This is a genomic window from Limnohabitans sp. T6-5 (assembly GCF_003063315.1).
Lineage (GTDB): Bacteria > Pseudomonadota > Gammaproteobacteria > Burkholderiales > Burkholderiaceae_C > Limnohabitans_A.
In genome coordinates, this window is sequence record NZ_NERV01000001.1 from 230,687 (window position 1) to 346,029 (window position 115,343).

Genomic DNA, 115,343 nt, shown 5'->3' on the forward strand with positions numbered 1-115,343 from the left:
CGGGGGCGTTGCCCGCTGTGTCGCCCGAGTTGCAATACCCCAGCTGCCGCACCTGCAAAGCACGGGTGCGCGCTTGCAGCAAAGCCGCATTGAGCGGCGTTGCGCCACAGGCTTGCTGGTGGTTCAGGTCAGTCGCCATGGACAGCACCTGAGCGCAGGTGGCCAGGTCCATGCTGCAGGCCTGTTCATAGGTGTGAAAGTGCGACAGGTCCGTGCTGATGAGGATCAAGGTGTCGTCTCCGCCCCACAGTCGGTCGAGCAGCAAGGCCACATCTTGCGGCGACACCGCGCCCACCAGCAGCGGCAATACCCGGGGCAATTCCTGCCCGGCCCACAGCCGCTGAATGAAGGGCAAATGCACCTCCAGACAGTGCTCCTGCGCGTGGGCTTCGGGCACCGACAGCACAAAGGGCAAATCGGCCACGGCATGCGCGGCCAAAGAATCCACCTCCACACCCCCCAAAGGCGTGGCAAAACTGCCCACGCCAGGCAAAGCCACGCCCCGCACCGCCATGCGGTGAGTCGGCCCCAAAATCACGATCTTGCGAATGCGCTGCAAATGCGGGCGCAGCAAGGCATAGCCCTGCGCCGCCATGCCCCCCGAATACACATGCCCGGCATGCGGCAGCACCAGCACCTTGGGCGGCTGCACCTCATCCCGCACCTGCTGAGCCTGCTGTGCCTGTGACAAGGCCGCATCCACATCACGGGCCAATTGCGCCGCATCCCCCGCGTAAAACCGCCCCGCCAAAGCGGGTGGGCGCACTATGGCCAGATACGCTTGCGCCAGTTCTTGCTCCAGAGCTTGCGCCTGAGGCTGCTTCAAGGCCAAACCTGCAGCCCGGTGACGGGCCGCCTCCACGCGGCCAACGCCCAACTCCACCCGTGCCAAATTGGCCTCGATCCCCACATCGTCTGGCGCATGTGCGTGGGCTTGTTGCAATAAGCCCAAGGCCTGCTCACGCTGTCCGCCCTGCCAGGCAGCAAAAGCCTGCTGAATCCAGCTCGCCACGGAGGCCGATGAGGTGTTGTGCAAAGTTTCAGACATGGTCCTGATTTCCTGCCAAAAGTCCAAAGAACAAATCGCAGGCAAGCTTACTTCACTTCAGTGCGGACATTTCAGGCGCCGGCACAGGCCCTTGTCGGGGCTGAAGCCGCCGACCTACAAATACTCTCGATGGTCGGTCGCCACAGCGGCGTCAGGACTTGCCGGCACTGAAGCCACCGTCGACCAACAACTGCGCACCGGTGACAAAACTGGCCTCATCGCTGAGCAGGAAGACAACCGCATTGGCCACCTCTTTGGGCTGACCGAGTCGGCCCAGGGGGTGAAGGCTGGTCAAAAATTGGCGCTTTGCCACATCAATGCCAGAAAGCAAGGGCGTATCAATGTAGCCTGGGCAAATCGTGTTCACGCGCACCCCATGGCTGGCTGCCTCCAATGCAAGCGTGTGGGTCAGATTGACCACGCCTCCTTTGGCTGCGCTGTAAGCGGCTGTGTGGCTCTGCCCAAGCAAGCCCAAAATGGATGAACAGTTGACGATGCTGCCATGCCCCTGCTGGTACATGTGGCGCAACGATGCCCGCGCCACCCGAAACACCCCCACCAGATCAATGTCAAGCACGCGGCCAAAGTCCTCGTCGGTGTATTGCTCGGCCGGGCTCAAGCCACCCACGCCTGCATTGTTGAAGACACCATCCAGACTGCCAAACGCCTCGACCGTGAGGTTCACCATCTTGTCCACCTGATCTGTCGAGGTCACGTCCACGGGCACAAAGATGCAGCACCCGGGGTACATCAGGCTCAAATCCACCACCCGCTCCTGCCCTGGCGAGGTGGGCAAATCGGCCAGCGCCACCCGGGCACCTTCTTGCAAGCATCGGTCTGCCGTGGCCAACCCAATGCCACTGGCCGCGCCGGTGATGAGGATGGTTTGATGGGCAAGTCGCATATGAATCTCCTGAAAGCGCTGGCGCAATCTGGCACCAACCGTGTGAAAAGTCCCCTTGCATTGCAACGCAGGGTCGTGACCAAGGCATTACTTGAAACAAGGTAAGCCCGTTGTCATCTCCTCATTTCATTGCGCTAACGCAAGGAACAGAGACCCCGCTGTGTTCAGCATGCAGGTTTTGTCACCTCGGACAAGCATGAACACGAGCCTCATGGCCACAGCGATCCGGGAGTGCTCCCAACCGATCTTCACCGAATCCATCCGCATGAGCCGACCGCCCTCTGTCCCCCCTTCTGCGCAAAACCGGAAAATTTGGACCGTGGTCTACGTGGTCATGGCCACGCTGACACTGATCTGGTTACAAGGCCTGTTTCAGGGCTCGGCCACCATCGACATGGTGCCTTACAGCCAATTTGAACAAGCGCTGAGCGAGGGGCGCATCCAGGAAGTCACCGTGTCAGACAAAACCCTGACCGGCCAACTGAAAGAAGCCATCAACGGGAAAACTCGCTGGGTCACCATCCGCATCGAACCCGACCTGGCCACCCGCCTGGACCGTTTCAAAGTGCCCTATTCACGAGTCATTGAAACCACTTGGCTGCGCGATGTGTTGAATCTGATTTTGCCCTCACTGGTCTTTTTTGGACTCTGGTTTTTCCTGATCCGTCGCCTGGTCGGGCAGCAAGGCGCAGGCAGTTTCCTGAACATTGGCAAAAGCAAGGCCAAGGTCTATGTGATGCAAGTCACGGGCGTGAGCTTTGCCGATGTCGCCGGGGTCGATGAGGCCAAGCAAGAACTGATGGAGGTGGTCGATTTTTTAAAGCATCCACAAGACTATGGCCGCCTGGGCGCGCACATTCCCAAAGGCGTCTTGCTTGTGGGGCCGCCAGGCACCGGCAAAACACTGCTCGCCAAAGCCGTGGCCGGTGAGGCGGGCGTGCCCTTCTTTTCGATGTCGGGCAGCGAGTTTGTGGAAATGTTTGTGGGTGTGGGCGCTGCGCGTGTGCGCGACCTGTTTGAGCAAGCACGCCTCAAAGCGCCCGCCATCATTTTCATTGACGAGCTGGATGCGCTGGGCCGCGCTCGGGGCGCCTTCCCCGGCCTGGGCGGGCACGACGAAAAAGAGCAAACCCTTAACCAATTGCTGGCCGAAATGGATGGTTTTGACACCTCATCGGGGGTGATCATTCTGGCAGCCACCAACCGACCGGAGATTCTGGACCCGGCCTTGCTGCGGGCGGGCCGATTTGACCGACAGGTGCTGGTGGACAAACCCGACAAAAAGGGGCGGCTGGACATCCTGAAAGTGCATGCCCAAAAAATCTCACTCGATGCACAGTTGTCGCTTGAAGCCGTGGCCGCCATCACACCGGGCTTCAGCGGCGCAGACCTGGCCAATTTGGTCAACGAAGCGGCCATTGTGGCCACCCGCCGCAAAGCGAACAGCGTGACCCTGGCCGACTTTACGGCAGCGGTGGAACGCATCGTGGCCGGTCTGGAAAAACGCAACCGCGTGCTGAACCCCCATGAAAGGCTCACTGTCGCACACCACGAAATGGGGCATGTGCTGGTCGCACTGGCCCTGCCAGACAGCGACACCGTGCACAAGGTGTCCATCATTGCGCGGGGCATCGGCTCGTTGGGCTACACCATCCAGCGCCCCACCGAAGACCGCTACCTCATGACCCGGGAGGAGCTGGAGCGCAAGATTTGTGTCTTGCTGGGTGGGCGTGCCGCAGAAAAATTGATGCTCGGCCACCTCTCGACAGGCGCAGCCGATGATCTGGCCAAAGCCACCCAAATTGCCCGTGAAATGGTCACACGCTTTGGCATGGATGACGATCTGGGCTGTGTGAGCCATGACAGCAACCGAGCCATTTCGCCCGGAATGCCCGAAGTTTTTGGCAATCCGCCAACACCCGTATCCGAAGCCACGCTGCAACGCATGGATGCCGCCATTGACCGCCTCATGACAAGCGGTTTGCAGCGTGCAGAGGACATTTTGAGCCGAAACCGTGACCTGCTGGCACGCTGCTCACAAGAATTGCTCCAACAAGAAACGCTTGATGCAGAGGCCTTGAAAGTACTCACTGCAGATCTCAAAAAAGAACCCGCCAGTGAATAATTGTCACACCCTGGGTTTGAGACAATACCCCGCATGGATGCGGACAACTGGATGGAACATTTCACTGCGCTGGCCTATCGCCTTGCAGGCTACGCCACGCTCAACCTCATCGACGATGTCGCGATGCTGGCCCTGATTTTTAGCTGAACACGCCCTATACTTTCGCGCTCCCATGCGCCCCATGTCGGGGTCTTCGACCGCCGCGCTACTCAAGTGCCATGTCCACGTAGGTCGGCACTCGCAAAGTCCGACATCATCTGACGCAACACGCAGGTGGATGGTTCATTGGCTGATCACATGTCGCATGTCGGGGTCTTCGACCGCCGACCTACAAAAGACCAATGCCCGCGCAGTTCGGTACTCGCAGAGTCCGACATGTGCCCTTCAGCGACGCAGCAAGTTCTTCAGGACGTTTTGCAATCGGCGTGCCGTAGCAGCTTCATGAGGACCGGACAGCACTTGGGCCACGTCCTGGCCCCAGGTTTCTGCTGGACCGGGCTGATTGCGTTGGGTCAAGAGTTGCAACTGCAAAGCACGGCGTTCAGACAAATGCTCTGCGGGCGTGGGCACTTCGGCGGCCATTTCCAGACGTAACAAGGCCGTGGCAGCAGGCGCTTTGGCGCTGGAACTCACAGCTTGGGTCCATGCCTGACGGGTTGTGGCGTTGACTGCTTTGCCCAGTTCCTGAGCGGTCGGCAGCGCATCGGCTTGACGATCTTGCCAAGCGCTCATCATGCGGGTCAGCGTTTCGCCATGGGCCTGCGCGGCCAATTTGCGCAAGGACATTTCGGCACGTTCCATGGCGTCGCGTTGCGCACGGAAAGCCGCATCGCCCAGACGCGGTGCGCGATCGCCACGGTCCTGAAAATCATCACGAGAGAAACGGTCACCGCGATCCCCAGTGCGAGGGCCTCGGTCAGCGGTGCGACCTGGGCGGTCGCCAGGACGCGCATTGCGGTCACCCGGACGGCCATCGCGGCGTCCATCACGGCCACCAAAAGCCCCAGCAGGTGCTTCGGCTTTCTTTTGGCCAGGGCGGTCATCACCACGCACGGCCACCACCGGTTTGACAGGCTTGGGCGGCGTGACGACTGGTGCGGGCTCAGGCGCTTCTTCTGGTGCTGCGGCATCCACTTCGGCGACCACATCACCTTCCGGCGCAGTTGCACTGGTCGTTTCAGTCGCAGCAGCTTCGGTCACTGCGGGTTCTGCGGCAATGGCCTCGGTAGGCATCGGCGCCGCTTTGGCTTGCGCTTCGGCGGCTTCTGCCTGTCCGCGCAATGCCGCGTCCAACGCGACCATGGCGGCGCGAATTTGGGCGGCATCGCCACTGGCGTTGGCGGTATCCAAGGCCTTGGACGCGTCGATCACAGCGCGATCACGGGCGCTCAGTTGGGTCACAGCCTGCTGTCGCTCGGCGCCTTTGCGCTGGAAGGCCTCGTCCAAGGGCGCACGGAAGACTTCCCACAATTTTTGCTCGGTCTTGCGGTCCAGCGGCACCGCTTGGGCTTCGGATTGCCAGCGCAACTGCAAGGCTTTGATGGCATCCACACGCAATGCAGCAGCGCCCAATTCACGCGCCTCAGTGATCAGGGCCTGGCGACGCTCGATGCTGGCTTTTTGTGCAGCTTCCAAACGGGCCGCTGCGGCTTTGATGATGGCCTTCCACTGCGACTGCATCTCACCAAATGCTTTTTCGCTCAAGTGACCGGCATTGCGCCAGCGATCAGCAAATTGGTGCAAAGCGCGCAAATGGCTGCGCCAGTCATCGCTTTGCGCATGTTCGACCGTCCATGCTTTAACTTCCTCCATCAAAGCCACACGCTGGGCGCGGTGGGCTGCGGATTCTTGTTTGATCTGATCGAGCCAGGTCTGCACGGTTTTGTAGGCTTCGTTGCAAGCCGCGTCAAAACGCTTCCACAGGGCATGGTTGGGCAAGCCGCCTTGGTCAGTTTGCTTCCAGCTTTCGCGCAGTTGACGCAGGTTTTCCTGCATTTTCCGGCCACCCATTGCCGGTGTTTTGTCGGCGCCCAGCAAGGCTTCGGCCTTGGTCACCAGCTCTTGGCGGAGCTGGTCAGCACGCCAGCGCTGCCAGCCTTCGAGTTCACCGGCAGCCGTCAAAGCGGTGTGCACACGTTCATCCAAGGCAGTGTCCAGGTGCTTGCCATGGGTCTTGAGCACGGCACGCAAAGCTGCCGCTGCACCCGCTGACGCTTTGCCGTGGCCTTCAGCCACTTCTTTTTCAACAGCATCGAGCACGTCGGTCACTGCCAGGTTGGCGGCATCACGCAAAGCCTGACGCTGCGCAGGGTCCAGCTTGGGTTTGGCAGGCTTGGCGGGCTGCTCACCCGTGGGCGCCTCTGCTGAATGCTCTCCGCGTGCACGGCGAACCTCGTCGGCCCAAACCGGCACCGAAGGCAACGCAGCAGAAGCATCCGACTGCGCTTGCAAAGCCAAAACCAGCGCCGCAGAGAACCCCTCCCAAACCGCCTGCAACTGATTGCGCGCCGCATCGAGCTGTGGCGGAAACTTCATGTCCACACTGGGCCAAACTGCGTGGGTGGTCAGCTGTTGCGCCTGCGCTTGCCATTGAGCGACATCGGCTTGCAAACCGGTTTGGCCCGCATGCGCTTCGGCAATGGGTTTGGTAGACAGCACTTCAATGCGCTGAGCCAGCAAAACGGCCGCTTCGCGCTGCACCATCACCTGGTGCTGCAAATCTTCCACGCCTTTGACGACTTCGGCCAGGCGGATCTTGAGACTGGCCAAAGGCTCGCGAGACAAGGGGGCTCCCGCCTTGGCGGCATCGCGCTGCCAGGCCAAAGCGTCGGCGATGTTCAGACGAGGCGCTTGCAACATGTGCTCGGCCTTTTGTGCCCAATCGCTGGCCAGCGCGTCCTGACCTTGTGCACGCTTGATCTCATCCAGTTTTTCTTTAAGGATTTTGGCCACGCCTTTGTCACGGGTAGACAGCTCCCGGTACACCTCGTTCATCAGCTCAGCCGAGGGCTCAGTCTGAAGCCAGTCGCGTACGCGTGCGCTGCGCTCGCCTGAAGTGGCTGCCGAAAAGGCCCCCCCGGTCAATTGGTCCAGGGCGGCAAGGTCAAGAGGCTTATAAGATGAAGTCACGGTCAAAACGCTTTAAAACACAATCCATGCCGAACACGGCATCAGGCGACGGACCCGGACGTACAAGCCACAACTTGTACAACGAGCCAAAACCGGTATTTTCACCGGTATTTGGACATGAGAGAACAGTTGGCCCGAATACGAGGCAATCTCTGGCTGTTTTCAGCCCCTGCGGGCTTCCTTATATCCAGAACACATCAAAATTCTTCATTGATATTCTTGACGAGATATGAAATGTTTCTAGAATTCGCACAGCTCACCCCAATTAGGGATAACCCTAAACCACCCGCCCGGTTCAGCCTGCGAAAGTATTTTGTTCTTTTTGCAGGCCCCTGCCCCCCAACCTACAAGCCATGTGACAGCGTCGCATGGCTTGGCATGAGAGGACGTGCTATGACAGCGAGTTCAAATTTATCTCGCCTTTGGCTGAGCCTGACCACCTGCGCAGGCGATGTCCGAGAAGGCTTTGTTGAAATTACCCGCCATGGCCTGGCGCTGCTGGGTTTGGTGGTGGTGGCCGTCACCCTGACATTCGCCACCCGGCCCGACTTGCAGTCATCAGCCAGCGAAGTTCTGATGAGCTGGCTGGAATTGCGCCAGGCCGACAGCCTGGACATTCCGGAAGTGCGCAACGCGGCCAGCCGCTCCACCGCCACGGCCGTCAAAAACCTGCCCAAAGACCAATTGGCCGTAACCTATTGGCTCAGCCGCAAATACCGCGTCTCGCCCGAACCGATGGGCGCACTGGTGTCAGAAGCCTGGACAGTCGGTGAACGCAGCCAGATTGCGCCCACACTGATCCTGGCCGTGATGGCGATTGAGTCGAAATTCAACCCTTTTGCTTCAGGCACTCAAGGTGGGATGGGCTTAATGCAGATCGAACCTCAGGCGCACACTGAGACACTCAAACCCTTTGGTGGACGCTTGGCAGCCTTTGATCCGCTGACCAATTTGCGCGTGGGTGCACGCCTGCTGCAAGAATTGCTGCAAAAATCCGACTCCATCGAATCGGCTCTGCAAGGCTATGCACTGGCCTCTGGTCAATCGGATGACAACCAATACATCGACCGGGTCTTGACCGAGCAAAAGCAGCTCGACCGTCTGACAAAAGGCCAGCCCACCGCGGCCATCTCCACCCGATCAGGGCCAGCACAACTTTGACCAGCCAGCACAAAACGGGCTCGGCTACACTTAAGGGGTGCGCAACTGGCGATAGGAGCGCTGTCCAGACCCTCAAAACGGACAGCAAACTCTGACGTGGACCGCGGTGCCCCTCCAACAAGGAACCACCCCAAACCACTGGGAAGCGCGCAACCCGGAACCGGCCGAAAAGGCCCCAACCAGGGTTTTCAGCCGTTCGCCTGGGCAGCCCTTGTCAACAACACCCCTGTTTGAGCCAAGGTTCCATCTCTTTTGAAGGACTGCCATGTACGACCGCAACATTCTGATTGAACAAGCCGACCCTGAAATTTTTGCCGCCATCCAGGCCGAAAACGCGCGTCAGGAACACCACATCGAGCTGATCGCCAGCGAAAACTACGCTTCGCCCGCCGTCATGGCCGCGCAAGGTTCGCAGCTGACCAACAAATACGCCGAAGGCTACCCCGGCAAGCGCTACTACGGTGGCTGCGAATTCGTGGACATTGCCGAGCAGCTGGCGATTGACCGCATCAAGCAGATCTTTGGTGCCGACTGCGCCAACGTGCAACCTCACTGCGGCGCATCGGCCAACGAAGCCGTTTTCTTGGCCTTCCTCAAGCCCGGCGACACCATCATGGGCATGAGCCTGGCCGAAGGCGGTCACCTCACCCACGGCATGCCGCTGAACATGTCGGGCAAGTGGTTCAACGTCGTGAGCTACGGCCTCGACAAGAACGAAGCCATCGACTACGACGCGATGGAAGCCAAAGCCCGCGAGCACAAGCCCAAGCTGATCGTCGCGGGCGCTTCGGCCTATTCGTTGCACATTGACTGGGCCCGCTTTGCCAAAGTGGCCAAAGAAGTGGGCGCGATCTTCATGGTCGACATGGCGCACTACGCAGGTTTGATCGCTGCTGGCGTCTACCCCAACCCCGTGCCCCACGCCGATGTGGTGACCTCGACCACGCACAAGAGTCTGCGCGGCCCACGCGGCGGCATCATCTTGATGAAGGCTGAGCACGAAAAAGCCATCAACAGCGCCATCTTCCCCGGCCTGCAAGGCGGCCCGCTGATGCACGTCATCGCGGCCAAGGCTGTGGCCTTCAAGGAGGCGCTGCAGCCTGAATTCAAGGCTTACCAGGCTCAGGTCATCAAAAACGCCCAGATCGTGGCCGAGACCCTGACCCAGCGCGGCCTGCGCATCGTGAGCGGCGGCACCCAGAGCCACGTCATGCTGGTGGATCTGCGCGAGAGTTCGACTTGGAAACATGGCATCACCGGCAAAGAAGCCGAAGCCGCTTTGGGTGCAGCCCACATGACGATCAACAAGAACGCGATCCCGAACGACCCTGAAAAGCCGTTCGTGACCAGCGGCGTGCGCATCGGCACCCCGGCCATGACCACCCGTGGTTTCAAGGACGAGGAAGCCCGCATCACGGCCCACCTGATCGCTGACGTGCTGGACAACCCGAAAGACGAAGCCAACATCGCTGCCGTGCGCGCCAAGGTCAACGCCCTGACCGCACGTTTCCCGGTCTACAAATAAGGCCTGAGCCATGAAATGCCCCTTCTGCGGTCACCTCGAAACCCAAGTGGTGGAGACTCGGCTGGCCGAAGACGGGGGCTTCATCCGGCGTCGCCGCCAGTGCGGCGCCTGTGAAAAACGCTTCACCACCTACGAAAAGCCCGAAGTGAACTTTCCGGCCATCGTCAAAAAAGACGGTCGCCGCATCGAATACCAGCGCGACAAACTGCGCGCCAGCCTGAACCTGGCACTGCGCAAGCGCCCCGTGAGCACCGAGCAGGTCGACGGAGCGATCGAGCGCATCGAAGAAAAACTCCTGGCCATGCCCAGCCGCGAAGTCGCCTCGCACCGCATTGGCGAGTTGGTCATGCGCGAACTCAAAAAGCTCGACAAAGTGGCCTATGTGCGCTTTGCCAGCGTGTACCGCAGCTTCGAAGACATCGACGACTTCAAGACCCTGGTCGACGAAGTCCGCTGAGTATTACGGGCAGTCCTGCGGGCTGTACTTTTGCAAACGCGGCTTGCCCAAAGCGTTGCTCACCACCTGCCAGCCGGCGTCTGAACCCGGCCTGCAAAAGCTCCAGGTGCCCGCCATGAAGGCGCCATTAAGCGTTGCGCTGCGTCCCTCTGCACCGTAAGAAAAATAAGCCCGGACCGTGTTGCTCACTGTCAGGCGCATGGCGGTCGGCACAGGCGCATGCACCTCGATCAACACTTCGCCCGGATCAAGCAGCGCGTTGTCGTTGGCATCGGCAAACACCAGCCAGCCTTGCTGCCATGGGCCTTGGGCATCGCATGCGCTGTCGCTGGCTTTCGCACACAAGGTCACGCGCTGCTGACGGCGTAAGGCTTCTGAGCGGGCCAAAACCAGACTGTCCAAGAAGCCTTCAGCCTGCGCTTGCAACTGATGCCGCTCACGCACACCCGACAAAGTGGGTGCGGCCAGGGCCACCAAAATGCCCAGCAGCCCCAGAACCACCAAAGCCTCCAGCAAAGTGAAGCCCTGGGCCCGGCCCGAATGAGCCCGGCTGAGTGTTGAAAAAGTGGCATGACGCATCTTGGACCTCCCTGACATCTGGTGCACCACAGCCTCATGCACGATGCGGCGCTTGCCAATTTTTGAATAAAAAGATACAAAAGGCCACATAAAAATCAGGGAGACACAGCATGCACACACCCCGCAGCGCCTCAAAGGACCGCCAAGGCCAATCCTATAGAGGATGGACACTCACCGAACTGCTCATCAGCCTGGCCTTGATGAGCGTGCTTGCAGCGCTGGCCCTGCCCACTTACCAGCAGCAGCAACGCCAAACCCGGCGCAGCGATGGGCAAGCGGCCTTGATCCAACTGCAAATGGACCAGGCACGCTGGCGCAGCACGCACGACAGCCATGCCGACGCGCTCAGCGCCCTGGGCTGGGCCAGCGACCATTCGCCCCAGGGGCATTACCAAATCAGCATCACCGAAGCCACGCCCGACGGCTACACCCTAGAGGCCTCGGCCCTGAGCGGCCAGGCGGCAGACCGCGACTGCAATCCCTTGCGCCTGCGCTGGCAAGGCGCGGCCACCGCCGTGTTCAGCGCCAGTGAACACCTGGACAGTGACCCGGCACGCTGCTGGCGACGTTGACCCCATGGCACCCCGCTCAGAACGTGGTGAAACCTTGATGGGCCTGCTCGTGGGTTTGTCGGTGGGCTTCGTGGTGCTGACCGCTGGCAGCGCCTTGCTGGCCCACCACCTGCGCGGTCACCGCATGGCATTGCAAGACAGCCACTTGCACCACGATTTGCGCTCGACAATGGACTGGATGGCGCGCGAACTGCGCAAAGCCCAATACTCGGCCAAGGCCTGGGAAACGCGTTCACCCACGGAGTGCGCGGACACGTTTTGCGACGGTTTTGAGGACTTCAGCATCGAAGACGACTGGATCGACTTCAGCTACGACCGCAACCACAACGGCGAGCAAGACAATGACGAATGCATGGGTTTTCGCTTGTCAGGCACCGAATTGAGTGCCAAACGCTCATGCAGCGCCAGCGGAGACTGGCTGGTGATCACCGACCGCGCCAGTCTGGAGATCACCGCACTGAGCTGGCAATTGCACTGTGAGCTGCACCAGGGCTGGCTGCACCGCTCCGTTAAGTTGGCCATGACGGCGCAATGGCCGGGGGATGCCTCTCGCCAACTCAGCCTGTCGCAAACCGTGCATTTGCGCAACGATCTGCCTGCGCGCATGCAAGCGCTGTATTGCCCATGACGCCCCGACCTCACTTGGCACAGCAAAACGGCGCCATCACCTTGCTGGTGGCCATCGGCTTGGTGATATTGGCCAGCCTGACCAGCTTTTACAGCGCACGCAGCGTGCTCATGGACCAGCTGGCCAGCCACAACCACGCCCGCGCCAGCCAGGCCAGACTGGCCGCAGATGCGGCCCTGGCCAGTGCGCAGGCCACGCTGCCCAGCACAGGCCCCGAGGTCAATGCCCTGTTCAACACCTTGGCAGCCTGCCCTGCAGGTGTGACCGGTCCGCAGTGGCAATGCGCCCGTCTCAACCCCGCGTCCCACCCGGCCATGCCCCAGGTCCAACTGAGCGCCACGGCCGTGCGCGACCTGGTTCAGTCGCCACATGTGCTGACGGTGCATGCCAGCGCCAGCCTCTCCAGCCAAAACAGCCAGGCTCAGGTGCGCGAGAGCCTGTTCACCCCCACGCTGGCCCCCGCCCCCGTTCTGGAGGCACAAGCCGCAGTGGTGCTCAATGGCTGCGTCAGCGAGGCCACCGGGGCCAGCTTGCGCGTGTGCCCCCTCACCAGCAAAGGCGATGCTTGCAGCGGCACCGCCAAAGGCCCGGCCGTGCTGACGCATTTTGTGGTGGACACCAACCGCAACGGCATCATCACCAGCGCCGAAAAAACCGCCTGTCTTGCCCTGAGCAGCACCAGCTTGCCCGGCGGTGGCAGCAAAACCGGGCCCAATGCGGCCGTTGCACGCAGCCCCTGCAGCCGTGCCGCCTGGCACAGTGTGCTGGGCGACATCACTGACGAACAATTGCAAGCGTGGTCCACCGCGCAAGCGCGCAACGGTCTGCATGCACAAAGCACCCCCTCCCGCTCGATTTACTGGATCGACAGCCCTGCAGACTGGCTGCAAAGCGTGGGCACAGCCAGCAGCCCGGTGCTGCTGGTGTTTTCGGCGCAGGCCTGCGCACAGCACTGCCCCCGCATCGCCTCGGGCGTGCGCATCGTCGGCAGCGTCTTGCTCGACTCAGGCTGCAACGACGAAAAAATGCGCGGCTGGCAGGCCGGGACCATCGAAGGCCAACTGGTCGTCGAATCAGGCCTGCCCGAATGGCGCACAGGCACGGTGCTGGCACGCCCCGAGGCACGCAACGCCTACATCCTGAACTGGCCCGAAAGCATCGATGCTCGCCAGGTCCAGCGCGTCAACGGCAGCTGGAGCGAGGGCGCCCCATGACGCCACGCCCCACTGGCCAAGACGGCATGGCCTTGATCGAAGCCCTGGTCGCATCGGCGATCCTGGGCATCGGACTGGTGGGTGCCTCGCAATTGACGCTCAAAACCCTGGCCAGCGCCAGCGAAAGCCGCCAACACACCGTGGCCCAACACCTGGCGCAGGAGGCCATGGACTGCCTGCGTGCCAACGCGGCACGGTGTCCAGCTCAAGAAAAAATCCAGCTCAATGGCGTCAGCTACACCCGGCAAGCGCGCAGCACATCCCGCAGCAATGGCCTGCTCAATGACCTGCAAGTCAGCGTGGAATGGTCCCCCAGCGGGACGGCCTCCGGCACAGCCAGCAGTTCCCCGGCCAGCCAGCGCATCGAATGGCACAGCAGCGCCTCGGCTGTGCCCGCCTGGCTTGGCGTATCCTCGCCTTAATCTTCGTGCGTTCAGTCGCACGCCCCTCCCTGAAACGCCCCATCTGCTGTCCGCCGTGCCTTCTTCCAACGCTCACCCCGCCCCCATGCAACGCGCCCTTGATTTGGCCCACCAGGCCCTGTGGCTGACCTCACCCAATCCCCGCGTGGGCTGCGTGATCACCGCAGCCGACGGCACCGTGCTCGGCGAAGGCCGCACCCAGCGTGCAGGCGGCCCGCACGCCGAGATCATGGCGCTGCGCGATGCCGCCGCACGCGGGCACAGCGTGCAAGGCGCCACTGCCTGGGTCACCCTGGAGCCCTGCGCCCACCAAGGCCGCACCGGGCCGTGCTGCGACGCCCTGGCCGCAGCAGGCTTGGGTCGCGTGGTTTCGGCCATGACCGACCCCAACCCCAAAGTGGCGGGCCAGGGCATGGCGCGTTTGGGGGCTGCGGGCGTGCACACCGAAACGCTGGCCCCCACCTCAGATGAAGCCATGCAAGCCCGTGAACTGAACATCGGCTTTTTCAGCCGCATGGAACGCGGCCTGCCCTGGGTGCGCATGAAGATGGCCGCCTCGCTGGACGGGCAAACCGCCTTGCAAAACGGCCAAAGCCAATGGATCACCAGCGCCCCCGCCCGCACCGACGGCCACGCCTGGCGCGCCAGAGCCTGCGCCATCCTGACGGGAATCGGCACCGTGCTCGAAGACGACCCCCTGCTCAATGTGCGCGGTGTGGACGCCCCGCGCCAGCCGCACCTGGTGGTGGTAGACAGCCGCCTCGACATGCCCCTGAACGCCCAACTGCTGGACACGCAAGGCACGGGCGACCAGGCCCGACAGATCTGGATTTACACAGCCACAACCGAACACCTGGACAAACGTGCAGCGCTGACGGCGCGCGGCGTGACCGTGATCGACTGCCCCGGCCCCAGCGGCAAGGTCGATCTGGGGGCCATGCTGCGCGACCTGGCCCGGCGTGAAATCAACGAACTGCATGTGGAGGCCGGGCACAAGCTCAACGGCTCGTTCATCCGCGAAGGGCTGGTCGACGAATTTCTGGTGTACCTGGCCCCGCAACTGCTGGGCCCTGGCCAGGGCTTGGCGAATTTGCCTGTGCTGACGGCGCTCAGCGATTCGGTCAAGCTTGCCTTCCATGCTGTGGACCGCATCGGTCCGGATTTGCGTTTGCTGCTGCGCCGCGCCTGACCACTGAGCTCTACAGACGCCTTAAGCTTTGAAATTGACCTCTTCGGCACCGACCCCATGTCGGGGCTGAAGCCGCCGACCTACAAAGACCACTCTCCCGTAGGTCGGTAGCTTCAGCTCCGACATTGTTCGCTTCGTTGCAGGCCCATGTCGGGGCTAAAGCCGCCGACCTACAAAGTCCACTCTCCCGTCGGTCGGTAGCTTCAGCACCGACGTTGCTGGCTTTGGCGCAGACCCATGTCGGGGCTGAAGCTGCCCACACAGACGTCCAAGCGACAAACTGCACGCGACTGTCAGGGTCAAAATAGCGACACTTTTGCTGGAGACTTTGAATTGAACCTCGCCCATTTGCTGCAACGCCAAGCGCGCATGAACCCCTTGCACCCCGCCATTTTCAGCGGCTCCGAATGCGTGGCCACACATGCACAGTGGGCGCAGCGCTGTCAGCACTTGGCGGCGCAGTTTCAAGCCGCAGGTTTGCAGCCGGGCGACCGGGTCGCGCTGTTCATGCGCAACCATGTGCGTTACTTGGAAGTGCTGTTTGCTGCCTGGTGGGCCGGGCTGGCGGTGGTGCCCATCAACGCCAAACTGCATGTGCGCGAAGCCCAATGGATCATCGACAACGCCCAGGCGCGCTGGGCCTTTGTGACCGCCGACATCACGAGCGACACCGGCGAAAACCTGACCGGGCTCGAACGTGTGATCGATGTGGACAGCGCCGAAGCCAATGCGCTGTGGCAGTTGCCAGCATCCCCGCTGGATACGCCCATCACCGAACGCCGCGCCGACGACCTGGCCTGGCTGTTCTACACCAGCGGCACCACGGGCAGGCCCAAGGGCGTGATGATCACCCACCGCAACCTCATGACCATGGGGCTGGCGTATTTCACCGATGTCGATGCGGTGACGCCGCAAGACTGCATCGCCTACGCCGCGCCCATGTCGCACGGTGCGGGCATTTACGCCATTCCCCACCTGATGGCGGGCGCCCGGCACATGGTGCCACCTTCGGGCGGATTCGACCCAGCCGAGCTGTTTGCCCTGGGCCAGCAGCTCGGGCCGCTGTCGATGTTTGCTGCGCCCACCATCGTCAAGCGATTGGTAGACCATGCCGAGGCGGCAAGCTTGTCGGCGCAAGCGTGCGGGCAGTCTTTCAAAACCGTGGTCTATGGCGGCGCGCCCATGTACGCGGCCGACATCCAGCGGGCGCTGCGCGTCATGGGGCCGCGTTTTGTGCAGATTTACGGCCAGGGCGAAAGCCCCATGGTGGGCACCGCCCTGTCACGCCAGCATTTGCAGGACACGGCCCACCCGCGCCATCTGGAACGCCTGGCCTCGGTGGGCGTGGCACAAACGCCGGTGTGCATCCGCGTGACCGATGCACAAGGCAAAGACCTGCCCCTTGGGGAAGTAGGTGAAGTGCTGATCCTGGGCGACAGCGTCATGGCCGGTTATTGGCGCAACCCTGAAGCCACGGCCAGCGCGATTCAAAACGGCTGGCTGTTCACCGGCGACATGGGGTGCCTGGGCGCCGACGGCTTTTTGACCTTGAAAGACCGCAGCAAAGACCTGATCATCAGCGGCGGCTCCAACATCTACCCCCGCGAAATCGAAGAAGTGCTGTTGCACGCGCCGGGCGTGGCCGAAGTGGCCGTGGTGGGCGCGCCCGATGCCGAATGGGGCGAAGTGGTGGTGGCCTTTGTGGTGCCACACGCAGGCCACACGCTCGACACCGCCGCACTCGATGCGCTGTGCCTGCAAGAAATCGCCCGCTTCAAGCGGCCCAAGCGCTACGAAGTATTGAGCAGCCTGCCCAAAAACAATTACGGCAAGGTGCTCAAAACCGAGTTGCGTCAGCGGCTGAGCTGAAGCCGATCAAACGCCCCCCATAGGTCGGCAATCGCCGAGTCCGACATCTTCGATGCACAGCGACAGCCACCACCAGCGTTGTCGCTGTGCAAGCATCTGTCGGGGTCTTCGACCGCCGACCTACAAATCAGTGCTTGCTCGCAGGTCGACCCAGTCGCCGCGTCCTCGCAGGTCGGCGCTCGCAGCGTATGAGCAGCATGGGTCAGCAGACAGGCAATGCGGACACCCGTGCCACAAATTCACTGGGCACTGCCGCCACCTTGCGGCTGTCTTGCTCAATGAACACGATGCCGATCTTGCCACGCGCCACTTCACGGGCCGTGTCCAGGCACTCCATGCGGTAAACGAGGTCAAAGCCGTATTTGTTGTAGTCCTGCGGGATCATGCTCACGCGCATGGTTTCGCCGTGAAAGCCCTCTGACTTGTATTGGGCCACCATGTCGCCGACGACGATGGGGAAGCCCGCCACATTGCCTTCGGTGTAACCCAGTGATTTGAAGAAACGCACCCGCGCTTCGGACACCAGGGTCAGCAACTGTGCGTTGTCCAAATGCCCACCTTGGTTGACGTGGCTGATGTAGATCTGAATGTCGGTGGCGAAAATGAAACCGTCAGGTAAGGAAAACTGAATGCGGGGCATAGGAACAAAGTGAAATCGGAATCAAAACCGTATTTTCACCGGTGTGACCACAGGCCTGTCTCAATCGCTTGCTCAGAGTCCATCGCCCATTTTCAAGATCCAAGCGCGCGCGCCCTGCCAAGGGCGTTCACGCGGCTTCGCTCAGTCTGGTGCTGGGACCAACTTATTCTGAACTGCAGGCTGGTTGCGCAAGTGTCTGTAGAGCAAGCCACGCGAAACCCCCAGCGTACGGGCAGCTCGGGATATGTTGCCACCACAAGCGGCCAAGGTGCTGTCAATCAACTGATGATGGTGGTCACTCAAACGCGCTTGCGTGGCATCCTCTGCATCAGTGCCGTCGGGCTCTGCAGATGCCGTACCGTGCGATACGTTTTCCTTGTCCGGCTCCATCAACGTCTCGCAGGGCTGCGACAAGCGGTGTGAAGCAAACGTCAGAGCATGTCTCAAATCGATGCCATCACGGGCCAGCAAGTTCGCCTGCGTCCAGACACCCAGGCCATTGGGCAAGCGAATCGCCTGCAAGTCCGCGCGACGCGTCATGGCCAGTACCGCTTCAAGCTCCAGCCCGAACAGCGCCATCACATCACGTCCAGCCGCAAAAGCAGGCACCCCCAACAAGCGTGAAGCGACGCCATTGAGCCAGTTAACTTGACCATCCGCTGTGATGCCCGCAAGGGCTTCCATGGGTGTGGCCAGCAGCGCCGGGCTGGCCTGAAACCGCAGCACCACATGTTCATGCGACTGGGACATCAGCAGGCGATTTTCAATCGATGTCGCGTACATGCCCACGACCGAAGCGGCATCAAAGTTGAAACTGCGCCCTTCCACCGTGATATCCAGCACCGCTGCCACTTGGCCTTGTACATCATGGATGGGCGCGGCGACACATTCCAGCGCGTGAAGGCAATTGAAATAGTGTTCTGCCCCCGTGACGGTACAGGCTTGGCTGGAGTGCTTGGTGATGCCGGGCGCTGTCGTCCCCATGCGCGACTCGGCCAGATTGACACCAACCCGAGTCGCCTTGCTCAGCAAAGGCTCATGTGCCGCCAACGGGTTGTGCGTGCCATGAACGATCACGCCTTGGGCGTCCGTCAGCAAAACACGGCACTCAATGCCCGCCAAAGACGCCTCCATGGTCACCAATTCCTGGTGCGCCGCCGCCAGCAATTCCTGATTTCTCGCCAAAGTGGCGTGCATGCGACTGATCGACACATGGTTGAACTGCAAGGCCTCCGTCACAGAATGGCGATCAGATGTGCAGCGCATCCAGGATTGGATCACCGCCTCACTCACCAGCCCGCTGGGCCGCACGCCTTCTTCAAAAAATTGCTGCCTTGCCTGTGCAATGCGCTGCTCGCGCGTGCTGGAAAACAAGGGGTTGTAGCCGCTGCCGTTGTGTGAGGCCGTAAAACCCTGCGTGCGCATGAACATGTGAGCTTGTCTCCAGACCGAACACTTGGAGCGTCAAAGTGTGCATGGCCGCGCTGCGTCCAACCAGCGGGAAACTACCAAGACCGGCAGACAACTGACATTCGCGGGGTGCAACTGTTCCAGAACAGAACAATTTTTGACTAGGGAATTCCCGAGCGTGCAAAAAAGCATGTCCACCGCAATGATGCCAAGACCTTGCACACGAAGTGCCAGGCTTGTGAAGCGATACCCCATCAAAAAGGAGACTTGTACATGACCCCCAATTACCGGCTCGTCGGCGGCTTGATTGCCGCAGCGATATTCTCAGGCGCTCAGGCTCAAGGGCTGGATGCCCTCAAAAACGACGCCGCGACCCCGGGTGATGTGCTCACCTATGGCATGGGCTACAACAACCAACGCTACAGCCCGCTCAAGCAGATCAACAACAAGAACGTGGGCAAGCTGCAGCCCTTGTGGGCCTACAGCCTGAACAACCCCCAGGGGCAAGAGTCCCAGCCCATCGTGCATGACGGCGTGATGTATGTCACCACGCACAACACGACCGTTGCCTTGAACCCGCTGACCGGTAAACAGCTGTGGAAACACGAGATTGAACTGCCTCAGGACGTCTTCAAGATGGCCTGCTGCGGTATCTTGAACCGTGGCGCGGCTATCCTGGATGGCAAGATTTTCCGCACAACTCTGGACGCCCATGTGATGGCCCTCGACGCCAAGACCGGCAAGCAGTTGTGGAAGAGCAAGGCCGCCGACTACCAGGAAGGCCAAGCCATGACGGCAGCCCCATTGGTCGCCAATGGCGTGCTCATGACAGGTATCGCGGGTGGCGAGTACGGCACACGCGGCTTCATTGACGGCTGGGACCCGGTCACTGGCAAGAAACTCTGGCGCTTCTACACCACAGCAGCTGGCAATGAAAAAGGCGCAGACACCTGGCCTGGCGACACCGCCATGAAAGGCGGCGCGCCCACCTGGCTGACCGGCGCTTACGACCCCGAGCTGGACTTGGTTTACTGGGGCACCGGCAACGGCGGTCCCTGGAACGCAGAAGCCCGCAAAGGAGATAACCTTTATATCGCCTCTGTCGTGGCATTTCGCCCCAAAACTGGCGAAATGGTCTGGCACTACCAGTTCACACCCAACGACCCCTATGACTACGACGCCACCGAGGTGGGCATGCTGGTCGACATGAAGATCGAGGGCAAGACCCGCAAGGTGCTGGCGCAGGCCAACCGCAACGGTTTCTTCTATGTGCTGGACCGTGCCAACGGCAAACTGCTGGCGGCCAACCCCTACGTCAAGGTCAACTGGGCCGACAAGATCGACATGATCACTGGACGCCCAGTTGAGTCTGAAGTCACCAAGCGCATCCGTGCAGGCGGTGATGAAGAAGTTTTCCCATCGGTGCTCGGCGGCAAAAACTGGACACCCATGTCCTGGAACCCCGCCACGGGCCTGGCCTATGCCAACACCCTCAACATCAGCTGGCCCTACCAGTTTGCCAAGCCTGAATACAAAAAGGGCGAGTGGTATCTGGGTGTGAACTTCCGTGGCGTGACCATGCCCAAGGATGCCCCTCACGGCTACCTGAGCGCCATTGACCCCATGACCGGCAAGAGCAAATGGCAAATGGCCTGGCCCGGCCAACCCAGCATGGCAGGCACGCTGTCTACAGGTGGTGGTTTGGTGTTCACCGGCGCAGCCACAGGCGAGTTCATGGCGGTCGATGCCAATAACGGCAAGAAGCTGTGGCAGTTCCAGACCAGCTCGGGCATCATCGGCCTGCCTGTGACCTGGGAGCACAAGGGCAAGCAATACGTAACCGTGCTGTCTGGCGCCGGTGGCGTGTGGGCCCTGCTGGGTGACGAACGCATGGCCAACGTGCCAGCGGGCGGATCGGTCTGGACATTTGCCCTGAACTGATGATGAAGAAACTCCAGTTTGCACTGGTGTGTGTGGCGGCCCTGAATGGGGCCGCCCATGCGCAAACCTCTCCCCGCTTCACCACGGCCGCCGTCGACCAAGGCCGCGAGCAATTTCACCGCACATGTTCCCAGTGTCATGGCCGCAATATGGTCAATGCGGGCACCACCACCTATGATTTGCGCAAGTTCCCGGTCGATCAGGAAGAGCGTTTCCTCAACTCCGTGAGCAACGGCAAAGGCAATATGCCCTCCTTCAAGGATGCGCTGTCGCCAGAACTGATCAAATTGCTGTGGGCCTATGTGGGATCACGCGGCGGCAAGGAACTTTGATGGCTGCACGACGTCTGACACGCCTGTCATCGCTCCGTCTGCTGCCAGTACTGCTGATCCTGAGCACAGGCGCTTGGGCATCGCCCCTCAAAGTTTGTGTCAGTGAAGACAGTCCCCCGCAATCGACTGTGCACAAAGGCAAGGCCACGGGCTTTGACGTTCGCCTGGCCCTAGCGGTGGCCGAGGCGTCTGGCCGCGAACTGCAAATCGTCCCCTTCGAAACCGAATTCGAAAAAGAATCCACCCTGTCCCAGGAAATCAACGCCCTGCTCTCTTCAGGTCAGTGCGAGCTGGTCAGCGGCTTTCCGCTGCTCAAATCCGACCTCGGTCCTGCCACGCGCCCCAGTGCGCGGGTGCCCGACCACCCAGGCGCCAAGCGCAAACGCGACCGTCCCTTCATCCCATTGGGCGAACTTGTGCCCAGCCTGCCCTACCAGGCCAGCGCATTGGGCGTGGTCCAAAAATCCGACCATGCGCCAGTGGCCAACTTGATGGACTTGAAAGACCGCAAAACCGGCGCCGTCACAGGCACCCTGGCGGGCACTTTGGTCAGCCTTTATCGGCAAGGTACGCTGCGCAGCCAAATGGTCACACTGGCACAACGGGAGAACCCCTGGACAGCCCTTGAAACCGGCCGCATTGACAGCCTGCTCATGCCCACGGCAGCCTACGACGCCTACCGAATCAAGCATCCGGACACCCCGCTTCAACTGGCCGCATTCAGAAGACCGATCGGGCTCAACTTGGGCTTTGTGGCACTGGCTTCCGCGCCCAAAGAACTGCTGGACACCGCCAATCGGGTGATCACCCAAGCACTGACAGACGGCCGCATGCAGCAATGGGCGCAACAAGAAGGCCTGAGCTGGACGCCCCCAACACAACCGGCCATCTCCGACGGCCCGAGCTTGCAAAGCTTGATGAGCGATTGAGCCAGCAGGCCGTCGCTGGCATAGCAGTGGCCGCCAACCCTGTCGGCTCTGACTCAGGCCTGCGTCGGGGCTGAAGACACCGACTTACCCCAACCGCAAAGGTTCAGGCGGAAACTCCGACCTGCAAAACATCTGCAGGTCGGCCACCGACTCGGCTTCATCATGAGGTGATTGTCAGGTCTCCACTCGTCAGGTTGATACCACCCACAGTTTGCACGCCGACCAGTTGGACGACAACATCGGTGGTTGCAACAGTGCCATCCGAAACGTAAAGGTAGTAGTCACCGGCACCGTTCACCTTGAACAGAGCAAACTCACCCACCGAATCAGTTGCCGCCACAAATCGCGCATTAATCTTGGCCACAGCATCGGCCAAGGTCAGGCCTGTGCCTGTTGCAAACGTGGCCAAACCGGTTGTTGCGTTGATGGATGCCTCTGCGGCAGTCGCAGCCAGAGCCGATCCACCCACCACCAAACTGGAAGCGTAATCAATCACGTCACCCGTGCCAGCAGCGCCTTTGAGGTAATCGGTGATCACATCAAAACCAGAGCTGGTACCCGCGTCGCCCGCCGCAAAGCCAAACCGATCAGAACCTGCACCGCCGGTCAGCGTGTCTGCGCCAAGCCCGCCCTTCAAGGTGTCATTGCCTGCGCCGCCATCGAGCCAATTGGCAGCCGTGTTGCCGGTGAGGGCGTTGTTCAGTGCATTGCCTGTGCCGTTGATCACGCTGGTACCGGTCAGCGTCAGGTTTTCCACAAACGAGCCCAAGGTATAGGCCAATGAGCTGCTGACCGTATCGTTACCGCCCGCGTCAATCGAGCCGTTGAACAAGGTGGTTTCGGAAACCAAATCTCCAATGTTGTCCACCACATAATTGTCGTTGCCCGCACCACCCACCAGCGTGTCAGCGCCTGCACCACCGTTGAGCCAGTCATTGCCTGCCCCGCCATCCAGCCAGTTGGCAGCGGTATTGCCAGTCATAGAGTTGTTCAGTGCATTGCCCGTGCCGTTGATCAAAGAGCTGCCTGTCAGCGTCAGGTTTTCCACATAATTGCCCAGTGTGTAAGTCAATGCGCTGTTGACCAGATCTGTGCCGCCCGCATCCACCGTGCCATTGAGCAAAGTGGCTTCAGACACCACATCACCGGCGTGGTCGACCACATAGGTGTCGTTGCCCGCACCGCCCACCATCGTGTCAGCGCCTGTACCTCCGTTCAAGGTGTCATTGCCTGCGCCGCCATCGAGCCAATTGGCAGCTGTGTTGCCGGTGATGGCGTTGTTCAAGGCATTGCCCGTGCCGTTAATCGTATCGCTGCCGGTCAGCATCAGGTTGTCCAGGTTGTTGCCCAATGTGTAGCTCACAGCGCTGTTGACCAAATCCATCCCGCTGGCATCCACCGTGCCATTGAGCAATGTGGCCTCGATCACCAGATCACCCAAGTTGTCGACCACATAGGTGTCGTTGCCCGCACCACCGATCAACGTGTCAGCACCCAGGCTACCGTCCAGAATGTTGGCCGCAGCATTGCCCGTGATCAGGTTGTTCAGCGCATTGCCCTTTCCATTGATCGCCACGGTGTCCGTCAACAGCAGGTTTTCAACAAACCCGCTCAAGGTATAAGTCACTGAACTGTTGACCTGATCCACTCCACCGGCATCCACCGTGCCATTGAGCAATGTGCTCTCAGAAACCACGTCATTCAGGTTATCCACCACATAGAGGTCGTCACCGGCGCCACCAGACAAAGTGTCCGCTCCTGCGCCACCGTTCAAACTGTTGGCTGCCGCATTGCCTGAGATCAGGTTGTTCAATGCATTACCTGTGCCGTTGATGGCCGAGTTGCCGGTCAGACTCAGGTTCTCGACAAACGCGCCCAGCGCATAGCTCACCGAACTGTTGACCTGGTCCACGCCGCCTGCATCCACCGTGCCGTTGAGCAAAGTCGCCTCAGACACCTGATCAGCCGCATCATCGACCACATAGGTGTCATTGCCAGCACCGCCCATGAGCGTATCTGCCCCCAGGCCACCGTCGAGCAAGTTGGCAGCCGTATTGCCCGCAATGACGTTGTTCAATGCATTGCCCGTTGCATTGATGGCTGATGCGCCGGTCAAACTCAGCCTCTCAACAAAGTTGCCCAAGACATAGTTCACGGAACTGTTGACCTGATCCACACCACCAGCATCCACGCTGCCATTGAGCGATGTGCTCTCGGACACCATGTCGGAGGCATCGTCGACCACATAGGTGTCGTTGCCCGCGCCGCCGATGAGCGTGTCGGCACCCATTCCACCGTCGAGAGTGTTGTCAGCCGCATTGCCCGACAACACGTTGTTCAGTGCATTGCCCGTCGCATGGATGGCTGCGCCCCCGGTCAGTGAAAGGTTCTCTACAAAAGCACTCAGCGTGTAGCTCACGGAGCTGTTGATCCTATCTTGCCCGCCTGCATCGATGGAGCCGTTGAGCAGGGTGCTCTCCGACACCAGATCGGCCGCATCATCGACCACATACACGTCATCACCCGCGCCACCGGCCAGGGTGTCTGCGCCCAAGCCACCGTCCAGCGTGTTGGCTGCAGCATTACCGGTGATCAAGTTGTTCAGACCATTGCCTGAACCATTGATGGCCGAGGTGCCCGTCAGGCTCAGGTTCTCAACAAACGCGCCCAGCGCATAGCTCACAGAACTGTTGACCTGGTCCACACCGCCTGCATCCACCGTGCCGTTGAGCAAGTTGGCCTCAGACACCCAATCGGCTGCATCGTCGACCACATAGGTGTCATTGCCTGCACCGCCGCTGAGTGTGTCCACGCCCAGACCACCATCGAGCGTGTTGGCTGCGGCATTGCCTGTGATCAGATTGTTCAGTGCATTGCCGCTTGCATTGATGGCTGAGCCCCCCGTCAGATTCAAGTTCTCGACAAATGCACCCAATGCATAACTCACCGAACTGTTCACCACGTCCGTGCCACCGGCATCAATGCTGCCATTGAGCAGCGTGCTCTCAGACACCACATCAGCCGCGTTGTCCACCACATAGCTGTCATTGCCAGCGCCACCGATCAGCGTATCGGCACCCAGGCCACCGTCCAATACGTTGTCGCCAGCATTACCGGTGATGGTATTGCTCAAGCCATTGCCCGTGCCATTGATGGACGTGCTGCCCGTCAAAGTGAGTTTTTCGAGATAGCTGCCCAGGGTGTAGCTCAAAGAACTGCTGACCAGATCGGTACCCCCCGCATCAATGCTGCCGTTGAGCATAGTGGTCTCTGACACCACATCAGCGGCGTTGTCCACCACATAACTGTCGTTGCCTGCACCACCAACCAGGGTGTCTGCCCCGGCACCACCATTCAAGACGTCATTGCCCGCATCACCGTCGAGCCAGTTGGCCGCCGCGTTGCCCGTGATCGCGTTGTTCGAAGCATTGCCTGTACCGTTGATGGCCGAAGTGCCCGTCAGGGTCAGATTCTCCACAAACGTGCTCAGGGTGTAGCTCACAGAGCTGTTGACCCCATCGGTGCCACCTGCGTCAATGCTGCCGTTGAGCAGGGTGGTTTCCGAGACCACATCCGCCGTGCTGTCCACCACATAAGTGTCGTTGCCAGCCCCTCCTGCCAAAGTGTCATCGCCAGCGCCACCACTGAGGATATTGGCTGCTGAATTGCCGACGATCAGGTTGTTCAGTGCATTGCCTGTGCCGTTGATCGCGCTGCTACCCGTCAAGCTCAGGTTTTCGACAAAAGAACCCAAGGTGTAGCTCACCGAACTGATGACCCCATCCACACCGCTTGCATCCACCGTGCCATTGAGCGCCGTCGCCTCTGACACCACATCAGCTGCGTTGTCCACCACATAAGTGTCGTTGCCAGCACCGCCGCTCAGGGTGTCTGCCCCGGCACCACCGTCGATCGTGTCGTCGCCATCGCGCCCCACCAACTGGTTGTTGATGGCGCTGCCCGTGATGACATCGTTGAAATCCGAGCCCTCTGCGTTTTCGATGTTTTTCAGGGTGTCTGTACCGCCCAAGCCCAAAACATTGTTGGCACCACCCCAGCCATCCACGGCCAGACCGGTCGTCAAATTGATGTTCACACCTGCAGGGTCGCCACTGGAAAAGACCCAGTCATTGCCCGCACCACCATCCAGAATGTCGCTGCCACCATCGCCGCGCAGCCAGTTGTCCCCACTGTTGCCCACGATGGTGTCGTTGGAACGCGTGCCGGAAATACCTTCAATGTTGATCAAGGTATCCACACCGCCTTTTTTGTCCGCAAGGGTGCTGGCCAACGTGACATTGACGCCCCCCATGCTCAAGGGCGTATCGACAAAGGTCACGATGTCAATGCCTGCCCCGCCGTCGATCGTGTCGTTACCGGCAAAGCCCGTGTAGAACTGCCGCACATTGACATCGTCGCTGCCACGCAGATAGTCGTTGTAGTTCGAGCCCTGGATGTTTTCAATGTTGATGAGCGTATCCACGCCGCCCATGCCATCCATAGCGGTACCACCGGCCACCGTCACCAAGCCCGTCAAGCCGGTCACTTTGGCCGTTGCCCCATTGACCACCAGTGCCGTGGCGCTCAAGTTCACAATGACGCCCGCTGTCGACTGCCAATAACGGACATTGTCCGAATTGGTGCCGCCATCCAGCGTGTCATTGCCTGCACCACCATCGAGCACATCGCGGTCATTGCTGCCCACAATCCAGTCATTGCCACTGCCACCGTACACCTGGTCAATGTCAATCAGGGTGTCCGTGCCGCCCATGCCATCTTGCGCTACGCCCGTGGCCAGGTTCACGGTCACTGCCGCCGTGCTGGTGCTGTAGTCGGCACGGTCACTGCTGGCATACGACCCCCCGGTATTGGCGTTGTTGCCGTTGAGCGTGTCATTGCCCGCATTGCCGCGCAGCAGCTCAAAAAAGAAACCACTTGCATCGCGGCTTTGACTGCCCCCGCTGATCACATCATGGCCTGCGCCGCCCACGACGCCGTCCACATTGACCAGCACATCCGTGCTGCCCCATCCATCACTGACGATGCCCGTTCCCAGGTTCGCACTCACAGCTTGCGCACCGGTGTTGGAAGAATAGTCGGCGATGGTGAAGAAGTCGCCCGCATCCCCCTGGATCGTGTCATTGCCGCCATTGCCCCTGAACACCTCCGTGATGCGATTGCCTTGTGCATCGGTGGTGTGCGAGACGTCGCCACCGATGAAAACATCATTGCCCGCAGTGCCCCAAACCCGCTCAATGCTGATCAGCTTGACGCTACCCTGCGTGCTGGTCGCCATGCCTGTGGCCAGGTTCACGGTCACAGCAGGTGTTGTGGGCGTTGAGCTGGGATAGATCAGGGTGTCATCACCGGCACCACCGTTGATGGTGTCATTGCCAATGCTGTTGCTGGCGTAGCCCGTGTTGAAGACATCGTTGCCGTCACCCCCCACCAAAGAATCATTGCCACCCAGTCCGTAAAAATTATCAGCCCCAGCTGTTCCCGTCAGCGTGTTCGCGCCGTCGTCGTTGATCACAAAAGCCGAGTTGTCTCCCACCAGCAAAACGCTGCCATTGGAGAAAGCCAAATTCTTGTTGGTCAGCGACTTGATGTCGGTGTTCAAGGTGATGCTTTTGCCACCACCGACCAGAGTCACTGCAGTCGGGCTGTTCCATGTCAGGTAAAAACTGCTGGCGCTCAATCCGTTGTTGTCAATCAGCAATCGATCAGTCAATGGGTTGAAGGCCAGGCTGCTGCCATGGCTCAGGGTCGACCAATTGGTGCTGCTGGTGGCTAAAGAGGCATCCAGCACCGTGACCTTGGCGGTCGCGCCGGCCACGCTGGCGGACATGACTTCCGAGCCCTCGGTGGCAAAGTCAGCAGCCAGGTTCACCGTGAAGCTGGCCTTGCCGTTACTGCCCACGACCGCTGTACCCGTCAACTGCCCACCCACCACGTCTGCTGCCGACACGCCCGCAAGCGCATAAGACACAGTCTGTCCCGCTGTCAAATCCGTGGTGGTCACGGTGAACACCACCGAAGATCCTTCGTTCACAGAAGTTCCGGAAGCGGCGATGCTGTAGCCCGTCACCACTGCTGCGGTTGACAAGCTGGTTTTGCTCTCCACCGTGCCAAAGCCGTCGGTGTAGGTGGCCGTGACAGAAATCTTCTGCCCGACCTGTGCCGATAAGGGCTTGAACGTATTGCCCGTAGCCCCCGCAATGGCCACACCATTGGCTTTCCATTGATAGGAGACCGCGCCCATACCGTCTGCATCGGCCAAGGTGTTGTTGGCCGTGAGCACCAAACCCTGCTTGGCCGTGCCAGAAATCGTCACGCTGCCTGTGGGCGCATCATTGACGTTGGCCACCAACGCCGTCTCTGCACTGGTGAAACTGACCAAGTTCTCGTGGCCGTCTGTGTAAGTCGCATTCAGGCTGATGTGTTTGTTCACCAACGCCTGCGTCAATACCAGAGTGTCTGTGGTTTGACCGCCAATGGCCTGACCATCGGCCAACCATTGCAAGCTCACAGGCCCCATGCCGTCATCATCTTGCAAGGCCTCCAAAGCATGCAAAGCTTGCCCTTGCATGGCCACGCCCGTGATGGTCAAGCTGCCTTCCGTGGGTGAATCCTGGGGCAAAATTTCGGTGGTGGCTTCACTGGCAATGACCTCTTCGGTATCGCCATCATCCAGATAGTTGACCTCAACGCTGATGCGCTGACCCACATAGTCCTCGGTCAAGTCCAGCGTGGCCTGGGTGGCCTCTTCAATCAACTCGCCATTGGCATACCACTGATAGCCAAACTCCCCTTCTGGTGGCAGGCCATCTGCATCACTCAAGCCCGACAGATCGACCGACAAGGTTTGAGAGGCCCAGGCATTGCCAACGATGCTCACACCCCCTGCCGGCGCGTCGTTCAGGTTCAACACAGGCGCTGTTGAAGCGCTGAACATGGACTCTGCCTTGCCAAAACCATCGGTGTAGCTGGCGCGCACAAACAGGTGTTGCCCCACCTGATCTTGCGTCGGTGTAAACACATCGGCCGTGGCACCGGCAATGGCCCCCTGGTCCGAATACCACTGGTAGCTCACCTGACCCAGCCCATCCAGGTCGGCCAGGTTGTGCGTGACCGTCAGAGTCTGTCCTTGCTGCACCAGCCCATTGACCGTGACGCTGCCGGTGGGCAGATCATTGATGTTCAGAACCTTGGTGGTGGATGTGCTCGTCACCAATTCACGATGCCCATTGCCATCGGTGTAGCTGGCCGTCACGCTGATGGTTTTACCCACCTGATCCTGGCCCAATTTGAACGTGCTGCCTGTTGCACCCTGAACGGCTTGGCCATTGGCTTGCCATTGATAGCTCACCGACCCCATGCCGTCGGCATCGGCCAAAGTGTTGGATGCCGTGAGGGTCTTGCCCTGCGTGGCGATGCCTGTGACTTTGACCACGCCCGTCGGCAACACATTGGGAGCAAAGCTGACAGTCTTGTCCGCAAAAATGATGTTTTCAATGCGCGTGAGCGTGTCTGTGCCTTCATTGCCCACATTGGCCTTGACCGTGGTGATGCCTGCTGCAGACGTGCTGATGGTGTAGTCGGCAAAGTTGCCTGTGAACACTGCTGTGTCCACACCCGCACCACCATCGATGCTGTCGTCACCCCCATTGCCTTGCAGCACGTTGTTGCCCGCAGTGCCTGTCAATTGGTCGTTGTAGACCGAGCCCACCACGTTTTCGATGTTGCTGAGCAAGTCATGGCCTGCTGCACCCGTGGCCTGTCCGGTGGACAGGTCGACGGTGACCGCGCCCTCCACGTTGTTGTATTCAGCCCAGTCGTTACCGCCACCACCGTCAAGGGTGTCGTCGCCCAAACGGCCGTCCAGGCGGTTGTCTTGTGCATTGCCAATGATCACGTCGTTCAGGTCCGAGCCTTCCACGCCCTCGATGTTGATCAGCGTGTCCACCGTGCCAAAACCGTCTTGTGCCTGACCAGTGGCCAGGTTGACCACCACGCCAGATGTGGGCGACTTGTAGCCATAAGCCACCTCGTCGTAGCCACCACGCCCGTCAATGGTGTCATTGCCTTTACCACCAGCAAAACTTTCCTGTGTGGTGTTGTCATCCCGGCCCAGCATCACATCGTCAAAGTTGCTGCCCCCCACGTACTCGATGTTGATCAGCGTGTCCGTGCCGCCCATGCCGTCTTGCACCTGGCCTTCACTCAGACCCATATCCACCGAGATCCCTTTCAGGGCGTCCCAATAGTAGGCTTCGTCCCATCCGCCCATTCCATCAATGGTGTCGTTGCCCGCACCACCAATGAAGCCTTCGATAGACAAGTCCCCCATGGTGCGACCCGCGCCCCCGCCGATCAAATGATCGGCCAGTGCCGAGCCCGCCACCTGGTACACACCGCTGAAGGTGTCTTCACCCACAATCTGTGCCAATTCGCCCGTGCGATTGGCTGGGTCCAATGCCCAGGCCTTGCCTGTGCCCAAGTTGACTTCGACGCCCTCGCTGGCGTCGTAATAGGCAATGCGTGTGGCTCCGTTGCCCAAGATGGTGTCATTGCCGCCCTTGCCCTCGAATTCGTTCCAGGCGCCATTGCTGCCCGCATTGGCCGACGTGCTGGAGAAACCGCGAGCATCGTACAAGTCATCGTATTGCGTGCCGCGAATGCGCTCAATCGAGCGCAAGGTGTCCACGCCAATGTTGTCTGTTACCCAGGTGCCACTGGCGTTGACGATGTAATTGACTGTGGGATAGTTGTTGCCACCCACCACGCCCACTGAAGAACTCGCAAGCAAAGCGTCCTTATCGACCCCCATGCCCCAGGCCAGACCCTGCGCCAATTTGACTTTCACACCCAGATTCGAACCCAGGTATTCCGCACGGTCTATGCCCGATCCGCCGTCGATGTAGTCATCGCCACCACGGCCACGGAATGATTCATAGTCGTCATAGGCGCCACCGAACAGCGTGTCTGCAAAATCAGTGCCTCGCACATTGTCAACGCCTGACAGGATCTTGACCCCCAGAGATTGTCCATTGACACTCAAATGGCTCATGTCCAGTGTTTTGCTGCTGCCTTCGCCCGGCAAACGCAACCTGATACCTTGGCCGGTGGCGCTCATCATGTTGAAGCCAGACTGCACGCTCACCACTGTGTTGCCATTCCCGATGACTGTGTCGTTGCCAAATGTCAAACCCACGTAGTTGTAGCTGGCACCCAACAAATGGTTTTCTGTCATGCCACTGAAGTCAAACACGTCATCGAAGCGCGTGTCGCCAAAAGAGCTGATGCGCTCCAGGGTGTCCATGCCGGCTTGCTGGCTACCCGATGCGCCATAGCTCACCGTTCCCTTGAAACCGGTGTAGGTCAATTGAACGCCGGTCTGTGACCAGTTGTAGTTGAGCCAGGGTGAAGTCACCCAGGGCGTGTTGACCTGCTGCTCCAAAATGAATTGGTCGCTGCCGCCGAAACCCAACAGGTTGACCGCGTGCTGATCGCCTGCAGCTTCGTCATTGCCCGACAAATTCCCCAGCGAGCCGATCACCCGGTCTGACTGCCGGGTGGTGCGCACCTCTTCGATGCCACGCAGCGTGTCTGTACCGATGTCTGCACCTGCCAGACCTGTGACGGTCATGTCTGACAAATTCAGCTGCACACCGCCTGTGCTCACATTGGTGTAATTGGCGGTGTCGTAATCGTTGTAATCAAAGGTCTTGCCCTCCAACTTCCAGGTCAGGTTGCGCTGCTCGCCACCGACCAACAGATCATCGCCGGGGCCGCCAACCAAGGTGTCGTTGCCTTCAAAACCCATCATGTAGTCGTTACCTGATGTTCCAGTCAAAGAGTCATTGCCACCTGGCAACCCTCGGTCACCGATCACCACATTGAATGCCTGAATACCGTCTGAACTGCCATAAGCTGGCAATTGAATATTGACAGAAGCGGAATCATTTTCACCAACGAAGACAACGGACTTAATGCTTTGAAGCATATCGACCCCTTGAAAACCAGGCTGTGACGAATCCCGGAGATCCGTCACGATCCAATTTTGAGGTCCTGTTGAATTGGCCGAAATTTGGAAAACATCAGCGCCGCCAACATTGAGCAACCAACCTTGGGCTCCGTCCGAAACCACGTTCCAATTAGTAGATGTCAATCCTGCCAATTTGGTGAATACAGCCACATCGGAAAAGTCGTGCCCCATCAACACATCATTTCCAGTGCCGCCAATCATCACGGCATATCCATTGCCGCTCACTACAGTGTCATCCCCGCCGTTACCCATCGCAAAATTCCAGCGATTGAGTGTCATCACATCGCCAAAATCACTGCCTTCGACTTCCTGAATGTTACGAAGCACATCTTGTCCGCCTTGACCATCTGAGGCCAAGCCCGTGATCAGGTTGATCACCACGCCGCTGGTGGCGTCGGTGTATCGCACCATGTTGTGCTGGGTGTGCTCACCTCCATCGACGAGGTCATTGCCTGCACCCGGCATGATTTTGTCGGACCCACTCATGCCATAAATGGTGTCGTCACCCGATGTGCCCACCAGCAAATCGTTGCCACTGCCGCCCACGATCAAGCTAGCCACAACGCTGACAGTCTTGTCCGCAAAAGTGATGTTTTCAATGCGCGTGAGCGTGTCTGTGCCTTCATTGCCCACATTGGCCTTGACCGTGGTGATGCCTGCTGCAGACGTGCTGATGGTGTAGTCGGCAAAGTTGCCTGTGAACACTGCTGTATCCACACCCGCACCACCATCGATGCTGTCGTCACCCCCATTGCCTTGCAGCACGTTGTTGCCCGCATTGCCTGTCAATTGGTCGTTGTAGACCGAGCCCAACACGTTTTCGATGTTGCTGAGCAAGTCATGGCCTGCTGCACCCGTGGCCTGTCCGGTGGACAGGTCGACGGTGACCGCGCCCTCCACGTTGTTGTATTCAGCCCAGTCGTTACCGCCACCACCGTCAAGGGTGTCGTCGCCCAAACGGCCGTCCAGGCGGTTGTCTTGTGCATTGCCAATGATCACGTCGTTCAGGTCCGAGCCTTCCACGCCCTCGATGTTGATCAGCGTGTCCACCGTGCCAAAACCGTCTTGTGCCTGACCAGTGGCCAGGTTGACCACCACGCCAGATGTGGGCGACTTGTAGCCATAAGCCACCTCGTCGTAGCCACCACGCCCGTCAATGGTGTCATTGCCTTTACCACCAGCAAAACTTTCCTGTGTGGTGTTGTCATCCCGGCCCAGCATCACATCGTCAAAGTTGCTGCCCCCCACGTACTCGATGTTGATCAGCGTGTCCGTGCCGCCCATGCCGTCTTGCACCTGGCCTGCACTCAGCCCCATGTCCACCGAGATGCCTTGCAAGGCGTCCCAATAGTAGGCTTCGTCCCATCCGTCCATGCCATCAATGGTGTCGTTGCCTGCGCCACCGATGAAGCCTTCTATGGACAAGTCCCCCAAGGTGCGACCCGCGCCCCCGCCGATCAAATGATCGGCCAATGCCGAGCCTGCCACCTGGTACACACCGCTGAAGGTGTCTTCGCCCACAATTTGTGCCAATTCGCCCGTGCGATTGGCTGGGTCCAGTGCCCAGGCCTTGCCTGTGCCCAAGTTGACTTCGACGCCCTCGCTGGCGTCGTAATAGGCAATGCGTGTGGCGCCGTTGCCCAGGATGGTGTCATTGCCACCCTTGCCCTCGAATTCGTTCCAGGCGCCATTGCTGCCCGCATTGGCCGACGTGCTGGAGAAACCGCGAGCATCGTAAAAGTCATCGTATTGCGTGCCGCGAATGCGCTCAATCGAGCGCAAGGTGTCCACGCCAATGTTGTCTGTTACCCAGGTGCCACTGGCGTTGATGGTGGAGTTGCCCGTCGGGTAGCTGCCGCCTGCAACTGCAACGCCCGTGGCCAGACTGGCAGGGGAAGCCGACGCATCCAGCACCATGGCCGAAGCCTGGCCCTGCGCCATGTTCACTTTGACGCCCAGATTCGAGCCCAGATATTCCGCACGGTCGATGCCCGCGCCGCCGTCGATGTAATCGTTGCCGCCACGGCCACGGAAACCTTCAAAATCATCGTAAGCACCGCCGACCAAGGTGTCCGCAAAGTCCGTCGCACGCAATTGGTCAACACCTGACAGCGTCTTGATCCCCAGCGATTGGCCGTTGATGCTCAGGTGACTCATGTCCACCGTCACGCTGTTGCCAGCCCCGGGTAAACGCACCACGATCCCCTGGCCTGTGGTGCTCATCATGTTGAAGCCAGACTGAACGCTGACCACCGTGTTGCCATTGCCCATGACCTTGTCATTGCCAAAGGTCAAACCAACGTAGTTGTAACTTGTGCCCAACAAGTGGTTTTCTGTCATGCCACTGAAGTCAAACACGTCATCGAAACGCGTGTCGCCAAAAGAGCTGATGCGCTCCAGGGTGTCCATGCCGGCTTGCTGGCTACCCGATGCGCCATAGCTCACCGTTCCCTTGAAACCGGTGTAGGTCAATTGAACGCCGGTCTGTGACCAGTTGTAGTTGAGCCAAGGTGAATTCACCCAGGGCGTGTTGACCTGCTGCTCCAAAATGAATTGGTCGCTGCCGCCGAAACCCAACAGGTTGACCGCGTGCTGATCGCCTGCAGCTTCGTCATTGCCCGACAAATTCCCCAGCGAGCCGATCACCCGGTCTGACTGCCGGGTGGTGCGCACCTCTTCGATGCCACGCAGCGTGTCTGTACCGATGTCTGCACCTGCCAGACCTGTGACGGTCATGTCTGACAGATTCATCTGCACACCGCCTGTGCTCACATTGGTGTAATTGGCGGTGTCGTAATCGTTGTAATCAAAGGTCTTGCCCTCCGTCTTCCAGGTCAAGTTGCGCTGCTCGCCACCGACCAGCATGTCATCTCCGGGGCCGCCAACCAAGGTGGCGTTGCCTTCAAAACCCAGCAGGTAGTCGTTGCCGGATGTGCCGGTCAGCGAATCGTTGCCGCCGGGTAATTCCGTGTTGCCGATGGATGCGTTGAAGACTTGAATGCTGTCGTTGCTGCCATGGGCTGGCAACTGGATGTTGATGGCAGCGGTACTATCATCAGGACCAATAAAAAACAATGATTTGATATTTTGAAGGGTATCTACTCCTTGATGTGTGGGCAAGGATGAATCTCTCAGATCCGTCACCGTCCAGTCATGTGGCCCAGAGGTTTTGGGCGTGATGTGTGAAGTCGCCACACCATCAATTTTGAGCACCCACCCCTCAGCGTCATCCGAATCCATGCGCCAATTGCTCGAAGTCATTCCTGGCACACCGATCACAGCCATGTCCGTCAAATCATGGCCGATCAACTGATCGTTATCCCCGCCACCGAACATGACCGCGTAACCCTTAGCGCTGACCAGCGTATCGTCACCATCCCCTGCAATCGCTATATTCCAGCGATTGAGAGTGATCACATCACTGTATTCACTGCCTTCTACTTCTTGAATGTTGCGCAGCACATCCTGGCCACCTTGACCATCTGCAGCTGTACCCGCGACCAGGTTCACCACCACCCCGCTGGTGGCATCCCTGTAGTCCACGCCATTGTGATGAGAGCGTTCGCCACCATCGACCAGGTCATTGCCCGCACCCGGGCGGATGAAATCTGATCCTCCCATGCCATAAATGGTGTCGTCACCTGCAAGACCGAACAAGTCGTCATCCCCAGAGGTGCCCATCAAAAAGTCATTGCCTGCTGTACCAGTCAAGGACAAGACTACCGGCTCCGTGCCACTGACATTCAATGCAAAATATCTCTGGATCGGCTGACCGCTGGCACCCATACCGTTCAGCACCAGCTGCTCAACACCCACTAAACGGTCGATGCCCTGGTGATTCGCATTGATCCCATTGCTCAAATCGGTCACGGTCCATTCCGTCGTGCCATGACTTACCTGTGCACTGATGGAGATCAAGTCCGTAATCCCGCTGCGCAGAGTCCAGGCGTTTGTTCCAGTGTTGACAACGGTGATGGCATCAATGGTCATGCCGCCACCGTAGTTGTAGTAAGCAGCATTGTCATCGCCGGAACTGCCACCATAAATCGTGTCATTACCAGCGCCCCCTGTGATCCAGGAGCCCTGGGCGCCCCCGTAAATGACATCATCTCCCCCGCCGGCCGTGACCCATCCACCACCGTTGTCGCTTGTGGTGATGGTGTCATTGCCTTGCGTGCCATGCGCTGCTTCGACATCGATCAGAGCGTCGTTACCAATTTCTGAACCACTTGCAAAGCCATCCTTCAAGTTGATGACTGCGCCAGTATTGAAATTTGAGTACGAGACCACATCAGTTTCATCGCCGCCATCCATGATGTCATTGCCAGCATCGCCCTGGAGCCAGTCCTGACCAGAGCCCCCGTGCAAACTGTCGTTTCCATCACCACCCGACAACTTGTCATTGCCAGCACCTCCCAAAATTTTGTCATCGCCCGCCATGCCGTTGATCGTGTCATCACCAAAACTGCCTTGCAAGCTGTCGGATGCCCCCGTCCCTGCGATGTTCAAGCCCGGCGAAGCCATCACGCTGGTGCTGGCGGTGTAGGCCGCCAAAGATGAAGTGGACAAAGGCACGGCTGTCGCCGTTTGGGCGCTGCTCAACACCTGGCCGAAGCCCATGCTGGCGGTGTCCGTCTCGGTTCCACCCAGTTGACTCAACACGGGTGCCCAATCCGCCACAGGCAATGTAGATTGCCATGTCACGCGACCGACTTGAACTTCGGTTTTGGCGGGGTCCAGGCTGGGGATGAAAGCAGCCCAGGAAAACGCATTACTGCCCAGCCCTTGGCTGTAAATTTTGCCCCCCGATGTGCTGACCACATCGAGCGTCAAATTGGCGCTGTTTTCATGGATGCGAAAACCCAATGATTGACCCGATGCAATCGTGTAATCCGCCGTGTACGTGAAGTACAGGTCATAACTTGCGGTGGTACTTGTCAGGCTGACATTGCGGATAACCAGTTGTGCGGTCATGGTGAGGCCTTGAGGGTAAGAGCAAGCCCATGACACAACATCAGCTACACCATGGGCATATTTATTGATTTAATCATAATAACGCCAAAATTACCCATCAAATACGAAAACTATCAGGAATTTTCTAAGTAGTTACCGCAATATGCCACTGATCAAGGCTGCACATCCAGCAGTGCCGACAGTGCTTGCAAGACCTGCTGTGGGTCGGTGCCCGCCATGGTTTTCAGTTTGAGGTGGGCCAGCAGAAACTGGTAGCGAGACTGGGCCAGGTCTCGTCCTGCTTCAGCCTGGCGTTGCAGTGCGTTGAACAAGTCGGTCTGGCTGCGGGTGCCCGCCTGAATGCCTTTGCGGGTGGAAATGACCATCTGATCAGCCGAGCGCTGGCTTTGCTCCAGGGCTTTGACGCGCAACAAGCCCTCGGTGGTGTTCTGGTATTCCTTGCGCACTTGCAAGCTCAGATTGCGGCGGGTTTGCTCCAGCAGTTCTTCACCCTGCAGCAAGCTGGCCTGGGCTTGCCGAACCGCCGATTGGGTTTGCCCCCCTGCGTACAAAGTCCAGTTGAGCTGCACACCCAAGGTGCTGTTTTGGTAGCTGGAATTGGGGTTGTAGAAGTTTTCGCCCTGGCTGCGGGTGACTTGTGCCACCAGATCAACGGTGGGCTGGTGGCCGCTGCTTTGTTTGTTGACCTCGGCTTGTGCGGCCTCGACTTTGGCCCGGGCCAGCAGCATTTCCGGGTGTTGGGCCAGGGTGCGTTCGATCCACTCGGGAATGTCTTGACCCACGGTGGGCAGCGTCTGGGATGCGGGCAGATTGCGTGCGACCAGGTTGGGCACTTCATGCGAGACGACCGATTGCAGTTGTTCTCGGGTGAACGCCACTTGCTGGCTCGCTTGCAGGGCTTGCGCCTGCGCCATGTCGAGGCGGGCCTGGGCTTCGTCGATATCGGTTCGGGTACCTTGGCCCTTGTCAAAGTTGCGCTGCGCAGCGCTCAGCAGGCCTTGGGTGGACTGCAGCAGCACACGGCTGAAAGCCAGCACGTCTTGTGCCAGCAAGACCTCAAAGTAATAGCCCGCTGAGCGGCCCAGCAATTCCAGCTGTGCGCGTTGCAATTCGGCATCTGCGGCGCGGCTTTGGGCACGGGACTGTTCGAGTTGCTCGAATTGCGGTTTTCGGTAGAGGGTTTGCCGCAGCAGCAGGCCTGTGTTTTGGCTGCGGTACTGGTAAGGCGTGGTGACCGTGCCCAAGGTTTGTTGCAGGTTGACCTGATTGTGGGTGTTGCTGACCGAGACGTTGGGCAGCAGCGCACCCTGGGCCTGTGCTTCGTTTTCACGGGCAGCCGCCGCTTGGGCTGCGGCGGCGCGGAAACCGGGGTCTTTGTCACGGGCCAGTTGCCAGGCTTGCGTCAGGTCCATGGCCTGGGCGGGGATGCACGCCAACAGACAGGCACAGCTCAGCGCTGCCAAGCCTGGGCGCATGATGGCTCGGGGGAACACCTCACTCCTCCTTCATGGATTGTGACAAGCGCCGCACCAGCGGATAGGCCAGATAGGTGAGCAGCGAGCGCTCACCGGTGCGAATGACCACCTCGGCCTGCATGCCCGACTGCAAAGCACGCGCACCCAGGCTGCGCAAGCCTTCGGGCGTAAGCACCAAACGCGCCAAAAAGTAAGACTGCCGGGTTTCCGGCTCGCTGATCAGGTCTTTGGACACCGACATGACTTGGGCCTCGGTGACCAGTTGGGGGGAGTGCGCGAAAGCAGAAAACCGGACATCGGCCAGCAAACCGGCCTTGACGCGGTCGATGACGTGCACGGGGATGCGTGCTTCGATCACCAGGGGGGAGCGTTCGGGCACGATGTCCATGAGCCTTTGACCCGGCCCCACCACGGCGCCCACGGTCTGCACGCTCAAGGCGACCACCTGTCCGGTGGCGGGCGCCTTGATGTCGGTGCGTTCCATGTCTTGCGTGACGGCAGTGAGCTTTTCTGCATCGGCCTGAACTTCACGGCGAATGTCGGCCAACTGGTTGTCCAGTTCCTTGAGGTATTCAAAGCGCACCTGCTGCGTGCGTTGGTTCAATTCATCGATGCTGCGTGACAAACGAACCCCGGTCGAATCCAGGTCCGCGATGACGCTGGCCACTTCGGCCAGGTTGCGCTCCAGCTCGTTCAGGCGAGCACGGGGTGCATAGCCTTCTTTGACCAGATCGGCAATGTTGCTCACCTCTTCTTGCAACAAGGCCGATTGCCGCTTGCGTTGCACCAGCATGCGCGCATTACCGTCCAACTGGGCGCGCAAACCGGCCTGGTTGTCGGCCAGTCCGCGCAAGTTGGCCTCCAGTGCCGAGCGGCGTGACTGAAACAGCTGGGTCTGCACTTGCAGATGGGGCTGGGTCAGGGGGTCGTTCTGGGCGGCCAGCAGATCGGCATGCCAGCGCACTTGGGGCAAGTTCAGGCGCTCGGACTGCAAACGGCTTTCAGCGGCGCGCAGGGCCAGGTAGTGCTGACGCACCGATTCGAGCTGGGCACGGGGCATGGCCTGCTCCAGGGTCATGACCACCTCGCCCTCCTTCACTTGCTGACCTTCTTGAACCCGGACATCCCGCACGATGCCGCCTTGCAGGTGTTGAATGGTTTTGCGTTTGGTGTCCAGTGTCACCAGGCCTTCTGTGGGCACGCCTTCGTCCATCGGGGCCAGTGCGGCCCAGACCAACAGACCCGCAAAGCCCAGGATCAGCGCCCAGCGGCCCACGCGTTGCAAGGGATGGGTGTCCTGCAGGGTTTGTCGAATGTGCGCATCGGTGTCTGGCGCAGGGGCAGCGGGTGTAGACGGATTCATGGTGTGGTCACGGGGCCATGTGGAAGTGTGGTGGCTGCAGTCAGATGGGCAAGCACCTGCGAGGGCGGGCCCCAGTGCTGCACTTGTCCAGACGCCAGAACAAGCAGCCAGTCGGCGGCTTGAACAATCGGTTTGCGGTGGGTGATGAGGACCACAGTCTTGCCCTCTGATTTGAGCGACTGGACCGTGGCCAGCAAGGCCTGCTCGGCCGCATCGTCCAGGTGGGCGTTGGGTTCGTCCAGCACCAGCAGACTGGCCTGTGCATACAAGGCTCTGGCCAAACCAATGCGCTGTTTTTGACCGGCTGAGAGCATGATGCCCGCCTCACCAGTGGGTGTGTTGTAGCCCTGTGGCAAGCGCAAGATCAGGTCATGGATGCCTGCCTGACGGGCAGCGGCCACCACTTGCTCGCTGTTGACTTCACCCATGCGGGCAATGTTTTGGGCCAGGGTGCCGGGTAACAAATCCATGTCTTGCGGCAAGTACCCGATGTGTGCGGCGCGCCAGGCAGCAGGCAGGCCCTGCACAGGCTGTCCACTGAGCAAGACCTCGCCCTGCGTGTGGGGCCAGACACCCAGCAAGACTCTGGCCAGCGTGGATTTGCCGCTGCCGCTTGGCCCCATGATGCACAGCACCTGGCCTGCTTGCACCTGAAAGGAGATGTTGCGCAACACCGCCTGATCGCTGCCGGGCGCGTTGGCACTGACAGCGCGGCAGTCAATGGCCGGGGACCAGGCTGCCTGGGATCCTGGCACGGAGGGCGCCGGTGCATGGTCACGCAACAAAGCTGTCATGCGGCCCCATGACGCACGCGCAGAGAGCATGGGCCGCCAGGTACCCACCAGCAAGTCCAGGGGTTGCAAGGCACGCGACATCAAGGTGTTGGCCACGATCATGGCGCCGGGACTGATGTCACCGCGAACGACCAACCAGGCCCCCATGGCCAAGGACAGCGACTGTTGCGTGTAGCGAAAGAACTTGCTGAAGGCCTGCAAGCGGTGGCTGATGTGTTCAACCGATTGCTGCGCCACCATCTGACGCAGATGTCGCGATTCCCAATCGGCATGCAAGGCGGGCAGCATGCCCATGGCGTGGATCACCTGGGCGTTGCGCAGCTTGGCTTGCTGGTCTGCCTGCACTTGTTGGCTCGCTTGCAAAGCGGCCAATGCGGGCTGTGCAGCCAGGCGGTGCCCGGCCCAGGCGATGCCCAACAAGACCGCGCCACAGCCGATGGCCAACACCCCCAGCCAGGGGTGCAGCACAAACATCACCCCGATGTAGATCACCACCCACGGTGCATCAAAAAAAGCAAACACGCCATTGCCTGTGAGGAATTGACGCACTTGGGTCAGGTCGTTCAGGGCCTGTGCGGGCTGCGCCTGACCCCGGAGTCTTTGCGACTGAAAACTCGCTTGCAATAGCTCAGGGGCAAATGCCTTGTCGATGCGCATGCCGGTGTTCACCAGCAGCCGCGAACGCGCCATCTCGGCCAGACAGACCAGCAGCAACACCCCCACCAGGAGCAAGGTGCTCATGAGCAAGGTGAGCTGGTTGCGCCCGAGCAGCACGCGGTCATACACCTGCAGCATGTAGAGGCTGGGCATCAACATGCCCGCATTGATGAGCAGGCTCCACAGACCGACCAGGCGCCACTCTTTGCGGAAGGCTTGGATCATGGGGTTCATGGCGTTCATGGCGTTCATGGTGCGACGCCTGCCGCGGAGCGGGGCTGTTGCATGGCTCTTTGCAAAGCTGCAATGACTTCGTCTCGCGGGCCACATGCTTGCATTTGCCCGTCACGCAACACCATGAGCTGATCGGCCAGGCTGAGCACGGCAGTCCTGTGGGTGATCAGCACCACGGTGCAGCTGCGGGCCTTGGCAATGGCCAGGCTTTGCGTCAGTTGCGCCTCACCCAATTCATCCAGGTGCGCATTGGGCTCGTCCAGCACCACCAGGCGCGGCCAGCCATACAAGGCGCGTGCCAGACCCACGCGCTGACGCATGCCTCCAGACAGGGCATGGCCGTCCACACCCAATGGGGTGTTCAGTCCCAGGGGCAGCCCCGAGACCCAGCCCTGCAAGCCTGTGGCCGTGATGACTTCATCGAGCAAGTTTTGATCGGGCTGCTGAAAACGGGCGATGTTGAGCGCCAAAGTCCCTTCAAACAGTTCCACGTTTTGCGGCAAGTAACCGATGTGTGGGCCGATCTCGGCGCGATCCCATGCGTGAATGTCCACCCCATCCAGGCGCACTTTGCCCGTAGCAGGCGGCCAGATGCCCACCAGCATGCGTGACAAACTGGTTTTACCCGCGCCAGAAGGGCCCAGCACCGCAAGCAATTGGCCCGGCTCTATGCGAAATTGGACGCCTTTGAGCAACTCTGCCTGACCGTCCGGCGAGCGAAGACTCAAATTTGCACCGCTCAGCAAGCCCTTGGGCGCTGGCATCGGCATGGGTGCTATTTCTTTTTTGGCAGGCCCCAAAAAACTGTCCAATCGCTGCCAGGAAGCCCAGGCCTGTTCAAGGGTGCGTGAGTGCATGATCAGTTGGGTGATGGGGCTGAGCGCCTTGGCCCCCAGAATGGAGGCCACCACCATCATCCCGCCATGTGCCGGAATCAGGTCCATCAGCGTCAGCCAGCACCCCAAGCCCAACAGCAAAGAGCCTTGCAAGACCTGGATGAAGCGCGACATGGCCGAGCCCCACCCTGCTCCTTGCGAAGCTTGCGCTTGCAGGTCCAGAAAAACGTCTTGTCGCTCTTGCCACAGGCGCTGAGCGTGGTCTTGCATGCCCATGGCCAACACACTTTCAGATTGACGCAGCAGGGAAGAAGCCAGAATCTGGGAGGCCTGAGCGGCCTGCTGGGCATGGTCCATGGGATGGTGCACTCGCTGGTGCGTGATGTAGGTCACCACGCCCAGCACGGCAGCAGCCAACACCGAGGCAACCCCCAGCCAAATGTGAATGGCAAAAATGATCAGGATGACGACCACGGCAAAAGGCAAATCGACCAGGGCCAGGGTGGCCGGCGAAGTCAAAAAACTGCGCAATTGCTGCACATCGGCCAAGCTGGCCTGAACTGGCGCAGGCCCTGTCAACTGCGCTTGCAGCGTCATTTTCCAGATGCGTGGCGACAACTGCAGCTCAAGCTTGTTGGCCAGCGTTTGCAGCCAGGACTCGCGCACCCAGTCAATGACCTCCATCCACGCATATACCGCAATGATCAGGACCGTCATCATGACCAGCGTCAGGCCGCTTCGGCTGGTGACCACCCGCCCATACACCTCCAACATGTACACAGAAGGCGCCAAAGCCAGCAGATTGCTCAGGCCACCATAAGCAAACACCTTGCGCAAACTGGCCATCAAAACGGGGCGAAACAAGGACAACCAGGACGGTTCCGAGGAATGACGCAGCGAGAGGGTTGAAGACATGCCTGCTGGGGATCAGTGAAACAGCGCGTCGTGCCACAACGCTCAAACCATTCTGTTGCCCCATTCAAAATCAGGCGAAGGTCTCAAATGAACAAAACAGAATACCAATGTTTGTTTATAACATCTTTGGTAATTTTATAAATATAAAACACCCACCCATCTCCCCGTGTGGATCGGATCGCACAGCCTCTGTGGCCTCCTGATTGACCCCCATCGCCAGCCCAGGCCTTGTCGCTCCTTGACTCAACGCTGTCGTTTGAGACCCCGGACTTGCAAGTCCCTCATGCACCGCGAGTCTCGGTTGGCATCATGCAAAATAGCCCAACCCCTCATTTCTCAACCTTTGCATGTCGCCCATTGCGTCATGCAGGGGGCTGATTCCATCGTCCAAAGGATCCCGCATGTCTTCGCCTTGCACTGTTTGTTCTCAGTCATCGGCCCATCAGCCAACCCGTGCAAAACTGCGGCCATGGGTCATGGGTGCATGTGTTCTGGCACTGGCCGCGTGTGGCGCCAAGGACACCCCGCCAGCAGCAGCGGGCAAGGCACCGCCCCCGGCGACTGTCGGGGTGGTCACGGTGACCGATCAGGCCGTGGCGCTGCAAACCGAGTTGCCCGGCCGCGTCAGCCCGGTGCGTGTCGCACAGGTGCGCGCCCGGGTCAGTGGCGTGGTGCTCAAACGCCTGTTCCGCGAAGGCAGTGAGGTCAAAGCCGGACAGCTGCTGTATCAAATCGATGCTGCCACCTACCGCGCCACCTTCGACAGTACCCAGGCCAGCGTGGCCAAGGCCCAGGCCAATCTGGAGCAGGCCAGCGCCCTGGTCACGCGCAACCAGCCGCTGGTGCAGGCCAATGCCATCAGCGCACAAGACTTTGCCACCCTGGTGACGGCCCAAAAGCAGGCGGCTGCAGATTTGGCCTCAGCCCAAGCAGCGGCCAAGTCAGCCCAGATCAACCTTGACTACGCCAGCGTGACCGCACCCATTTCAGGGCGCATCGGCCAGTCGCTGGTGACCGAAGGTGCGCTGGTCAGCCAGACCGAAGCCACGCCCTTGGCCCTCATCCAGCAGACCGACACGGTGTATGTGAACTTCACCCAGTCCAGCGCCGAGGTGCTGCGCCTGCGCAAAGCCGCCAAACAAGGGCGCAACAAAAACGACGGGGCGGTGCCTGTTCGCGTGGTGCTGGAAGACGGCACCGAGTTGCAACGCCCCGGCAAGCTCTTGTTTGCCGACCTGACGGTGGACGCCACTTCGGGCCAGATCACGCTGCGCGCCGAAGTGCCCAATGGCGATGGCTTGCTCTTGCCTGGCCAGTATGTGCGGGTGCGCTTGTCGCAGTCGGAGCTGCCCTCGGCCGTTTTGCTGCCGCAGCAAGCGGTGACGCGCACAGGCCAGGGCGACACTGTGCTGGTGGTGGGCGACGACGGCAAGCCCGTGCCTCGCCCGGTCACCGTCGGGGGCAACCAGAACAACCAGTGGATCATTTTGAGTGGCCTGAAAAAGGGCGAGCAGGTCATCGTGGACGGGTTCCAGAAAATGATGGTGCCCGGCATGCCGGTCAAGACCGTGCCCTGGACAGGGGCTCCAGCTGCGGGCTCACCTGGCCCGGCAGCTTCTGCACCTGCAGCCAGCGCGTCATCGCCCGCCTCGGCCCCCGCCGCAGCGGCCAAGTAAGGGGCACGCAACATGGCCCGTTTTTTCATTCATCGCCCCATCTTTGCGTGGGTGATCGCCTTGTTCATTCTGGTGATGGGCGCCGTCGCCATCACGCAGTTGCCCATCTCGCAATACCCGCCCGTAGCGCCGCCCTCCATCGTGATCACGGCAGGTTACCCGGGCGCATCGGCCCAAACGCTCGAAGACAGCGTGTTCAGCGTGATCGAGCGCGAGATGAACGGCTCGCCCGGTTTGATCTACATGGAGTCGGTGGCGCAGGCCAACGGCACCGGCACCATCACCGTCAGCTTTGAGCCCGGCACCAATGCAGACCTGGCCCAGGTCGATGTGCAAAACCGACTCTCACGCGCCGCGCCTCGCCTGCCTGCAGCCGTGACGCAACAAGGCGTGCGTGTGGAAAAAGCGCGTGCCAATTTCTTGTTGTTCACCATGCTGTCGTCCGACAACCCGGACTTCGACATCATCGCCTTGGGCGACTATGCCTCGCGCAACATCGTCCCCGAAATCCAGCGCTTGCCCGGCATTGGCCAGGCCCAGCTGTTTGGCACCGAGCGTGCCATGCGTGTGTGGATCGACCCGGCCAAGCTCAGCGGTTTGAACCTCTCAGCCGCCGACGTGAACGCTGCGATTCGCCAGCAAAACGCCCAGGTGTCTTCGGGCTCGATCGGTGATTTGCCCAACATCACGGGCCAGTCGATTGCGGCCACCGTGATCGTTGATGGTCAGTTGGCCACGGTCGAGCAGTTTGGCCGCATCGTTTTGCGTGCCAATGCCGATGGCTCCACCGTGCGACTGAAGGACGTGGCCCGCATTGAACTGGGTGCCCAGACCTACGCCACTTCTGCGCGCTTGAATGGCAGCCCTGCCGCTGGCATTGGTGTGCAGCTTTCTCCTTCGGGCAACGCCATGGCAGCGGCCCAGGCGGTGCGTGAGCGCATGACCGAGCTGGAAAAGTATTTCCCCAAGGGCGTGCACTGGACCATTCCTTACGACAGCTCGCGCTTCGTGAAGATCTCGATTGCCCAAGTGGCCGAGACTTTGGTCGAGGCTGTGATCCTGGTGTTCCTGGTGATGTTCCTGTTCTTGCAGAACTTCCGTTACACCATCATCCCCACCATCGTGGTGCCCGTTGCGCTGATGGGCACTTTTGCCTTGCTGCAAGTACTGGGTTTTTCCATCAACGTGTTGACCATGTTCGGCATGGTGCTGGTGATCGGCATCGTGGTGGACGACGCCATCGTGGTGGTGGAAAACGTCGAGCGCATCATGAGCGAAGAAGGCTTGCCGCCGCTCGAAGCCACGCGCAAAGCCATGGGTCAGATTTCTGGGGCCATCATTGGCGTCACCGTGGTGCTGATTGCGGTGTTTGTGCCGCTGGCTTTTTTCAAGGGCTCGGTCGGCAACATCTACCGCCAGTTTTCTGCGGTGATGGTCAGCTCCATTGGTTTTTCGGCCTTCATGGCCTTGTCTTTGACGCCCGCTTTGTGCGCCACGCTGCTCAAGCCGGTGGAGGCGGGGCACCACCACGCCAAGAGCGGTTTCTTCGGACGTTTTAACCGGGGCTTTTCGCGCACCGCCAAAAACTACGAAGGGCTGGTGGCCCGCATGTTGCCGCGTGCTGCGCGCTACCTGTTTGTCTATGCCGCGATCATTGGGGCGGTGGCGGTCATGTATGTGCGCTTGCCCACCTCGTTCCTGCCCGGTGAAGACCAGGGCAACATTTTGGTCAACGTGCAGTTGCCGCCCGGAGCCACGCAAGAGCGCACCTTGTCGGTCATGAAGCAGGTCGAGGGCTTCATCCTCAAGCAACCCGAAGTGCAAAGCATGGTGGGTGTGCTGGGCTTCAGCTTCTCGGGTCAGGGCCAGAACGCCGCGCTGGCGTTTGTGACGCTCAAGGACTGGAGTGAACGCTCTGGCCCCGAGCACTCGGCACAAGCGCTGGCCGGTCGTGCCTTTGGGGCGCTGATGGGCATCCGTGATGCGTTCATCTTTCCGCTGAGCCCGCCGCCCATTCCCGAATTGGGCACCGCCTCGGGCTTCACCTTCCGCTTGCAAGACCGGGGCGGCAAGGGCCACGACGCGCTGGTGGCGGCACGCAATCAGTTGATGGGGCTGGCGTCCCAAAGCCGGGTGCTCACCCAAGTGCGACCGGACGGCCTCGAAGACGCTCCGCAACTGCAAATTGACGTGGACCGCGACAAGGCCAATGCGCTGGGTGTGGGCTTTGATGCGATCAATACCGTCATTTCCACCGCGCTCGGCTCGGCCTACATCAACGACTTTCCCAACCAGGGCCGCTTGCAGCGAGTGGTGGTGCAAGCCGATGCCACCTCGCGCATGCAGCCGGACGACATCTTGCGCTTGAACGTCTCCAACGCCCAGGGCAAACCTGTGCCCTTGTCGGCCTTTGCCACCACGCGCTGGATCAAGGGCGCGATGCAGACTGTGCGCTACAACGGCTACCCCGCCATGCGCATTGGCGGCTCGGCAGCCCCCGGCTACAGCTCGGGCGCGGCCATGGCCGAGATGGAAAACCTGATGAAGCAATTGCCCGAAGGTTTTGCTTTCGAATGGACCGGGCAATCACGCGAAGAAAAGCTGGCCGGTTCGCAAGCGCTGGTGCTCTATGGCTTCGCCATCCTCGCTGTGTTCTTGTGTTTGGCGGCCTTGTACGAAAGCTGGTCGATTCCGCTGGCCGTGATTTTGGTGGTGCCGCTGGGGGTGCTCGGCGTGTTGCTGGCCACCCTGTTGCGTGGCTATGCCAACGATGTGTATTTCCAGGTCGGCCTGATCACCATCATTGGGCTGTCGGCCAAGAACGCGATTTTGATCATTGAATTTGCCAAGGACCTGCAGGCCCAGGGCAAAACGGTGGTCGAGGCAGCGCTCACGGCGGTGCATTTGCGCTTTCGGCCCATCCTGATGACTTCGCTGGCCTTTGTGCTGGGCGTGTTGCCCTTGTTCATCGCATCGGGCGCGGGCTCGGCCAGCCAGCGCGCCATTGGCACCGGGGTGATTGGCGGCAGCATCATCGGCACCGCGCTGGCGTTGGTGTTTGTGCCCATCTTCTTTGTGGTGGTGCGAACTTTTTTCAAGGGCAGTGAGCGCCAGCGGCAGTTCGATGCCGCGCATGGCCATGACATCGGAGTGGACAGCCATGAATGACCAGAGATTTTTCAAAGGGTCGCTGTTGCGCCTGACCAGCTTGGCCAGTGCACTGAGCTTGCTCAGCGCCTGCAGCCTGATTCCGACCTACGAGCGCCCTGCTGCGCCTGTGCCCGCCCAATACCCGGGGGCGTCCGAGGCAGGATCTGAACAACGGCAGGCTGCTGACATTCCTTGGCAAGATTTTTTCAAGGATGCGCGGCTGCAGCGCCTGATTGCCTTGGCATTGGACAACAACCGCGACCTGCGCATCGCCATGCTCAACATCGAGCAAACGCGCGCCCAGTGGCAACTGCGCCGTGCCGACGAGCTGCCCACGGTGAACGCGGGCCTCAGTGGCACGCGGGCCACCACCTCATCGGGCAGCATCAGCAGCACCTACACCGCAGGTCTCAGCGTGAGTCCTCTGACCGCCTTCGAGCTCGATTTCTTTGGCCGTGTGCGTTCACTGAGCCAGGCCGCGCAAGCCCAGTGGCTGGCCAGCCAGGAAGCGCGTCGCGTGGTACAGATTTCGTTGGTGGCATCAGTGGCCAACACGTATCTCAGCCTGATCGCTGACGATGACTTGTTGCAAGTGGCGCAGAAGGCTGTCGCCACACGCGAAGAGTCCTTGCGACTGACCCGCCTCCGGTTTGAGCACCAGACCGCATCGCAGCTCGACCTGAGCCAGGCCCAGTCTTTGCTGGAGGGTGCCAAGGTGGCGCTGGCCCAAGCCAAGCGCCAACGCGCTCAAGATGAAAATGCACTGGCGCTGTTGGTGGGCCAGGCCCTGCCTGCCGATTTGCCTGCCAGCTTGCCCTTGACGGCACAGGGCCTGCTGGCCGATGTGCCCGCGGGTCTGCCCTCTGATCTACTCATCCGCCGCCCCGATGTGCGCCAGGCTGAGCAGCTGCTGTTGGCCAACAACGCCAACATCGGCGCAGCGCGAGCGGCTTTCTTTCCACGGGTCACGCTCACGGGCAGCGCGGGTATTGTGGGCAACGACCTCGCACGCTTGTTCAGCGCCGGTTCCAGCGCCTGGACTTTTGCACCTCAGGCGCTGTTGCCCATCTTTGATGCGGGGCGCAACCAGGCCAACCTCGACGCCGCCAAAGTCGGGCGTGACATCGCGGTGGCCCAGTACGAAAAAACCATCCAGACCGCGTTCCGGGAAGTGGCTGATGCACTCGCAGCCCGTGCCACGCTGACCGAGCAACTGCGTGCACAGAAGGCGCAGTTGGCCGCCGAAGAAACTCGCATGGCCTTGGTCGAACTGCGCGAACGCCAGGGGCTGGCCAATGCGTTTGAGGTGCTCGATACTCGCCGTTCACTGTTTGCGGCACAGCAAGCGGCGCTGCAAACCCAAGCCCAACAACTGCAAAGCCTGGTCAGTGTCTACAAGGTCTTGGGCGGCGGCTGGACGGAGCCGACAACACGCATCCAGTGACAGTAAGGCCCAACCCGAATGGACCAAGGTATGGCCGCATTGACAAATGGGCAGTGGCATGTCGCTATCTGCGAAAGAGTCACGGCATTTGCAGGTCGGCGGTCGAAGACCCCGACGTTGTTGGAACAACCTTGACGCTCGATCAGGCCTGAGCGGAACAGGGACAACGTCGGACTCTGCAAGTGCCAACCTACGGGCTCCACCTGTGCCCTTTTTTGCAGGTCGGTGGTCGAAGACCCCGACAAACGCACGCTGAGCGCTGCTGCTTTTGCAGGTGGTGACGTTGATTCACGAAATGTCGGACTCTTCGAGTACCGACCTACGGGGCCGACTGTGCCCTTTTTTGCCGGTCGGTGGTCGAAGACCCCGACGTTGTTGGAACAACGTTGACGCTCGATCAGGCGTGAGCGGAGCATTGCCAATGTCCGACTTTTCGAGTACCGACCTGCGGCTTCCCTGGCGTTCTGCGCGCTTTTCAGAGATGGAATGCCCATCGCGCTCAAGCGCGTTGTCGCGTCCACTCGGGGAGTGGCGCCGATTTGTGCAGCACGTCCTGATGCAACCAGGTCGCGCTTTTGCGGGCACGTTCGGCCACTGTTTCCAATGGCAACTGTTGGTAGTCGTCGTTGAACACCTCAAAGCTGTAATCGCCCCGGTAAGCAATGCGGTCCAGGCGCAGCACCAGATCAGCCAGCTGCTCGCTGTGCACGCCCTCGCCCGGAAACACACGGAAAGTGCGGGCGGTACTCATGCGCTCTTCAAAGGTCGGCGTTTCCTGCCACATGAAGTCAGACAGCTGCACCAGGAAGATCTTGGACGGGTCGAGCTCTTCGATGGCGTCCAGTGAGGTCTTGGCCGCGAAGATGTGGAACGAGTCCAGGCCAATGCCCAGATTGGGACAATCGGCACGGCAGACCACGTCCCAGCTGGTGGGGAATTCATTGACCGTGCGGCCCCAGGACAGCGCCTCATAAGCCACCTTGATGCCCAGGGGCACGGCCAGCATGGCCAGCTTTTTCAGGTCGGCCGCAATTTGATCGAGGTCTTGCGTGGCGTGGCGCGAGGTGGACGAGCAGGCCAGCAAGACTTTGCTGCCAGTTGCCGCGCACATCTCCAGCATGGCCTTGGCGATGTCGAGCTTGTAGCTGTGCAAGTGGCCGGACAGGCCTTCAAAATCGCGCAGCACCTGAAAGCCGGTGGGCCGCATGCCGCTGGCCTGCACCGCCGCCACAGCGGCTTGCACGCCGCCGGGGTGCGTGACCAGATCGCGGGCCATCAGCATCACCTGAGAAAAGCCCGCCCCCTTCATGGCGGCCAGCTTGGCCTCCAGGGTGCCTGCCATGGTGATGGTGTCCATCCCGTAGCCGTCGAGCAAGTTCATACCGGCATCCTCACTTGTGAACGAGTTCAAAGGCGACCGAGCCCAGCGCTGCGCGGGTGAGCGCACCACGGTCTTCGGGGTGCAGTTGGGTCGATTCGACGAACTCCACAGCACGCGCCTTGAGTGCGGTCACCGCCTCGGCCACGTTGGGCACGCCAAATCCGATGCGTTGCAGGCACTCGGGGCTGTCGTCGGCATCCATCCAGAGCTCGGGCTCGATCAGTTGCCACAAGAAGGTGCCACAAGGGCTTTTCATCAGCTTGCCCTTGGGCAAGATGCCAAAGCGCTCTTCATCGGGGATGCTGCTGAAGTCGAACATGTGTTCGTAATAGGTCTGCCAGTCGGCACTGCGGGCCGCCCCGATGTACTGCACCACACCAAAATAGCTCATGCCCGCCAATGCGGGTGGGTTGGGGTCCACGGTGGGGATGGGCTTGAAGTCGATGTCGTAGATCGAGAACTCTTGCCAGCGGTCCACAAAGTAAAAGCGGCTGCCGCCCGGGCCGTGGATGGCGGGGATGTGCAGCTCCATGGCTTGCGCGTGGCTGCCCACGCTCCAGGCGCCCAGCTCCATGCAGCGGTTGTGCGCTTTGAGGGCATCCTGCACGCGAAAAGCCACCGCCGAAATCACGGGCTGACCGTCCACCGTGCCGCTCACGCGGGCGTCGTCGGGGCTGGCATTGACCACCAGGTTCATGGCGCCCTGGCGGTACAAAGTCACTTCTCGCGAGCGGTGGCGCGCCACGGGCCGAAAGCCCATGTTCTCCAGCACCTGGCCCAGCGCCTGAGGGCGGCTGGTGGCGTACTCGATGAACTCAATGCCCGCGATGCCCAAACGGTTGGGCATGTCGGGGACGGCTTCGCGATCCACTTTGTTCAGGGTCATCAGGACACTCCAGTGTTCAGTTGTAGGAGCCCGCCCCGTGGGCGATGGCTTTGCGGGCACTTACCGCGCCCACCGCCCACAGGGTGGGCTCTTGCAGGGGCAGATCAATAACTCAGCCTGGCACCATTGCGCAACACTTCTGCGGTGGTGGTGGGCAAGCCAAAATATTCCAGATACGCCGGGATCTGTTCGTACAGCATGTCCGTGCCCACCTGGGTGCGGCAACCACGTGCTTGCGCAGCGGCCAAGAATGCGGTGGTCTCGGCTTTCATCACCACTTCGCCCACAAAGGTCTCGGGCGTCAGGCGCGAGACATCCATGGGCAGCGGGTCGCCTTCGTTCATGCCCATGGGCGTGGCATTGACCACCAAGTCGTGATCGGCCGGGTCGTTCGAGCCAGTGCGCACATCGATCTGGGGGTAATGGGTTTTCAGACGCTGAGCCAAGGCTTCGCAACCCGCTGTGTTCACATCGAACAGGCTGATGGCAGCAATGCCTGCGCCCGCCAAAGAAGCGGCAATCGCACAGCCCACGCCGCCGGTGCCTACCACTAGCACGCGTTGGCCCGACAAGTCAAAGCCTTTGCGCTGCACACCCCGCACAAAGCCAGCGCCATCAAACATATCGCCCACCAGGCGGCCATCGGCCAGACGCTTGACCGCGTTGCAGGCCCCGGCCACGCGCACGGTGGCGGTCACCTCATCGAGCAAGCCCACGGTGGAGACCTTGTGCGGCATGGTGATCAAGGCGCCACGGATGTTTTCCAGCTTGAACACCGATTTTAGGAAAGCGGGATAGCTCTCGGGCTTGCAGCCCATGGGTACCACCACCGCATTGATGCCCGCAGATTCGAAATACGGGTTGTAAATCATCGGCGACTTGAAGGTGTGTGTGGGGTAGCCGATGTGGGCGATGATTTCGGTGTGGCCGTTGATCATGGGGTGGGTCAGGGTAGGGGTTAACTCAAAAAGGCTTCACCACACACGCGACGAAGCCTTGAGGTGCAATTACTTGCCCGACTTCTTGGCAGGTGCGGCGGCAGCCGAACGCACCTTGTCGATTTCAGCTTGCAGTTCCTTGACCAGGTCCTGACCCACGGTCACGCCGTACTTGGCGGTCACAGGGCGCATCTTGTCGCGCAGCTTGGCCATTTCGGCCTCTGGCAACTGGGTCACTTGCATGCCGTTCTTCTTCAAGTTGTCCGTGATGCTGGCTTCCAGCGCACGGGCTTTCTCGCGCTGGAATTTGGCCGACTCGGTCACGGCGTCGGCCACGATTTTCTTCTCGGCAGCCGACAGCTTTTCCCAGAACTTCTTGCTGATGATGACCGACTGGGGGTTGTACTGGTGACCCGTCAAGACCATGTGCTTTTGCACTTCGTACAACTTGGCGCCGTTGATGGTGGCCACAGGATTCTCCTGGCCGTCGACGGCTTTTTGGTCCAGCGCAGCGTACAGTTCAGGGAAAGGCAGCGGCGTGGGGTTGGCACCCAAGGCCTTGACCCAGTCCACGTTGATCGGGTTGGGGATCACGCGCAGCTTCAGGCCTTCCAGGTCTTCCACCTTGTTGATGGCACGTTTGCTGTTGGTGATGTTGCGAAAACCCAGTTCGTAGTAGCCCAGGCCGATCAAGCCTTTTTCTTCCAGCTTGGCGTGCAGCTTCTTGCCGAAAGGACCGTCCACCACGGCGTCAGCTTCTTTGCCGGAGCCGAACATGAAGGGGAAATCAAAGATGGCGAATTCTTTGGCCTGCGCGGCAAAAATGCCAGAGTTCATGGCCGCCATTTCAAGCGAGCCACCCTGAATGGCTGTCACGTTGGCTTGGTCGCTGCCCAAAGTACCGCCAGGGAACACATTGACCTTGATCTTGCCGCCGGAGTTCTTCTCAACGATCTCCTTGAACTTTTCCATGCCCAAAACGATCGGGTGGCCCGCTGCGTTCTGGTTCGCGAACTTGATGGTTTTGTCTTGAGCCGATGCCACGCCCACTGCCGCCAAGGCGACGGTGGCGATCAAGGACTTGATGAACACACGTTTCATGAATTATCTCCAAAGAATAAAGTGAATCGGACGTACGCTTGCCATCAAGAGGCCTGTTGTCTGGCGTACCCGGTCAGACAACAAGGACAGGAATCCATAGAAGCAGCGCGACGACGGCTCAAACCAGGTCACGCTGGAGTTCAAGCCATGGCGCAGTCCCCTTGGCCAAAAATCACCATCCCGGCCAGACAAGCCGCGATGACGCCCTTCAGACCTTTGCAAAACCCGTCCATCAATTTCTGAACCACCCTCTTTTCCTCGATGGTCACAGGTATTAATGTACGAACTGGTTAGTTTTTTCAATCCAGGGAGTTACCCGCATTCAAAAGCCCTTGTCTGCTCTAACTGTTATACCGAAATGGAATGACTGACAAAACGCAAAATCAAATCCACCACATGCTCACGCTTGAGGGTGTTGGCCTTGTCCTCGCTGGCACGGTCTTGAAAGATCAGGCCGAAAGTGTGGCGGTTGGACACGTTGAAAAACGTGAACGCTGAAATCGCCGAATGAATGTCCACCGGGTCCAACCCGGCCCTGAACACCCCCTGCGCCACCCCCCGGTCGTACACCGCCTGGACGGACTGAATGGCATTGGAGTTGAGCGCCTGAATGCTCTGGCTCTGGCGCAAATAGTCACCACGCTGGATGTTCTCGTTCATCACCAGACGGATGAAGTCTTCGTTGTCGCGGTGGTGGTCGTAGGTGAACTCCACCAGCCGTTTTAAAGCTTCGGCCGGGGGCAAATCGTCCAGATGCAAATCCGACTCGATGGCGCGCATGCGGCGATAAGCCTCTTCAAGCACCGCCAAGTACAAGCCGTCCTTGCTGCCGAAGTAGTAATAGATCATGCGCTTGCTGGTGCGCGTGGTGGCGGCGATCTCGTCGATGCGGGCACCGGTGAGGCCTTTGTCGGCAAACTCGTGGGTGGCCACAGCCAAAATCTCGGCCATGGTGCGGGCCGGGTCGTTGGTGCGGCCACTGCCGCTGGGTGCCGCTTGCAGCGCGCCTTCAGAATGTACCGTTTGGTTCATTTGGGCAAGTATAGACCGCCACCAAGCCGCTGCACCCTACAGGCTTATTCCTCTGCATTGACCTCTTCTTCTGGCAACGCTTTGTCAATTTTTTCCATGTTGTCCAGCAACTTCAAAAAGTAGTGCAGCGTGTGCGCCATGTCGCCCATCGAGAAGTCCTGCAGCGCCTGCTCGTAATAGGCCTTGATTTTGGGCTGAGCGAGATCCATCCAGATGTGACGACCCGACTCGGTCATCACCACCAGGCGCGAGCGTCGATCGCGTCCATCGGTGCTCATTTCGATGTGCCCGTCGCGCGTCATGCGGGTGATCAGGCCTGAGAGGTTTTGTCGGCTGACCATGAGGTAGCGCGCCAACTCACCCACCCCCATGCCCTGCGCAGCCTCTGGCCGAGACAAGGCCCCCAGCACAGCCCACTGCTGAGTGGTCAAACCTTCATCTTGCACTGCTCTGCTGCCTGTTTTGTGCAACATGTTGGCGCATTGATACAGCTTGAAAAATATGCGATTGGCCATTTCCATTCGGGCATCACTCGTCTTGTTCATAGGGAAAACCATAGGTTATTAAATGACAAAAGCGCTTGATGGGGAATATCGTAAACCCTAGAATAAGTCAACATGTTGTCATATGTTCAACATACAGAGTTTCCAAACCACCCCATTCATTCGGAGAAAAACATGAGAAACCTCAACGGCAAAACAGTGATTGTGACCGGCGGCGGTGGCGGCATCGGCGGCGCCACCTGCCGACGCTTTGCCACTGAAGGCGCCAAAGTCGCGGTGTTCGACATGAACCTGGCTGGCGCCCAGAAGGTGGCTGACGACATCCAGGCTGCAGGTGGCACAGCCGCCGCTTTCGAATGCAACATCACCGACCGCGCCCAAGTCGACGCTGCCGTGGCTGCTGCTGAAGCGCAACTGGGCCCGATCGACATTTTGGTCAACAACGCAGGCTGGGACATCTTCAAGCCCTTCACCAAGACCGTGCCCGCCGAGTGGGACAAGCTGATCGCCATCAACCTCACAGGCGCGCTGCACATGCACCACGCGGTGCTGCCCGGCATGGTGGCGCGTGGCGGCGGCCGCATCGTCAACATCGCGTCGGACGCAGCCCGTGGTGGCTCGTCTGGTGAAGCCGTCTATGCCGCTTGCAAGGGCGGCCTGGTCGCCTTGTCCAAAACGCTGGCACGCGAGCACGCCCGCCACAACATCACCGTCAATGTGGTCTGCCCCGGCCCAACCGACACCGCCTTGCTGGCCGGTTTTGCCGAAGGCGCAGCCAACCCCGAAAAACTGATGGACGCCTTCAAGAAGGCCATCCCGCTGGGCCGCATTGGCCAGCCCGATGACTTGGCCGGTGCCATCGTCTTCCTGAGCAGCGACGACGCCTCCTTCATCACCGGCCAAGTCATCAGCGTGTCTGGTGGCTTGACCATGCACGGCTGATTGGCCGACCTCAAACTTTTTTGGAGCATCCCATGCAATTCGAAGACATCCTGTACGAAAACCGCAACGGCGTGGCCTGGATCACGATCAACCGCCCCGAGAAAATGAACGCGTTTCGCGGCACCACCTGCGACGAAATCATCAAGGCCCTGAACAAAGCCGGTTACGACCGCGACATTGGCTGCATCGTGTTGGCCGGAGCCGGTGAACGTGCTTTCTGCACAGGCGGCGACCAGTCGGCCCATGACGGCAACTACGACGGCCGCGGCACCATTGGCTTGCCCATGGAAGAGCTGCACACCGCCATCCGCGATGTGCCCAAGCCCGTGATCGCCCGCGTGCAGGGCTTTGCGATCGGTGGCGGCAACGTGCTGTGCACGATCTGCGACCTGACCATTTGCTCTGACAAAGCCATCTTCGGCCAGGTCGGCCCCAAGATGGGTTCGGTCGACCCGGGCTATGGCACCGCCTTTTTGGCCCGTGTGGTCGGCGAGAAAAAAGCCCGCGAAATCTGGTACCTCAACAAGCGCTACTCCGGCCAGGAAGCCGTGGACATGGGCTTGGCCAACATCTGCGTGCCGCACGAGCAGCTCGACGCCACCGTGCAGGAATGGGCCGAGACCATCTGCGAGCGAAGCCCCACAGCGATCGCCATTGCCAAGCGCAGCTTCAACATGGACACCGCGCACCAGTCGGGCATCGCGGGCATGGGCATGTACGCACTCAAGCTGTACTACGACACCGAAGAGTCTCGTGAGGGCGTGAAGGCTTTGCAGGAAAAGCGCAAGCCCGAGTTCCGCAAGTACGCCAAATAAACGCTCAGACAGAGAAGTCAAGATGAATCCGAATCCGTACATCAACGAAGACCTGCAGGCACTGGCCGAGACGGTGCGCCGCTTTGCCGATGAAAAAATCAAGCCCGGCTTTCTGGAGCGCGACAAGACGCGCGAGTTTGACCGCGCCTTGCTGCGCGAGATGGGCGAGTTGGGCTTCATCTGCCCCGAAGTGCCCGAAGCGTTCGGTGGCCTGGGCATGGGTTGCGTGGCCGCAGGCGTGATCCATGAGGAAATCGCCCGCGCCGACCTGAGCTTTTCTTACCTGAACCTGCTGGCCTCGCTCAACAGCCAGATCCTTTACAAGTACGGCAATCCCGAAGTGGTGCGCCCCTGGCTCGACAAGATCCGCGAAGGTCGCGCCATTTGCGCGATTGCCCTGACCGAGCCGCGTGGCGGCTCGGATGCGGCCAACCTGCGTTTGCGGGTGGAGCGCGACGGCGACTTCTACGTCATCAACGGCGAGAAAACATCCATCTCGGCCGCTGACCAGGCCGACATCACCGTGGTGTTTGGCCGCACCGGCAAGCCCGAAGACGGCGCGCACGGCGTGACCGCACTGTTGGTGCCCATGGACACCCCGGGCCTGACGACCAGCCGCTTTGACTGCCACGGCCAGCGCTCGATCGGCCGCGGCTCCATCTTTTTCGAAAACGTGCGCGTGCCCGTCAGTCACCGCTTGGGGGACGAAAACAAGGGCTTTGTTCAGGTCATGCACGGTTTTGACTACTCGCGCTCGCTGATTGGTCTGCAGTGCCTGGCTGTGGCGCGCGCAGCCCTCGATGAAACCTGGGAGTACATCACCCAGCGCCAGGCCTTTGGCCAGCCGCTGTCGGCCTTCCAGGGTGTGACGCACCCTCTGGCGCAATACGACACCGAAGTCGAAGGTGCGCGACTGGTTTGCCTGCAAGGCCTGTGGCTCAAGGACCAGGGCCTGCCGCATTCGGCTGAAGCCGGCATGGCCAAGTGGTGGGGACCCAAGCTGGCCTACGACGTGATCCACCAGTGCCTGCTGTGCTTTGGCCACGGCGGCTACGACCGGGGCCTGATGGAGCAACGCCTGCGAGATGTGCTGGGCTTCCAGATCGGGGACGGCACAGCCCAGATCATGAAAACCATCATTGCGCGCACCCGTGCGGGGCGCAAGAACGTGCCTGCCTGAGTACCCCCAAAACAAAAATATTTCACCCCCCAAGGAGACAAACATGGAATTCGATGCCGTTTTATTGCCTGCACGCCGTGCCCGCATGATCGAACAAGGCTTTTGGCATGACCGCACCATCAACGGTGAACTCGACGCCTGCCTGGCCGCCTGTCCCGACAAACTGGCCCTGACCGCCTACCGCGTGGAAGCGGGTGATGCGCGCCGCTTCACCTACCGCGAACTGTCACAAATGGCCGACCGCATCGCGGTGGGCCTGACGCGCCTGGGTGTGCAAAAGAACGACATCGTGGCCTGCCAGTTGCCCAACTGGTGGCAGTTCACCCTGACCTATCTGGCGTGCTCGCGCATCGGCGCGGTCATCAACCCGCTGATGCACATCTTCCGCGAGCGCGAACTGAACTTCATGCTCAAACACGGCGAAGCCAAGGTCATCATCGCGCCCAAAACCTTCCGGGGATTTGATTTCGAGCAGATGATCACCGCCATCCAGCCAGGCCTGCCCGACCTGAAACACATCGTGGTGATCGACGGCCAAGGTGCCAACAGCTTCGAGGCCTTGCTCAGCGGCCCCGAATGGGAAAAGCAAGCCGATGCGGCCGCCATTTTGAACGCACACCGTCCTGGCCCCGACGACATCACCCAGCTGATCTACACCTCGGGCACCACGGGGGAACCCAAGGGCGTGATGCACTCGGCCAACACCGTGATGGCCAACATCATTCCTTATGCCCAGCGCCTGCAACTCGATGCCGAAGACGTGGTGCTGATGGCCTCGCCCATGGCCCACCAAACCGGCTTCATGTACGGCCTGATGATGCCCATCATGCTCAAGGCCAGCGCTGTGCTGCAAGACATCTGGGAGCCCAAGAAGGCGGTACAGATCATCAACGATGAAAAGGCCAGCTTCACCATGGCCTCCACCCCTTTCCTGGCTGACCTGACCAAGGGCGTGGCCGACAGCAATACGCCCGTGCCCTCACTCAAGACCTTCCTGTGCGCCGGTGCACCCATTCCCGGCCCGCTGGTGGAGCAGGCCCGCGCTGCGCTCGGCACCAAGATCGTGTCCGCCTGGGGCATGAGCGAAAACGGTGCAGTCACCCTCATCGAGCTGAACGACCCTGACGAACGCGCTTTCACCACCGATGGTGTGGCTTTGCCCGGCGTGGAGCTCAAAGTGGTGGAGGTCGACGCCTCCGGCCCCGCCTTGCCTGCAGGCACACCCGGCAAGTTGTATGTGCGCTCGTGCTCCAACTTTGGCGGCTACCTCAAGCGACAGCACCTGAACGGCACCGATGCCGAAGGCTGGTTCGATACCGGCGACCTGGCGCGCATGGACGCGCAGGGCTACATCCGCATCACCGGTCGCAGCAAGGACGTGATCATCCGTGGCGGCGAAAACATCCCGGTGGTCGAGATCGAATCGCTGCTGTACCGCCACCCCGCCGTGGCCATGGCGGCCATCGTGGCCTACCCCGACGAGCGCCTGGGCGAACGCGCCTGCGCCGTGGTGGTGACCAAGCCCGGCCAAAGCATGGACTTGCCCGAAATCGTGCGTTACCTGAAAGAAAACCAGGTGGCCACGCAGTACATTCCCGAGCGCCTGCAGCTGCTGGACGCCATGCCCGCGACCCCCTCGGGCAAGATCCAGAAGTTCAAGCTGCGCGAACAACTGCAAGCCATGCTGGCCCAAGGCTGATGGTCAACCACACCATGACCGAGCCCACCATCCTGACCGAAACGCATGGCCGCGTAGGCCTGATCCGCCTGAACCGTCCGGCGCAACTGAACGCCCTCAACGACGAATTGATGGATGCGCTGGGCGCGGCCTTGCTGGCTTTCGATGGCAACGCCGACATCGGGGCCATCCTCATCACCGGCAGTGACAAAGCCTTTGCCGCTGGGGCCGACATCGCCGTGATGGCAGACTGGTCCTACATGGATGTTTATCAAAGCGGCTTCATCACCCGCAACTGGGAAACCATCCGCCAAGTGCGCAAACCGGTCATCGCGGCTGTGGCGGGTTATGCCATGGGCGGTGGCTGTGAGTTGGCATTGGCCTGCGACATCATCTTGGCGGCCGAGTCGGCGCAATTCGCCTTGCCCGAAATCAAGCTGGCCATGCTGCCCGGCGCAGGCGGCACGCAGCGCCTGCCACGCGCAGTCGGCAAAGCCAAGGCCATGGACATGTGCCTGTCGGCCCGCATGCTGTCGGCGCAAGAAGCGGACCGCTATGGCTTGGTCTCGCGTGTGGTGCCTGACGCGGAACTGCCAACCACCGCATTGAAACTGGCCACTCAGATTGCGGGCTACTCATTGCCCGCCCTCATGGCCATCAAGGAATCCGTCAACCGCGCCCACGAAAGTGCCTTGAGCGAAGGCATCTTGTTTGAACGCCGCGAGCTGCATTCCCGCTTTGCCAGCAGCGACGCGCACGAAGGCATGCAGGCCTTCCTGGACAAACGCAAACCTGTGTTCCAGCACCGTTGACGCCATGTCTCGGCAACTTCAAACGCACGGCGCCCTTTGGCAAAGGTGCTCAGAAATGGGTCTGAAGCTCACTGCCCATTTGTGCCAAAGACTTGGCACGGTAAGCCTTGGGGGTCATGCCGATGTGTTTGCGAAAGAAGCGGCTGAAATAGGCGTCGTCCTCAAAGCCGAGTTCGGACGCCAATTGCTTGATGGGCAAAGCGGTGTAAACCAGTTCTCGTTGCGCTTCCTGGATCAAGCGGTCATTCATGACCTGCAGGCTCGATTTGCCCAAGACCTCGCGACACAGGCGCGAGAGTTGCCCGACCGTCACGCCGACTTGGTTGGCGTAGCTTTGCAAGGAATGCTCGGTGCGGAAATTCTTGTCGATCAAGCTGCGGAATTTTTCGATTTGCCGCGCCTTGCGCGAGATGCTGTAGTGGGTTTGGGTGTCCGTCTGATCGGACAATTTGCCAATGCGGTGCACTTGCACCATCAGGGCCAACAACAAAGACGTCCCCGCGGCCACTTGGCCTTCCGCAGGTGTGTGCGACTCTTGCTCCAGCGCCAAAAACAAGGGCATGAGCTGGTCGATGTAGCGCATCTCCGACTGCAAGGAGAGCAATCGCGGCGTGCGTATGGTGTCCAGCAAGGGCGGCATCATCAAGGCAGCCGCCGATTCCAGCGCCTTTTGCATGGCCGTGACCACCGGGCCATTGGTGTCTTTGGAAAAACGGAACCCGTGCACATGACCCGCCGGGATCAACATCACGCAGGGCGCGTGCAGTGTTTGCTGCACATGCTCAATCTGCACATCCACATGCCCCTCAGTGAGGTAAAGCACCTGGATGAACGAGTCGTGTCGGTGGGGATGGATCAGCCAGTTGTACAAGGTCGAGCGTTGCGGAATCCATTCGAAATTGAATGCCACCGATTCTTCATGACGGCTCGAATCGCCATACAGATCGTAATTCGGGATAACCCTAGAAACCGCCATTTTCACACTCCAGTTCGCACGAATTGTCCTGTTCTTCGATCGAATCGTCAAAAAAAAATTAGACCCTCATTCCAACAATCTTTGGCAGAGAACAGGAAAAAGGACATGGTCATGAGTGGAGACAAAAGCTGGCTTGAGCTGCACGAGCGGGTGTGTGTGGTCACCGGTGCAGCCAGCGGCATCGGCGCATCGGTGGCCCAGCGTTTGACGCAAGTGGGCGCGCGTGTGGCACTGCTCGATCGCGATGCACAAGGCTTGCAGCGCATGCACGATCAGCTGCAAGCGCAAGGCGTGCAGACCCTGGCGGTGAACTGCGACATCAGCGATGCGGCCAGCGTGCAAGCGGCCGCAGAAAAAGTCCAGTCCACATGGGGCACCGCCTACGCACTGATCAACAACGCGGGCCTGCTGCGTTCTGGCGGCTTGGCCGATGTGAGCCTGGACGACTGGAACGCCGTGCTGGCGGTCAACCTGACGGGCTACCTGCTCTGCGCCCGCGCCTTCGGTGCGGCCATGCGCGAGGCCGGTGAAGGCTGCATCGTCAACGTGGCCTCCATCTCGGGCTTGTTCCCACAAAGTCACAGCGGCGCCTACAGTGCCAGCAAGGCCGGCGTGCTGCAGATGTCCCGTCAGCTGGCTGTCGAATGGGGCCCACATGGCGTGCGCAGCAATGCGATCTGCCCCGGCATGATCCGCACCGCTTTGTCGGCCAAGTTTTACGAAGAGCCTGGTTTTGAGGCCAAGCGTTCAGCCGTCACCGCCAGCCGCCGCATCGGCGAGCCCCAAGACATCGCCGATGTCGCGATCTTTCTGGCCAGCCCTCGTTCGGGCTATGTCAACGGCGCCGAGCTCGTTGTCGACGGGGGCATGTCCTGCATGTTGATGGACATGGTGCCGCGTCCTGGCTTCAACCAAACCGCTTGAGGAAACAAAAATGACAAACTATTTCGAGTGCGATTTGCTGGTGGTGGGCTCGGGCGCTGCAGGCTTGTCTTGCGCCATCACGGCCAAAAAGCGTGGGCTGGATGTGGTGGTGATCGAGAAAGAACCTGTGTTCGGCGGCACCACCGCCCTGTCCGGTGGCGTGCTCTGGATTCCCCTGAACGCGCATGGCCGCAAGCAAAACTCGCAAGACACGCTGGATGCAGTGCGCACCTACATGATGCAAGAGACCGGCACTTACTACGACGAAGCGGCGGTCACAGCTTTTCTGGATCAGGGTCCGAAGATGGTGGACTTCTTCGAGCGCGAGACCGAGATGAAATTCATCCCCACGCTCTACCCGGACTACCACCCAAACGTGCCTGGCGGCGCGCCGATTGGCCGCTCCATCCTGGCGCAGCCTTATGACATCCGTGGTCTGGGCAAAGACATGCCTCGATTGAAGCCCCCGCTCAAGACCATCACCTTCATCGGCATGATGTTCAACTCGTCCAATGCGGACCTCAAGCATTTTTTCCAATTCACGAAATCACTGACGTCCTTTTTGTACGTGGCCAAACGGCTGGTCAATCACATCAAAGAACTGGCGCTGTACCAACGCGCCATCAACGTGACCAGCGGCAATGCGCTGGCCGCGCGCCTGGCCAAATCGGCGCTGGACCTGGGCATTCCGATCCTGACCTCGACACCGGCCAAACGGGTGCTGACCGAAAACGGCCAAGTGGTTGGCATGGGGGTTGGAGGCGAAAGTGGTGACCGCGAAATCCGCGCACGCCATGGCGTGGTGCTCGCTTGCGGTGGCTTTCCGCAAGACGTGCAGCGCATCGCCAAGGCTTATCCGCACCTGCAAAGTGGCGGGGAACACCTCTCCCCTACCCCCGAAACCAACACCGGTGATGGCGTGCGCATGGCCGAGACTGCAGGCGCCGATGTGGACTTGCGCTTCAAAGATGCAGCCGCCTGGATGCCCGTGTCCAAAGTGCCATTTGGCAACGGCGAATTTGGTGTGTTTCCCCATTTATTGGACCGTTACAAGCCCGGTGTGATTGGCGTTCTGCGCAACGGCAAGCGCTTCACGAATGAATCGAACTCGTACCACGATGTGGGCGTGGCCATGATCGAAGCCTGCAAAGGTCAAAAAGAAACCGTGATGTGGCTGGTCTGTGACAAGACCACCTTGGGCAAATACGGGCTGGGCTTCGTCAAACCCGCGCCGATGCCCTTTGGCAAATACATCCGCAATGGTTACCTCTTTGAAGGCAAGACCTTGGCCGATCTGGCCCAGGTCACCGGCATCGATGCGGCCGGCCTGGAAGCCACCGTGCGCGAATACAACACCGGTGCTGTCAAAGGTGTGGACGAACAACACGCCCGTGGCACCACCGCCTTCAACCGCTACCTGGCCGACCCCAACCACCAGCCCAACCCCTGTGTGGCACCGGTTGAAAAAGGTCCGTTCTATGCGGTCAAACTGTTGATGGGCGACCTCGGCAGCTTCGATGGCATCCAGACCAGCGTGGTGGGTGAGGTCAAGAAAAGCGATGGCTCGGTCATCCCTGGTTTGTACGCCGTCGGCAACGACCGGGCCAGCATCATGGGTGGTAACTACCCGGCCGCTGGCATCACCCATGGCCCCAACATGGTGTTTGCCTATGTGACGGCCAACCACATCGCCGACAAGGCGGGGGCCTGAAATGAGCCGGCTCACCAAACCGGTATGGAGCGCAGCATGAATGGTGCACCTGTGGCCATCGTCACCGGCGCGGCCGAGGGCATTGGCTGGGCCACGGCACAGCAGCTCGCCCATGCGGGATGGATTGTGGCCTTGTTCGATCTGAACGGTGCGCTCGCGACTGAACGTGCGCAGGCCCTGGGTGCTCAGCACTCGGGTTGGGCTTGTGATGTGACCGATGCGGACGCGGTGCAAGCGCGGGTGACCGATGTGGTGGCGCGCCATGGCCGCATCGATGGACTGGTGAACAACGCCGGGATCGCCGATCAGACCGCACCGACTCTACAGCAAGACATCGCCGCGTTTGACAAAGTGTTGGCTGTGCATTTGCGGGGAGCCTTTCTCATGTCGCAACAAGTGATTGCGCAGATGACCCAGCAAGCCCGTGATGCCCACGGCAACCGGGGCGCCATCGTGAACATCGGCTCCATCGCCAGCTTTGGCGGCATTCCCGGTCGCAACGCTTACTGCGCGGCCAAGGCCGGTGTGCTCGGCATGACCCGGGCACTGGCCAGCGAATGGGCGCGCCGTGGCATCCGCGTGAACGCTGTGGCGCCCGGTTATGTGAAGACCGCCTTGGTGGCCAGCCTGGTCGAGCGCGGTGCCATCGATGCCCAGGCGATTGCCCGCCGAACCCCCATGGGACGCATGGCTGCGCCCGAAGAAATTGCCCAGGTGATCGCCTTTTTGGCCTCACCCCTTGCCAGCTACATCACGGGCGCTGTGTTGCCAGTGGACGGTGGCTGGACCGCCTTGGGTGCGCCCGAGGCGGCGCTGGGCCCGATTGAAGAAGATTAAAAAAAGGAGACAACCCAGATGTTGACGATCAATTTATTCAACGGCCTGGTCTACGGCGCATTGCTCATCGTGATGTGCTCGGGCCTGGCCCTCATCTATGGCCTGCGCCGGGTGGTGAACTTTGCCCATGGCTCGCTGTACATGCTGGGCGCTTACCTGGGCTATTCGATTTCGTTGCACAGCAATTTCTGGGTGGCTTTGATCGCGGCACCGGCCATCATGGCCTTGTTCGGCGTCTTGCTGGACCGCTATGGCTTTCGCCTGCTCCAAGACCGCGACCCGCTCACGGTGGTGCTCGTCACTTTCGGTCTGCTGCTCGTGATTGAGGATCTGGTGCAAACCACTTGGGGCAAAAGCAACCTGTCCGTGCCGGTCCCTGAAGCCCTGGCCTTCAGCGTCGACTTGTTTGGCACGCCTGTACCGGCCTACCGCTTGTCTGTGATCGTGATCGGGTTGCTGGTGGCGCTGGGCCTGAGCCTGTGGCTGCGCTTTTCCAAGGTGGGTTTGTTTGTCCGTGCCGCCAGCACCGACCCCGTGACCACCTCCATGCAAGGCGTGAACACCGATTTTCTGAGCGCAGGCGTGGTGGGCCTGGGCACGGCGTTGGCGGGTCTGGCCGGTGTGGTGGCCGCGCCCTTCCTGTCCTTGTCTCCGGCCATGAGTTCTGACGTGATCATCGACTCCTTTGTCGTGGTGGTGATCGGCGGCCTGGGCTCTTTGGCTGGCGCGTTCATCGCGGCCTTGGTGTTGGGCATGGTGCAGGCCATTGGCGCGGTCTACCTGCCCGATGCCGCGGTGCTGCTGCCCTTCGTGTTCATGATCGGCATCCTGATCTGGAAACCCTCCGGTTTTGCCGGCAGCCGCACTTGATCAAGAGGAGTTGATGAGCATGAGTTTGAAAAAATCTTCCCTGGGTGCCCTTGCAGCGCTGGCCATGGGGGCCGTGGTGGCCTTCGGTGTGTCATCGAGCACGCTGCTGTCGCTGCTCACGCAGTCCATCATTTACGCGGTGTTTGCGCTGGGTGTGGGCGTTTTGCTCAAGCAAAACGGCATGGTCAGCTTTGGCCACGCCTTGTTCTTCGGCGGGGCCAGTTACCTGATCGGCATCTTGCTGCAGCTGCAGCTCATGTCGGCCGAACTGGCCATTGTGGTGACCTTGCTGGCCGTCACGGCGGCGGCCTTCCTGATCGGGCTGGTGATCGTGCGGGTGCCGGGCGTGGCCTTTGGCATGTTGACACTGGCCATCGGTCAGATGTTTTTCCTGACGGCATCACGCGCACGTGGCCTGACCGGCGGCGCTGACGGCATGAACATCGATTGGCCTTCGCGTCTGTTTGGTTTTCCGATGTCGCAAATGCTCAAACCCGCCACGATGTTCCTGGTCTGCTGGAGCACGTTGGTGGTGGTGATGTTCCTCTTGGCATGGCTGATGCGAACCCGCTTTGGCGGCATCACCGAGGCGGTGCGCGACAACGAAGAGCGCGCCCGCTTCATCGGCATCACCACCTTGCTGCCCCGTGCAGCGGTGTATGCGCTGTCCGCCTTGGTGACCTCGGTGGCGGGTGTGCTCTCGGCCATGAACACCGGCTTTGTCTCCCCTGAAAGCATGCACTGGAGCCTGTCGGGTGTGGCTTTGATGATGGTGGTTGTGGGCGGCTTCAAGGCGCTGTGGGGGCCAGCCGTCGGTGCCGTGGTTTATTTCATGTTCAAAGACATTTTGGGTGAACACGCCACGCACTGGATGACGATTTTCGGCATGGCCCTGATCACGGTCATCGTGTTCTCGCCCACAGGTGTGGCGGGATTGTTTGACCGCTGGGTCCTGGGCAAGAAGCCCTCGATCAAGGTCGGCGGGCACTGAGCGGGAGAACAGCATGACAAATTACGTATTGCAAGCAGACGACGTGGCCATCCACTATGGTGGCGTCAAGGCGGTCGATGGCGTGGCCCTCACGCTTGAAAAAGGCCAAATCCGAGGCCTGATTGGCCCCAATGGCGCAGGCAAATCCACCGTGATCGACGCGATCACCGGCAGGCGCAAGCTCACACGGGGCAAAGTCAGTTTGCTGGGGCAAGACGTTTCAGCGCTTGGCGTGGTGGAGAGGCGCATGCGCGGCTTGTCACGCAGCTTTCAACGCACCAGCATCTTTGGCCAAATGACGGTGTACCGCCAAATTGAACTGGCCTCACACAAGATGGGCGTCAAAGATTCCGCTGCCGACGCCGAAGCCGTGCTCAAAGAGTTGGATTTGTGGTCACTCAAGGATTCGGCGGCCGAAGATCTCGGCTACGGCGAACAGCGCCGTCTGGATCTGGGCCTGGCTTTGGTGGGGCGGCCCACTGTGCTGCTGCTGGACGAGCCCATGGCGGGTTTGTCGGTCAAGGAATCTCTGGATCTGGCGCAGCACTTGAAAAAACTCACCTCCAGCTGGGACGTGTCGGTCTTGCTGGTGGAGCACGACATGGATGTGGTGTTTGGCATCTCCGATGTGGTGACGGTGTTTGAGTTGGGCCGTGTGATTGCCAGCGGGGCGCCAGCTGAAGTGCGCGCCAATCCACGTGTCCGTGAAGCTTATTTGGGGAGCGCAGCATGAGCGCCTTGTTGAGTCTGAAAAACGTCCACGCCTACTACGGTGCGGCGCACATCCTGCACGGCCTGGACCTGCATGTGAACCCGGGTGAGCGGGTGGCCCTCATCGGGCGCAACGGGGTGGGCAAGACCACGGTGGTCAACACCATCCTGGGGCTGGCCAGTCTGCAAGATGGGCATGTGGCTTTTGGTGGCAAAGAGCACACCAAGCTGCGCGCCTACATGGCGGCGCAGCATGGCATAGCGGTGGTGCCGCAAGGTCGGCGCATTGTGGCCAACCTGACGGTGGAAGAAAACCTGATCCTGGGCGCCGCCGTGGGCCGCAAGGGGCCATGGTCAGTGTCCGAAATCTACAAAATTTTCCCGATCCTGCAAGAGCGCGCCCACACACCCGGCACGGCGCTGTCGGGCGGCCAACAACAGATGTTGGCGGTCGGGCGTGCACTGATGGCCAATCCAGCCTTGATCTTGCTGGACGAGCCGACCGAAGGGCTGGCCCCTGTGATCGTGGACCAGCTGGCCGTCATCTTCAACCAGGTGGCTGACCAAGGCACGGCGCTTTTGTTGATTGAACAAAACATGAGTCTGGTCGTGCGTGTGGCTCGGCGATACCTGGCCATGGCCAAGGGCGCCATCGTCGCGCAGGGCGAAGTCGTCAATTCCCGTGATGGTCTGCATGCACTTGAAAACCACGTCATGGTCTGAGCGTCCCATTTTCCCCAACCGATGTCCGGACGGTTTCCGGCAAATTCCCACAAAAGGAGACAAGCATGTTCAAACTGAAAACCATCCAGCGTTCACTCGTCGCTGCGGCCCTGATGGCTGCGCTGCCCATGGCGGTTATGGCACAAGGCAAAGAACCGGTGAAGGTCGGCCTGGTGTCGTCCAAATCGGGCGTTTTTGCTCAACAGGGTGAAGAGGTCATGCGCGCCATCAAGTTCGCCATCGACGAAGCCAACGCCAAAGGGGGCGTGGACGGTCGCAAAATCGAAGTGAAGGAAGCCGACGACGAAGGCACGCCGGATGCAGGTCGTCGCGAAGCCGAAAAACTCGCCCGAGAAGGCTACAACCTCTTGATCGGTGCGATCCCCTCCTCCATCTCTCTGGCCATTGCCCAGAACCTGGACCGTTGGGATGCCGCTTACTTTGTGGTGGCCAGCAAGTCTGACAAGTTGACCGGTGACACTTGCAAGCCACGGAGCTTTCGCACCAACCACTCCGACGCGATGGACATCGCGATGATCAACGCTTGGGCCAAGAACATCAAGGGCAACAAATTTGCCGTAATCGCTGCCGACTATGTCTGGGGTCGCGATTCTGGCGAGTCGTTCAAAAAAGCCGCCGAGGCTTCTGGCAAAAGCGTTCCGCTGAGCCTGTATGTGCCCATGGGCACCAAGGACTTCTCGCCCTACATTGCGCAGCTCAAGGCCGCCAACGTGGATGGCATTTGGGTGGCTGAAATCGGTCGTGATGCCATTGCCTTCGTCAAGCAAGCCGAAGAATTTGGCCTGATCCCCAAGACACCTTTGATCGGTCACTCTCTGATCTTGAACTTCATGATCAATGCGACCGGCAAGGCCCTGGAAGGCACGCCCGGCACGACCGGCTACACGCCCGACATCGACACGCCCAAGAGCAAGGCTTTTGTGGCCGCCTGGAAGGCCAAGTTCAACCGCCTGCCCACCGACAACGAAGGTCAGGCCTACAACGGTGCACAGGTCATGCTGGAAGGCGTCAAGCTGGCCAAGAGCAACAAACCTGAAGAGGTCAGCAAGGCCTTGCGTGGCGCCCAACTGGACACCATCTACGGCAACGTGACCATGCGTGCGGCCGACAACCAACTGGTGCTGCCCAACTACGTGGGCCGTGCCAAAGTGGTCGACGGTGTGTTGCGCCCTGTGGTCGAGCAAACCTTCCCCGCGTCCATCGTTCCCGCACCATCGCCACTGTGCAAGATGTGAAGCCAGGGTGATGTGAAGAACAAGCCGCCTGTGCTTCATCGCCAGGCGGCTTTTTTACGGGAGATCAAGCATGCATATTTTGGTGACCGGCGCGACCGGAGGCATTGGCCAAGGCATCTGCGAGGTGCTGGCCTCGCAAGCGACGCAAGAACTGAAGCTGACGGTGGCCAGCACGCAAAACGGCGAGCGCCTGGCGGCCGTGATTCAGGCACTGGGTGACATGGGCGTTCAAGCGCAAGGCGTGGTGGGCGACGTGACCCGCCCCGAAGATGCACGGCGCATGGTGCAAGAGGCGCTGACTGGCCATGGCGATCTGGACGCCTTGGTCTGCGTGGCGGGTGCATCAGGCCCAGGCAAGCTGGCCGAACTGTCGGTGGAGCAATGGGACTTGACCTTCAACCTGAACACCCGCTCGGTGTTCCTGATGGCACAAGCAGCTTACCTCTCACTCAAACGCACACGCGGCAGCATCACGGCCATCGCTTCCATGTCGGGCTTGCATCCGCATCCGGGTTATGGTGCTTATTCACCGGCCAAAGCCGCGCTCATCATGCTGTGCCGACAGCTGGCACAAGAGTGGGGACCAGAAGGCATACGAACCAACACGGTGTGCCCGGGCATGGTCCGAACCCCTCTGACCGAAGCGGTCTACCAAGATGCCGACACCAAAGCGCGGCGCGAAGCCCTGGTGCCCATGGGGCGCATCGGTCGGCCCGATGACATTGGGCAAGCCGTGCATTACCTGATCAGCGCCCATGCAAGCTACGTCAATGGTCAAAACCTCGTGGTCGATGGCGGCGTGGCCGACCACATGCTGACCATGATCCCGGGGCGCCCCGGCCAACCACCTGTGAAAAATTGACATGAATCCGACCTATCTCTCGCAATCCTTTGGTCTGCAAGGCCGCACTGCTTTGGTCACCGGCTCGGCCAGAGGCATTGGCTTGGCCATCGCCACGGCACTGGGGCACGCTGGGGCGCGGGTGCTGATCAATGATCTGCACCCGCAAGCTTCAGCCAATGCCGTGCACAGCCTGCAAGCACAAGGCATTGAGGCGCGTGCAGCCTGTTTTGATGTCGCCGACATGGCCGCTGTTCAAGCTGCCGGACAAGCGCTGGACACGGGGGGCTGGTCGGTCGACATCCTGGTGAGCAATGCCGGCAACCAAAATCGCAAAGCCCTGGTGGAGATGAGCCGGGAAGAATGGCAAAAAATCCAGGACGTGCATGTGGGCGGTGCGTTCAACTGCTCTCGGGTGTTTTTGCCCGGCATGTGCGCACGGGGTTTTGGCCGGGTCGTCATGACCTCGTCGGTCTCGGGCCAGTCCACCATGCCGCTCATTGGCGCTTATTCCACGGCCAAGGCGGCCTTGGGAGCCATGGCCCGCGCGATCGCGGTGGAGTACGGCGCCAGTGGCATCACGGCCAATGCGATTGCGCCCGGATTTGTGCGTACGGAATTCACAGCGGGTCTGCAGCAGCGCGAAGGTTTTGAGGATTTCTTGCGTCAAGAGGTTCCGCAAGCGCGTTGGGCCACACCGGAAGACATTGCCCCTGTGGTTTTGTTTCTGGTGTCCCCCGCAGCGGGGTATGTGAATGGCCAGACGCTGGCCATTGATGGCGGCTTGCTGGCCCAGATGTGAAGCATTGAAGAGCGCAACGCCCGAAGCGTCAGAGGTGACAGGGCTTGCGCTTGTTACATTCCATACTTGCACCCTTACTCATCGGAGCACGTATGAAAATAATCGGCATGATCGGCATTGGCATGATGGGCCACGGCATCGCGAGCAATTTGCTCAAGCACGGGCAAAGCCTGATGGTGCTGGAACACCCCGGCAACCAGCCGTTGAACGCCCTGCTGGCTGCAGGCGCACGCACCTGCACCACCCCACAGGCCCTCGCGGCGCAATCGGATGTGATCATCCTGTGCGTGACAGGCACGCCGCAGGTCGAGGCGGTGCTACTGGGCGAAGACGGCGTACTCAAGGGCATGCGCCCGGGCACCATCGTCATCGACTGCTCAACGGCCGTGCCCGCCTCCACTGAAAAGGTCGCGGCCATGGTCATCGCCCAGGGCGGTCAGTTTCTGGACTCGCCCATGACGCGCACCCCCAAGGAAGCCGCCGAGGGCCGATTGAACTTGCTGGTGGGTGGCGATGCCGCCCTGTTTGAAACCTGCAAACCCATCCTGGCCTGCTTTGCCGAAAACATCGTGCACACCGGCCCGATCGGCTCGGGCCACCGCATGAAGCTCTTGCACAACTACGTTTCGCTGGGCACTGTGACCTTGCTGGCCGAAGCCGCAGCGTGTGCGCAGTTGTCGGGCGTGAACGCGCAGACCTTTGTGGAAGTGCTGTCCAAGGGCGGCGGCTGGGGCGCGGCGCTCGACCGCCTCAAGCCCACACTGGCCACAGGTGACACCTCCGGCCTGCGCTTTTCCATGAGCAATGCGCTCAAAGACCTCAGCTACTACAACCAGATGGCCATCGACTCCCATGCCGACCACACCGTCGCACAAGCCGTCAAAAACACGCTGGAAACCGCTTGCAAAGAAGGCGACCCGAATGGACTGGTGCCTGAGCTGATTGATCGGCTGGTCAAACGTCAAGCGGGCTGATGAACCATGCCCGCGGCAGAAGGCGCGCTCGCCCCCCACGACTGGATCGCAGGCCTTGAAAAAGGCCTGCACCTCATCGAAGCCTTTGATGCGGCACACCCTCGACTGACGGCCACTGAAATGGGGGCACGTTGTGGCATGACCCGGACTGCTGCAAGGCGTTACCTTAAAACGCTGGCGCATCTGGGTTATGTGGGCACAGACGGCAAGCTTTATTGGTTGATGCCGCGCATCTTGCGACTGGGCCACGCCTACATCGAATCCGCTCGCTTGCCCCGACTGGTTCAACCGGTTTTGCAGCGCATCACCTCAGGCACAGAAGAAATCGCCTATTTGGGCGTTCTCGATGGCGACGATACGATTTTCATTGCGCGCAGCGGACTGCAGCGGCACACCGCCAGCGGCTACATGCCGGGCACTCGCATGCCCGCACAAGTGACGGCTGCGGGCATGGTGATCCTGGCTTGTGGCGAAGAAGCGGCCATGGACGAGTGGTTACAAGTCCATGAACTGCGTTCATTCACATCCTTCACCCTGGCCAGCAAACAAGTGCTGCGCGAAAAACTCATGGCTTTCAAGCACCAGGGCTGGGCAGTCTCCGAGCAGCAACTGGAGCTGAACTTTCGAGGCATCGCGGTGCCCTTGCTCGACCGGAAAAATGTGGTCCATGGCGCCATCAGCTTGACCATGCCCATCAACCGCGAAGAAACCGACCATGCCCTGAATCGGATCTTGCCAGTCCTTCAGGAAGCGGCGCGTAGCCTGCGCCCGCTGCTTTGAAGTTCAAACGGTAGCGGCAGTGGTGGTGTGCGCACCGCCCAAAAACAGGCGCTCCATCTGCGGATCGGCCAGAATTTCTGCGGCCGATTTGTAGAGCACCAAACGGCCCGACTCCAGCGCGATGGCATTGTCCGAGTACTTGAGCGCGCTCTTGACGTTTTGCTCCACCATCAGCACCGTGGTGCCCTGGTCGGCCAACTTGCGCAGCAGCTTGAACACGTCTTGGACCACCATGGGTGACAGCCCAATCGAGGGCTCGTCGATCAGCAAGACCTTGGGCCGCAGCAGCAAGGCGCGGCCGATTTCCAGCTGCTTTTGCTCACCGCCCGACAGGGCCGAGGCACGCGAGTTGATGCGCTCTTTCACACGAGGGAAAAACTCCAACACTTCCGGGATGCGTTCGTGCGTGGTCTTCATGCCCAGCGTGATGCCGCCCAGCTCCAGGTTTTCATACACGCTGAGCTGGCCAAACAGGTTGCGGCCTTGGGGTACAAAAGCGATGCCATCGGCCAGCAGCGCTTTTTGCGTCGCGCCAGTGATGTCCTTGCCGTTCAATTTGATCTTGCCCTGGCGGGGCTTGAGCAAACCGAACAGGGTTTTGAGCACGGTGGACTTGCCCGCGCCGTTGGGGCCGATCAGCAGCGTGATCGAGCCCTTGGGCACTTTGAAAGACAGGTTGTTCAGGATCATGAAATCCTTGTAACCCGCGACCACGTCGTCGAATTCGATGCAGGTGTCTGTTGTTGTGGCGGTCATGTCAGTTCCCCAAGTAAGCGTCGAGCACCTGCTTGTTGGCGCGGATTTCTTCGGGTGTGCCAATGGCCATCACCTGGCCCTCGACCATCACCATGATGCGGTGGCACAGGTCCATGACGAAGTCCATGTTGTGCTCGATCACCACAAAGCTGCTGGACTTCCCGTCGGCTCTTCGGGTTTGGTTCAGTTCTTTGAGCAAAGTGCTGATGCCGCCCACGAGGGAAGGGTTCACACCGGCGCAAGGCTCGTCGAGCAAGACCAGATCGGGCTCGCTCATGAAGGCCATGGCGATGTCCACCAGCTTTTGCTGGCCATAGCTCAGCTCACCGGCCTTCTTATCGGCCACATGGCGAATGCGAAATTGGTCAATCAACGCATCGGCCTTGGCACCCAAACCCGAATCGGTGGGCGCAAACATGCGACTGAACATGCTGCCTTGGTGTTCTTGCGCCGCCACGATCAAATTGTCGCGCACGCTCATCTTGCCAAACACCTGAAGCGTTTGAAATGTACGGCCAACGCCACGGCGGTTCAATTCGAGCGGGCCGAGTGTGGTCACGTCCTGGCCGTTGAGTTCGATCTTGCCCTCGTCGGGGGTGATCTGGCCCAGCATGCTGTTGAACAAGGTGGTCTTGCCCGAACCGTTCGGGCCGATCACGCCAAAGATTTCGCCAGGGCGCACTTCGAAGGACACCCCACCCACGGCCTGAATGGCGCCGTAGGCTTTCTTCATGTTGGTGACTTTGAGGACGGGCTGGATCATGCTTTCACTCCTTTGCCAGCAGCAGCGCGGGCGGCCGAAGCTGCGCGTGATTGGCGGCGGGCCTTGATGCGGTCGGGGATGCTGAGCAAGCCATCGGGCAGCCAGATCATGAGCACCACCACAGCGGCACCAAAGACAAACAAATACCAGGCTTGTGCAAAGCGCAACCATTCAGGTAACACCACGCCGACCGCCGAGCCCAGAATCGGACCCAAGAAGTAACCCGGGCCACCGACCACCACCATCAAGTACATCATGATGGACGCCCCCACAGTGAACAATGCTGGGTCAATGAACTGCACCTGCGAGGCATACAAACCACCAGCCACACCCGCATACACAGCACCAATGGCAAAGCTCAACAAGGTGTAGCTTCGGGTGTCGATGCCCAGGCTTTCGGCACGGATGGCGTTGTCACGCAGCGCAGTGAAGGCCTTGCCCCAGGGCGAGCGCAGCAGGCCCCACAACAGCAGCGCCAGCACGATAGTGAAAAACAGCACAAGATAGTAATAAGCCAGGTTGCCGTCAAAGCTGATGCCGCCCAAGCTGGGGCGAGCGATGTTGTTGATGCCGTAAGTACCGCCTGTGAGCCACTCTTCGTTGCGCATCACCAGCCACAAGGCTGAGTTGAACCCCAACGTGGCAAACGCCAGATAGATGGTCTGCACACGCAGTGCCGGAAAGCCGAGCGCCAGGCCGGTAAAAAAGCAAATCAGCGCAGCCACTGGCAAGCCCAGCCAAAAGCTGAAACCCGCCTTGAGCATGATGGCCACGGTGTAGGCCCCGATGCCAAAGAAAGCGGCATGACCCAACGACTTTTGACCGGCATAACCCACGGTGAGGTTCAGGCCCATGGTGGCGATGATGAACACCAGCCAAGTGGTGAACATGTGGATGCCGTAGTTCTTGAGGAAACCGGGCACGATGATGAGTGCGGCCAGAACGAGCACCGCCAGCAACAGGTTGAGCTTTTTCATACTTTGCGCTCCTCTTTCTTGCCGAGCAGGCCCTGAGGCTTGAACAAGATCACGACCATGAAGATGACCAGGGCGACCGCGTCTTTGTAAGCGGGCGAGATGTAGGCTGCCGCGAGGTTTTCACAGACACCCACCAGCAAGCCGCCCACCAGCGCACCGCGCGAGTTGTTGAAGCCGCCAATGATGGCGGCGAAGAAGGCCTTGTTGCCCAAGCCCTCACCCATGTCGAACTTGGCCAGATACGTGGGGGTCACCAGCAAGGCGGCAGCGGCCGCCAGGATCGCGTTGATGGCGAAAGTGTAGAAAATCATGCGCGGCACGTTGATGCCCAACACCGAAGCGCTTTCGGTGTTTTGGGCCACCGCCTGCATGGCGCGGCCCGTGACGGTTTTGTTCAAAAAGGCCTGCGTCACCAGCACCAGCACCATGGCGAACACGAAGGTGCCCACGTCACCGGCAGAAAAGGTCACGCCCATCACGTCAAAGATCACGTCCGGAAACACCTGCGGAAAAGGTTGGGGTTCAGCGCTGTAACCGGCGCGCACGCCATTGCGCATGGCGATCGACAGGCCAATAGTGGCCACGACGATGGGCATCATGCCGTACTTGAACAAAGGGTCCACCAGACCGCGCTTGAACATCCAGCCCAAAATCACGACCGACAGCACGATGGTCAATGCGAAAGCGAAATACAACGACAGGCCCGAGCCCAGCAGCATCACCATCATGAAGGCGGGCAACATCACGAATTCGCCTTGCGCGAAGTTGATGGTGCCAGACGCCTGCCACAGCAAGGTGAAGCCCAAAGCTGCCAGCGCATAAATGCTGCCGGTGGCCAGGCCACTGAAGAAGAGTTGTAAAAAGTCGGTCATGGATGAACTCCGAAAACTGGGGGTGCAGGCATTACACAGGCCGCCTGCGCGGGCTGATGCAGCCCGCTTGGCCTGAAAAAAGGCGGGCCTCGATAGAGCCCGCTTTGTTTTCAACCACGCGGATTACTTCTTGGCGTTCAGTGCTGGCAAGGTCGCGTTGATCACGGGGTGACCGTTCTTGACTTCGATCAGGAAGCTCTCGCGATCCAGATCGCCTTTGTCGTCAAAGCACACGTCCATCAGGATGCCGGGGTGTTGCTTGACGTTGAAGCAGCTGTTGCGGATGGCTGCAGCCACGGCCTTGCGATCCAGCTTGCCGGCTTTTTCAATCGCGGCCTTGAGCACGTACATGCCGGTGTAGCCCTTGATGCCGTTGTGGTCCGACTCGGTCTTGTATTCGGCCTTGTACTTGGCACCGAAGGCCTTGAACTGAGGGGCATCGACCGTCAGACCCACGTGGGCCAGCGCGCCGTTGGCGGCTTCGCCAGCCAGCTCGATCACTTTCTGGCCTGTCAGCGTGGTTTCGCCGATCAGCATTTTCTTCACGCCTTGCTTGCGGAATTCGCGCAGGGCACGGGCCGACTCTTCTTCGTTGGTGTACACAAAAATCGCATCGGCATCGGTCTGCTTGGCTTTGAGCACAGCGGCCGAGAAGTCCACCTGACCAGCGTCGGTCGAGATGTCGGCCACGACCTTGGTCGAAGTGCCTTCGAGCAGCTTGGTCAAGGTGTCACGACCGCCTTTGCCGAAGTCGTTGTTCACATAGACGATGGCCAAGGTCTTGGCTTTGGACGTGATGAACTTGGCCAACTTGGGGAAAGACACGCTCTGACCGAAGGCGGTGCGGAACACATAAGGGTTGCCTTGTGCGGTGATCGCAGCGGCTTCACCACCGGTGAAGTTAGGCGTTTCGCCACGCTTGGATTCGGCCATGGAGACCATGATGGAGCCGGAGTACACGGGGCCAAAGATGGCGAAGGTGTCGTTGTCCACGGCCTTTTGGGTCAAGCCCTTGGCCACGCCAGGGTTGGTCTGGGTATCTTCGGTGGTGTAGCTGATTTTCTTGCCCAGGATGCCGCCGGAGGCGTTGATTTCCTTGATGGCCAGTTCCACCCCGTTCTTGAACACGGTACCGGCGGTGGTGCCGGGGCCCGACAATTCAACGATGTTGGCGATCTTGATGTCTTGGGCTTGTGCCAAGCCAGACACGGCCAATGCGGTGCAGACGGCCAGGGTTTTCAGGGTAGCTTTCACAGAGGTCTCCTCGTGGGTGGAATCAGGCCAGCTTGCACGGCCAGGGGGTTGAAAAACGTTTTTCCATGCAGGGCAAGGTGATGCGAATGTAGTGGGCATTTCCAACAACCTTGCCAAGCAGGCGAGGCTGATAGTTCAATGATCGCGCCAATGCGTTCGATGATCGAACGTATTAGGGGTTAGACCCGAGAAGCGTCGACCCCGCCAAAGCATGCCGAGCGGCCGCATGGGCGAACACCAAACCGGGACCAATCGTGATACCGGGGGCCGGGTACACACCGCCCATGATGGAATTCATGTCATTGCCCACGGCATACAAACCGTCTATCGCCTGGCCCTTTGCATTGAGCACCTGCGCGTGTTCATTGGTCTGTAGGCCTTGCGCCGCGCCAATGTCGCCGGGGTAGAGCTTGACGGCGTAGTAAGGGCCTTCGCTCATCGCCCCCAAATTGGGGTTGCGGCCACCGGCTGCGGTATCGCCGATGTTTTGCTGGTAGGCCGTGACACCGCGCTGGAACTGCGTGTCCACGCCAGTCTGGGCGAATGCGTTGTTATCAGCCACCGCTTGGGCCAAGCCCTCGGCCGAGATGCCCAGCTTGTGGGCCAACGCATCCAGACTGGCACCTTCGGTCAGGTAGCCATCGGTCAGAAACGGCGCCAGGCCTTTGCCACCGGGGCGCACCATGCCCATGCCGTATTGGCGCAGGGCTTTGGCATCGGCCACCAAATAAGCGGGGACGGCTTGCTGGGCCGCCTGCATGCCCAGTGCAAACAGGTGGTAAGAAGTGCTCTCGTTCACAAAGCGCGCACCGGCCTGGTTGACGGTGATCATGCCTGGCTTGGCGCGGTCCATCACGAAGTGCGGGAACACCGCCGTGCTGCCGTCGGCACGTTGGCGCAAGGAAACCGGTGCCCAGAAGGCGGGGCTTTGTGCGCCCTGCCCTTCAACGGCGCCCAAGCCGCGTGCCAAAGCCTGCGCCTCGCCAGTGTGGCCGGGGGCAGCGGGGCACCACTCGGCGGGAATGCCGGGCAATTTTTCAGCGCGCAAAACCGGGTCGCGGTTGAAGCCACCACTGGCCAGCACCACGCCATGCTTGGCCAGCACGCGGGCCTTGCCGGTGGCGCTGCTCAAACGCACGGCCACCACGCGGCCTTTGTCGTCGCGCTCCAGTGCATCAACCGAGGTCTTGAGCGCCAAGGTCGCCGTGCCTTGCTTGGACAAGGCATGCAGCAAGTGGCCCACCAAGGCGTTGCCCATCACCAAACGGGTGCCGCGGGCGTGGGACAGGCGATCGCGCAGATGCCGCCACAGGATGCTGACCGAATGCTTGAACGAGGGCCAAGACTTCGTCATGGCCAGCAAATGGTTGATGTCGGTGCGGTCCACCATCATGCCGCCGAGCACCGTGAATTCAGGGATTGGCGGGCGCAGCAGCGGGAACAATTCGCCCAGCAAGCGGCCATCGAAAGGCACGGGCTCCAGCGCACGGCCATTCAAGGTCGAGCCAGGCAAATCGCTGATGTAGTCCGGATGCTTGGGGTAAGGACGGAATCTCACTGGGGTCTGCGCTTCGATTTTGGCCACCGCCTCAGCACCGTACTTCAAGAAGGCGTCACGCAAAGCCGCAGGCGCTTGTGTGCCCACGGCATGGTTCAGATAAGTCGTCACATTGGCAAGGGTGTCACTTGGATTGACCTTGGCAGCATGGTGTGTGCCCGGCACCCAGGTGGTGCCCGCCGACCAGGCGGTGGTGCCGCCGACAAATTCGGTGCGTTCAACCACCAGCACTTTGGCGCCATCGATGGCGGCAAACACTGCCGCCGACAAACCCGCACCGCCCGCACCGATGACCACCAGGTCAAACTCGGCGCCGTCTTTCAAGCCTTCCAGACCGTTCTTCAGAACTTGCATCTCATTTCCCCATTAAAAATTCGACCATCAGGTCTTTGACCTGGACGAACATCTCGGACCCGGTCAGGGTGTTGCAGCCCCATGCACGGGCTGCGGCAATCATCTGTGGCACAGCGGGCGCGGTGATCACGCAACCGACAAACAAGTCCGGCTTGAACTTCGAAGCATCGATCGGGTGCGGATCGCCCTCTTTCATGCCCATCGGTGTGGCGTTGATGGCGATGTCAAAGCCTGTCGGGTCGCTGCTGCCTGCGACCACGCGGCACTGACCCAGCGCGGCCAGACGCTGCACCAACGTATCGCGGCGCGCAATGTCTTCGTCATGGATGGCCAGTTCGCGCAAGCCGCCTGTGGCCAGTGAATACGCAATGGCCGAGCCCGCTCCGCCTGCGCCCACCAGCAAGGCTTTTTTGCCCGCCAGCTTGAGGCCTTTCAAAGCCAAAGCCTGCACATAGGCTTGGCCATCAAACATGTCGCCATGCCAAGAGCCGTCGGCATTGCGGCGCAAGGTGTTGATGGATTTCAAAAATGCGCCACGGTCCGAGGTGGTCGCGCACAGATCAAAGTAAGCGAACTTGTGCGGCACCGTCACGATGATGCCGTCCACGTTTTTGCACAAGGACACGCCCGCCATCCAGGCGGCCAGATCGGCCGGTGCCACATGGGCCGGGATGCACAAGGCGTTCAGCCCCACATCCTGAAAAGACCGGCTCACGCCCGCAGGCGATTTAACCTGGGCAATCGGATCGCCCACGATGAAATGGATGCGCGAAGCACCGTCCAGATTCAAAGGCTTGTTGGTGTTCATGGCCGGGATGATACATAAAAACGGAATTAGATTCCATTTTTGAATTTATTTCCAAAATTCAATATACTGGCGCCATCGAAACCCCTTTCCCCACTGCAAAGACCCATGCAAAAGTTCCCTCTGGCCGTGATTGGCGCTGGCGTAATAGGCCGGACGCACATCGAGCGCATCCTGAAAACACCCGAGTTCGCTTTGGTGGGGGTGGCCGAGCCGAGCCTGGCCGGTCGCCAGTGGTGCGCCGAGCGGAATATCACTGTGTTTGAAAACCACCTCGCTTTGCTGGACGCCACCCACCCCCAAGGCGTGGTGATCGCCACCCCAAACGCCACGCATGTGGAAGTGGCGGCCAACTGCATGGCGCATGGCATCGCGGTGCTGATCGAAAAGCCGGTGACCGATACGCTGCACGCGGCCGAGCGCCTGATCCAGATCGAAAAAGACACCGGCGTGCCCGTGCTGGTGGGCCACCACCGCCGCCACAACCCGATCTTGCAAAGGGCTTGCCAAATCGTGAGGGACGGACGCTTGGGCCAGGTGCTCAGCGCCAACGTGATGGCCAACTTTTACAAACCCGCTGCTTACTTTGATGTGGCCTGGCGACGCCAAGCCGGTGGCGGGCCGGTGCTGATCAACCTGATCCACGACATCGACATGCTGGTGTTTTTGCTCGGCGAAGTGCGCGCGGTGCAGGGCTGCCTGTCCAGCGCGGTGCGGGGTTTTGAAGTGGAAGACACCGGCTCAGCCTTGTTTGAATTTGCTTGTGGCACACAAGCTGTGATGACGGTCTCGGACACCGCCGTCTCGCCCTGGTGCTGGGATTTTTGTGCGGGCGAGCAAAGCCAGTACCCTCGTCAGAACGTGCAATCGCATTTTTTGTCGGGCACACAAGGCTCGCTGTCGCTGCCCGATCTGGCGCTGTGGCGCTACGAGGGCGAGCGACACTGGCACCGCGAAATGATGCGCGAGCAAAGCCGGGTACACGAGATCGACGTGTATGTGCAACAGTTGCGCCACTTCCGCGCGGTGGCCGAAAAACGCGAACAGCCCATTTGTTCGGCTCTGGACGGCTGGCGCACCCTGCAAGCCACGCAGGCCCTGCTGCACGCGGCGCACACGGGCCAGCGGCAAGTCTGCCCGGCATTCACAGCGTGAAGGAACACTCATGAGCGGCGTCCTCGAAAGAACCCTGGGCATTCTCGAATTGCTATCGCAACACGGCGAAGGCCTGGAGTTGGCCGCGATTGCCGACCGGCTGGACATTCCTCGCAGCGGCACACACCGCCTGCTGAGCGATCTGGTGCGCCTGGGCTATGTGCGTCAGACACGCGGCCACGGCGACTACCTGCTGACCACCAAGCTGGTGTCCATGGGCCTGAGTTACCTCAGCAACAGCGGCATCGTCGACATCGCCCAGCCCCTGCTCAACCGCTTGGCCGAAGTCTCGGGCGAGCTGGTGCGCTTGTCGGTGGTCGACGGCGAGCGCCTGACCTGGGTGGCCCGCGCCCAAGGCGCACGCCAAGGCCTGCGTTACGACCCCGACATGGGCAGCGATGCCCGCCTGTCCTGCTCGTCCTCGGGCTGGGCCTTGCTGTCGACGCTCAGCGATGACGCGGCCCTGGCCTTGGTGGCCAAACAAGGTCTGGGCCAGCCGGAACAGTTCGGCCCTGCCGCCCCCACCAGCTTGCAAGCCGTGATGGAGGCTGTGACCCAAACCCGCGAGCGCGGTTACAGCCTGACCACCGACACTTATACCGCTGGCCTGTCGGCCATGTCCGCACCTGTGCGCTTTGCGGGTCAGCCCGCGTTTGGCGTGCTGACAATTGCAGGCCCCACCGTGCGCTTCAACCTTGAAAAAATGCAAGCCCTCGCGCCCGAGCTGCTCAGCATCGCGCAACAGCTGGCCGCGTCCAGCGGTGCATCGCCATTTTTCAGCCTGACCGCTGAGGTCGGCAATGCAACACCCACCGATGGGCGCAAGCCAATTTACGCACTCTGAGCCGAGCGGATTGCCCATGCCTTCGAACTTCACACCTGACAACACCTGCGACTTGCTGGTCGTCGGTTCTGGGGCCGGGGCACTGTCTGCCGCCGTCACCGCCGCGCACCTGGGCCTGAAGGTCATCGTGGTCGAGAAAGACCCGCAATACGGTGGCACCACCGCCTGGTCGGGCGGCTGGATGTGGGTGCCACGCAATCCGCTGGCGGTCGATTCGGGCCTGCTGGAGCGCATCGAAAAACCGCTGTCTTACCTGCGCCGCGAATTGGGCGAAAAATTTGACGAGTCCCGCGCCCTCGCCTTTCTGAAGAACGGCCCGCGCATGGTCGAGTTCTTTCGTCGCCACACCGCGCTGCAGTTCATCGATGGCAACGCCATCCCCGACTTTCATGGCCACACCATCGACGCGGCCCTGGGTGGCCGCTCGATTTGCGCGGCGCCTTTTGATGCCAGACAACTGGGCGAGCGCCTGCACGACCTCAAGCCCCCGCTTCACGAGACCACCTTGTGGGGCATGGGCATCGCCTCGGGTGCTGAGCTGCGGCATTTTTTAAACGCCCTGCACAAGCCAGCCTCGTTCTGGCACGTCGCCAAACTGCTGCTGCGCCATGGGCGTGACCTGCTGGTGCACCGCCGGGGCACGCGACTGGTCAATGGCAATGCGCTGATCGGTGGGCTGGCTAAGTCCGCCTATGATCTGGGTGTCGACATTCGCGTGAACAGCCCGGCTGTGCGGCTGCTGCAAAACGAAGGCCGCGTCACGGGTGCCGTGATCCAAACACCGCAAGGCGAGGTCAGCATCCAAGCCCGCTGCGGCGTGGTGCTGGCCACCGGCGGCTTTCCACACGACCCAGCGCGCAAACAGCAACTGCTGCCCCATGCCCCCACGGGCCATGAGCACTGGTCGGCTGGCAACCGGGGCAACACGGGCGACGGCCTGCGCTTGGGCGAATCCGCAGGCGGCGTGGTGGCGAGCGACTTGGTGCAAGCGGCAGCATTGGCCCCCGTGTCCTTGGTGCCCCGCCAGGACGGCAGCTTGGCGCATTTCCCGCACCTGATCGAACGCGCCAAACCCGGCCTGATCGCTGTCACATCCAAGGGTTTGCGCTTTGCCAACGAGGCCAACTCATACCACGATTTCATGCAAGACCTGCTGGCCGCGACACCCGCCGATCACAAGCCTGAGGCCTGGCTGATTTGTGACCACGCATTCATCCGCTACTACGGACTGGGCGCGGTCAAGCCCGCACCCATGCCGCTCGGCCCTTGGCTGAAAAACGGCTATCTGAAACGCGGTCAATCACTGCTGGAGTTGGGCGAGGCTTGCGGCATCGACGCCCAAGCCCTGCAAGCCACGGTGCAGAGCTACAACGCCTTGGCGCAAGACGGCAAGGACCGCGACTTTGGCAAAGGCGAAACGCCCTACAACCGCATCCAGGGCGACGCCATCAACGCCAGCCGACGCGGCCTGCGCAACCCCTGCATGGGCCCCATCAAGCGCGGCCCGTTTTATGCCGTCAAAGTCGTCATGGGCAGCTTGGGCACCTTCGCCGGTCTGCGCGTGAACGACCACGCACAAGTCATCGACGCCCAAGGCCAAGCTATTCCCGGCCTGTATGCCGGTGGCAATGATCTGAGCAGCATGATGGGCGGCCACTACCCGGCCGGCGGCATCACACTCGGCCCGGCCATGACTTTTGGCTTCATCGCCGCGCACCACGCCGCAGGTCGCGACCCTGCGACCACCTGCGAATACCCGATCACGACAATTTCAACTGACACCTCGAAAGCCAACACCATGTACTACGAACTCGCCACCATGACCCTGCCCTTTGGCACCGCAGGGCAAGCCGCCACGCATGTGCAGGCTTTTGCCACTGCGCCTGATTCCCAAGGCGAATTGCTGGGCTGCTGGTTCACCGACATTGGCGTGCTCAACCAGATGATCGTGCTGCGCGGCTTTGCCACATTGGACGCTTTGCAGGCCGAACGCGAGCGCACCCAGCAAAGCGCCAGTCCGTTCGGCTGCGGCGAAATTTACCAGTCGCTGGAGCAACACAGCTACAAAGGCTTCCCCTGGATGAAGCCCGTGCGCCCCAGCGCTGAGAGTGGCATCAGCGGCCCGGTCTACGAAATCCGCACCTACGGCATCAAGGCCGGCGGCGTGCAGCCCACCATCGACCTGTGGGAACAGTACGTGCCCGCCCGCGACAAGCTCTCGCCTTGCGTGGTGGCCATGGTGGCACTCGACGGCCCGCTGCGTTTCACCAACATCTGGGCCTACGACAGCCTGAACGCCCGCAGCCAGATCCGCGGCGAAGCCGTGGCCCAAGGCATCTGGCCGCCCAAAGGCGGGCCAGCGCACCTGACGACGAACATGGTCTCGACGATGGCCATGCCCACGGCGGTGTCGCCACTGAAGTAAACCGATGACACGCATCTACTCCCTCGCCTACCTGAGCTCGCATCGCTGCCCGCCTGCACAAGCCGTCCAGGTCGCCGCGCAAACGGGCTACAGCTTTGTAGGCCTTCGCCTGTGGCCCAACGCCCCCGGCGCGCCACAACAGCACCTGCTGGGCCAGCCTGAAGCCCTGCGCGAAACCCTGGCGGCACAGCGTGACACCGGCGTGGGCGTTTTCGATCTGGAAATCATCCGCATCAGCGAAAGTTTTGACCCGCACACCTGGGATGCGCTGTACGACGCTGGCGCGGCCCTGAAAGCCAAGGCCATTTTGGTGGCCGGTGACGATGCCAACGAAGCCCGCCTGACCGAGAACTACGCCCGCCTGTGCGAAGTCATGAAGCCTTTTGGCATGACAGCCGATCTGGAGTTCATGCCATGGACAGCCGTGAAAGACGCGAAATCGGCGCTGCGCATTGTGCAGAACGCGGGTAGCCCCAACAACGCAGGCATCCTGGTCGATGCGCTGCACTTTGGCAGGTCCAACACCACGCTCGACGACATCCGCGCCATCCCGCGCGAACTGCTGCACTACGCACAAATTTGCGATGCCCAAGGGGGTCTGAATTTCACGACCGAAGAAATGATCCACACTGCCCGCTGCGAGCGCCTCTTGCCTGGCGACGGCAGCATCGATGTGCAAGGTCTGTTTGACGCCCTGCCCGCCGACCTGCCAGTCAGCGTCGAGGTGGTGAACTTTGGCCGCGAAGCCCAGACCTCGGTACAGGACTGGGCCGCCGAATGCCTGGCCAAGAGCCGCCCTTTTGTGGAAGCCTGAGCCATGTTCCGCCGTTTTGAAAAACTCTCCCGCCTGCCTTTCTTCTTTGGGGCACGTTGGTTCAGCAGTGCTTGAAAAGCCGGATCTTGTAGGTCGGCGGCTTTAGCCCCGACAAGCTGCTGTGCTGCACTGTGTCGAAGCTGAAGCTCCGACCTACAAATAACCACTCACAAGCCAACATCTTTCAAACATCCGGAGCACCTCATGGACTTTTCTCTCAACGACGAACAAAAAATGATGATCGAAACGGTGCGCCGTTTCATCGCCGAAGAACTGCAGCCCCTTGAGCACGAGATCGAGGACAAAGGGTTTCTCGACAACCGCAAAGCCCAAGCCATCCACGACAAAGCCAAGGCCCTGGGCTTGTACGGCATGAACATGCCGGCAGAGCTGGGCGGTGGTGGCCTGTCCAACATGGACCGCATCCTGTGCGAAGAGCAGTTCGGCCACACCACCGACATCCTGATCCGCCGCGCTTTTGGCAATGTGTACGAGCCACTGCTGCATTGCAAGGGTGAGCAAATTGAGCGCTGGCTCAAACCCGCAGTAGCGGGCAAGCGCACCTGCGCCATCACCATCACCGAATCGGGCGCAGGCTCGGACGCGGCAGGCATCAAAACCAACGCCAAGAAAAACGACAAAGGCTGGGTGCTCAACGGCACCAAGCACTTCATCAGCGATGGCGAGTGGAGCGACTTCTTTTTGGTGTCAGCCAAAACCGGCGAAAAAGAAATCTCGATGTTCATGGTGGACAAAGGCTTGGCCGGTTTCACCGTGGGCAAAGACCAGAAGATGATGGGCCTGCGCGGCACGCCGCATCTGGAGCTGTTCTTTGACAACGTTCAACTCGAAGACGCCGCCCTGCTGGGCGAAGCGGGTCAGGGTTTCAAGCTGGCCATGGGAGCGCTCAATGTGGTGCGCTTGGCGCAGGTGGGTGCCCGCGCCGTGGGCAAGGCCACGCATGTGTGCGAGTTGATGCTGAACTGGTCCAATGAACGCAAGCAGTTCGGCACCAAGATCGGCGATTTCCAGATGGTGCAGCAGATGATCGCCGACAGCGTGATCGAGATCAACGCCGCCCGCTGGATGGTCTACCACGCGGCCTGGATGCTGGACCAAGGCATGGACGCACGCGAGCAGATTGCCATGGTCAAAGTGCACGCGGCTGAGACCCTGGGCCGCGTGGTGGACCGTGCGGTGCAGGTATTTGGCGGCATGGGCTTTTGCAAGGAGTTGTCCATCGAGCGCTATTACCGCGATGCACGGATTTACCGCATCTATGACGGCACCAGTGAGATCCACCGTGGCGTGATTGCCAAGAGTGCAATGAAAAAAGGCGCTGTGCTGTTTGATGTGAACCGCTGAATTTTTCAACGACACGCCGCATTGCAAGCGGCAGCACACGAACAACAGTCAAAGAGACCCAAAATGCAAACCAAATTCATGACCGCCACCCAAGCGGCACAACTGATCCAAGACGGTGACACCGTGGGGCTCATGGGCGGCGGTGGCGGCTTGATGGAAGCCACTCACCTGTTTGAAGCGGTACAAGAACGCTTCCTGAGAACGCATGCACCGAAGAACCTCACCCTCATGCACGCCCTGGGCATTGGCGACAAAAAAACCAAAGGCATGAACTGCTTCGCGCACGAAGGCCTGGTCAAGCGCGTCATCGGCGGGCACTGGGTCTGGTCACCGGCCATGCAGCAACTGGCCCTTTCCAACAAGATCGAAGCCTACATCCTGCCCGCCGGCGTGAGCAGCCAGCTCATGCGCGAAATCGGCGCAGGCCGCCCCGGCCTCATCAGCCATGTGGGCCTGGGCACCGTGTGCGACCCGCGCCATGGCGGCGGGCGCATGAACGATGCGGCCAAGGGCGACTTGGCCGAAGTCATCACCATCGACAACCGTGAATGGCTGCGCTATAAGCCCTTCCCCATCCATGTCGCCATCGTGCGCGCCAGCAGCGCCGACGAAGACGGCAACATCAGCTTCGAGCACGAAGCGGCCAACCTGGATGCCCAGTCTCTGTCCCTGGCAGCACGCAACAGCGGTGGCAAAGTCATCGTGCAGGTCAAAGAACGCCTACCGAAAGGGGCGCTCAAAGCACGCGAAGTCCGCATCCCCTCGGCCTGGGTGGACGCCATCGTGGTCGATCCGCAGCAGTCCACCAGCTACGACATCCCCTTCGACCCCGCCTTCAGCGGCGAGCTGACAGGCCCGGCGCGTGCACACAGCGAAGCGCAAGACCATGCACGCGAAGTGGCTGCCTCGCAAGAGGCCTTCAGTGAACGCCAGGCCGTGGCGCGCCGTGCGTACCAAGAACTCTTCAACACCGACAAGGCACGCCCGGTCATCAACTACGGTGTGGGCGTGCCCGACGCGGTGGCCAAGCTGATCGCAGCGCGCAATGAACAGCACCGCATCTACCAGACCATCGAGCACGGCACCTACGGCGGCACGCTCATGGACGGCGTGCTGTTTGGTTACGCCCGCAATGCCACCGCCATGCTGGACGCCGCCACACAGTTCGACTTTTACGGCGGCGGCGGGCTGGACATCGCCTTTTTGGGTTTTGGCGAATTCGACGAAGAAGGTTCGGTCAATGTGTCACGCCTGGGTGGCGTCACAGTGGGCCCCGGCGGCTTCATTGATATCGCCCAAAACGCGAAGAAAGTGGTGTTCTGCGGCACTCTGGCCGCCAAAGGCGTCAAGCTCGAAACCGGTGATGGCCAGATGCGCGTGGTCGCGCAAGGCGCTGTAAAAAAGCTGGTCAAAAAAGTCGACCAGATCACGTTCTCCGGCCCGCAAGGCTTGGTGCGAAAACAAGAGGTGCTTTACCTCACCGAACGCGCCAGCTTTCGCCTCACGTCATCGGGCATCGAACTCTTCGAAATCGCCCCAGGCATCAACTTGCAACGCGATGTGCTCGACCAGATGGCATTTCAGCCGCTGGTCGCTAAAGAGTTGAAAGTCATGGACAAGATGCACTTTACTGTCTGAAGCGGCATCAGCCACAGCGCGCAGAGGGCTTATTCATGCCCTCACCCCATGCCCTCAGGCCTGATCTGAGCCCTGGCCACCACAGCTTTCCAGCGGGCTTGCTCTGTCTTGATGAATGCCTCAAATTCAGCGCTGGAATTGCCGACAGCCAATGCGGTTTCGTTGGCCATTTTTTCTTTCACCACAGGGCTGCGGACTGCTTTCATGGACTCCACTTCCAGCTTGGCGATGCTGGATTTGGGCCATTTGCTGGGGGCCAGCAAGCCGTACCACTGTGTCATCTCAAAACCCTTGAAGCCCTGTTCGGCCACCGTGGGCACATCGGGCAACTGGGGCAGGCGCTGTGACGTGCCGGTGGCAATGCAGCGCAGCCTGCCCGCCTTGATGAACTGCAACAAAGCAGGCGCTCCCACCGACGCCGCTTGCAAGCGCCCTGCCATCAAATCGGTCAGCATGGGGCCCGTGCCCCGATACGGCACATGCAGCACAAAGGTATCGGTGGCCATCTTCAAGTATTCAAACGCCAGATGCCCGGCGCTGCCATTGCCCGCTGAGCCGTAGTTCAACTGGCCGGGACGGGCTTTGGCATAGGCCACAAACTCTTTGAGGTTCTTCACCGGCAAGTCCGGATGGACCACATACAGGCTGGGCACTTTGGCCACCAGGGTGATGGGTGCAAAGTCACGCGTCACGTCGTAAGGCAGCTTGGGAAAAATGTAGGGATTGACGGCCAAGGTGCCGATGTGACCCAGGATCAGGGTGTGCTCATCGGTGCTGCCCGCGACCTCTTGCATGGCGATGTTCCCAGCAGCACCGGGCTTGTTCTCCACAAACACACTCTGGCCCAAGGTCTTGCTCAGTTCAGCGGCCACAGCTCGGGCCACGATCTCGGAGCTGCCCCCAGTGGCAAAAGGAACCACCAGGCGCAATGGTTTGCTGGGCCAAGCGTTCTGGGCTCTGGCGGCGGGCAGACAGAGGGCAGAAGTTGCGGCAGCGGCAACGCTCAACACATCGCGGCGATTCATGAGGATTGGGGTCATCTAGTTACACCAGTGGAACAGTGAGTTTTTCAATCACTGCTTTCGTATCCGGACGCACGCCACGCCACCACTCAAACGCCTCGGCGGCTTGCTCAGCCAGCATGCCCACACCATCGGCCAAATGCGCGACGCCTGCTTGGCTGGCCAGCTTCAGGAAAGGCGTCAGGCCTTTTCCATAGGCCAATTCATAAGCCAGGCAGCCCGGCGCAAACACAGCAGATGGCAACGGCGGCAATTGCGCCGTGAGGCTGGCCGAAGTGGCGTTGAACACCACGTCAAACGACTGAGCCCCCAAATCGGCATAGCCCACACCCTTGACCGGCACGCTGCCACTTTGATGCTTGTGCGCCAACTCGGCCAGCTCCTCGGCCTTGGCCACCGTGCGGTTGACGATCACCACCTCGGCAGGCCCCTGGGCCAGGATGGGCAGCAAAGCGCCACGCGTGGCCCCACCGGCGCCCAAAATCAAAACCCGGCGGCCTTGCAGCGGGCAGCCCAAGTTGTGCACCACATCGCGCACCAGACCCACGCCGTCGAAGTTCTCGGCATAGACCTTGCCGCCTTCAAACTTCATCGCATTCACGGCACCCGCCATTTGCGCACTGGGCGCCAGGTCGGTGGCGTAGGCAAAGGCGTCCAGCTTGAAAGGTGCTGTCACATTCATGCCCCGGCCACCGGCCGCACGGAAAGCATCCACCGTCTGGGCAAACTCGCCCAAAGGGCTCAGCACCTTGGTGTATTCGATGTCTTGCCCGGTCACCTGGGCAAAAGCGGTGTGGATGAGCGGCGACTTGCTCTGCTCGATGGGGTTGCCAATCACGGCGTAACGGTCTGTCATGAAATCTATCCGGAAACACTTGCGTCAAGGCTTGAATCTTAGCCGCCCGGACTGTCAGCTTCGCTGCGCATGATTTACACAGGGCGACCCGGAGTCAACCGTGTTGAAACCATGACCGAACCGACCTTTGTATGATGCGCAAAACCGACCGCACTGGAGACCACTCATGCATCTGGGACCGCAATCTTTCGCTCTGCTTTTCACAGTTGTCCTGCTGGCCATCACGGCTTATTTTTTATTGGGCTCGGTGCCGCTGCTGGTGCTCAAGCATGACAACCCAATGGACTCGCGCTTCATCCGATCCTTCTACACCACCTATTTCCGCATCGCCATCGTTGCCGCTGTGGCCACCGCCATCAGCTATGCACTTGCGGGTCGAATCGGTTTGGCGCTGGGCGCTGCCGCGATTGCACTGCTGACCTGGCTGCTTCGCAGGCATCTGATCACCCGCATGGACCTTCTGGGCGATCAGATCCAGGCCAATGACCTCGTCGCCATTCCAGAATTTTTGAAAATGCACAAATCGGCGATCCTGATCAACACAACCCAGCTCTTCGCCATCCTGCTGAGCCTGGGATCGTTCTGATGCGCATGCGCGTGGGTAGATAAGGCAGATGTCGGACTCTGCGAGTGCCGACCTACAGGACACCTACAAATCAAGCGGCACGCTGTCTCCCCGTAGGTCGGTGGTCGAAGACCCCGACGATGCACGATCCAGCTGCTGTCGCTGCGACTCAATGCTTGCCCACCAGCCTGATCACGGCCAAGCCCAACACCGCCACGCCCAATGCAGCCCCTGTCATGGCATAAGGCAGCCAGCCCCTGTCCACACTGAGCGCCATGCCCACCACGCCGCTGGATTGGCCAAAGAACAAGAGGCAGGCAAACAAGGTCACCGCCGTGCCGCGAGAGGCCGGGGCCATCTGGGTGGCTTGAACTTGCAGCGTGTTGTGCAGCATGTAAAAGCCAAACCCGGTGGCCAGGCAGCCCAGCATGCCCAGCACCGGCTCATGTGCCCAGGCCAGCACCAGCAAGCCCAGCACGATGAAAGACGCACCGGTGCGAACCAAGCCACGCTCACCGCCCAGCCAAGCCAACCAACGACGGGCCATCTGGCTGTAGAGCAAACCGCCCACACCGTAGAGCATCATCACCGAACCGGCATACACCACGCTCATGTCGAACTGCTGGTGCAAATGCGTCGGAATGAAGGCCATCGCGCCAAACACCAAGGCGCCTTCAATGGCCGTCACGGTCAAAACCTGCCGCACACGCGCAATGCGCAGCATCTGGAAAGTGTTGGCAAAGTAGGCCGCAAAGCTGGATGTCTGTTCAGCGGACTGTGCCTTGGGCATGCTGCGCAACTTGCGCCACAGCATGAAAGCCGCCGTGCCAAACAGGACAGACACCACGCCAAAAGCCATTCGCCAGCCCAGATGCTCGGCCGCAAAGCCGCCAAACCACAAGCCCACCATCATGCCGCTGACGGTGTAGCCCATCAGCTTGGCCAGGGTCTCCTGCCTGCGGTCATAGGCCACCTGATCGCCGATCCAGGCCATGGACAGCGGAATGATGCCCGCCGCCGCTGCCCCCATGAAGCCACGCATGATCACCAACAAAGTCAGGTCGGCTGACAAGCTGGTGATGGCGCTGAACACCGCGCAAGCCAACACCGCCAAAGAGATCACGCGCAGCTTGCCAAAACGGTCGCCCAAGGGACCGTAAAACAGCTGCAACACGCCATAAGCCACAGCAAAAGCCGAGACCACCAGCGACGCCTCCCCCGTGGTGACCTGGAACTCCTGCCCCAGCACCACCAGCATCGGATCGCACATGCGCATGGAGGCCATGCTGGCAAAGCCCGCCAGGCCCATCACGCGCAAGCTGTTCTTTTCAGCTTGCACTGTCATGATCTTCAATCAGCTGTTGAGCTGCTGCTCCAGGTCGTGCAAGACCTGGTAGCAAGGCAAGACTTGGGCGATCGAGCTGTTGGGCTCACGGCCTTCTTTGATGGCGGCGAAGAATTCGCGGTCCTGCAGCTCGATGCCGTTCATGGACACGGCCACCTTGGACACGTCAATGGCCTCTTCCTTGCCATTGACCAAATCGTCGTAACGAGCGATGTAGGTTCCGGTGTCGCCGATGTAACGGAAGAATGTGCCCAGCGGGCCGTCGTTGTTAAAAGACAAGCTCAGCGTGCAGATCGCGCCGTTGGCGGCCTTGAGCTGGATGCTCATGTCCATGGCGATGCCCAACGTGGGGTGGATCGGGCCTTGCACCGCGTTGGCTTTGACGACGGGGCTGCCGCACTGGTAAGCAAACAGGTCCACCGTGTGCGCAGCGTGGTGCCACAGCAGGTGGTCGGTCCAGCTGCGGGCCTGGCCCAGGGCGTTCATGTTGGTACGGCGGAAGAAAAAGGTCTGCACATCCATTTGCTGGATGTTGAACTCACCGGCCTTGATTTTGTTGTTCACCCACTGGTGGCTGGGGTTGAAGCGGCGGGTGTGACCCACCATGGCCACCAAGCCGGATTCCTTTTGAACGCGCAGGACTTCCTGGCCTTCTTTGTAGACATCGCACAGCGGAATTTCGACCTGCACATGCTTGCCCGCCTTCAGGCATGCCAGGGTCTGGCTGGCATGCATCTGGGTGGGGGTACACAAGATGACGGCGTCGACTTCTTTCAATGCCAAGGACTCGTTCAAGTCGGTGGTGACATGGCCAATACCGTATTTGTCGGCCACTTCTTGGGTTTTTGCGAACTCGCGGCCAATCAGCGAGACGACTTCCACGCCGTCGATGTTTTTGATGCCGTCCAGGTGTTTGATGCCGAAGGCACCTGCGCCCGCCAGGGCGACTTTGATGGTTTTGCTCATGGTGTTCTCCAATAAATGTTGTTTGTAGGCGCTTGTCTGCAAGCGATGATGGTGGTTCTTGACCGACCGCATCACCAGCAGGACTGGCTCCTAAAGGGGATCAACTGTTTTCCAGAATGACGTGGCCCACCGCCGTGTTGCTGGCAGGCACATGGTAGAAGCGGTGACGCAGCTTAGGCGCGGGGCCGGTGGCTAGGCCGTCATTGATGTCGCTCATCGCGCCACGAGCAATCAACCACATGACGAGCTCAATGCCTTCGCTGCCGGCTTCGCGCACGTAGTCGATGTGCGGGGTTTGGGCGCAGGCCACCGGGTCGTTGATCAGCTGGTCGAGCCAGGCGTTGTCCCACTCGCGGTTGATCAGGCCCGCACGCGCGCCCTGCAGCTGGTGGCTCATGCCGCCTGTGCCCCAGATGTGCACGTTGAGGTCTTCGTCGTAGCTCTCAACCGCTTTGCGGATGGCCTGACCCAGATTGAAGCAGCGCTGCCCGCTGGGCACGGGGTACTGCACCACGTTGACCGCAAACGGGATCACCGGGCAAGGCCAGGCGTCTTTGACCGGGTCTTTTTCGCCGCACATCAGCGACAGGGGCACCGTCAGGCCATGGTCCACGTCCATCTTGTTGACGATGGTCAGGTCAAAGTCCTGCTGAATGACCGACTGCGCGATGTGGCTGGCCAGCTCGGGATGGCCTTTGACCACAGGCACTGGACGTGGACCCCAGCCCTCATCAGCAGGCGCAAATTGAGCGGTAGTGCCAATCGCAAACGTCGGAATCATGTCCAGGCTGAAGGCCGTGGCGTGGTCGTTGTAGACCAAGAAGATGACGTCGGGCTTGTTGTCCTTCATCCATTGCTTGGAGAAGTCGTAGCCCGCGAAAACGGGCTTCCAGTAGTCTTCTTGTGTTTTGCCCAGGTCCATGGCCGCGCCAATGGCGGGCACATGCGAGGTGAAAACGGAGGCGGTGATTTTGGCCATGTATTGTTCTCTCAAATCAATTGGAATCTGACCCCAATTAAGGTTTTTTACCTGCGGCGCCTTGCGGTTGGTTCTGCGCTTGGGCATCGCCGTTTTCGCCGATGTAGCGGTTGCCTTCCACGCTGCGGCCGCCGCCAATCATCATGTTGCGGTATTCCTCTTCGGTCATGCCGGTCATGGAGCCCGCCATTTGCTGAAAGCTCTTGCCGTCGGTCGCGCCGATTTTGGCGAGAAAGTAAATGTTGCCGCCGGTGCGCATGCACCAGTTCAGATCGCGGGCCAGCACGGCCTGCTTTTGCTCTTCGGTCATCTGCCACTCGTCCAGATAGGCCCGTTCGTTGGCCTTGAAGCGTTCGCGGTTTTCTGCTTTCATGAGCGACATGCAAAACTGGTTGATCCAGTAGCCTTTGCGCGATTGCTCGGCGTCAAAAATGATGGTGCCGGGCACGTCTGTGTAGGGTTTGTCTAGAGCCATATTGGTTTTCCGTTAAGCGTTAAGCGTTAAGCGTTGAGCATTGAGAGTTGAGCGTTGGGCGTTGGGCGTTGGGCGTTGATTTGTTCACCCTCAACGCTAAACCTCTTCAGGCCAGTACAAGCGCATCGGATTGTCCACCAGCAGCTTCTTTTGCAGCTCGGCGGTCGGTGCGATGCGCGGGATGAAGTCCACCAGCAGGCCGTCGTCGGGCATGTGGTCTTTCAGGTTGGGATGCGGCCAATCGGTGCCCCAGAGCACGCGATCGGGGAACTCCTCGACGATGCGCTTGGCAAAAGGGATCACATCTTGGTAGGCGTTTTGCTCACCGTTCAAGGCCTTGGGGCCAGTGACCGACAAACGCTCAGGGCAAGACACTTTGCTCCACACGTTTTGGTGCTCGCGCATGAACTTTTGGAACAGCGCAAACTGCGGGTCGTCCACGGGCAGCGACACATCGGGGCGGCCCATGTGGTCCACCACCACGGTGGTGGGCAGTGCGGTGAAGAAGTCCCACAGCTCAGGCAAATCGACAGCCTCGAAATAAATCACGACATGCCAGCCCCATTGGGCGATGCGGCTGGCGATTTCCATCAGCTCGTCTTTGGGCGTGAAGTCCACCAGACGCTTGACGAAGTTGAAGCGCACACCGCGCACACCGGCGTCGTGCATGGCCTGGATTTCCTGGTCGGTCACGCTGCGCTTGACGGTGGCCACACCTCGCGCCTTGCCATTAGAGTTGACCAAAGCGTCCACCATGGCGCGGTTGTCGGCACCGTGGCAAGTGGCCTGCACCACCACATTGCGCGCAAAGCCCAGGTGGTCACGCAGCGCATACAGCTGGTGCTTGGACGCGTCGCAAGGCGTGTACTTGCGCTCGGGCGCATAAGGGAACTCGGCACCGGGGCCAAACACGTGGCAGTGGGCGTCCACCGCGCCAGCGGGCACCTTGAACTTGGGTTGGCTTGGGCCGGTGTACCAGTCCAGCCAGCCGGGGGTTTTTTCAAATTGCATGGTCTTCTCTCAGGAACTCTGGGGATCAATCGGGTTTGATGTTGGCTTCGCGCACCAATTTGTCGTAGCGCACGCGCTCGGAGCGGATCAGTTGGGTGAACATCTCGGCGCTGCCGGGCACCACCTCGCCGCCCACAGCGTTCATGCGTTCTCGCACTTCCTTGGACTGCAGGGCTTTTTGCACTTCGGCATGCAGCTTGGCCACGATGGGTTTGGGGGTGGCTGCGGGGGCCACAAGACCGTACCAGACCGACGCTTCAAAGCCGGGAAAGCCCGACTCGGCCATGGTGGGCACATCCGGATAATTGGCGCTGCGGTTGGCGCTGAGCACGCCCAGCACCTTGAGCTTGCCGCTCTTCACATGGGGCAAGACCTCCAGCGCATTGACCGCCACCAGCGGCACTTGCCCGCCAATGGTGTCGGTGATGGCAGGCGAGCCACCACGGTAAGGGATGTGTTGCAAATCGATGCCTGCGGCCCGCGCAAACAGCTCGATGGCCATGTGCGGTGTGGAGCCATTGCCCGGCGTGCCGTAAGCGATGCTGTTGGGCTTGCCTTTGGCGGCTTCGATGAGTTGCTTGACGTTGGCAAACGGCGCATTGGCATTGGCCGCGATCACCACCGGCACACGGCCGATCATCGAAACGGCCACCAGGTCTTTTTCGGCATCAAAGGGTTGCGGCTGGTACAGCGACATATTGGCTGCCAGTGCGTTGGCCGCCATCATCAGGGTGTAGCCATCGGGCTCGGCGGTGATGACCGACTTCACGGCGATGTTGGTGCCCGCGCCTGGCTTGTTCTCGACCACAAAGGCCTGACCCAGACTGGTCTGCAGACTTAGGCCGATGGTGCGTGCCACCACGTCCACCGCACCCCCGGCGGCATAACCCACCACGATCTTGACGGGCTTACTCGGGTAGTTTTGGGCCAATGCCGAAACGCACAAGCCCAGCGTGCCGAGCCAGAAGGCCCAATGTTTGCGAATCGTCATGTCTTGTCTCCTGTGAGGATGGCAACGGGCCCTTGCATGGCCCGTGGTCAAGGGTTCAGTCGATGTACTTCAGGCCCGCAGCCGCCAAGGGCTCGCGCATCTTGTACATGTCCAAGCCCAGCACGCCTTGCGCCAGTTTTTCGCGCTTGGCACCTTCGTTGGCTTCACGCGCTTGCGCCGCTTCCAATGTCTTGGCCGCCAGGGCTTGGGGCACGCAGACCACGCCGTCGTCATCGGCCACGATCGCGTCACCGGGGCGGACGATCATGCCGGCGCACACCACGGGGATGTTCACTGAGCCCACGGTCGCTTTGATGGTGCCTTTGCTGCTGATGGCTTTGCTCCAGACAGGAAAGCCCATTCGGGTCAGCTCTTTCACATCGCGCACACCGGCGTCGATGATGAGCGCCCGTGCGCCACGGGCCATGAAGGACGTGGCCAGCAGATCGCCAAAGTAGCCGTCGGTGCATTCAGCCGTGATGGCCGCGACCACGATGTCGCCGGGCTGAATCTGTTCTGCGGCCACGTGCATCATCCAGTTGTCGCCGGGGTGCAAAAGCACCGTCACCGCTGTGCCAGACACCTGCGCGCCTGCATAGATGGGGCGCATGTAGGGCTTCATCAGGCCCACGCGGCCCATGGCCTCGTGCACAGTGGCCGAGCCCAAAGCGGCCAAGGCATCGGTGGCTGCGCGGTCCGCGCGGGTGATGTTGCGGTAAACAACGCCGAGTTCGTACATGGTTTTCTCCTGATAGGGGGGTTGGGTTTGCAGGAGCCGCGCCCTCGCGGCGATGGATCGTGCAGTGGGACGCCATCGCGACGGGGGCGTCGCTCCTACAAAAATTCAGTGGCCTTTGGCCGTCAGCTGGTCGTCCAGACGCTTGAACACGCGGCGGGCATTGCCTTCGTAGACCATGTAACGCTCTTCGTCGTTCAGGTTGGCCGTGGCTTGCACATAACGCTTGGTGTCGTCGTAGTAGTGGCAGGTTTCGGGGTCGATGCCGCGCACCGCGCCGATCATCTCGGAGGCGAACAAGATGTTCTTGACCGGGATCACTTTGGTCAGCAGATCAATGCCGGGCTGGTGGTACACACAGGTGTCAAAGAAGATGTTGTTCAGCAGGTGCTCGGACAGCAAAGGCTTTTTCAGCTCTTGCGCCAAGCCCCGGAAACGGCCCCAGTGGTAAGGCACCGCGCCGCCGCCGTGCGGGATCAAAAACTTCAGCGTCGGGAAGTCTTTGAACAAATCACTGGTCAGGCACTGCATGAAGGCGGTGGTGTCGGCATTCAGATAGTGCGCGCCGGTGGTGTGAAAGCAGCTGTTGCAGCTGGTGCTCACATGGATCATCGCGGGGATGTCGTATTCGACCATTTTTTCGTAAATGGGGTACCAGGCCTTGTCGCTCAAGGGTGGCGAGGTCCAGTGACCACCCGATGGATCGGGGTTCAGGTTGATGCCGACGTTGCCGTACTGCTCCACGCACTTGACCAGCTCGGGGATGCAGGTGGCCGGGTCCACGCCGGGCGACTGGGGCAGCATGGCCGCAGGCACGAAGTGGTCGGGGAAGAGTTGCGCCACGCGGAAGCACAGTTCGTTGCAGATCGCCGCCCAGGTCGACGAGACGTTGAAATCGCCAATGTGGTGGGCCATGAAGCTGGCGCGGGGGCTGAAGATGGTGATGTCTGAGCCGCGCTCTTTCATCTTGGCCAGCTGGTTGGTCTCAATCGTTTCGCGCAACTCGTCGTCGCTTATTTTCAGCTCGGAGACTTTGGGGCTGACACTGGGGTCCTTGATGCAGGCGATCTGGCGGTTGCGCCAGTCTTCCAGCGCCTTGGGGGCGGTGGTGTAGTGACCGTGCACGTCGATGATCAAGGGCTGGGTTTGGCTCATGGCGGGTTCCTGCGTTGAAGGTGTCTCGGGGGTCGATGGCTTGGGCCCCGACAGAGTGGTCAGAGACTCATTTTCTGTAGGACGGTGGCTTTAGCCCCGACATGCCTCACCGGTGCACTTTGTCGGGGCTGAAGCCGCCGACCTACAAAAGACAAGCTGCAAATTTCAAACCTTGATTGTGCAGGCTGACCCAGCTCTGGCCCAGCCCACGCAACATCTACCAGCTAGAACAAATTCGCATAACCAAGCCATGGCTATGACAAAATCACGCCAACAGAAAGGCGGCCGATGGACCTCAAACAGCTGGAATACTTTGTGCGGGTGGCCGAGCTGGGCAGCTTCACCCGCGCCGCACAGGCACTGAACATCGCCCAACCTGCGCTGAGTCGCCAGGTGCGCCTGCTCGAAGTCGAGCTGCGGCAAAACCTGCTGGTGCGCAATGGCCGTGGCGCCACCCCCACCCAGGCCGGACAGTTGCTGCTGGAGCATGGCCGGGGCATCCTGCACCAGGTCGAGCGGGCGCGTGAAGAACTCGGCCGGGTGCGCAGCGGCTTATCGGGCCGCGTGGCCTTGGGCCTGCCGCCCAGCGTGGCGCGGGTGCTGACGGTGCCTTTGACCCGCGCTTTCAGGCAGCGCATGCCCGAAGCCCAGCTGTCCATCAGCGAAGGCCTGTCAAGCGCCATGCAAGAAAACCTGCAAAACGGCCGCCTCGACATTGCCGTGCTCTACAACCCCAGCCAGGTGCCCGGCATCGAGCACACCCCGCTCGGGCAAGAAGAATTGCTGCTGGTGCAACCGCGCCCACCGGGCCTCCAAGAAGACCCGCCCCCACCGCCCATCGCCTTGAAAGACGTGGCCGCCCTGCCCCTGGTCATCCCCACACGGCCGAATGCGATCCGCATGCATGTGGAGTCTGAGATGGCCGCGATTGGCTGCCGCCCGCAGATTGCGCTGGAGATCGACGGCGTGAGCGCCATCCTGGACTTGGTGGCCGACGGCGCGGGCTATGCGATCTTGTCACGCAACGCGGTCATGCGCTCAGTGCGGCCCTCGGCATTTGCGGTGCGGCAAGTGTCCGCCCCATCCTTGACCATCCAGCTGACCACTGCCGTCAGCTCCTTGCGCCCCACCACCCTCACGCAACAGGCCACCTTGACGCTGATCAACGAGGTGGTCAAGGAATGGCTGACGCCGTAGGTCGGCGGCTTCAGCCTCGACATCCACACAGCGGCTGCCCATGTCGCAGCTGAAGCTCCGACCTACGAGACAAATCAAAAAGCGTGGTGCTGCAACACCCACAGCAAACCGCTGAGCGTGAAAAAGGACACCACCGTGGTGAGCAGCAAAGCCGCTGCGCTGATGGCGCCGTGGCCATGGCGCTGATTCAAGATAGTGAAGATGCCCAACATGGGCAAGGCACCCGACAACAACGCCGCTGTGCGCAATGCCGGATCGGCCACCGGTACGACCCAGCTCAGGACCAGGAACATCGACAGTGGGTGCAAGAACAATTTGCCCAAAGTGATCTGCGTGACCGTGCCCTTGACTCCATCGAGCTTCAGGCCCACCAAAGAACCGCCGATCACAAACAGTGACAAAACCATACTGGCCTGCGCAAACAAATTGACCGTGCGGGCCAGGGGTGCAGCCAGCGCCAGGTCAAACCACGAAAACACAAAGCCACCCGCAATGCCCCAGATCATGGGGTTCTTCGCCAGATTTTTGAGTGTTTGCACAATCACTTGCTTCCACTGCCCAGACGGGCCGCCTTGCGCATCGGCCACTGCCAGCAACACAGGAATCATCAGCAGATTTTCAACCACCATGTTCAGCGCCAGCGCCACCCCGGCCACCGGGCCCAGGGTCAAGAGCATGATGGGGTAACCCACAAAACCGCTGTTGGGACACGACATGCCCATGGCCATCATGCTGCTGTAGCTCAGGCTGTGGTGCTTGACTTTGCGCGCCCAGAACATTCCCCCCAATGCCACCAGCGCAGAGCCCAATGCATAGGCCAACAGGTAATGGCCATTGAGGATTTCACCAATCCGCCGCTGCGACAAGGCATTGAACAGCAAAGCCGGCAAGGCCAGGTTTAGGGTGAACTTGCCAAACACCTGCATGTCGGATTTGGCAAAAATGCCCTGGCGGGTGAACACATAGCCCAGCAAGATGGTCAGGTAGATCGGGCCGGTGATGCCCAGAATGTGAAGGGTGGAATTCATGGATCAATCAGCTCTTGGCGAGCGCCTGGCACGTCCAGACGCTGCAAGGGATTGTCCGGGCAAAAGCAGTCCAATGGCGTCCCAAGAGAGCACTAACTGATAGCCTGGATTGAAATACCGCAGGCTAAGGCAGTGAAAACAAATGGCAGGTCAGCGACGCCTTCGGTCTTGATTTACAAATCCAGCACCAGCCGCGCCGTCTGGCTGCGTGAGCAGCAGATCAGCATCTGATTGCCCGCTTCCTGTTCCTCTGGGGTGAGGAACATGTCCCAGTGATCGGGTGTGCCGGCCACCACTTTGGTCAGGCAAGTGCCGCAAATGCCTTCCGAGCAAGAAAACGGCACCTCGTGCCCTGCGTCTTGCAGCACTTTGAGGATGGACTGGTCTTTGGTGACTTGCAGGGTCTGGCCACTTTTTTGCAGTTGCACTTCAAACGTGCCATCGGCCGCAATCGGGGTCTGGCTCAGATCGGGGGTGTTCATGCGGTGACTCCGGTGTTGTTTTCTTCGGCCAGCAGGCGGTCGATGATGCGGCGCGACTGCACGCCACCCGAATCGATGTTGAGCATGAGCAGTTTGCGCTCGGGCCACTTGCTGATGTTGGCTTGTTGCAATTGCAGCATCTCCATGTCTTCGTTAAAAATGCCGCCCTGCCCGGTGCGAATTTTGTCGGTGAGCTCGCTGTCATGCGGCTTGAACTGGCGGGCCATTCCCCAGTGGTACCAGTGCGAGGTTTCGGTCTCGGGCGTGATGAAGTCCACCACCACGCTGTAGGCCTTGTGCTCGGGCGCTGCATCAAAGCCGCCCTTGCCCGCCAGCGCCACGCCCACATCGATCATGACGTGGCTGGGCGGCGTGAAGCGGCAGATCTGCCAACGGTCCACCTTGGCCTGCGGGTCCAGGCCGTTGGCGCTCATGGCCATTTGCCAAAACGGTGGCGCTTGAATGCCTGCCATGTGCCGCTGCAAGATGACTTGGTCACCTTCGACTTTGGTTTCGCAAGGGGTTTCGTCGATCTCGGGCTGACCAATGCTGTTGGCGTGCACATAGGTTTCGTGCGTCAGGTCCATCAGGTTGTCGATCATCAGGCGGTAATCGGCCTTGACGTGGTAGAGCCCGCCGCCATAAGCCCAGGCGGGGTTGTCGAAAAACTCGAACACAGGCATCTGCGACTCATCGGCCTTGGAGGGGTCGCCGGGCCAAACCCAGACAAAACCATAACGCTCGACCACGGCAAACGCTTTGGTGGCCGGAAAGCCGCGCACGCGCTGGCCAGGCATCTGCACCGTTTTGCCATCCACGCCCATTTCAAGGCCGTGGTAGCCGCATTGCAAATGGCCTTTGCAGACCTTGCCCAGCGACAAAGGTGCACCACGGTGCGGGCAGAAGTCTTCAACCGCAGCGACCTTGCCGTCCGGGCCTCTGAAGAAGGCCATTTTTTCGTTGCAAATGGTGCGGCCCAGCGGCTTGTCGCCCAGGGCGTTCAGATCGGCCAACGAGCAGGCCACGTACCAGGTGTTTTTAATGAACATCTTGTCCTTCCTCTTCAATTCAAAGCTTGCGGGCCACGCCCAGCAAGCTGTCCAACAATTCGGGGTTTTGGCGAAGCGTGTCGGCATCGCTGGCGTGCACCACATTGCCGTGGTCCAGCACCACGGCGCGGTGGCTGATGCGCAAAATCGCTTGCGGGTGCTGCTCCACGATGATGGCCGACAGGCCCTCTTCGCGGGTGATGCGGGCAATGGCGCGCAACAGCTCTTCCACAATGATCGGTGCCAGGCCTTCGAGCGGCTCATCCAGCAGCAGCAAGCGCGGGTTGAGCACCAGCGCCCGACCCACGGCCAGCATCTGCTGCTCGCCACCCGACAGCTGGGTGCCCAGGTTGGTTGTGCGCTCAGCCAAGCGTGGGAACATCTCGTACACGCGCTCAGGCGTCCAAGCTCGGCTGCCGTGCAGGTTGCGCCCGGGCCGGGCCACCGCCGTCAGGTTTTCGTGCACCGTGAGCGATTTGAAAATGTTGCGCTCTTGCGGCACCCAGCCAATGCCCGCAGCCGCCCGCTCGTGCGAAGGCAAGGTGTGCAGCGGCTGGCCTCCCAAAAAGATTTGCCCACCATGCTGGCGCGTGGCCCCGGCCAGGGTGTCCATCAACGTGGTTTTGCCGGTGCCGTTGCGGCCCAGCAGCGCCAGGGTTTCGCCCTCGCCCAGCGAGAAGCTGATGTCGTTCAGCACCACGGCTTCGCCGTAACCAGCGCTCAGCTGCTCAACTTGCAACAGTTCTTTCATGTGATGTTCTCTTTTCTGGGAGCCGCGCCCTCGCGGCAATGGCGTGCGGTCCATCGCGGCGAGGGCGCCGCTCCTACACGATGCATCTCAGCCATGGGTCACCTCCTCGCCATGTCCCAGGTACACCGCCTTGACTTGTGGATCAGAGGCGATGGCTTCGGGCGTGCCCTCGGTCAGCACCGCGCCGTTGACCAGCACGGTGATGCGGTCGGCAAATTCAAACACCAGGTCCATGTCGTGCTCGATCAGCAACACAGACACTTCGGCGGGCAGCGCCGCCACGGTCTGCAACAGTTCTTCGCGCTCGCCCGCAGGCACTCCGGCCACGGGTTCATCGAGCAGCAGCACCTTGGGCTCGCAGGCCAGCGCAATCGCCATCTCCAGCAAACGGCGCTTGCCGTAAGCCAGGTGCTCGGTGCGCTGGTGCATCACTTCGGTCAGGCGAAACAGCTCCAGCAATTGCTCGCAACGCGCCACCACGGCAGCGTCTTGTCCCAACTTTTGCCACCAGCGCCCGCCCAGGCCGCGCTGCTGCGAAACCACCATGGCCAGGGTTTGCAAAGGCGTCATGCTGGCAAACAGTTGGTTGATCTGGAAGGTGCGCACCAAGCCGCGCCGCACACGCTGGTGCGGTGCGAGTTGGCTGATGTCAACACCGAGCAACTCAATGCGGCCCGAGGTGGGCGGCAGCACCCCAGTGAACAAATTGATGAGCGTGGTCTTGCCCGCGCCGTTGGGGCCGATCAGCGCGTGGCGTGCGCCCAAGCGCAGCTCCAAGTTCACGTTATCGGTGGCGGTGATGCCACCGAATTGTTTGACCAAGCCCTGGGCCTTCAACACGATGGGCTGGTTCATGACAGCTTGCTTCATTGCGCACCGCCTTTCTGATCGGAAGCGCGGCCGAACCACAGCCAAGGCCGAATCAAACGCTCGCGCCCGACCATCACCAGCACCACCAAAAACAGCCCAATCCAGAAGGTCCAGTACTGCGGCGTGATGCCCGAAATCACGTCGTGCATGAGCTTGAACACCACCGCGCCGAGCACGCCGCCATACAGCCAGCCCACACCGCCGATGACCAGCATCAGCATCACATCGGCCGAGCGCTCTAAAGCAAACACATCAAGCGAGGCAAAGCCCGTGGTCTGCGCCATCAAGGCGCCTGCCGCACCGGCCAAAGCTGCGGCCACGGTGTAGACCACAGCCAGCCGGTTGTGCACCGGAATGCCAATCGCCATGGCGCGCAGCGGGTTGTCACGCACCGCCATGAGCGTGGCCCCCCAGGGCGAATGCACCCAGCGCCTGGCCAATGCAAACAAAATCAAGAGCACGCTGAGCGAATACCAAGCCGCCGTTTGCCCATACAGGTCAAACTCAAAGCGGCCCAGCACGGGGCCCATCATCACGCCTTGCAAACCGTCCGAGCCACCCGTGAGCCAGTCCAGCTTGTTGGCCAGCTCCATCAAAATCAGCGCCATGCCCAGCGTGACCATCAGGCGCGTCAAATCCGTGCCGCGCAAGATGGTGAGTGAACACAAAGCGCCCAAGAGCGTGGCGCAGCCCATGCCAAACAGCAGACCCACCAGCGGGTCGGGCATCACATGCTTGGCAAACAAAGCCGAGGCGTAAGCGCCCAAGCCCAAAAACGCCGCATGCCCCAGCGACACAATGCCGGTGTAGCCCAGCACCAGGTCCAGCGACACGGCGAACAAGGCGACGATGGCCACCTCATTGACGATCAGCGCATGGCCCGGAAAGGCGAAAGGCATGACAAAGGCGAGCAGCCAAATCAGCGGTTCCCAGCCGCGCAGGCGGGCGGAGGACAAAAGTTGTTGACGAGCGTCCATAGGATTGTTCATATCATCGACCCCCCTTGCGCACAAACAGCCCTTGCGGACGCCAGATCAAAATCGCGATCATCAGCGAATACACGATGAAGGAACCGAGCTTGGGCATGTAGTACTTGCCCGCCACATCGGCCATGCCCAACAGCAGCGCGGCCCACAGCGGCCCGGTGATCGACGAGGTGCCGCCCACGGCCACCACGATCAAAAAATACACCATGAACTTGAGCGGAAAGGTCGGGTCCAGGCCCAGCACTTCAGCGCCCAGCGCCCCGCCCAAACCGGCCAGGCCCGAGCCTACGGCAAAGGTGGCGGCAAAGATCAAATTCACGCGAATGCCCAGGCCTGCGGCCACGCGGGCATCGTCCACGCTGGCGCGCAAGCGGCTGCCAAAGCGGGTTTTGGCCAAGATGAATTGCAAGCCCACGGTGAGCGCTGCGCACACGGCGATGATGAACAGGCGGTAGTGGCCCATGCCCAAGGCGCCGTCCCACAACTCGGTGCGGCCCCGCAGCCAATCGGGCAACTGCATGATCTGCTGCTGCGAGCCCATCAAATAATCCACACTGGCCACCGACATGAAAGCCAGGCCGATCGAAAACAGGACTTGGTCCAAATGCGGCTTCTTGTACATGTGGCGGTACAGCGTGCGCTCCATCACCGCGCCCAGCAAGGCCGTGGCGGCAAAGGCCAAAGGTAGGCACAAGAGAAATGGCACTTGAAAGCGCTGCATCAGCACCACCGTCAAATAGCCCCCGGCCATGGCAAACGCGCCGTGCGCCAGGTTGATGAAATTCATCAAGCCCATGGTCACGGACAGGCCCACGGCCAGTATGAAAAGCAGCATGCCGTAGGCGATGCCGTCGAAAAGGATGGTCAGCATGTCATGCGTTTCTGGTTCTCAAATTCAGCCAAGGATGGGGCCCGTGCAGGCGAGAGCCCTGCAAGCGATGGTTCAACCCCTCATCGCCAGCAGGGCTGGCTCCTACAACGCGGCCCTGTAGGCGCTTGCCCTGCAAGCGATGGCGCCTACAGCAAGCATTGCTGTGCGCTTATCGGCTCTTGCCTGGGTCTTTCACATCCTTGAGGGTCGAGAACTCCTGGTTGTAGAGCTGGCCGTTGACTTTCTCCACCTTGCGGATGTAGATGTTGTGCACCACGTCACGGGTTTGCGCGTCGATGAACATCGGTCCACGAGGGCTTTCAAACACCTGGCCTTTCATGGCGTCCAGCAAGGCCTGGCCGCCTGCGCCCTTGGTGGCCTTGGCCGCTTCGTAGATCACGCGCATGCCGTCATAGCCGCCCACGGCCATGAAGTTGGGGCGCATGCCGTTGTTGGCCTTCTCAAAAGCCGCGACGAACTTCTTGTTCAGGGCTGAGTTGTGCGAAGCCGAGTAGTGGTGCGAAGTGACCACGCCGTTGGCCACATCGCCCATGCCGTTCAAGATGTCGTCATCGGTGATGTCACCGGTGCCGATCAACTTGATGCCTGCTTTGTCCAGGCCCCGCTCGGCGAACTGCTTCATCAAAGGCGCGCCAATGCCGGAGGGTACGAACACATAGACCGCGTCCGGTTTGAGGTCACGCACTTTTTGCAGGAACGGTGCGAAGTCGGGGTTGCGCATGGGCACGCGCAAAGTGTCGAGCACCTGGCCGCCGTTGAACAGCAGGCGGTCCTTGAAATACTTTTCCGCATCGATGCCTGGGCCGTAATCGGCCACCAGGGTCACCACTTTTTTGATGCCGTTGTTGGGCGCCCAGTCGGCAATGGCCACGGCCGCTTGCGGCAGCGTGAAGCTGGTTCGGATGATGAAAGGCGATGCCTCGGTGATGCTGGAGGTGGCAGCGGCCATGACCACCAAAGGTGTCTTGGACTGCGTGGCGATCGGCGCAGTAGCCAGGGCCAGCGGGGTCAGGCCAAAGCCAGCGAGCACGCTGACTTTTTCGTTCACGACCAACTCTTGCGCGATGCGCTTGGTCACGTCAGGGGCACTGGTGTCGTCTTTCACGATCAGCTCGACTTTTTTGCCAGCCACGGTGTCACCGTTTTGCGCCATGTAGAGGCGCGCTGCGGCTTCAATCTGTTTGCCGGTGGAGGCGAACGGGCCAGTCATGGGCAAGATCAGACCGATCTTGAATTTGTCTTGCGCCATGGCTGTTGTGGCACAGGCAGCGACAGCCGCACAGGCCATGGCTTGAAGGAAAAACCGTTTGGACATGCATGTCTCCTGAAGTTGAAAGCTCACGTTGAAAAAAGAGGTCAATCGTTGCGAATGAGCTGCACACCGGGCGTACCGGCCAGTGTCGGGTGTTGCCTGGCCAGTCGCATGTTGTGCTGAGCAATGCGTGAATGTTCGCGCATCAAGGCTTCGGCGCGACCCGCTTCACGCCGTTCAATGGCCTGCAACACCTGCCGATGCTGATGCTGCGCCACAACCAGCATGTCCCGCGCGCCAGCATGGTGAGCATGCACCCCGACAAACCCCGAAGCGGAGGCAAAAGGCAAACTCGATGCGCGCTCAATCTCTCGTGCCAACACCTCGCTGTCGGCCATCTCTGACAACTGTTTGTGAAAGCGACCATTCAGAGCCACATAGGCAGAAAAAGTTTCATCATCCAACGCCGCATCGCGCAGCACCAGGTCAATTTCGTCCAGACATTGGCGTGCCGCCTTGAGCAAGCTTGCACGCACACCTCTTTCAGCCGCCAGCCGGGCCGCCAGGCCTTCTAGGGTGCCGCGCAACTCGATGGCATCGCCCACTTCCCGTTCGGAAAAGGTGCGCACCGCATAACCGCCGCTGGGCAGTGCCTGCAGCAGCCCTTCCTGTTCAAGCTTCAGCAGCGCTGTGCGAATGGGGGTGCGCGAGACGCCCAGCAAATCCACAAGAGTCAACTCCGTGATGCGCGCAGCGGCCTCCAATTGCCCGGACAAAATCAATTCACGCAAACGCTGCTGCGCCTTGACGGCTTGAGAGCCGCCCTCCTCGGGCAACTCAAGCACTCGACGTGATCGAACTCGGGCGGTGGTCATGAATTAAAAAAACAGGAGTCAGAGTGGGCGTTAATGTATACAAAATTTCTTGAAAAATGGCTGTTTTGCCATTTTTTCGAGCATTTAAGGGTTTTCCTGTATCCCAAATCAAGCTCTAGCCCCCAAGGCAAGTCAATAGGCTGCGGGTGCGCGCTGCGACAATAAGCTTTTATCCCCACACGCCAAGCATGACCCTCCAATTTCTGGATTTCGACACCAGCGAAGACGCTCACGGGGTGATTTGCTGGGATGCCTTGGCCAGTCCCCGGCCCATCCACAATCCGGGTTTACTGGCTGAAGTGGCCCATCTGCTCAGCCGCTTGAGCGAGTTGCATGGCTCGCCAGGTCCCCTGGATGACGGACACCTCTGGGACTGCGATCTGCAGGCCCACGACATCAAACATCAGAGTTTGCCCTGGCATTGGCATGGCCACCAATTGCAATGGCAGCTCAGCACCCAGGAGGCCCTGTCCAACAGCATCACGCTCAGCTTGACACTGACCGGCAGCACTGAAATGGCCCATACCTTGGCGCTTGAGTTCGGCAACGAATGAGTACACACACCACCGCCCCCGTTTCCTTTCGTGCCGCGCTCCAATTCTGGTTTTGGCTGGGCTGCATCAGCTTTGGCGGCCCGGCAGGCCAGATCGCCCTGATGCACGAAGAGCTGGTGGTGCGCCGCCGCTGGATTTCAGAAAAGCGTTACCTGCATGCGCTGCACTACTGCATGCTGCTGCCCGGCCCCGAGGCGCAACAACTGGCCACCTACACCGGCTGGCTCATGCACGGCACGCGCGGCGGCATGGCGGCCGGTGCCTTGTTTGTGCTGCCCAGTCTGGTGCTGTTGATCGCGCTGAGCTGGGCCTACACCGTGTGGGGCCAACACCCCTGGGGGCAGGCGCTGCTGTGGGGCCTCAAGCCTGCCGTGACGGCACTGGTGCTGCAAGCCGTGCACCGCATGGCCAAGCGCACGCTCAAGGCGCCGTGGCTGTGGGCTCTGGCGGGGGCATCGCTGCTGGGCACGCTGGTCGGCGTGGGTTTTCCGTGGCTGGTGGCCGCTGCTGCGCTGGTGGGCTGGGCCATGGCACGCCAGCGCCCCATGCAGGGCAGCGCTCACGGCCAGACCGGCGCAGCGCAAGAAGCAACAGCGGCCTTGATCGACGACCACACCCCCACACCCGAACATTCACGCTACACCACCGGCCGCCTGCTGCGCACGTCAGGCATCGGCTTGGCCCTGTGGGCGTTCACGCTGGGCGGCTTGGCCCTCTGGCTGGGCGCGGGTCACACGTTGGTGCGCATGGGCGGCTTTTTCACCGAAGCGGCACTGCTGACCTTTGGCGGCGCCTACGCGGTGCTGCCCTATGTGACGCAGGCGGCGGTGTCACAGTTCGGCTGGCTCAGCGCCACACAAATGATGGACGGCCTGGCCTTGGGCGAGACCACGCCTGGACCGCTCATCATCGTGGTGGCCTTTGTCGGTTTTCTGAGAGGCCAGGGTCAGGCACTGCTGGGCGATCCGCTGCTGGGCGGCATCGCGGCAGCGTGTGTGGTCACCTGGTTCACATTTCTGCCCTCTTTCATTTTCATCCTCGCAGGAGGGCCGCTGGTCGAATCAAGTCGGCATGTGCCCACCCTGAACGGACCACTGCAAGCCATCAGCGCGGCGGTGATTGGCGTGATGCTGCAACTGGCTGGCACTTTCGCATGGCACACGGGCTGGCCCACGGCGCAATGGTCGCAGCCCGACTGGCCTGCATTGGCGCTCACGGCCCCGGCAGCATGGCTGCTGATTGCGCGGCAGTGGCCGGTGGTGCGGGTACTGGCAGTTTGTGCGCTGGTGGGGATGGGGGTGCAGTGGGTATGAGGTTGGGTTCGCTCAGCGCTTAGCTCAGTTGGGTGTCGGCTTCAGGCGGGGAGCGGACTGCCGTAGTGGGTTATTGACCGACCGCAGACGACCCCAAGCCGTCATCGGGGCTGCGACAAAGCAGTCAATCGCGCAGTCCTTTTCTATGAAGGCATATCAAGCCCCACTGCAATTTGATTCGCTAGTGTGCTTCTAGGCTAATTTTGCTTGGCTCGCAAATTATGCTAAAGTAATTCATCAATTACTTATTTATGATCCCTCCTACAAGAGTTAAGCTCAAAACCGAAGACCGCCAGGCAGAACTGATCCAGGCGGCCTTGGAGTTAGCTGCTGAGCGCAGCCCGACCGAAATCACCACGGGTGATCTGGCTTTGGCAATCGGCATCACCCAAGGGGGAGTTTTCAGGCATTTCGACAGCAAAGAGACCATCTGGCTGGCTGTTGTCGATTGGGCGCACGAGACCTTGATGGAGCGGCTACAGCAAGCAGCTCAAACTCGTCAGGCTAACGCTTTGCAGGCTCTGCGGGCCGTGTTCATGGCCCACATCAATTTTGTGGAGCAGTACCCGGGCGTTCCACGTCTTGTTTTTCAGGAGCTGCAGCATGCCAAAACCACCCCGCTCAAGACAAGGGTGCAGCACCTTATGGCCGACTACCGGACTTTGATCGCCCAATTGCTGACCCGAGCCCGTGAAGAGGGTCTACTGGCATCCGAGGTGGACCCCGCGTCAGCTGTGGTCCTCTTCATGGGAGCAGTTCAGGGACTCGTCATTCAGTCTCTGGTTACTGGCAAGCTGCGCGACTTAGCGAGCCAGGGGAAAGCCGTATTCAACCTCTATGAGGCAGGTCTCTTGCCCAAACAAAGAAACTGACGAAAGTAGCACCGATGACATTCAGAAAAATCAATAAGCGGCAAGTCTTGGTCGCGACCGGTGTAGTGATGGTGCTCATGGCTGTAGGATTTATTGCGACTAATGTGGGGCCACTCGCCCCCATCAATGTCACAGTAATACAAGTCAAGAGTGAAAGCTTGAGACCCTCAATTTTCGGTGTTGGCACTGTCGAAGCTCGTCAGAGCTGGTTGATGGGACCCACGATGGCTGGGCGTGTCTTGCGCGTGCATGTCGATGTGGGGCAATCGGTCAAAGCAGGTCAGCTTCTTGCCGAGATGGATCCGGTGGACCTGGACCAGCGCCTGCAGGCACAAGAAGCTGCCTTGTCCAAGGCCAGCAGTGTGCAGACAGCAGCTCAGGCACAACTGGCCGATGCCAGAGCACGGCGCGATCTGGCCACCACCAATCTGAACCGGCAAAAGGAACTGGCCCGTCAGAACTTCATCAGCCCGTCTGCGCTAGAGGGGCGCGAGCAGGAACTCAAGTCTGCTCAGGCTGCCTTCGAAGCAGCCCAGGCCAACTTGCAAGCAAGCCGACAGGACGCCCAGCGCTTGCAGGCCGAGCGCGCTGCCGCCGTGCAGCAAAAACAGAACACCCGCTTGATCGCCCCCGCCGATGCGGTGGTGCTAAGCCGCGATGCCGAAGCCGGCAGCACGGTGGTGGCGGGCCAGGCCGTGGTCCGGTTGGCAAATCCCGCCAGCCTCTGGGTGAAGCTGCGTGTGGACCAGGCGCGCTCAAGCGGTCTCGCAGTGGGTTTGCCGGCCCAGATCACCTTACGCTCGCGGATGCAGCAGGTGCAGGCCGGCCGGGTGGAGCGGGTGGAGCTGCAGGCCGATGCAGTGACCGAGGAGCGCATCGCACAAGTGATGTTCGACCAGATTCCAGCAGCGCTGTCGATCGGTGAGATGGCCGAAGTCACGCTTCAGTTACAAGAGACAGACCCGGCTTTGGTGGTGCCGCAGGCCAGTGTGCAGACGCACCAAGGCCGCACAGGCGCGTGGCGGCTTAAAGACGGCGCGCTGAACTTTGTGTCCGTTCAGTGGGGCGCGTCCAGCCCGGACGGTCGCGTGCAGGCACTGAGCGGCCTGGCCTCGGGCGACACGGTGGTGGTCTACAGCGACAGGCCCTTGTCGGTCGGAACCCGCTTCAAGGTGGTGAACTCGCTGGTTAACAAGGCCCAGCCATGATCAGCCTGGCTGCGCGCGACATTCAGCACAGCTGGGCCAAGTTCGTGCTCACCGGGTTGGGGCTGGGTTTGCTCATTGGCGTGACGTTGACCATGGCAGGTGTGTTTCGCGGCATGGTTGACGATGCGCAGGCCCTGCTCAACAACAGCGGTGCCGACCTCTGGGTGGTTCAAAAGGATACGCAGGGGCCGTACGCAGAATCGTCCAGCCTGAAGGACGATGTGGTGCGCAGCATTGCGGGCATGCCAGGGGTGGCCATGGCGGCCAACATCACTTACTTCACCATGCAGGTCAAGGCCGTGGGGGGCAAGGAAGCCCGGGCCATGGTTGTAGGGATCGCGCCTGGAATCGCCGGTTTGCCTGGACAACCGGGCCATTTGTTGGCAGGCCGGCATCTCACACGCAGCCACTACGAGGCAGTTGTGGACATCAAGACCGGACTGACGCTGGGCGATAAGGTGCAAATCCGGCGTCACACCTACGAGGTGGTAGGCCTGACGCGCCGCATGGTCTCATCCGGAGGGGATCCGATGGTGTTTATCCCCATCAAGGACGCGCAGGAAGCGCAGTTCCTCAAGGACAACGACGCCATCGTGAACGACCGGGTGCGCACAGCCGCCAACCCCGCCTTCAATCGGCCGGCAGTGCCGGGCATGCTTGATGCAGTACAGAACCTGCAGACCAGCAGCCGCAACGTCAATGCCGTGCTGGTGCGAGTGGCCGATGGCTGGAGTGCAGAGCGTGTGGCCGAGCCGATCCAGCACTGGAAGCACCTGACCGTGTTCACTCGTGCAGACATGGAAGACATCCTGGTGGACAAACTCATTGCCACCTCGGCCAAACAAATCGGCATGTTTCTGGCCATCCTGACGGTGGTGAGTGCGGCGATTGTGGCGTTCATCATCTACACCATGACGCTGGGCAAGATCCGCGAGATCGCAGTGCTTAAGCTGATCGGCACCCGCAACCTCACCATTGCGGCCATGATCTTGCAGCAGGCACTAGGCCTAGGGGTGATCGGCTTTGTGGTCGGCAAGGTAGCTGCCACGATTTGGGCACCAGTGTTTCCTAAGTTTGTATTGCTCTTGACGCAAGATGCGATTGTTGGTTTTGGGGCAACGATGCTCATCTGTGCACTGGCCAGCACGATGGCTATTCGAGTGGCCTTGCGTGTTGATCCGGCGCAGGCCATCAGTTGAGGCGTACGACATGACATACCAAACAGGTGGCATCCGTATCGAGAATTTGCGCAAAGTCTATGGACATGGAGACACGGCTGTAGAGGCTTTGAAAAGCGTCAATATGCAAGTTTCTCCAGGTGAGGTGGTTGGACTTGTTGGACCATCTGGCTCAGGCAAAAGTACTTTACTGAAATGTTTAGGTGCCATCATCGAGCCTACGTCGGGCCGAATGACTTTAGGCAACGAAGTGATTTTCGAAGACGGCTGGAAGATCCCAGACTTACGAACCTTACGACGCGATCGGATTGGATTTGTGTTCCAAGCGCCGTACCTCATTCCTTTTTTGAACGTCACTGATAACGTCGCATTGCTGCCTATGCTGGCTGGCATTCCCAATGAAATTGCTAGAAAACGAGCACTTGAATTGTTGTCCTCTTTGGATGTGTTGCATCGCGCAAAGGCTGAACCTTCTCAGCTATCTGGTGGTGAGCAGCAACGAGTGTCAATCGCCCGTGCATTGGCAAACAAGCCGCCAGTGATTTTGGCTGATGAGCCAACCGCACCTCTTGACAGTGAGCGGGCGCTGTCTGTCATTCGAATTCTCAACGACATGGCCCGTCTTGCACAGACGGCCATCATCGTGGTGACACATGACGAAAAGATCATCCCAACCTTCAAGCGCATCTATCACATTCGTGATGGACAGACGGTGGAGGAAAAAGGTGAGGGACGCTCTCTTGATTAACTTAGGAGAGCTACGTTTTATTTGTAAAACATTAGCGACCAGTTTTGCTGCTACCCCATTGATCCATGATGCGCTGGTCGCGCGCTGTTTCAGCCTCAATCGAGTCTTGGGGAAGTTGCTTCAAACATTCCTCCAGAGCCTGCGGGTCCAGCTTTTCGACCTTTTGCGGCTTTGCCCGTACTTGAGGTGATTTGCCATCCCATGCGAACGGGTTACGGAATACAGGCGGGTCTGGCAAGCAGTCTTCCTTGTAGCTTGGAGGACCGTCTGATGCGAAGGGTGTGAACGAAATAGTTTTTTCAAATATCAAGGGCTTACCGGTAGGAGTAGGAGGCAAGGCAGGCATGGACTCGACTGCCTGTCGGGCCAATCGCTCGGCCACTTCAGAGGTCGTCCACAGCGTTTCCAGTTTGGCGAGCGTGCCATCAGGCGCAATCTCTATTCTGAAACGCACGAAGCCCTGATCAGGGCCCTCAACCGCCGGCCCCATCATGCTGCGAACCTGTTGCCCCCAGCTGTAGCGGTAGCCCTTGCTGTTTTTGTTTGTGTATTTGGCCGCAAAGGCCCATTCGTCAGCCGTGGGCGCGGGCGGGGCAGCCATGCGGGCTGGTTCTTTAGCTGGCGGTGGCTTATCTTGCGAGTCAGCGGCTTCAGTAATGACTGGTGGTTTCTCGGCCGATGGCTTCGCCACTGGCGAATGTTCTTGATCCTTGGAAGGCACTTGCTCTTGCGGCGGCGGCAAGATTTGCATGAAGACGACTTGGGTATCAGGCGGCGCTTTCTGTGTGGTGCGAAAGCCAAATTGATAACCACTGGCCAGAGCGAAGACCGCCGCATGCAGTCCCAAGCTGAAGGCTATAGCCAAGACATGCGAGCGATCAGTTGCACGCATGCGTGTCAATAACTGTTAGTCTTGAGCGATCAAGTCAGTGCTTGGGCGCTGCACCACTGGCTCGTGCGTTGGCGTCAAGACCACCTTTGGCTTTCCACTCGGCGTATCCACCCTGGAGAATCTTGACGTTTTCCCAGCCCGACACGCGCAGCGCAAAGCCTGCCTGGGCAGACAGACTGCCTGTGTTGCAATAAATCAGCACAGCTTTGTC

General features: G+C 60.3%; 93 protein-coding genes and 1 riboswitch (2 of these 94 running past the window's edge). Of the genes, 47 read left to right on the top strand and 46 right to left on the bottom strand.

Features of this window, described 5'->3' with window-relative positions; genetic code table 11:
* On the bottom strand, positions 1–1,048 hold the 5' portion of the coding sequence (amrB, locus tag B9Z51_RS00890; RefSeq protein ID WP_199227419.1) for an AmmeMemoRadiSam system protein B. 656 nt of this gene lie to the left of the window's left edge; the window shows 1,048 of its 1,704 coding nt (coding positions 1–1,048); it begins with the start codon at positions 1,046–1,048; its stop codon lies off the left edge, out of view.
* Positions 1,049–1,199: 151 nt separating this feature from the next.
* Positions 1,200–1,952: an SDR family NAD(P)-dependent oxidoreductase gene (locus B9Z51_RS00895; protein ID WP_108371026.1), complete on the bottom strand. Its 753-nt coding sequence runs from the start codon at positions 1,950–1,952 to the stop codon at positions 1,200–1,202.
* A gap of 265 nt (positions 1,953–2,217) precedes the next feature.
* Here B9Z51_RS00895 and ftsH point away from each other — a divergent pair, with 265 nt between their 5' ends.
* Complete coding sequence (ftsH, locus tag B9Z51_RS00900; RefSeq protein WP_108371028.1) at positions 2,218–4,077, top strand: ATP-dependent zinc metalloprotease FtsH; 1,860 nt, start codon at positions 2,218–2,220, stop codon at positions 4,075–4,077.
* Positions 4,078–4,461: 384 nt separating this feature from the next.
* On the opposite strand, the gene B9Z51_RS00905 is transcribed toward ftsH, so the two are convergent.
* Positions 4,462–7,206, bottom strand: a complete 2,745-nt coding sequence (locus tag B9Z51_RS00905; RefSeq protein ID WP_233254775.1) for a DUF349 domain-containing protein — start codon at positions 7,204–7,206, stop codon at positions 4,462–4,464.
* 393 nt (positions 7,207–7,599) lie between these two features.
* Between B9Z51_RS00905 and B9Z51_RS00910 the strand changes: the two genes are divergently transcribed.
* From B9Z51_RS00910 to nrdR, 3 genes are all read left to right on the top strand, one after another.
* Complete coding sequence (locus B9Z51_RS00910) at positions 7,600–8,367, top strand: lytic transglycosylase domain-containing protein (protein WP_158272796.1); 768 nt, start codon at positions 7,600–7,602, stop codon at positions 8,365–8,367.
* A gap of 31 nt (positions 8,368–8,398) precedes the next feature.
* A riboswitch (ZMP/ZTP riboswitch) is annotated at positions 8,399–8,580 on the top strand.
* 52 nt (positions 8,581–8,632) lie between these two features.
* Positions 8,633–9,892, top strand: coding sequence for a serine hydroxymethyltransferase (gene glyA / locus B9Z51_RS00915; protein ID WP_108371032.1), 1,260 nt, complete (start codon positions 8,633–8,635; stop codon positions 9,890–9,892).
* 10 nt (positions 9,893–9,902) lie between these two features.
* Positions 9,903–10,349, top strand: a complete 447-nt coding sequence (gene nrdR / locus B9Z51_RS00920; RefSeq protein ID WP_108371033.1) for a transcriptional regulator NrdR — start codon at positions 9,903–9,905, stop codon at positions 10,347–10,349.
* Between the two features lie 3 nt (positions 10,350–10,352).
* Here nrdR and B9Z51_RS00925 read toward each other — a convergent pair whose 3' ends face one another.
* Entirely contained in the window at positions 10,353–10,928 is a 576-nt protein-coding gene (locus tag B9Z51_RS00925; protein WP_233254776.1) for a GspH/FimT family pseudopilin, read from the bottom strand.
* 110 nt (positions 10,929–11,038) lie between these two features.
* On the opposite strand from B9Z51_RS00925, the gene B9Z51_RS00930 reads away from it, so the two are divergent.
* The 6 genes from B9Z51_RS00930 to B9Z51_RS00955 all read left to right on the top strand — a co-directional run bounded on the left by B9Z51_RS00930 (position 11,039) and on the right by B9Z51_RS00955 (position 16,822).
* Positions 11,039–11,500 (top strand): type IV pilin protein, encoded by a 462-nt coding sequence (locus B9Z51_RS00930; RefSeq protein WP_108371035.1) that lies wholly within the window; start codon positions 11,039–11,041, stop codon positions 11,498–11,500.
* 4 nt (positions 11,501–11,504) lie between these two features.
* Positions 11,505–12,128: a type II secretion system protein J gene (locus B9Z51_RS00935; protein ID WP_108371037.1), complete on the top strand. Its 624-nt coding sequence runs from the start codon at positions 11,505–11,507 to the stop codon at positions 12,126–12,128.
* Complete coding sequence (locus tag B9Z51_RS00940) at positions 12,125–13,342, top strand: hypothetical protein (RefSeq protein WP_108371039.1); 1,218 nt, start codon at positions 12,125–12,127, stop codon at positions 13,340–13,342. Before B9Z51_RS00935 ends, B9Z51_RS00940 begins: the two co-directional genes overlap by 4 nt.
* Positions 13,339–13,764, top strand: coding sequence for a prepilin-type N-terminal cleavage/methylation domain-containing protein (locus tag B9Z51_RS00945; protein WP_108371040.1), 426 nt, complete (start codon positions 13,339–13,341; stop codon positions 13,762–13,764). Before B9Z51_RS00940 ends, B9Z51_RS00945 begins: the two co-directional genes overlap by 4 nt.
* Before the next feature lie 85 nt (positions 13,765–13,849).
* Positions 13,850–14,953 carry a bifunctional diaminohydroxyphosphoribosylaminopyrimidine deaminase/5-amino-6-(5-phosphoribosylamino)uracil reductase RibD gene (gene ribD, locus B9Z51_RS00950; RefSeq protein ID WP_108371042.1) on the top strand — a complete coding sequence of 368 codons (1,104 nt, stop codon included), beginning with the start codon at positions 13,850–13,852 and terminating at the stop codon, positions 14,951–14,953.
* A gap of 333 nt (positions 14,954–15,286) precedes the next feature.
* Positions 15,287–16,822, top strand: coding sequence for a class I adenylate-forming enzyme family protein (locus tag B9Z51_RS00955; RefSeq protein ID WP_108372588.1), 1,536 nt, complete (start codon positions 15,287–15,289; stop codon positions 16,820–16,822).
* A 202-nt stretch (positions 16,823–17,024) separates the two neighbouring features.
* Here B9Z51_RS00955 and B9Z51_RS00960 read toward each other — a convergent pair whose 3' ends face one another.
* Positions 17,025–17,462 carry a thioesterase family protein gene (locus B9Z51_RS00960; protein ID WP_108371044.1) on the bottom strand — a complete coding sequence of 146 codons (438 nt, stop codon included), beginning with the start codon at positions 17,460–17,462 and terminating at the stop codon, positions 17,025–17,027.
* Positions 17,463–17,603: 141 nt separating this feature from the next.
* Positions 17,604–18,893: a helix-turn-helix domain-containing protein gene (locus B9Z51_RS00965; protein ID WP_233254777.1), complete on the bottom strand. Its 1,290-nt coding sequence runs from the start codon at positions 18,891–18,893 to the stop codon at positions 17,604–17,606.
* Between the two features lie 252 nt (positions 18,894–19,145).
* Here B9Z51_RS00965 and B9Z51_RS00970 point away from each other — a divergent pair, with 252 nt between their 5' ends.
* Genes B9Z51_RS00970 through B9Z51_RS00980 form a run of 3 tightly spaced genes read left to right on the top strand, consistent with a single transcriptional unit; the run spans position 19,146 to position 22,074 of the window.
* The gene (locus B9Z51_RS00970; RefSeq protein ID WP_108371046.1) at positions 19,146–20,813 is read left to right on the top strand and encodes a PQQ-dependent dehydrogenase, methanol/ethanol family; all 1,668 of its coding nucleotides are present in this window, start codon (positions 19,146–19,148) and stop codon (positions 20,811–20,813) included.
* A gap of 2 nt (positions 20,814–20,815) precedes the next feature.
* The gene (locus tag B9Z51_RS00975) at positions 20,816–21,145 is read left to right on the top strand and encodes a c-type cytochrome (RefSeq protein ID WP_199227420.1); all 330 of its coding nucleotides are present in this window, start codon (positions 20,816–20,818) and stop codon (positions 21,143–21,145) included.
* Positions 21,145–22,074 carry an ABC transporter substrate-binding protein gene (locus B9Z51_RS00980; protein WP_108371050.1) on the top strand — a complete coding sequence of 310 codons (930 nt, stop codon included), beginning with the start codon at positions 21,145–21,147 and terminating at the stop codon, positions 22,072–22,074. Before B9Z51_RS00975 ends, B9Z51_RS00980 begins: the two co-directional genes overlap by 1 nt.
* Before the next feature lie 160 nt (positions 22,075–22,234).
* On the opposite strand, the gene B9Z51_RS00985 is transcribed toward B9Z51_RS00980, so the two are convergent.
* From B9Z51_RS00985 to B9Z51_RS01005, 5 genes are all read right to left on the bottom strand, one after another.
* Positions 22,235–37,096, bottom strand: a complete 14,862-nt coding sequence (locus B9Z51_RS00985) for an S-layer family protein (protein WP_108371052.1) — start codon at positions 37,094–37,096, stop codon at positions 22,235–22,237.
* Positions 37,097–37,248: 152 nt separating this feature from the next.
* Entirely contained in the window at positions 37,249–38,589 is a 1,341-nt protein-coding gene (locus B9Z51_RS00990) for a TolC family outer membrane protein (RefSeq protein WP_108371053.1), read from the bottom strand.
* A gap of 1 nt (position 38,590) precedes the next feature.
* Positions 38,591–39,934, bottom strand: coding sequence for an HlyD family type I secretion periplasmic adaptor subunit (locus B9Z51_RS00995; protein WP_108371055.1), 1,344 nt, complete (start codon positions 39,932–39,934; stop codon positions 38,591–38,593).
* The gene (locus tag B9Z51_RS01000; protein WP_158272797.1) at positions 39,931–41,637 is read right to left on the bottom strand and encodes a type I secretion system permease/ATPase; all 1,707 of its coding nucleotides are present in this window, start codon (positions 41,635–41,637) and stop codon (positions 39,931–39,933) included. The genes B9Z51_RS00995 and B9Z51_RS01000 overlap by 4 nt, the downstream gene beginning before the upstream one ends.
* Positions 41,634–43,370, bottom strand: a complete 1,737-nt coding sequence (locus tag B9Z51_RS01005; RefSeq protein ID WP_108371059.1) for a type I secretion system permease/ATPase — start codon at positions 43,368–43,370, stop codon at positions 41,634–41,636. The genes B9Z51_RS01000 and B9Z51_RS01005 overlap by 4 nt, the downstream gene beginning before the upstream one ends.
* A 401-nt stretch (positions 43,371–43,771) precedes the next feature.
* On the opposite strand from B9Z51_RS01005, the gene B9Z51_RS01010 reads away from it, so the two are divergent.
* From B9Z51_RS01010 to B9Z51_RS01020, 3 genes are read left to right on the top strand one after another with little or no spacing between them, the layout of a single operon-like run.
* Positions 43,772–45,046, top strand: a complete 1,275-nt coding sequence (locus B9Z51_RS01010) for an efflux RND transporter periplasmic adaptor subunit (protein ID WP_108371061.1) — start codon at positions 43,772–43,774, stop codon at positions 45,044–45,046.
* 12 nt (positions 45,047–45,058) lie between these two features.
* Positions 45,059–48,214 (top strand): efflux RND transporter permease subunit, encoded by a 3,156-nt coding sequence (locus B9Z51_RS01015; RefSeq protein WP_108371063.1) that lies wholly within the window; start codon positions 45,059–45,061, stop codon positions 48,212–48,214.
* A complete protein-coding gene (locus B9Z51_RS01020) occupies positions 48,207–49,640 on the top strand; it encodes an efflux transporter outer membrane subunit (protein ID WP_108372591.1) in 1,434 nt (477 codons plus the stop codon). Before B9Z51_RS01015 ends, B9Z51_RS01020 begins: the two co-directional genes overlap by 8 nt.
* Before the next feature lie 499 nt (positions 49,641–50,139).
* Here B9Z51_RS01020 and B9Z51_RS01025 read toward each other — a convergent pair whose 3' ends face one another.
* From B9Z51_RS01025 to B9Z51_RS01050, 6 genes are all read right to left on the bottom strand, one after another.
* Positions 50,140–51,021 carry a sugar phosphate isomerase/epimerase gene (locus tag B9Z51_RS01025; protein ID WP_108371065.1) on the bottom strand — a complete coding sequence of 294 codons (882 nt, stop codon included), beginning with the start codon at positions 51,019–51,021 and terminating at the stop codon, positions 50,140–50,142.
* A 10-nt stretch (positions 51,022–51,031) separates the two neighbouring features.
* The gene (locus tag B9Z51_RS01030) at positions 51,032–51,907 is read right to left on the bottom strand and encodes a 4-hydroxyphenylpyruvate dioxygenase (protein WP_108371067.1); all 876 of its coding nucleotides are present in this window, start codon (positions 51,905–51,907) and stop codon (positions 51,032–51,034) included.
* Positions 51,908–52,011: 104 nt separating this feature from the next.
* A complete protein-coding gene (locus tag B9Z51_RS01035; RefSeq protein WP_108371069.1) occupies positions 52,012–52,845 on the bottom strand; it encodes a shikimate dehydrogenase in 834 nt (277 codons plus the stop codon).
* 69 nt (positions 52,846–52,914) lie between these two features.
* Positions 52,915–53,946 (bottom strand): TRAP transporter substrate-binding protein, encoded by a 1,032-nt coding sequence (locus B9Z51_RS01040; protein ID WP_108371071.1) that lies wholly within the window; start codon positions 53,944–53,946, stop codon positions 52,915–52,917.
* A 348-nt stretch (positions 53,947–54,294) separates the two neighbouring features.
* Positions 54,295–54,978, bottom strand: coding sequence for a TetR/AcrR family transcriptional regulator (locus tag B9Z51_RS01045; protein WP_108371073.1), 684 nt, complete (start codon positions 54,976–54,978; stop codon positions 54,295–54,297).
* A 44-nt stretch (positions 54,979–55,022) separates the two neighbouring features.
* A complete protein-coding gene (locus tag B9Z51_RS01050) occupies positions 55,023–55,535 on the bottom strand; it encodes a MarR family winged helix-turn-helix transcriptional regulator (protein ID WP_108371075.1) in 513 nt (170 codons plus the stop codon).
* A gap of 120 nt (positions 55,536–55,655) precedes the next feature.
* Between B9Z51_RS01050 and badH the strand changes: the two genes are divergently transcribed.
* Genes badH through B9Z51_RS01075 form a run of 5 tightly spaced genes read left to right on the top strand, consistent with a single transcriptional unit; the run spans position 55,656 to position 60,908 of the window.
* Positions 55,656–56,423 (top strand): 2-hydroxycyclohexanecarboxyl-CoA dehydrogenase, encoded by a 768-nt coding sequence (gene badH, locus B9Z51_RS01055; RefSeq protein WP_108371077.1) that lies wholly within the window; start codon positions 55,656–55,658, stop codon positions 56,421–56,423.
* 32 nt (positions 56,424–56,455) lie between these two features.
* Complete coding sequence (badI, locus tag B9Z51_RS01060) at positions 56,456–57,238, top strand: 2-ketocyclohexanecarboxyl-CoA hydrolase (RefSeq protein ID WP_108371079.1); 783 nt, start codon at positions 56,456–56,458, stop codon at positions 57,236–57,238.
* Between the two features lie 22 nt (positions 57,239–57,260).
* Positions 57,261–58,418: a cyclohexanecarboxyl-CoA dehydrogenase gene (aliB, locus tag B9Z51_RS01065; protein WP_108371080.1), complete on the top strand. Its 1,158-nt coding sequence runs from the start codon at positions 57,261–57,263 to the stop codon at positions 58,416–58,418.
* 43 nt (positions 58,419–58,461) lie between these two features.
* Complete coding sequence (aliA, locus tag B9Z51_RS01070) at positions 58,462–60,117, top strand: cyclohexanecarboxylate-CoA ligase (protein WP_108371082.1); 1,656 nt, start codon at positions 58,462–58,464, stop codon at positions 60,115–60,117.
* A gap of 14 nt (positions 60,118–60,131) precedes the next feature.
* Positions 60,132–60,908, top strand: a complete 777-nt coding sequence (locus B9Z51_RS01075; protein ID WP_108372593.1) for an enoyl-CoA hydratase — start codon at positions 60,132–60,134, stop codon at positions 60,906–60,908.
* A 49-nt stretch (positions 60,909–60,957) separates the two neighbouring features.
* Here B9Z51_RS01075 and B9Z51_RS01080 read toward each other — a convergent pair whose 3' ends face one another.
* Positions 60,958–61,818 (bottom strand): helix-turn-helix domain-containing protein, encoded by an 861-nt coding sequence (locus tag B9Z51_RS01080; RefSeq protein ID WP_233254778.1) that lies wholly within the window; start codon positions 61,816–61,818, stop codon positions 60,958–60,960.
* A gap of 171 nt (positions 61,819–61,989) precedes the next feature.
* Between B9Z51_RS01080 and B9Z51_RS01085 the strand changes: the two genes are divergently transcribed.
* From B9Z51_RS01085 to B9Z51_RS01140, 12 genes are all read left to right on the top strand, one after another.
* Positions 61,990–62,808, top strand: coding sequence for an SDR family NAD(P)-dependent oxidoreductase (locus B9Z51_RS01085; RefSeq protein WP_108371086.1), 819 nt, complete (start codon positions 61,990–61,992; stop codon positions 62,806–62,808).
* A 10-nt stretch (positions 62,809–62,818) separates the two neighbouring features.
* Positions 62,819–64,519 carry an FAD-dependent oxidoreductase gene (locus B9Z51_RS01090; protein ID WP_108371088.1) on the top strand — a complete coding sequence of 567 codons (1,701 nt, stop codon included), beginning with the start codon at positions 62,819–62,821 and terminating at the stop codon, positions 64,517–64,519.
* Positions 64,520–64,555: 36 nt separating this feature from the next.
* Positions 64,556–65,356 carry an SDR family NAD(P)-dependent oxidoreductase gene (locus B9Z51_RS01095; RefSeq protein WP_108372595.1) on the top strand — a complete coding sequence of 267 codons (801 nt, stop codon included), beginning with the start codon at positions 64,556–64,558 and terminating at the stop codon, positions 65,354–65,356.
* A gap of 18 nt (positions 65,357–65,374) precedes the next feature.
* Complete coding sequence (locus tag B9Z51_RS01100) at positions 65,375–66,226, top strand: branched-chain amino acid ABC transporter permease (RefSeq protein WP_108371090.1); 852 nt, start codon at positions 65,375–65,377, stop codon at positions 66,224–66,226.
* A gap of 19 nt (positions 66,227–66,245) precedes the next feature.
* Entirely contained in the window at positions 66,246–67,217 is a 972-nt protein-coding gene (locus tag B9Z51_RS01105) for a branched-chain amino acid ABC transporter permease (protein WP_108372597.1), read from the top strand.
* 13 nt (positions 67,218–67,230) lie between these two features.
* On the top strand, positions 67,231–67,950 hold the full coding sequence (locus tag B9Z51_RS01110; protein WP_108371092.1) for an ABC transporter ATP-binding protein: 720 nt from the start codon (positions 67,231–67,233) through the stop codon (positions 67,948–67,950).
* On the top strand, positions 67,947–68,651 hold the full coding sequence (locus B9Z51_RS01115) for an ABC transporter ATP-binding protein (RefSeq protein WP_108325227.1): 705 nt from the start codon (positions 67,947–67,949) through the stop codon (positions 68,649–68,651). Before B9Z51_RS01110 ends, B9Z51_RS01115 begins: the two co-directional genes overlap by 4 nt.
* A gap of 65 nt (positions 68,652–68,716) precedes the next feature.
* Positions 68,717–69,907 carry an ABC transporter substrate-binding protein gene (locus tag B9Z51_RS01120; protein ID WP_108371094.1) on the top strand — a complete coding sequence of 397 codons (1,191 nt, stop codon included), beginning with the start codon at positions 68,717–68,719 and terminating at the stop codon, positions 69,905–69,907.
* Positions 69,908–69,977: 70 nt separating this feature from the next.
* On the top strand, positions 69,978–70,769 hold the full coding sequence (locus tag B9Z51_RS01125) for an SDR family NAD(P)-dependent oxidoreductase (protein ID WP_108371096.1): 792 nt from the start codon (positions 69,978–69,980) through the stop codon (positions 70,767–70,769).
* A gap of 1 nt (position 70,770) precedes the next feature.
* Entirely contained in the window at positions 70,771–71,550 is a 780-nt protein-coding gene (locus tag B9Z51_RS01130; protein WP_108371098.1) for an SDR family NAD(P)-dependent oxidoreductase, read from the top strand.
* 92 nt (positions 71,551–71,642) lie between these two features.
* A complete protein-coding gene (locus B9Z51_RS01135; RefSeq protein WP_108371100.1) occupies positions 71,643–72,524 on the top strand; it encodes an NAD(P)-dependent oxidoreductase in 882 nt (293 codons plus the stop codon).
* A 6-nt stretch (positions 72,525–72,530) separates the two neighbouring features.
* Entirely contained in the window at positions 72,531–73,304 is a 774-nt protein-coding gene (locus tag B9Z51_RS01140; RefSeq protein WP_108371102.1) for an IclR family transcriptional regulator C-terminal domain-containing protein, read from the top strand.
* Positions 73,305–73,307: 3 nt separating this feature from the next.
* Here B9Z51_RS01140 and B9Z51_RS01145 read toward each other — a convergent pair whose 3' ends face one another.
* From B9Z51_RS01145 to B9Z51_RS01175, 7 genes are all read right to left on the bottom strand, one after another.
* Entirely contained in the window at positions 73,308–74,060 is a 753-nt protein-coding gene (locus B9Z51_RS01145; protein ID WP_108371104.1) for an ABC transporter ATP-binding protein, read from the bottom strand.
* A 1-nt stretch (position 74,061) separates the two neighbouring features.
* Positions 74,062–74,823 carry an ABC transporter ATP-binding protein gene (locus tag B9Z51_RS01150; RefSeq protein WP_108371106.1) on the bottom strand — a complete coding sequence of 254 codons (762 nt, stop codon included), beginning with the start codon at positions 74,821–74,823 and terminating at the stop codon, positions 74,062–74,064.
* Positions 74,820–75,800, bottom strand: a complete 981-nt coding sequence (locus B9Z51_RS01155) for a branched-chain amino acid ABC transporter permease (RefSeq protein WP_108371108.1) — start codon at positions 75,798–75,800, stop codon at positions 74,820–74,822. Before B9Z51_RS01155 ends, B9Z51_RS01150 begins: the two co-directional genes overlap by 4 nt.
* Positions 75,797–76,672: a branched-chain amino acid ABC transporter permease gene (locus tag B9Z51_RS01160; protein ID WP_108371110.1), complete on the bottom strand. Its 876-nt coding sequence runs from the start codon at positions 76,670–76,672 to the stop codon at positions 75,797–75,799. Before B9Z51_RS01160 ends, B9Z51_RS01155 begins: the two co-directional genes overlap by 4 nt.
* A gap of 123 nt (positions 76,673–76,795) precedes the next feature.
* On the bottom strand, positions 76,796–77,926 hold the full coding sequence (locus tag B9Z51_RS01165) for an ABC transporter substrate-binding protein (protein WP_233254779.1): 1,131 nt from the start codon (positions 77,924–77,926) through the stop codon (positions 76,796–76,798).
* Positions 77,927–78,098: 172 nt separating this feature from the next.
* Entirely contained in the window at positions 78,099–79,838 is a 1,740-nt protein-coding gene (locus B9Z51_RS01170; protein ID WP_108371112.1) for an FAD-dependent oxidoreductase, read from the bottom strand.
* A gap of 1 nt (position 79,839) precedes the next feature.
* The gene (locus tag B9Z51_RS01175; RefSeq protein WP_108371114.1) at positions 79,840–80,646 is read right to left on the bottom strand and encodes a shikimate dehydrogenase; all 807 of its coding nucleotides are present in this window, start codon (positions 80,644–80,646) and stop codon (positions 79,840–79,842) included.
* A 105-nt stretch (positions 80,647–80,751) separates the two neighbouring features.
* On the opposite strand from B9Z51_RS01175, the gene B9Z51_RS01180 reads away from it, so the two are divergent.
* The 6 genes from B9Z51_RS01180 to B9Z51_RS01205 all read left to right on the top strand — a co-directional run bounded on the left by B9Z51_RS01180 (position 80,752) and on the right by B9Z51_RS01205 (position 88,884).
* Positions 80,752–81,798 (top strand): Gfo/Idh/MocA family protein, encoded by a 1,047-nt coding sequence (locus B9Z51_RS01180; RefSeq protein ID WP_108371116.1) that lies wholly within the window; start codon positions 80,752–80,754, stop codon positions 81,796–81,798.
* 10 nt (positions 81,799–81,808) lie between these two features.
* Positions 81,809–82,642, top strand: coding sequence for an IclR family transcriptional regulator (locus B9Z51_RS01185; RefSeq protein ID WP_108371118.1), 834 nt, complete (start codon positions 81,809–81,811; stop codon positions 82,640–82,642).
* 16 nt (positions 82,643–82,658) lie between these two features.
* Positions 82,659–85,067: an FAD-dependent oxidoreductase gene (locus tag B9Z51_RS01190; protein ID WP_108371119.1), complete on the top strand. Its 2,409-nt coding sequence runs from the start codon at positions 82,659–82,661 to the stop codon at positions 85,065–85,067.
* A 4-nt stretch (positions 85,068–85,071) separates the two neighbouring features.
* A complete protein-coding gene (locus B9Z51_RS01195; RefSeq protein ID WP_108371121.1) occupies positions 85,072–85,881 on the top strand; it encodes a sugar phosphate isomerase/epimerase in 810 nt (269 codons plus the stop codon).
* A gap of 204 nt (positions 85,882–86,085) precedes the next feature.
* Complete coding sequence (locus tag B9Z51_RS01200; RefSeq protein ID WP_108371123.1) at positions 86,086–87,246, top strand: acyl-CoA dehydrogenase family protein; 1,161 nt, start codon at positions 86,086–86,088, stop codon at positions 87,244–87,246.
* A 63-nt stretch (positions 87,247–87,309) separates the two neighbouring features.
* A complete protein-coding gene (locus B9Z51_RS01205) occupies positions 87,310–88,884 on the top strand; it encodes an acyl CoA:acetate/3-ketoacid CoA transferase (protein WP_108372601.1) in 1,575 nt (524 codons plus the stop codon).
* Between the two features lie 41 nt (positions 88,885–88,925).
* On the opposite strand, the gene B9Z51_RS01210 is transcribed toward B9Z51_RS01205, so the two are convergent.
* Both B9Z51_RS01210 and aroE read right to left on the bottom strand, forming a co-directional pair.
* Positions 88,926–89,924 carry a tripartite tricarboxylate transporter substrate binding protein gene (locus tag B9Z51_RS01210; RefSeq protein ID WP_108371124.1) on the bottom strand — a complete coding sequence of 333 codons (999 nt, stop codon included), beginning with the start codon at positions 89,922–89,924 and terminating at the stop codon, positions 88,926–88,928.
* A gap of 4 nt (positions 89,925–89,928) precedes the next feature.
* Entirely contained in the window at positions 89,929–90,762 is an 834-nt protein-coding gene (aroE, locus tag B9Z51_RS01215; protein ID WP_108371126.1) for a shikimate dehydrogenase, read from the bottom strand.
* 127 nt (positions 90,763–90,889) lie between these two features.
* Here aroE and B9Z51_RS01220 point away from each other — a divergent pair, with 127 nt between their 5' ends.
* Positions 90,890–91,348, top strand: a complete 459-nt coding sequence (locus tag B9Z51_RS01220) for a hypothetical protein (protein ID WP_233254780.1) — start codon at positions 90,890–90,892, stop codon at positions 91,346–91,348.
* 148 nt (positions 91,349–91,496) lie between these two features.
* Here B9Z51_RS01220 and B9Z51_RS01225 read toward each other — a convergent pair whose 3' ends face one another.
* The 8 genes from B9Z51_RS01225 to B9Z51_RS01260 form a co-directional block, all read right to left on the bottom strand.
* The gene (locus tag B9Z51_RS01225; RefSeq protein WP_108372603.1) at positions 91,497–92,672 is read right to left on the bottom strand and encodes an MFS transporter; all 1,176 of its coding nucleotides are present in this window, start codon (positions 92,670–92,672) and stop codon (positions 91,497–91,499) included.
* Between the two features lie 9 nt (positions 92,673–92,681).
* Positions 92,682–93,638 (bottom strand): Gfo/Idh/MocA family oxidoreductase, encoded by a 957-nt coding sequence (locus tag B9Z51_RS01230; protein ID WP_108372605.1) that lies wholly within the window; start codon positions 93,636–93,638, stop codon positions 92,682–92,684.
* Positions 93,639–93,738: 100 nt separating this feature from the next.
* Positions 93,739–94,617 carry a class III extradiol dioxygenase subunit beta gene (locus B9Z51_RS01235; RefSeq protein WP_108371130.1) on the bottom strand — a complete coding sequence of 293 codons (879 nt, stop codon included), beginning with the start codon at positions 94,615–94,617 and terminating at the stop codon, positions 93,739–93,741.
* 37 nt (positions 94,618–94,654) lie between these two features.
* Positions 94,655–95,092 (bottom strand): protocatechuate 4,5-dioxygenase subunit alpha, encoded by a 438-nt coding sequence (ligA, locus tag B9Z51_RS01240; protein WP_108371132.1) that lies wholly within the window; start codon positions 95,090–95,092, stop codon positions 94,655–94,657.
* Positions 95,093–95,188: 96 nt separating this feature from the next.
* Positions 95,189–96,103, bottom strand: coding sequence for an amidohydrolase family protein (locus B9Z51_RS01245; protein WP_108371134.1), 915 nt, complete (start codon positions 96,101–96,103; stop codon positions 95,189–95,191).
* Positions 96,104–96,128: 25 nt separating this feature from the next.
* Positions 96,129–97,094, bottom strand: coding sequence for a tripartite tricarboxylate transporter substrate binding protein (locus B9Z51_RS01250; protein ID WP_108371136.1), 966 nt, complete (start codon positions 97,092–97,094; stop codon positions 96,129–96,131).
* A 55-nt stretch (positions 97,095–97,149) separates the two neighbouring features.
* Positions 97,150–97,833, bottom strand: coding sequence for a 4-carboxy-4-hydroxy-2-oxoadipate aldolase/oxaloacetate decarboxylase (gene ligK, locus B9Z51_RS01255; RefSeq protein WP_108371138.1), 684 nt, complete (start codon positions 97,831–97,833; stop codon positions 97,150–97,152).
* A gap of 105 nt (positions 97,834–97,938) precedes the next feature.
* A complete protein-coding gene (locus B9Z51_RS01260; RefSeq protein ID WP_108372607.1) occupies positions 97,939–98,967 on the bottom strand; it encodes an amidohydrolase family protein in 1,029 nt (342 codons plus the stop codon).
* 306 nt (positions 98,968–99,273) lie between these two features.
* On the opposite strand from B9Z51_RS01260, the gene B9Z51_RS01265 reads away from it, so the two are divergent.
* The gene (locus tag B9Z51_RS01265) at positions 99,274–100,182 is read left to right on the top strand and encodes a LysR substrate-binding domain-containing protein (protein WP_108371140.1); all 909 of its coding nucleotides are present in this window, start codon (positions 99,274–99,276) and stop codon (positions 100,180–100,182) included.
* Positions 100,183–100,256: 74 nt separating this feature from the next.
* Here B9Z51_RS01265 and B9Z51_RS01270 read toward each other — a convergent pair whose 3' ends face one another.
* The 9 genes from B9Z51_RS01270 to B9Z51_RS01310 form a co-directional block, all read right to left on the bottom strand.
* A complete protein-coding gene (locus B9Z51_RS01270; RefSeq protein WP_108371142.1) occupies positions 100,257–101,210 on the bottom strand; it encodes an AEC family transporter in 954 nt (317 codons plus the stop codon).
* Between the two features lie 173 nt (positions 101,211–101,383).
* On the bottom strand, positions 101,384–101,692 hold the full coding sequence (locus B9Z51_RS01275; RefSeq protein WP_108371144.1) for a 2Fe-2S iron-sulfur cluster binding domain-containing protein: 309 nt from the start codon (positions 101,690–101,692) through the stop codon (positions 101,384–101,386).
* On the bottom strand, positions 101,689–102,741 hold the full coding sequence (locus tag B9Z51_RS01280) for an aromatic ring-hydroxylating dioxygenase subunit alpha (RefSeq protein ID WP_108371145.1): 1,053 nt from the start codon (positions 102,739–102,741) through the stop codon (positions 101,689–101,691). Before B9Z51_RS01280 ends, B9Z51_RS01275 begins: the two co-directional genes overlap by 4 nt.
* A 19-nt stretch (positions 102,742–102,760) precedes the next feature.
* The gene (locus tag B9Z51_RS01285; RefSeq protein WP_108371147.1) at positions 102,761–103,492 is read right to left on the bottom strand and encodes an ABC transporter ATP-binding protein; all 732 of its coding nucleotides are present in this window, start codon (positions 103,490–103,492) and stop codon (positions 102,761–102,763) included.
* Positions 103,493–103,579: 87 nt separating this feature from the next.
* Positions 103,580–104,347: an ABC transporter ATP-binding protein gene (locus B9Z51_RS01290; RefSeq protein WP_233254781.1), complete on the bottom strand. Its 768-nt coding sequence runs from the start codon at positions 104,345–104,347 to the stop codon at positions 103,580–103,582.
* 11 nt (positions 104,348–104,358) lie between these two features.
* Positions 104,359–105,339, bottom strand: coding sequence for a branched-chain amino acid ABC transporter permease (locus B9Z51_RS01295; RefSeq protein ID WP_233254782.1), 981 nt, complete (start codon positions 105,337–105,339; stop codon positions 104,359–104,361).
* A 13-nt stretch (positions 105,340–105,352) separates the two neighbouring features.
* Positions 105,353–106,219 carry a branched-chain amino acid ABC transporter permease gene (locus B9Z51_RS01300; RefSeq protein ID WP_108371153.1) on the bottom strand — a complete coding sequence of 289 codons (867 nt, stop codon included), beginning with the start codon at positions 106,217–106,219 and terminating at the stop codon, positions 105,353–105,355.
* Positions 106,220–106,388: 169 nt separating this feature from the next.
* A complete protein-coding gene (locus tag B9Z51_RS01305; RefSeq protein ID WP_108371154.1) occupies positions 106,389–107,555 on the bottom strand; it encodes an ABC transporter substrate-binding protein in 1,167 nt (388 codons plus the stop codon).
* A gap of 41 nt (positions 107,556–107,596) precedes the next feature.
* On the bottom strand, positions 107,597–108,367 hold the full coding sequence (locus B9Z51_RS01310; RefSeq protein ID WP_108371156.1) for a GntR family transcriptional regulator: 771 nt from the start codon (positions 108,365–108,367) through the stop codon (positions 107,597–107,599).
* Between the two features lie 188 nt (positions 108,368–108,555).
* On the opposite strand from B9Z51_RS01310, the gene B9Z51_RS01315 reads away from it, so the two are divergent.
* The 6 genes from B9Z51_RS01315 (at position 108,556) to B9Z51_RS01340 (ending at position 114,240) form a co-directional block, all read left to right on the top strand.
* Positions 108,556–108,921, top strand: a complete 366-nt coding sequence (locus B9Z51_RS01315; RefSeq protein ID WP_108371157.1) for a hypothetical protein — start codon at positions 108,556–108,558, stop codon at positions 108,919–108,921.
* A complete protein-coding gene (chrA, locus tag B9Z51_RS01320) occupies positions 108,918–110,234 on the top strand; it encodes a chromate efflux transporter (protein WP_108371159.1) in 1,317 nt (438 codons plus the stop codon). The genes B9Z51_RS01315 and chrA overlap by 4 nt, the downstream gene beginning before the upstream one ends.
* 251 nt (positions 110,235–110,485) lie before the next feature.
* Positions 110,486–111,106: a TetR/AcrR family transcriptional regulator gene (locus B9Z51_RS01325; protein WP_108312938.1), complete on the top strand. Its 621-nt coding sequence runs from the start codon at positions 110,486–110,488 to the stop codon at positions 111,104–111,106.
* A gap of 68 nt (positions 111,107–111,174) precedes the next feature.
* Positions 111,175–112,314 (top strand): efflux RND transporter periplasmic adaptor subunit, encoded by a 1,140-nt coding sequence (locus tag B9Z51_RS01330; RefSeq protein WP_233254838.1) that lies wholly within the window; start codon positions 111,175–111,177, stop codon positions 112,312–112,314.
* Positions 112,311–113,513, top strand: coding sequence for an ABC transporter permease (locus tag B9Z51_RS01335; RefSeq protein WP_108312936.1), 1,203 nt, complete (start codon positions 112,311–112,313; stop codon positions 113,511–113,513). The genes B9Z51_RS01330 and B9Z51_RS01335 overlap by 4 nt, the downstream gene beginning before the upstream one ends.
* Before the next feature lie 10 nt (positions 113,514–113,523).
* Positions 113,524–114,240: an ABC transporter ATP-binding protein gene (locus tag B9Z51_RS01340; RefSeq protein ID WP_108312935.1), complete on the top strand. Its 717-nt coding sequence runs from the start codon at positions 113,524–113,526 to the stop codon at positions 114,238–114,240.
* 31 nt (positions 114,241–114,271) lie between these two features.
* Here B9Z51_RS01340 and B9Z51_RS01345 read toward each other — a convergent pair whose 3' ends face one another.
* Both B9Z51_RS01345 and B9Z51_RS01350 read right to left on the bottom strand, forming a co-directional pair.
* Entirely contained in the window at positions 114,272–115,132 is an 861-nt protein-coding gene (locus tag B9Z51_RS01345) for a hypothetical protein (protein ID WP_108312934.1), read from the bottom strand.
* A gap of 34 nt (positions 115,133–115,166) precedes the next feature.
* On the bottom strand, positions 115,167–115,343 hold the 3' portion of the coding sequence (locus B9Z51_RS01350) for a rhodanese-like domain-containing protein (protein ID WP_233254783.1). 201 nt of this gene lie beyond the right edge of the window; only the last 177 of its 378 coding nucleotides appear in the window; the start codon falls outside the window, past its right edge; its stop codon occupies positions 115,167–115,169.

Bases quoted from the DNA above. Each gene is read 5' to 3' on its own strand.
- B9Z51_RS00895 (WP_108371026.1), bottom strand. From the start codon at position 1,952: ATGCGACTTGCCCATCAAACCATCCTCATCACCGGCGCGGCCAGTGGC.
- ftsH (WP_108371028.1), top strand. From the start codon at position 2,218: ATGAGCCGACCGCCCTCTGTCCCCCCTTCTGCGCAAAACCGGAAAATT.
- B9Z51_RS00910 (WP_158272796.1), top strand. From the start codon at position 7,600: ATGACAGCGAGTTCAAATTTATCTCGCCTTTGGCTGAGCCTGACCACC.
- glyA (WP_108371032.1), top strand. From the start codon at position 8,633: ATGTACGACCGCAACATTCTGATTGAACAAGCCGACCCTGAAATTTTT.
- nrdR (WP_108371033.1), top strand. From the start codon at position 9,903: ATGAAATGCCCCTTCTGCGGTCACCTCGAAACCCAAGTGGTGGAGACT.
- B9Z51_RS00925 (WP_233254776.1), bottom strand. From the start codon at position 10,928: ATGCGTCATGCCACTTTTTCAACACTCAGCCGGGCTCATTCGGGCCGG.
- B9Z51_RS00930 (WP_108371035.1), top strand. From the start codon at position 11,039: ATGCACACACCCCGCAGCGCCTCAAAGGACCGCCAAGGCCAATCCTAT.
- B9Z51_RS00935 (WP_108371037.1), top strand. From the start codon at position 11,505: ATGGCACCCCGCTCAGAACGTGGTGAAACCTTGATGGGCCTGCTCGTG.
- B9Z51_RS00940 (WP_108371039.1), top strand. From the start codon at position 12,125: ATGACGCCCCGACCTCACTTGGCACAGCAAAACGGCGCCATCACCTTG.
- B9Z51_RS00945 (WP_108371040.1), top strand. From the start codon at position 13,339: ATGACGCCACGCCCCACTGGCCAAGACGGCATGGCCTTGATCGAAGCC.
- ribD (WP_108371042.1), top strand. From the start codon at position 13,850: ATGCAACGCGCCCTTGATTTGGCCCACCAGGCCCTGTGGCTGACCTCA.
- B9Z51_RS00960 (WP_108371044.1), bottom strand. From the start codon at position 17,462: ATGCCCCGCATTCAGTTTTCCTTACCTGACGGTTTCATTTTCGCCACC.
- B9Z51_RS00965 (WP_233254777.1), bottom strand. From the start codon at position 18,893: ATGTTCATGCGCACGCAGGGTTTTACGGCCTCACACAACGGCAGCGGC.
- B9Z51_RS00970 (WP_108371046.1), top strand. From the start codon at position 19,146: ATGACCCCCAATTACCGGCTCGTCGGCGGCTTGATTGCCGCAGCGATA.
- B9Z51_RS00975 (WP_199227420.1), top strand. From the start codon at position 20,816: ATGAAGAAACTCCAGTTTGCACTGGTGTGTGTGGCGGCCCTGAATGGG.
- B9Z51_RS00980 (WP_108371050.1), top strand. From the start codon at position 21,145: ATGGCTGCACGACGTCTGACACGCCTGTCATCGCTCCGTCTGCTGCCA.
- B9Z51_RS00985 (WP_108371052.1), bottom strand. From the start codon at position 37,096: ATGACCGCACAACTGGTTATCCGCAATGTCAGCCTGACAAGTACCACC.
- B9Z51_RS00995 (WP_108371055.1), bottom strand. From the start codon at position 39,934: ATGAATCCGTCTACACCCGCTGCCCCTGCGCCAGACACCGATGCGCAC.
- B9Z51_RS01000 (WP_158272797.1), bottom strand. From the start codon at position 41,637: ATGAACGCCATGAACGCCATGAACCCCATGATCCAAGCCTTCCGCAAA.
- B9Z51_RS01005 (WP_108371059.1), bottom strand. From the start codon at position 43,370: ATGTCTTCAACCCTCTCGCTGCGTCATTCCTCGGAACCGTCCTGGTTG.
- B9Z51_RS01010 (WP_108371061.1), top strand. From the start codon at position 43,772: ATGTCTTCGCCTTGCACTGTTTGTTCTCAGTCATCGGCCCATCAGCCA.
- B9Z51_RS01015 (WP_108371063.1), top strand. From the start codon at position 45,059: ATGGCCCGTTTTTTCATTCATCGCCCCATCTTTGCGTGGGTGATCGCC.
- B9Z51_RS01020 (WP_108372591.1), top strand. From the start codon at position 48,207: ATGAATGACCAGAGATTTTTCAAAGGGTCGCTGTTGCGCCTGACCAGC.
- B9Z51_RS01025 (WP_108371065.1), bottom strand. From the start codon at position 51,021: ATGAACTTGCTCGACGGCTACGGGATGGACACCATCACCATGGCAGGC.
- B9Z51_RS01030 (WP_108371067.1), bottom strand. From the start codon at position 51,907: ATGACCCTGAACAAAGTGGATCGCGAAGCCGTCCCCGACATGCCCAAC.
- B9Z51_RS01035 (WP_108371069.1), bottom strand. From the start codon at position 52,845: ATGATCAACGGCCACACCGAAATCATCGCCCACATCGGCTACCCCACA.
- B9Z51_RS01040 (WP_108371071.1), bottom strand. From the start codon at position 53,946: ATGAAACGTGTGTTCATCAAGTCCTTGATCGCCACCGTCGCCTTGGCG.
- B9Z51_RS01045 (WP_108371073.1), bottom strand. From the start codon at position 54,978: ATGAACCAAACGGTACATTCTGAAGGCGCGCTGCAAGCGGCACCCAGC.
- B9Z51_RS01050 (WP_108371075.1), bottom strand. From the start codon at position 55,535: ATGGTTTTCCCTATGAACAAGACGAGTGATGCCCGAATGGAAATGGCC.
- badH (WP_108371077.1), top strand. From the start codon at position 55,656: ATGAGAAACCTCAACGGCAAAACAGTGATTGTGACCGGCGGCGGTGGC.
- badI (WP_108371079.1), top strand. From the start codon at position 56,456: ATGCAATTCGAAGACATCCTGTACGAAAACCGCAACGGCGTGGCCTGG.
- aliB (WP_108371080.1), top strand. From the start codon at position 57,261: ATGAATCCGAATCCGTACATCAACGAAGACCTGCAGGCACTGGCCGAG.
- aliA (WP_108371082.1), top strand. From the start codon at position 58,462: ATGGAATTCGATGCCGTTTTATTGCCTGCACGCCGTGCCCGCATGATC.
- B9Z51_RS01075 (WP_108372593.1), top strand. From the start codon at position 60,132: ATGACCGAGCCCACCATCCTGACCGAAACGCATGGCCGCGTAGGCCTG.
- B9Z51_RS01085 (WP_108371086.1), top strand. From the start codon at position 61,990: ATGGTCATGAGTGGAGACAAAAGCTGGCTTGAGCTGCACGAGCGGGTG.
- B9Z51_RS01090 (WP_108371088.1), top strand. From the start codon at position 62,819: ATGACAAACTATTTCGAGTGCGATTTGCTGGTGGTGGGCTCGGGCGCT.
- B9Z51_RS01095 (WP_108372595.1), top strand. From the start codon at position 64,556: ATGAATGGTGCACCTGTGGCCATCGTCACCGGCGCGGCCGAGGGCATT.
- B9Z51_RS01100 (WP_108371090.1), top strand. From the start codon at position 65,375: ATGTTGACGATCAATTTATTCAACGGCCTGGTCTACGGCGCATTGCTC.
- B9Z51_RS01105 (WP_108372597.1), top strand. From the start codon at position 66,246: ATGAGTTTGAAAAAATCTTCCCTGGGTGCCCTTGCAGCGCTGGCCATG.
- B9Z51_RS01110 (WP_108371092.1), top strand. From the start codon at position 67,231: ATGACAAATTACGTATTGCAAGCAGACGACGTGGCCATCCACTATGGT.
- B9Z51_RS01115 (WP_108325227.1), top strand. From the start codon at position 67,947: ATGAGCGCCTTGTTGAGTCTGAAAAACGTCCACGCCTACTACGGTGCG.
- B9Z51_RS01120 (WP_108371094.1), top strand. From the start codon at position 68,717: ATGTTCAAACTGAAAACCATCCAGCGTTCACTCGTCGCTGCGGCCCTG.
- B9Z51_RS01125 (WP_108371096.1), top strand. From the start codon at position 69,978: ATGCATATTTTGGTGACCGGCGCGACCGGAGGCATTGGCCAAGGCATC.
- B9Z51_RS01130 (WP_108371098.1), top strand. From the start codon at position 70,771: ATGAATCCGACCTATCTCTCGCAATCCTTTGGTCTGCAAGGCCGCACT.
- B9Z51_RS01135 (WP_108371100.1), top strand. From the start codon at position 71,643: ATGAAAATAATCGGCATGATCGGCATTGGCATGATGGGCCACGGCATC.
- B9Z51_RS01140 (WP_108371102.1), top strand. From the start codon at position 72,531: ATGCCCGCGGCAGAAGGCGCGCTCGCCCCCCACGACTGGATCGCAGGC.
- B9Z51_RS01145 (WP_108371104.1), bottom strand. From the start codon at position 74,060: ATGACCGCCACAACAACAGACACCTGCATCGAATTCGACGACGTGGTC.
- B9Z51_RS01150 (WP_108371106.1), bottom strand. From the start codon at position 74,823: ATGATCCAGCCCGTCCTCAAAGTCACCAACATGAAGAAAGCCTACGGC.
- B9Z51_RS01155 (WP_108371108.1), bottom strand. From the start codon at position 75,800: ATGAAAAAGCTCAACCTGTTGCTGGCGGTGCTCGTTCTGGCCGCACTC.
- B9Z51_RS01160 (WP_108371110.1), bottom strand. From the start codon at position 76,672: ATGACCGACTTTTTACAACTCTTCTTCAGTGGCCTGGCCACCGGCAGC.
- B9Z51_RS01170 (WP_108371112.1), bottom strand. From the start codon at position 79,838: ATGCAAGTTCTGAAGAACGGTCTGGAAGGCTTGAAAGACGGCGCCGAG.
- B9Z51_RS01175 (WP_108371114.1), bottom strand. From the start codon at position 80,646: ATGAACACCAACAAGCCTTTGAATCTGGACGGTGCTTCGCGCATCCAT.
- B9Z51_RS01180 (WP_108371116.1), top strand. From the start codon at position 80,752: ATGCAAAAGTTCCCTCTGGCCGTGATTGGCGCTGGCGTAATAGGCCGG.
- B9Z51_RS01185 (WP_108371118.1), top strand. From the start codon at position 81,809: ATGAGCGGCGTCCTCGAAAGAACCCTGGGCATTCTCGAATTGCTATCG.
- B9Z51_RS01190 (WP_108371119.1), top strand. From the start codon at position 82,659: ATGCCTTCGAACTTCACACCTGACAACACCTGCGACTTGCTGGTCGTC.
- B9Z51_RS01195 (WP_108371121.1), top strand. From the start codon at position 85,072: ATGACACGCATCTACTCCCTCGCCTACCTGAGCTCGCATCGCTGCCCG.
- B9Z51_RS01200 (WP_108371123.1), top strand. From the start codon at position 86,086: ATGGACTTTTCTCTCAACGACGAACAAAAAATGATGATCGAAACGGTG.
- B9Z51_RS01205 (WP_108372601.1), top strand. From the start codon at position 87,310: ATGCAAACCAAATTCATGACCGCCACCCAAGCGGCACAACTGATCCAA.
- B9Z51_RS01210 (WP_108371124.1), bottom strand. From the start codon at position 89,924: ATGACCCCAATCCTCATGAATCGCCGCGATGTGTTGAGCGTTGCCGCT.
- aroE (WP_108371126.1), bottom strand. From the start codon at position 90,762: ATGACAGACCGTTACGCCGTGATTGGCAACCCCATCGAGCAGAGCAAG.
- B9Z51_RS01225 (WP_108372603.1), bottom strand. From the start codon at position 92,672: ATGACAGTGCAAGCTGAAAAGAACAGCTTGCGCGTGATGGGCCTGGCG.
- B9Z51_RS01230 (WP_108372605.1), bottom strand. From the start codon at position 93,638: ATGAGCAAAACCATCAAAGTCGCCCTGGCGGGCGCAGGTGCCTTCGGC.
- B9Z51_RS01235 (WP_108371130.1), bottom strand. From the start codon at position 94,617: ATGGCCAAAATCACCGCCTCCGTTTTCACCTCGCATGTGCCCGCCATT.
- ligA (WP_108371132.1), bottom strand. From the start codon at position 95,092: ATGGCTCTAGACAAACCCTACACAGACGTGCCCGGCACCATCATTTTT.
- B9Z51_RS01245 (WP_108371134.1), bottom strand. From the start codon at position 96,103: ATGCAATTTGAAAAAACCCCCGGCTGGCTGGACTGGTACACCGGCCCA.
- B9Z51_RS01250 (WP_108371136.1), bottom strand. From the start codon at position 97,094: ATGACGATTCGCAAACATTGGGCCTTCTGGCTCGGCACGCTGGGCTTG.
- ligK (WP_108371138.1), bottom strand. From the start codon at position 97,833: ATGTACGAACTCGGCGTTGTTTACCGCAACATCACCCGCGCGGACCGC.
- B9Z51_RS01265 (WP_108371140.1), top strand. From the start codon at position 99,274: ATGGACCTCAAACAGCTGGAATACTTTGTGCGGGTGGCCGAGCTGGGC.
- B9Z51_RS01270 (WP_108371142.1), bottom strand. From the start codon at position 101,210: ATGAATTCCACCCTTCACATTCTGGGCATCACCGGCCCGATCTACCTG.
- B9Z51_RS01275 (WP_108371144.1), bottom strand. From the start codon at position 101,692: ATGAACACCCCCGATCTGAGCCAGACCCCGATTGCGGCCGATGGCACG.
- B9Z51_RS01280 (WP_108371145.1), bottom strand. From the start codon at position 102,741: ATGTTCATTAAAAACACCTGGTACGTGGCCTGCTCGTTGGCCGATCTG.
- B9Z51_RS01285 (WP_108371147.1), bottom strand. From the start codon at position 103,492: ATGAAAGAACTGTTGCAAGTTGAGCAGCTGAGCGCTGGTTACGGCGAA.
- B9Z51_RS01290 (WP_233254781.1), bottom strand. From the start codon at position 104,347: ATGAACCAGCCCATCGTGTTGAAGGCCCAGGGCTTGGTCAAACAATTC.
- B9Z51_RS01295 (WP_233254782.1), bottom strand. From the start codon at position 105,339: ATGGACGCTCGTCAACAACTTTTGTCCTCCGCCCGCCTGCGCGGCTGG.
- B9Z51_RS01300 (WP_108371153.1), bottom strand. From the start codon at position 106,219: ATGCTGACCATCCTTTTCGACGGCATCGCCTACGGCATGCTGCTTTTC.
- B9Z51_RS01305 (WP_108371154.1), bottom strand. From the start codon at position 107,555: ATGTCCAAACGGTTTTTCCTTCAAGCCATGGCCTGTGCGGCTGTCGCT.
- B9Z51_RS01310 (WP_108371156.1), bottom strand. From the start codon at position 108,367: ATGACCACCGCCCGAGTTCGATCACGTCGAGTGCTTGAGTTGCCCGAG.
- B9Z51_RS01315 (WP_108371157.1), top strand. From the start codon at position 108,556: ATGACCCTCCAATTTCTGGATTTCGACACCAGCGAAGACGCTCACGGG.
- chrA (WP_108371159.1), top strand. From the start codon at position 108,918: ATGAGTACACACACCACCGCCCCCGTTTCCTTTCGTGCCGCGCTCCAA.
- B9Z51_RS01325 (WP_108312938.1), top strand. From the start codon at position 110,486: ATGATCCCTCCTACAAGAGTTAAGCTCAAAACCGAAGACCGCCAGGCA.
- B9Z51_RS01330 (WP_233254838.1), top strand. From the start codon at position 111,175: ATGGTGCTCATGGCTGTAGGATTTATTGCGACTAATGTGGGGCCACTC.
- B9Z51_RS01335 (WP_108312936.1), top strand. From the start codon at position 112,311: ATGATCAGCCTGGCTGCGCGCGACATTCAGCACAGCTGGGCCAAGTTC.
- B9Z51_RS01340 (WP_108312935.1), top strand. From the start codon at position 113,524: ATGACATACCAAACAGGTGGCATCCGTATCGAGAATTTGCGCAAAGTC.
- B9Z51_RS01345 (WP_108312934.1), bottom strand. From the start codon at position 115,132: ATGCGTGCAACTGATCGCTCGCATGTCTTGGCTATAGCCTTCAGCTTG.